This is a genomic window from Pseudomonas lutea (genome assembly GCF_000759445.1).
GTDB classification, from domain to species: Bacteria; Pseudomonadota; Gammaproteobacteria; order Pseudomonadales; family Pseudomonadaceae; genus Aquipseudomonas; species Aquipseudomonas lutea.
Genome location: NZ_JRMB01000001.1, coordinates 286,017 through 401,359, shown reverse-complemented (window position 1 = coordinate 401,359; position 115,343 = coordinate 286,017). Strand labels below are relative to the sequence as shown.

72 protein-coding genes, 4 tRNA genes and 4 pseudogenes (2 of these 80 cut by a window edge) are annotated in these 115,343 nt (G+C 61.9%); 37 read left to right on the top strand and 43 right to left on the bottom strand.

The genetic code is table 11. The features are described 5' to 3' along the window. A protein-coding gene (locus LT42_RS01635) for a 2-dehydro-3-deoxy-6-phosphogalactonate aldolase (RefSeq protein WP_037009355.1) crosses the window boundary here: on the bottom strand, window positions 1-224 show its 5' portion. Its footprint begins 412 nt before the window's first position; only the first 224 of its 636 coding nucleotides appear in the window; its start codon is at window positions 222-224; its stop codon lies beyond the left edge, outside the window. A gap of 1 nt (window position 225) precedes the next feature. Continuing rightward, the gene (locus LT42_RS01630; protein WP_037009353.1) at window positions 226-1,242 is read right to left on the bottom strand and encodes a 2-dehydro-3-deoxygalactonokinase; all 1,017 of its coding nucleotides are present in this window, start codon (window positions 1,240-1,242) and stop codon (window positions 226-228) included. 381 nt (window positions 1,243-1,623) lie between these two features. Between LT42_RS01630 and LT42_RS01625 the strand changes: the two genes are divergently transcribed. Next, a complete protein-coding gene (locus LT42_RS01625) occupies window positions 1,624-2,769 on the top strand; it encodes an acyltransferase family protein (RefSeq protein WP_037009351.1) in 1,146 nt (381 codons plus the stop codon). An 892-nt stretch (window positions 2,770-3,661) separates the two neighbouring features. Here the strand turns inward: LT42_RS01625 and asd are convergent. From asd to leuC, 4 genes are all read right to left on the bottom strand, one after another. Beyond that, entirely contained in the window at window positions 3,662-4,774 is a 1,113-nt protein-coding gene (asd, locus tag LT42_RS01620) for an aspartate-semialdehyde dehydrogenase (protein WP_037009349.1), read from the bottom strand. An 82-nt stretch (window positions 4,775-4,856) separates the two neighbouring features. Further along, complete coding sequence (gene leuB, locus LT42_RS01615; RefSeq protein ID WP_037009346.1) at window positions 4,857-5,939, bottom strand: 3-isopropylmalate dehydrogenase; 1,083 nt, start codon at window positions 5,937-5,939, stop codon at window positions 4,857-4,859. 172 nt (window positions 5,940-6,111) lie between these two features. Beyond that, complete coding sequence (gene leuD / locus LT42_RS01610; RefSeq protein ID WP_037009344.1) at window positions 6,112-6,756, bottom strand: 3-isopropylmalate dehydratase small subunit; 645 nt, start codon at window positions 6,754-6,756, stop codon at window positions 6,112-6,114. A 10-nt stretch (window positions 6,757-6,766) separates the two neighbouring features. Next, a complete protein-coding gene (leuC, locus tag LT42_RS01605) occupies window positions 6,767-8,191 on the bottom strand; it encodes a 3-isopropylmalate dehydratase large subunit (RefSeq protein ID WP_037009341.1) in 1,425 nt (474 codons plus the stop codon). A gap of 156 nt (window positions 8,192-8,347) precedes the next feature. Between leuC and LT42_RS01600 the strand changes: the two genes are divergently transcribed. Next, a complete protein-coding gene (locus tag LT42_RS01600) occupies window positions 8,348-9,235 on the top strand; it encodes a LysR family transcriptional regulator (RefSeq protein ID WP_037009338.1) in 888 nt (295 codons plus the stop codon). Between the two features lie 871 nt (window positions 9,236-10,106). Here LT42_RS01600 and LT42_RS01595 read toward each other — a convergent pair. The 9 genes from LT42_RS01595 to gltX all read right to left on the bottom strand — a co-directional run bounded on the left by LT42_RS01595 (window position 10,107) and on the right by gltX (window position 15,367). Continuing rightward, complete coding sequence (locus LT42_RS01595) at window positions 10,107-10,550, bottom strand: Hsp20 family protein (protein ID WP_037009337.1); 444 nt, start codon at window positions 10,548-10,550, stop codon at window positions 10,107-10,109. Window positions 10,551-10,665: 115 nt separating this feature from the next. After that, window positions 10,666-11,625 (bottom strand): tRNA dihydrouridine synthase, encoded by a 960-nt coding sequence (locus tag LT42_RS01590; RefSeq protein WP_037009335.1) that lies wholly within the window; start codon window positions 11,623-11,625, stop codon window positions 10,666-10,668. A gap of 75 nt (window positions 11,626-11,700) precedes the next feature. Continuing rightward, window positions 11,701-12,141 carry an acyl-CoA thioesterase gene (locus LT42_RS01585; RefSeq protein WP_037009333.1) on the bottom strand — a complete coding sequence of 147 codons (441 nt, stop codon included), beginning with the start codon at window positions 12,139-12,141 and terminating at the stop codon, window positions 11,701-11,703. A gap of 290 nt (window positions 12,142-12,431) precedes the next feature. After that, entirely contained in the window at window positions 12,432-12,971 is a 540-nt protein-coding gene (locus LT42_RS01580) for a TetR/AcrR family transcriptional regulator (RefSeq protein WP_037009331.1), read from the bottom strand. A gap of 215 nt (window positions 12,972-13,186) precedes the next feature. Further along, window positions 13,187-13,262: transfer RNA gene (locus tag LT42_RS01575), tRNA-Glu, on the bottom strand. Window positions 13,263-13,314: 52 nt separating this feature from the next. Then, window positions 13,315-13,390 (bottom strand) — tRNA-Ala (locus LT42_RS01570). 54 nt (window positions 13,391-13,444) lie between these two features. Continuing rightward, a tRNA-Glu gene (locus LT42_RS01565) sits at window positions 13,445-13,520 on the bottom strand. A gap of 83 nt (window positions 13,521-13,603) precedes the next feature. Further along, window positions 13,604-13,679: transfer RNA gene (locus LT42_RS01560), tRNA-Ala, on the bottom strand. Window positions 13,680-13,885: 206 nt separating this feature from the next. After that, window positions 13,886-15,367, bottom strand: a complete 1,482-nt coding sequence (gltX, locus tag LT42_RS01555; RefSeq protein WP_037009330.1) for a glutamate--tRNA ligase — start codon at window positions 15,365-15,367, stop codon at window positions 13,886-13,888. A 143-nt stretch (window positions 15,368-15,510) separates the two neighbouring features. Between gltX and LT42_RS25570 the strand changes: the two genes are divergently transcribed. The 8 genes and pseudogenes from LT42_RS25570 to LT42_RS25070 all read left to right on the top strand — a co-directional run. Further along, window positions 15,511-15,756 (top strand): hypothetical protein, encoded by a 246-nt coding sequence (locus LT42_RS25570; protein WP_152597570.1) that lies wholly within the window; start codon window positions 15,511-15,513, stop codon window positions 15,754-15,756. A gap of 32 nt (window positions 15,757-15,788) precedes the next feature. Then, window positions 15,789-20,153, top strand: coding sequence for an RHS repeat-associated core domain-containing protein (locus tag LT42_RS01550; protein ID WP_081955276.1), 4,365 nt, complete (start codon window positions 15,789-15,791; stop codon window positions 20,151-20,153). A gap of 9 nt (window positions 20,154-20,162) precedes the next feature. After that, window positions 20,163-20,546 carry a hypothetical protein gene (locus LT42_RS01545; protein ID WP_052074955.1) on the top strand — a complete coding sequence of 128 codons (384 nt, stop codon included), beginning with the start codon at window positions 20,163-20,165 and terminating at the stop codon, window positions 20,544-20,546. 43 nt (window positions 20,547-20,589) lie between these two features. Then, a pseudogene (locus LT42_RS01540) lies at window positions 20,590-21,480 on the top strand (RHS repeat domain-containing protein); the annotation flags it as partial. 9 nt (window positions 21,481-21,489) lie between these two features. Further along, window positions 21,490-21,777, top strand: a complete 288-nt coding sequence (locus tag LT42_RS01535; RefSeq protein ID WP_037009328.1) for a hypothetical protein — start codon at window positions 21,490-21,492, stop codon at window positions 21,775-21,777. Window positions 21,778-21,820: 43 nt separating this feature from the next. Beyond that, window positions 21,821-22,100, top strand: a pseudogene (locus LT42_RS26120) (hypothetical protein); the annotation flags it as partial. Between the two features lie 66 nt (window positions 22,101-22,166). Next, window positions 22,167-22,556, top strand: a complete 390-nt coding sequence (locus tag LT42_RS01530; RefSeq protein WP_037009327.1) for a hypothetical protein — start codon at window positions 22,167-22,169, stop codon at window positions 22,554-22,556. A 206-nt stretch (window positions 22,557-22,762) separates the two neighbouring features. Further along, window positions 22,763-23,057: pseudogene (locus LT42_RS25070) on the top strand (RHS repeat domain-containing protein); the annotation flags it as partial. A 59-nt stretch (window positions 23,058-23,116) separates the two neighbouring features. Here LT42_RS25070 and uvrB read toward each other — a convergent pair. After that, the gene (gene uvrB, locus LT42_RS01525) at window positions 23,117-25,132 is read right to left on the bottom strand and encodes an excinuclease ABC subunit UvrB (protein WP_037009325.1); all 2,016 of its coding nucleotides are present in this window, start codon (window positions 25,130-25,132) and stop codon (window positions 23,117-23,119) included. Between the two features lie 347 nt (window positions 25,133-25,479). Here uvrB and LT42_RS01520 point away from each other — a divergent pair, with 347 nt between their 5' ends. The 4 genes from LT42_RS01520 (at window position 25,480) to LT42_RS01505 (ending at window position 30,301) form a co-directional block, all read left to right on the top strand. Beyond that, window positions 25,480-26,676, top strand: a complete 1,197-nt coding sequence (locus LT42_RS01520) for an amino acid aminotransferase (RefSeq protein ID WP_037009324.1) — start codon at window positions 25,480-25,482, stop codon at window positions 26,674-26,676. 531 nt (window positions 26,677-27,207) lie between these two features. Further along, window positions 27,208-27,627 (top strand): hypothetical protein, encoded by a 420-nt coding sequence (locus LT42_RS01515; RefSeq protein WP_152597569.1) that lies wholly within the window; start codon window positions 27,208-27,210, stop codon window positions 27,625-27,627. A 376-nt stretch (window positions 27,628-28,003) separates the two neighbouring features. Continuing rightward, complete coding sequence (locus LT42_RS01510) at window positions 28,004-29,329, top strand: MFS transporter (protein WP_037012750.1); 1,326 nt, start codon at window positions 28,004-28,006, stop codon at window positions 29,327-29,329. A 138-nt stretch (window positions 29,330-29,467) separates the two neighbouring features. Then, on the top strand, window positions 29,468-30,301 hold the full coding sequence (locus tag LT42_RS01505) for an oxidoreductase (RefSeq protein ID WP_037009319.1): 834 nt from the start codon (window positions 29,468-29,470) through the stop codon (window positions 30,299-30,301). 153 nt (window positions 30,302-30,454) lie between these two features. Here the strand turns inward: LT42_RS01505 and LT42_RS01500 are convergent, their stop codons facing one another. Then, window positions 30,455-31,216 (bottom strand): FadR/GntR family transcriptional regulator, encoded by a 762-nt coding sequence (locus tag LT42_RS01500; RefSeq protein ID WP_037009318.1) that lies wholly within the window; start codon window positions 31,214-31,216, stop codon window positions 30,455-30,457. Window positions 31,217-31,462: 246 nt separating this feature from the next. Here LT42_RS01500 and LT42_RS01495 point away from each other — a divergent pair, with 246 nt between their 5' ends. The 7 genes from LT42_RS01495 to LT42_RS01465 all read left to right on the top strand — a co-directional run bounded on the left by LT42_RS01495 (window position 31,463) and on the right by LT42_RS01465 (window position 38,239). Then, window positions 31,463-32,203: an SDR family oxidoreductase gene (locus tag LT42_RS01495; protein WP_037009315.1), complete on the top strand. Its 741-nt coding sequence runs from the start codon at window positions 31,463-31,465 to the stop codon at window positions 32,201-32,203. Between the two features lie 60 nt (window positions 32,204-32,263). Then, complete coding sequence (locus LT42_RS01490; protein ID WP_037009313.1) at window positions 32,264-33,109, top strand: ureidoglycolate lyase; 846 nt, start codon at window positions 32,264-32,266, stop codon at window positions 33,107-33,109. 230 nt (window positions 33,110-33,339) lie between these two features. Next, window positions 33,340-34,617: an L-fuconate dehydratase gene (locus LT42_RS01485; protein WP_037009310.1), complete on the top strand. Its 1,278-nt coding sequence runs from the start codon at window positions 33,340-33,342 to the stop codon at window positions 34,615-34,617. Window positions 34,618-34,779: 162 nt separating this feature from the next. After that, window positions 34,780-35,661 carry an amidohydrolase family protein gene (locus LT42_RS01480; protein WP_037009309.1) on the top strand — a complete coding sequence of 294 codons (882 nt, stop codon included), beginning with the start codon at window positions 34,780-34,782 and terminating at the stop codon, window positions 35,659-35,661. Beyond that, window positions 35,658-36,434, top strand: coding sequence for an L-fucose dehydrogenase (locus tag LT42_RS01475; protein WP_037009308.1), 777 nt, complete (start codon window positions 35,658-35,660; stop codon window positions 36,432-36,434). The genes LT42_RS01480 and LT42_RS01475 overlap by 4 nt, the downstream gene beginning before the upstream one ends. Further along, entirely contained in the window at window positions 36,431-36,817 is a 387-nt protein-coding gene (locus tag LT42_RS01470; RefSeq protein WP_052074953.1) for an L-rhamnose mutarotase, read from the top strand. The genes LT42_RS01475 and LT42_RS01470 overlap by 4 nt, the downstream gene beginning before the upstream one ends. Window positions 36,818-37,006: 189 nt before the next feature. Next, a complete protein-coding gene (locus tag LT42_RS01465; protein ID WP_052074952.1) occupies window positions 37,007-38,239 on the top strand; it encodes a sugar MFS transporter in 1,233 nt (410 codons plus the stop codon). Between the two features lie 939 nt (window positions 38,240-39,178). Here the strand turns inward: LT42_RS01465 and fhuF are convergent. The 14 genes from fhuF to LT42_RS01390 all read right to left on the bottom strand — a co-directional run bounded on the left by fhuF (window position 39,179) and on the right by LT42_RS01390 (window position 81,148). After that, on the bottom strand, window positions 39,179-39,892 hold the full coding sequence (gene fhuF, locus LT42_RS01460; protein WP_037009306.1) for a siderophore-iron reductase FhuF: 714 nt from the start codon (window positions 39,890-39,892) through the stop codon (window positions 39,179-39,181). A gap of 39 nt (window positions 39,893-39,931) precedes the next feature. Continuing rightward, window positions 39,932-40,765, bottom strand: a complete 834-nt coding sequence (locus LT42_RS01455; RefSeq protein ID WP_037009304.1) for a formyltransferase family protein — start codon at window positions 40,763-40,765, stop codon at window positions 39,932-39,934. Window positions 40,766-40,776: 11 nt separating this feature from the next. Further along, window positions 40,777-41,769, bottom strand: coding sequence for a TauD/TfdA family dioxygenase (locus tag LT42_RS01450; protein WP_037009301.1), 993 nt, complete (start codon window positions 41,767-41,769; stop codon window positions 40,777-40,779). 32 nt (window positions 41,770-41,801) lie between these two features. Then, entirely contained in the window at window positions 41,802-42,002 is a 201-nt protein-coding gene (locus LT42_RS01445) for an MbtH family protein (RefSeq protein ID WP_037009299.1), read from the bottom strand. Window positions 42,003-43,225: 1,223 nt separating this feature from the next. After that, window positions 43,226-45,439, bottom strand: coding sequence for a TonB-dependent siderophore receptor (locus LT42_RS01440; RefSeq protein WP_081955275.1), 2,214 nt, complete (start codon window positions 45,437-45,439; stop codon window positions 43,226-43,228). Between the two features lie 163 nt (window positions 45,440-45,602). After that, window positions 45,603-47,045 carry an aspartate aminotransferase family protein gene (locus LT42_RS01435; protein WP_052074951.1) on the bottom strand — a complete coding sequence of 481 codons (1,443 nt, stop codon included), beginning with the start codon at window positions 47,043-47,045 and terminating at the stop codon, window positions 45,603-45,605. After that, complete coding sequence (locus LT42_RS01430) at window positions 47,038-63,315, bottom strand: non-ribosomal peptide synthase/polyketide synthase (RefSeq protein ID WP_276209479.1); 16,278 nt, start codon at window positions 63,313-63,315, stop codon at window positions 47,038-47,040. Before LT42_RS01430 ends, LT42_RS01435 begins: the two co-directional genes overlap by 8 nt. After that, window positions 63,315-73,085: a non-ribosomal peptide synthetase gene (locus LT42_RS01425; protein WP_276209478.1), complete on the bottom strand. Its 9,771-nt coding sequence runs from the start codon at window positions 73,083-73,085 to the stop codon at window positions 63,315-63,317. Before LT42_RS01425 ends, LT42_RS01430 begins: the two co-directional genes overlap by 1 nt. A gap of 170 nt (window positions 73,086-73,255) precedes the next feature. After that, entirely contained in the window at window positions 73,256-74,590 is a 1,335-nt protein-coding gene (locus tag LT42_RS01420; RefSeq protein WP_037012736.1) for a lysine N(6)-hydroxylase/L-ornithine N(5)-oxygenase family protein, read from the bottom strand. Between the two features lie 162 nt (window positions 74,591-74,752). After that, the gene (locus LT42_RS01415; RefSeq protein ID WP_037009298.1) at window positions 74,753-76,447 is read right to left on the bottom strand and encodes a multidrug ABC transporter permease/ATP-binding protein; all 1,695 of its coding nucleotides are present in this window, start codon (window positions 76,445-76,447) and stop codon (window positions 74,753-74,755) included. 45 nt (window positions 76,448-76,492) lie between these two features. Next, window positions 76,493-77,062 (bottom strand): sigma-70 family RNA polymerase sigma factor, encoded by a 570-nt coding sequence (locus tag LT42_RS01410; RefSeq protein WP_160176704.1) that lies wholly within the window; start codon window positions 77,060-77,062, stop codon window positions 76,493-76,495. Between the two features lie 129 nt (window positions 77,063-77,191). Then, complete coding sequence (locus tag LT42_RS01405) at window positions 77,192-77,770, bottom strand: NUDIX hydrolase (protein WP_037009296.1); 579 nt, start codon at window positions 77,768-77,770, stop codon at window positions 77,192-77,194. Window positions 77,771-78,967: 1,197 nt separating this feature from the next. Further along, window positions 78,968-79,894: a Gfo/Idh/MocA family protein gene (locus LT42_RS01395; RefSeq protein WP_037009291.1), complete on the bottom strand. Its 927-nt coding sequence runs from the start codon at window positions 79,892-79,894 to the stop codon at window positions 78,968-78,970. A gap of 66 nt (window positions 79,895-79,960) precedes the next feature. Continuing rightward, the gene (locus tag LT42_RS01390; RefSeq protein ID WP_037009288.1) at window positions 79,961-81,148 is read right to left on the bottom strand and encodes a XylR family transcriptional regulator; all 1,188 of its coding nucleotides are present in this window, start codon (window positions 81,146-81,148) and stop codon (window positions 79,961-79,963) included. A gap of 173 nt (window positions 81,149-81,321) precedes the next feature. On the opposite strand from LT42_RS01390, the gene xylA reads away from it, so the two are divergent. The 5 genes and pseudogenes from xylA to LT42_RS25555 form a co-directional block, all read left to right on the top strand. Then, window positions 81,322-82,638 carry a xylose isomerase gene (xylA, locus tag LT42_RS01385; protein ID WP_037009286.1) on the top strand — a complete coding sequence of 439 codons (1,317 nt, stop codon included), beginning with the start codon at window positions 81,322-81,324 and terminating at the stop codon, window positions 82,636-82,638. Between the two features lie 315 nt (window positions 82,639-82,953). Beyond that, window positions 82,954-83,955: a D-xylose ABC transporter substrate-binding protein gene (xylF, locus tag LT42_RS01380; RefSeq protein ID WP_037009284.1), complete on the top strand. Its 1,002-nt coding sequence runs from the start codon at window positions 82,954-82,956 to the stop codon at window positions 83,953-83,955. A gap of 91 nt (window positions 83,956-84,046) precedes the next feature. After that, the gene (gene xylG / locus LT42_RS01375; RefSeq protein WP_037009283.1) at window positions 84,047-85,639 is read left to right on the top strand and encodes a D-xylose ABC transporter ATP-binding protein; all 1,593 of its coding nucleotides are present in this window, start codon (window positions 84,047-84,049) and stop codon (window positions 85,637-85,639) included. Next, window positions 85,636-86,772, top strand: a complete 1,137-nt coding sequence (locus tag LT42_RS01370) for a sugar ABC transporter permease (protein WP_037009280.1) — start codon at window positions 85,636-85,638, stop codon at window positions 86,770-86,772. The genes xylG and LT42_RS01370 overlap by 4 nt, the downstream gene beginning before the upstream one ends. 196 nt (window positions 86,773-86,968) lie before the next feature. Then, window positions 86,969-87,088, top strand: a pseudogene (locus tag LT42_RS25555) (sugar ABC transporter permease); the annotation flags it as partial. Between the two features lie 330 nt (window positions 87,089-87,418). Here the strand turns inward: LT42_RS25555 and dusA are convergent. Then, on the bottom strand, window positions 87,419-88,429 hold the full coding sequence (gene dusA, locus LT42_RS01365) for a tRNA dihydrouridine(20/20a) synthase DusA (RefSeq protein WP_037009279.1): 1,011 nt from the start codon (window positions 88,427-88,429) through the stop codon (window positions 87,419-87,421). 154 nt (window positions 88,430-88,583) lie between these two features. On the opposite strand from dusA, the gene LT42_RS01360 reads away from it, so the two are divergent. After that, the gene (locus tag LT42_RS01360; RefSeq protein ID WP_152597566.1) at window positions 88,584-88,781 is read left to right on the top strand and encodes a hypothetical protein; all 198 of its coding nucleotides are present in this window, start codon (window positions 88,584-88,586) and stop codon (window positions 88,779-88,781) included. 334 nt (window positions 88,782-89,115) lie between these two features. Beyond that, on the top strand, window positions 89,116-90,042 hold the full coding sequence (tal, locus tag LT42_RS01355) for a transaldolase (RefSeq protein WP_037009277.1): 927 nt from the start codon (window positions 89,116-89,118) through the stop codon (window positions 90,040-90,042). A gap of 77 nt (window positions 90,043-90,119) precedes the next feature. Here tal and rssC read toward each other — a convergent pair whose 3' ends face one another. Both rssC and rssB read right to left on the bottom strand, forming a co-directional pair. Continuing rightward, entirely contained in the window at window positions 90,120-90,602 is a 483-nt protein-coding gene (gene rssC, locus LT42_RS01350; RefSeq protein WP_037009276.1) for an anti-sigma factor antagonist RssC, read from the bottom strand. Further along, window positions 90,602-91,783, bottom strand: coding sequence for a two-component system response regulator RssB (rssB, locus tag LT42_RS01345; protein WP_037009274.1), 1,182 nt, complete (start codon window positions 91,781-91,783; stop codon window positions 90,602-90,604). Before rssB ends, rssC begins: the two co-directional genes overlap by 1 nt. Before the next feature lie 265 nt (window positions 91,784-92,048). Between rssB and LT42_RS01340 the strand changes: the two genes are divergently transcribed. Continuing rightward, complete coding sequence (locus tag LT42_RS01340; RefSeq protein ID WP_037009272.1) at window positions 92,049-92,348, top strand: PilZ domain-containing protein; 300 nt, start codon at window positions 92,049-92,051, stop codon at window positions 92,346-92,348. A 97-nt stretch (window positions 92,349-92,445) separates the two neighbouring features. On the opposite strand, the gene LT42_RS01335 is transcribed toward LT42_RS01340, so the two are convergent. Further along, window positions 92,446-93,147 (bottom strand): MlaA family lipoprotein, encoded by a 702-nt coding sequence (locus LT42_RS01335; protein WP_037009271.1) that lies wholly within the window; start codon window positions 93,145-93,147, stop codon window positions 92,446-92,448. A gap of 201 nt (window positions 93,148-93,348) precedes the next feature. Here LT42_RS01335 and LT42_RS01330 point away from each other — a divergent pair, with 201 nt between their 5' ends. Beyond that, window positions 93,349-93,984, top strand: a complete 636-nt coding sequence (locus LT42_RS01330; protein ID WP_037009269.1) for an HAD superfamily inactivated hydrolase PcrP — start codon at window positions 93,349-93,351, stop codon at window positions 93,982-93,984. 111 nt (window positions 93,985-94,095) lie between these two features. After that, window positions 94,096-94,359 (top strand): DUF4404 family protein, encoded by a 264-nt coding sequence (locus LT42_RS01325; protein WP_037009267.1) that lies wholly within the window; start codon window positions 94,096-94,098, stop codon window positions 94,357-94,359. A gap of 454 nt (window positions 94,360-94,813) precedes the next feature. On the opposite strand, the gene queF is transcribed toward LT42_RS01325, so the two are convergent. From queF to LT42_RS01300, 5 genes are all read right to left on the bottom strand, one after another. Continuing rightward, window positions 94,814-95,644 carry an NADPH-dependent 7-cyano-7-deazaguanine reductase QueF gene (gene queF / locus LT42_RS01320; RefSeq protein ID WP_037009266.1) on the bottom strand — a complete coding sequence of 277 codons (831 nt, stop codon included), beginning with the start codon at window positions 95,642-95,644 and terminating at the stop codon, window positions 94,814-94,816. Window positions 95,645-95,761: 117 nt separating this feature from the next. Further along, window positions 95,762-96,292 carry a copper-resistant cuproprotein CopI gene (copI, locus tag LT42_RS01315; protein ID WP_420806872.1) on the bottom strand — a complete coding sequence of 177 codons (531 nt, stop codon included), beginning with the start codon at window positions 96,290-96,292 and terminating at the stop codon, window positions 95,762-95,764. 3 nt (window positions 96,293-96,295) lie between these two features. Continuing rightward, complete coding sequence (locus LT42_RS01310; RefSeq protein WP_037009262.1) at window positions 96,296-97,540, bottom strand: lipoprotein-releasing ABC transporter permease subunit; 1,245 nt, start codon at window positions 97,538-97,540, stop codon at window positions 96,296-96,298. A gap of 90 nt (window positions 97,541-97,630) precedes the next feature. Beyond that, window positions 97,631-98,314, bottom strand: coding sequence for a lipoprotein-releasing ABC transporter ATP-binding protein LolD (gene lolD / locus LT42_RS01305; protein ID WP_162835386.1), 684 nt, complete (start codon window positions 98,312-98,314; stop codon window positions 97,631-97,633). A 7-nt stretch (window positions 98,315-98,321) separates the two neighbouring features. Then, window positions 98,322-99,572, bottom strand: coding sequence for a lipoprotein-releasing ABC transporter permease subunit (locus LT42_RS01300; RefSeq protein ID WP_037009259.1), 1,251 nt, complete (start codon window positions 99,570-99,572; stop codon window positions 98,322-98,324). A 148-nt stretch (window positions 99,573-99,720) separates the two neighbouring features. Between LT42_RS01300 and LT42_RS01295 the strand changes: the two genes are divergently transcribed. Both LT42_RS01295 and LT42_RS01290 read left to right on the top strand, forming a co-directional pair. Beyond that, window positions 99,721-100,314, top strand: coding sequence for a PilZ domain-containing protein (locus LT42_RS01295; protein WP_037009257.1), 594 nt, complete (start codon window positions 99,721-99,723; stop codon window positions 100,312-100,314). A 30-nt stretch (window positions 100,315-100,344) separates the two neighbouring features. Further along, window positions 100,345-101,067, top strand: coding sequence for a glycerophosphodiester phosphodiesterase (locus LT42_RS01290; RefSeq protein ID WP_037009255.1), 723 nt, complete (start codon window positions 100,345-100,347; stop codon window positions 101,065-101,067). A gap of 42 nt (window positions 101,068-101,109) precedes the next feature. On the opposite strand, the gene sthA is transcribed toward LT42_RS01290, so the two are convergent. Together sthA and LT42_RS01280 are read right to left on the bottom strand one after the other, a co-directional pair. Then, window positions 101,110-102,504, bottom strand: a complete 1,395-nt coding sequence (sthA, locus tag LT42_RS01285; protein WP_037009253.1) for a Si-specific NAD(P)(+) transhydrogenase — start codon at window positions 102,502-102,504, stop codon at window positions 101,110-101,112. A 240-nt stretch (window positions 102,505-102,744) separates the two neighbouring features. Beyond that, window positions 102,745-107,319, bottom strand: coding sequence for a dermonecrotic toxin domain-containing protein (locus tag LT42_RS01280; RefSeq protein WP_037009251.1), 4,575 nt, complete (start codon window positions 107,317-107,319; stop codon window positions 102,745-102,747). A gap of 291 nt (window positions 107,320-107,610) precedes the next feature. Between LT42_RS01280 and tcuC the strand changes: the two genes are divergently transcribed. Continuing rightward, window positions 107,611-108,903, top strand: a complete 1,293-nt coding sequence (tcuC, locus tag LT42_RS01275) for an MFS transporter (protein WP_037009249.1) — start codon at window positions 107,611-107,613, stop codon at window positions 108,901-108,903. Window positions 108,904-109,045: 142 nt separating this feature from the next. Here tcuC and LT42_RS01270 read toward each other — a convergent pair whose 3' ends face one another. Then, complete coding sequence (locus tag LT42_RS01270; RefSeq protein ID WP_037009247.1) at window positions 109,046-110,509, bottom strand: glyceraldehyde-3-phosphate dehydrogenase; 1,464 nt, start codon at window positions 110,507-110,509, stop codon at window positions 109,046-109,048. A gap of 169 nt (window positions 110,510-110,678) precedes the next feature. On the opposite strand from LT42_RS01270, the gene mfd reads away from it, so the two are divergent. The 3 genes in view from mfd to LT42_RS01255 are tightly spaced (at most 13 nt apart) and all read left to right on the top strand, a layout consistent with a single transcriptional unit that may run on beyond the window. Beyond that, complete coding sequence (gene mfd, locus LT42_RS01265; RefSeq protein ID WP_037009244.1) at window positions 110,679-114,143, top strand: transcription-repair coupling factor; 3,465 nt, start codon at window positions 110,679-110,681, stop codon at window positions 114,141-114,143. A gap of 9 nt (window positions 114,144-114,152) precedes the next feature. Then, a complete protein-coding gene (locus tag LT42_RS01260; RefSeq protein ID WP_037009242.1) occupies window positions 114,153-114,689 on the top strand; it encodes a CsiV family protein in 537 nt (178 codons plus the stop codon). Window positions 114,690-114,702: 13 nt separating this feature from the next. Further along, window positions 114,703-115,343, top strand: the 5' portion of a protein-coding gene (locus LT42_RS01255) for a DEAD/DEAH box helicase (protein WP_037009240.1). 2,065 nt of this gene lie beyond the right edge of the window; 641 of the gene's 2,706 nt are visible here — the first part of the coding sequence; its start codon is at window positions 114,703-114,705; its stop codon lies off the right edge, out of view.

Sequence of the window (115,343 nt, the reverse complement as noted above, 5' to 3'; positions counted from 1 at the left end):
ACTTGCTCGGGCGTCAGCACCGTGCCTGCACCGATCAGGCAATCGGCGGGCAGGCTTTGACGCAGCAGGCGGATGCTGTCGTACGGCTGGGGCGAGTTGAGCGGGACTTCGATCACGCGGAAACCAGCGGTGTACAGGACGTCGCCAATCGCCGGCGCTTCTTCGGGGCGCAGGCCGCGCAGGATCGCGACCAGACCGTTTTGCACGAGGGCTTGCTTGAGCATGTCAGTTCTCTGGGTGAAGGGGCCGGCCAGCGGCCGAAGAGGAGGATGAGATGAGTCCGGCCTGAACGGCCACTTGCCAGAGACCGCGCTCGGTGGCCTGCTCCGCCAGGGTTACCTGGGGGAAGCCGTTGGCGTCGAGGGCTCGCTGGTAACGCGCAATCAGCGCATCGCTGCCGATCAGAATCACCGCAGGCAGCGGCGCCTGCGTCTGACCGAGCAATTGCGTCAGCGCAAAAATTTCGTGACCGATCAGAAGACCCGACAGGTAATCGGACTGGGCGGCGCCGGACAACACGCCGGTCAGGCCGAGAGTCCGGCAACTGAAAATGGTCGACAGCGGGCCTGCCGCACCGCTGGCCGAACGGGAAACCGCCACGCCACGGTCAAAGGCCTCGGCATCGAAGGCGTCGCTGCGCTGCATAGTGCGGCCCAGGATCGTGTGGCTGGACAGCGCGGCGAAGACCTCGCCGGTCATAAACGTGTCGAAGTGCTCGATGCGGCCGGCCACCGCCCTCACCCATTTCGAGTGACTACCGGGCAGGCCTATCAAAAACGGCTTGGTGGCCTCACTGGCGGGCAGCGAGTCGAGAATGCCGAGGACCTGGGTTTCTTCGCCGCGCATCACGTTGGGCAGCTCGGAGCGCTGCAACACGCCGGGGATGATGTGCACGTCAACGCCGCGCACGCTGCGCACCGTGACCAATGCAGAGCTGAGCGCCGCGACGCTGGCTGGCGTCTGCTGATAGGTCGCTTCACGCCAGCCTTGAGCGCTGCCAACCATGCCACAGGCGATCACCGGCAATGTCGGTTCGGCATCCAGCCAGTCGCCGCACGCCTCATCGAAAGCCAGTTCGAACCCGTCGGTGATCGGCTGACCGAGGATGGTGCGGGGGGTCGTTGGCAGTTGCATGATGCCCGCGCCAAGCGAACGTTGTTCCAGAACCCGGCCGTGTTCGCCGAGTCGGTACGCGCGAAGGGACGTCGTGCCCCAGTCGAGCGCGATCAATTGCGCCTGCATGGCTTCACCTGATTGTTATTAATGAGTGAATGCGGAGCCGACTATAAACCGGATGTGCCGGATATCTCAATATATAACTTAGCGTCCCATATATCGGGAATTGATGTTTTTTATCTGGGGGTGCCCGCCAAACGCCTGTACCTACTCGATACGCGGCTGAGGCATACTGCAGCGCGCGGCCGGCAGCATGTTTTTGGCGATGCCCAAGTGATGTTTTTGAGCGTCTCGCTTCAGCCTCCCAGTCGGCTCCACCTGCTCATCAGCCCCCGTGCTGAAGGTGGTAACTTTCCTCGGCGCCCTGCCCTGTTACTCCCTGCCCTGCTCTTGCCGGTCCCGCCCGCGTGCCCGCACGCTTATCTCGTCTGTTGAAGGATCCGTAGGATGAAACGATTCCCTGTGCTCGACAGCCTGCGCGGACTCTGCGCACTGACGCTGATCGTTCACCATTCGCACATCGAGCGAAGCATTACCGAGCTGTCCTTTTTCCGTAACGCCAGCCAGTTCGCCGGTTTCTTTTTTGCACTGAGCGGTTTTCTGATTTACCGGCGCTACGTCGGCACGCTGAGTACACCGCGTCAACTTGGCGACTTCATGCTCGGCCGGATGTATCGCGTCATGCCCTTGCACCTGGCTGTGCTGCTGTTTTTCATCGCGTTCGAAGGGCTGAAACTGGTGATGGAACGCTACGGCCTGCTGTTGAATTTCCCGGCGTTCAGCGGTGATCGGGCGCCCGGTGAAATCCTGCCCAACGTGCTGTTGATCCAGGCGTGGTGGCCGGGGTTCAACGCGCTGTCGTTCAACTATCCGTCGTGGTGGGTCAGTGTGGTGTTTTACCTGTGGCTAGTTTTCGGCGTGGTTTGCTATGCCGTGCCGCGCATGGCGCGACTGATCTTCACGGCGCTGGGTGCGCTGGCGTTTATCGGCTTGTTTGCGGATTCCGATCTGCTCACCCGCTACGTGCTGTGGGGCGCGGCCTGTTTTTTTGCGGGCACGGTGACGTATCGGTTGTACGCGCGGCTGCGGGACGTCGCACCGGGCCGGGTGTTGGCCAGCGTGCTTGAACTGGGTGTGCTGGTGGCGATCATCTGGGTGATGGTGGAAGGCGAAGCACCGTTGACGATTGAGCTCGCGGTGCTGTTTTGCCTGGCGATTCTGGTTTTCGCCTGGGAAGCGGGGATCGTGTCGCGGCTGTTGCAGGTGCGGGTATTTCCGGCACTGGGCAGGCTGTGGCTGTCGATTTATCTGACCCACGCGGCGGTGATTTTCGTGATCGCGACCGGGCTGACGGTGGCGGCGAAGTTCGGCGGGTATCCATTGCTGGTGGACCGGCCGGGCGAGACACCGGGGTCGTTGGTGCGGTATCTGAGTACGGGCAGTGCGTTGAATGACAACTTGTTGATGCTGTTGGTGGTGGTCGCGGTTGTGGTGGTTTCGATGTTGGCTCACCGGTTTATTGAGGTGCCGGGAATGCGGTTTGGAGTTGGGTTTAGATCGAGATCAAGATCAAGATCAGGTGCATCTGCCTAGGGGCAGATTGTTTCGCCTTCGGCGAGTTACTTTTAAAAAGCCGGGAGCCGGACCAACTAAAAGTAACCAAAAGTGCCTGCTCCTAGTGTGGCGGTGTCTGGAATTTTGCGCAGGAAGATCAAAAGCAGGGCAAATGCGGGTTGCCCCAAGTCGGACCGGCTTTAGCCGGGAAAGGGTCGGTGCGCACGCCGCAAGATTGATGGCGCCTGGGTTGGCCTCTTCCCGGCTAAAGCCAGTCCCACTAACAGCAGCGCTGTGCATACATTGTTGATCGTTCCCACGCTCCGCGTCGGATAGGTGGCCCGAAGCACATCTTGTGCAGGACGCAGAGCGTCCGAGGCGGCATTACCACGCGGAGCGTGGGAACGATCGGTAGGGGTCATGGGACACACCGCAGAATTGTCGATCGGTAAACGCCGCGAAATTGATGGCGAATGAACCGGCCCCTTCCCGGCTAAAGCCAGTCCCACTAACAGACCGCGCGCATCTGTAGGACCGGCTTCAGCCGGGAAGCCGTCGCTCTTGCTATTGCCGTTGCTATTGCCGTTGCCGTTGCCGTTGCCGTTGCCGTTGCTTTTGATCTTCAAACACATAAAGCACAGACGCCGCCAAACGCGACTTGGGTGCAGGCTGAATGGAGGTCTCGCGCAGTGGGTCGAGCCGCAGGGATGCGGCGAGAGCGCCGTCAGGGCATGGATGCCCGTTCGGCGCGGGCCCACGGAGCGGGACCGGAGTGAAGGAACCCGACGGAGTCGGGCCAAACCGAGAGCACAAGCCCTTGGTTACTTGGGGCTTTATCAAGTAACTCGCCGAAGGCGAAACGTCTGCCCTTAGGCAGACGCTCTTGATCCTGGCGTACTAACCACGCCGCAGGTCTAGCGCGAACGCAGGATCACCGCTCCAGAAGAATCCGAAGCATCCGCCGCAATGGCTCAGCCGCGCCCCACAGCAACTGGTCACCCACCGTAAACGCCCCCAGATACTGCGAACCCATGTTGAGCTTGCGAAGACGTCCTACCGGAATATTCAACGTGCCGGTCACCGACGTCGGGCTCAACTCCTGAATGCTCGCCTCCCGATTGTTCGGCACCAACTTCACCCATGGATTGTGCTGGCTGATCAGGCCCTCGATGTCAGCGATGGGCACATCTTTGTTCAGCTTGATGGTCAACGCCTGACTGTGGCAGCGCATGGCGCCAATGCGCACACAGATGCCGTCGACAGGGATCGGGCTCTTGAAGCGGCCGAGGATCTTGTTTGTCTCGGCCTGGCCTTTCCACTCTTCCCGGCTCTGACCGTTCGGCAGCTCTTTGTCGATCCACGGAATCAGGCTGCCGGCCAGCGGCACACCGAAGTTCTCGGTCGGGAAACCCTCACCGCGCATGGCGTCAGCCACCTTGCGGTCGATGTCCAGAATCGCGCTGGCAGGGTTGGCCAGTTCATCCGCCACCGACGCATTGATCGCACCCATTTGCTTGATCAGCTCGCGCATGTTCTGCGCGCCTGCACCGGATGCCGCCTGATAGGTCATCACGTTCATCCACTCCACCAGACCGGCCTCGAACAGCCCGCCCAGGCCCATCAGCATCAGGCTAACGGTGCAGTTGCCGCCGATGTAGTTGCGAGTGCCCGCGTCCAGCTGTTGGTCGATGACCTTGCGGTTGACCGGATCAAGGATGATCACCGCATCGTCCTGCATGCGCAGGGAAGAGGCAGCGTCGATCCAGTAGCCCTGCCAGCCGGCTTCACGCAGCTTGGGAAACACTTCGTTGGTGTAGTCGCCGCCCTGGCAGGTCAGCACCACGTCGAGGGTCTTCAACTCGTCGATGCTATAGGCATCCTTGAGCGGCGCCACGTCCTTGCCCACCGACGGGCCTTGGCCACCGACGTTGGAGGTGGTGAAAAAAACCGGCTCAATGAGATCGAAATCCTGCTCTTCCAGCATGCGCTGCATGAGCACGGAACCGACCATACCGCGCCAACCGACCAGACCTACACGTTTCATCGCAACTACACCTTAATTAAAAGTGGGGCCTCGGCTGCCGAGAACCAACAGGGCTCAACCGGACAGCCGTGGGCCCGAGATATTACAGATTGCGCAGCGCGGCGACTACGGCGTCGCCCATTTCCTGCGTCCCGACCCGGGCATTGCCTTCGGACCAGATGTCACCGGTGCGCAAGCCTTGATCGAGAACCAGGCTCACGGCTTTTTCGATGGCCTCGGCGGCGGTGTGTTCGTTGAAGCTGTAACGCAGCATCATCGACACCGACAGGATAGTCGCCAGCGGGTTGGCCACGCCCTTGCCGGCGATGTCCGGCGCCGAACCGTGGCAAGGCTCGTACATGCCCTTGTTGTTCGAATCCAGCGACGCCGAAGGGAGCATGCCTATGGAGCCCGTGAGCATCGACGCTTCGTCGGAGAGAATGTCGCCGAACATGTTGTCGGTGACGATGACGTCGAACTGCTTTGGCGCGCGGACCAGTTGCATGGCGGCGTTGTCGACATACATGTGGCTCAGTTCCACGTCCGGGTAGTCCTTGGCGACCTGTTCCACGATTTCACGCCAGAGTTGACTGGACGCCAGCACGTTGGCCTTGTCCACCGAGCAGAGCTTTTTGCCACGCAGGCGGGCCATGTCAAAGCCGACACGGGCGATGCGACGAATCTCGCCCTCGCTGTACGGCAATGTGTCGTAGGACTGACGCTCGCCGTTTTCCAGTTCGCGGGTGCCGCGTGGGGCGCCGAAGTAGATGCCGCCGGTCAGCTCGCGAACGATCAGGATGTCCAGGCCGGCAACGATCTCGGGTTTCAGGCTTGAGGCATCAGCCAGCTGAGGATAGAGAATGGCCGGACGCAGGTTCGCAAACAGGCCCAGTTGCGAGCGGATCTTCAGCAGACCGCGCTCGGGGCGGATGTCACGGTCGATGGCGTCCCACTTCGGACCGCCCACCGCGCCCAGCAACACCGCGTCAACGGCACGGGCCCGCGCCAGGGTCTCATCTGCCAGCGGCACGCCGTGCTTGTCGATGGCTGCGCCGCCGATAACGTCGTGGCTCAGTTCGAAACCCAGCTGGTACTTCTCGCTGGCCAGTTCCAGCACCTTGACCGCCTCGGCCATGATTTCCGGACCGATGCCATCGCCTGGGAGAATCAGAATCTGCTTGCTCATAACGTCCTCGTTTCAATAAGTGCATCGGCGCTCGATGAGCGCCGATTGTGTAAGCAGGTGCCATGCCGTCTGTAGGAGCCGGCTTGCTGGCGAATGTGGCTTTTCAGTTACCACCGCGTCGCCTGACACCGCGAGTTCGCCAGCAAGCCGGCTCCTACAGAGCGCCCATCAATCACGCATCCCTGAACAGCCAAGGCTGCGAAGCGCGATGTTTGCTTTCAAACGCCGCGATCGCCTCGCCGTCCACCAGCGTCAGCCCAATATCGTCCAGGCCGTTGAGCAGGCAGTGCTTGCGGAAGGCATCGATCTCGAAGTGATAGACCTTGCCGTCTTCACGGGTCACGGTCTGCGCCGCCAGGTCCACGTTCAGCTGATAACCCGGTGTGGCCTCAACCACCTTGAACAGCTCATCGACTTCGCTTTCGCTCAGGATGATCGGCAGCAAGCCGTTCTTGAAGCTGTTGTTGAAAAAGATGTCGGCATAGCTTGGCGCGATGATGCTGCGAAAGCCGTACTCTTCCAGTGCCCACGGCGCGTGCTCGCGACTGGAGCCGCAACCGAAGTTTTCGCGGGCCAGCAACACGCTGGCGCCCTGGTAACGCTCGGCGTTGAGCACGAAGTCCGGGTTGAGCGGGCGTTTGGAGTTGTCCTGATAGGGCTGGCCCACATCCAGGTAACGCCACTCATCAAACAGGTTGGGACCGAAACCGGTGCGGCGGATCGACTTCAAGAACTGCTTGGGGATGATCTGATCGGTGTCAACGTTGGCGCGGTCCAGCGGAGCGACAAGGCCGGTGTGTTGAGTAAAAGGCTTCATGCTGGGCTCCTTATGCCTGGCTCATGGTGCGAACGTCGACGAAATGGCCGTTGACCGCTGCTGCAGCCGCCATCGCCGGGCTCACCAGGTGCGTGCGGCCGCCGGCGCCCTGACGGCCTTCGAAGTTACGGTTGGAGGTCGACGCGCAATGCTCGCCGCTTTCCAGGCGATCCGGGTTCATCGCCAGGCACATCGAACACCCGGGTTCGCGCCACTCGAAACCGGCTTCGATGAAGACCTTGTCCAGCCCCTCGCGCTCGGCTTGTTCCTTCACCAGTCCTGAACCGGGTACCACGATCGCCTGCTTGATGGTCGAGGCCACCTTGCGGCCTTTGGCGATGTCTGCTGCGGCGCGCAGGTCTTCGATCCGCGAGTTGGTGCAGGAGCCGATGAATACGCGGTCGAGCTGAATATCGGTAATCGCCTGATTGGCTTTCAGGCCCATGTATTTCAGCGCGCGTTCAATGGATCCGCGCTTGACCAGGTCGGGTTCCTGCGCCGGGTCCGGCACATGCTGGTCGACAGCGATGACCATTTCAGGCGAAGTGCCCCAGCTGACTTGCGGTTTGATCTGGGTAGCGTCCAGTTCGACCACCGTGTCGAATACCGCGTCTTCGTCGGATACCAGGTCCTTCCAGGCTTCCACGGCGGCGTCCCATTGATCGGCAGTCGGCGCGAAAGGACGACCTTTGACGTAGGCAATGGTCTTCTCATCCGTTGCTACCAGCCCGACGCGGGCGCCGGCTTCGATGGACATGTTGCAGATGGTCATGCGGCCTTCGACGGACAGGTCGCGGATGGCGCTGCCGGCGAATTCGATGGCATGGCCATTACCGCCGGCGGTGCCGATTTTGCCGATAATCGCCAGCACGATGTCCTTGGCCGTCACGCCGAACGGCAACTTGCCTTCGACCTTGACCTGCATATTCTTCATCTTCTTGGCAACCAGGCACTGGGTTGCGAGGACGTGTTCGACTTCCGAAGTGCCGATGCCGTGCGCCAGCGCGCCGAATGCGCCATGGGTCGAGGTGTGGGAGTCGCCACACACCACGGTCATGCCCGGCAAGGTCGCGCCCTGCTCCGGGCCAATGACGTGAACAATGCCCTGACGCACGTCATTCATTTTGAATTCGGTGATGCCGTACTCATCGCAGTTGTCGTCGAGGGTCTTGACCTGCAGACGCGACACCTGATCGACGATGGCATCGACGCCGTCCTTGCGGTCGGGCGTGGTCGGCACGTTGTGGTCAACGGTGGCAACGTTGGCGTCGATGCGCCAGGGTTTGCGGCCGGCCAGACGCAAGCCTTCGAACGCCTGGGGCGAGGTCACTTCGTGAATGATGTGACGGTCGATGTAGAGCAGCGCCGACCCATCGTCGCGCTGCTTGACCAAATGCGAATCCCAGAGCTTGTCGTAGAGCGTTTTGCCGGCCATCAGACGGTTCCTCATCAGCGTATTTCTATGCCCCGGCCAGCGATGTCACGATGACACCGTAAAGACCCTTGGCTTGTGGGGGGCAATGCTATGGAATATGGTTAAATAACTCAAATTCATATTTTTCATGCTTTGCATAACCAACAGGAATCCGAGATGGATCTGGCAAACCTCAATGCTTTTATCGCCATTGCCGAGATGGGCAGCTTCTCTGCGGCGGGTGAGCGCCTGCACTTGACTCAGCCTGCGGTCAGCAAGCGCATTGCCGGATTGGAGCAGCAGCTGGACGTGCGCCTGTTTGACCGGCTGGGCCGCGAAGTCAGCCTGACGGAGGCGGGCCGTGCCCTGCTTCCGCGTGCCTATCAGATTCTCAACGTGCTCGATGACACGCGGCGGGCGCTGACCAACCTCACCGGCGAGGTCACAGGGCGCTTGACCCTGGCGACCAGTCACCATATCGGCTTGCACCGGCTTCCGTCATTACTGAGGGCTTTTACCAAGGCCTATCCGGAGGTCGCTCTGGACATTCAGTTTCTCGATTCGGAAGTGGCCTACGAAGAGATTCTGCACGGTCGGGCAGAGCTGGCAGTGATCACCCTCGCGCCCGAGCCGCACGCGCTCGTCAAAGCAGTGGAGGTCTGGGACGACCCGCTGGACTTCGTTGCAGCGCCAGAGCACCCGCTGGCCACTCAGGCCAATGTCAGCCTGGCGGACATCGCCCGCTACCCTGCGGTATTTCCCGGCGAAAATACCTTCACGCATCACATCGTCAGTAAATTGTGTGAAGCGCAGGGCCTGAAACCAAATATCGCCATGAGCACCAATTACATGGAGACGATCAAAATGATGGTGTCCATCGGCCTGGCCTGGAGCGTACTGCCCCGCACCATGCTGGACGAACAGGTCACGCCGATCCCGCTGCCGGGCATCCAGCTGCGCAGGCAGTTGGGCTATATCGTCCACACCGAGCGCACGTTGTCCAACGCAGCGCGTGCGTTCATGGCATTGCTTGATGCGCAGATGGCACAGCCGGAACAACCGTAAACGCCTTAAGCACGCCGAAAGTTGTGTGCCTTGTACAGGCCCATGGCAGGAGCGCGCTTGCCCGCGAAGGCATTTTGCCTGTGAGGAATTAGTCGCCTGACCTGATGCGTTCGCCAGCAAGCCGGCTCCTACGGACCTCATCCGGGCCCTAATTCGTAGGCGATACGCAGATCCGTTGTAGGAGCGCGCTTGCCCGCGAAAGCATTTTGCCTGTGAGGAATTAGCCGCCTGACCTGATGCGTTCGCCAGCAAGCCGGCTCCTACGGACCTTATCCGCGCCTAGAATCATGGCCATTGCACAGACCCACTGTAGGAGCGCGCTTGCCCGCGAAGGCATTTTGCCTGTGAGGAATTAGTCGCCTGACCTGATGCGTTCGCCAGCAGCCGGCTCCTACGGACCTTATCCGGGCCCTAATCCGTAGGCGTTACGCAGATCCGTTGTAGGAGCGCGCTTGCCCGCGAAGGCATTTTGCCTGTGACGAATTAACCGCCTGACCTGATGGGTTCGCCAGCAAGCCGGCTCCTACGGACCTTATCCGTGCCAAAAATCATAGGCGATACGCAGATCCGTTGTAGGAGCGCGCTTGCCCGCGAAGGCATTTTGCCTGTGACGAATTGGCCGCCTGACCTGATGCGTTCGCCAGCAAGCCGGCTCCTACGGACCTCATCCGGGCCCTAATCCGTAGGCGTTAAGCAGATCCGTTGTAGGAGCGCGCTTGCCTGCGAAGGCGTTCTGGCTGTGACGAATCAATCGCCTGACGCCCTGCATACGCGGGCAAGCGCGCCACGACATTGGTTGCGTGCATGGTGATTCGTGGCTGAACGCGCAAAAAAAGGCGCCCCGCAGGGCGCCTTCTTGTCTGACTCGGTATCAGTGAGCCAGCGCTTTCTGGGCATTGATTTCGATGCGTTTTGGCTTGGCTTCTTCAGGCACCAGACGCAGCAGGTCAATGTTCAGCAGGCCGTTGGCCAAAGCAGCATTTTTGACCTCGATGTGGTCAGCCAGGCGGAACGACAGCTTGAAGGCACGCTGGGCGATGCCCTGATGCAGGAAGGTCACGCCTTCTGCCGTGTTCTCGCGCTTGCTGCCAGTGACGGTCAGCACGCCCTTCTCGACTTGCAGCTCCAGATCTTCCTCCTGGAAACCCGCCGCCGCGATGACAATGCGGTATTGGTCGTCAGCGTGTTTCTCGACGTTGTAGGGAGGATAGCTGCTGGCCGACTCGTTGCGGGCCGCCGATTCGAACAGATCGTTGAAGCGGTCAAAGCCAACCGAGTGACGGAACAGTGGAGCCAGGGAAAATGCAGTAGTCATTTGAAAATCTCCTGATAAATCAGCAAGTGGTTATCTCCGCGACCCGACTTCGGCATCGCGTAATCCCAAAATAGGGACGGCCATTTACGTTTCAAGAGTCCTTCAAAAAAAATTTTCAGGCAGCTTCCGACACCTTCACACCCAGCATCAGGCTGATCCGCTCGCAGTCGGTTTCACGGCGTAACGCGTCAAAAAGCACGGTGGCTTCCGGGTAGCTCTTGGTCAGCAACACCACCCACTGCTTGAGCCGGCCCGGTGCCTGAACGCGGGTCATCTTGGCCATCGCCTGCAGCCAGAAATCACGCAAGAGCGGCTGCAATTCAGCCCACGTCATGGCCACCACCTCGCGTCCGGCTTGCGCGGCAGCAATCTGTCGGCCCAGATCAGGGCGCGCCACCAGACCGCGACCGATCATGATGTCGCGGGCTCCGCAGATCTCGCGGCAGCGTCGCCAGTCCTCAACGGTCCAGATTTCGCCATTGGCGATGATCGGGATTCTAACCACGTCCTGAATCTTGCCGATCCACTCCCAGTGCGCAGGCGGTTTGTAGCCGTCAACCTTGGTGCGAGCGTGAACCACAATGTGCTCGGCGCCGCCGGCTTCCAGCGCACGCGCGCAGTCCAGCGCCGGTTCGGTGCTGTCGTAGCCCAGGCGCATCTTGGCGGTGACCGGAATGTGCGCGGGCACGGCACGGCGGACATGGCTGAGGATGTCGTGCAGCAGCTCCGGTTCCTTGAGCAACACCGCGCCGCCCCGGGACTTGTTGACGGTCTTGGCGGGGCAACCGAAGTTTAGATCAATGACCGGCGCGCCCAGCTCGGCCGCAAACGCTGCGTTCTCGGCCAGGCACACCGGATCCGAACCCAGCAGTTGCACGCGAAGCGGTACGCCGGCGCGGGTTTTCGAGCCCTGCAGCAGTTCAGAGGCGAGTTTGTGGAAGTAATGCTCCGGCAGCAGGCGTTCAGTCACCCGAATGAATTCGGTGACGCACCAGTCGATACCGCCGACCTGAGTCAGCACGTCGCGCAGGATGTCGTCGACCAGACCTTCCATGGGCGCCAGAGCAATTTGCATGGGTCACACTCGAAAAAAAGTCCGGCAGTTTACGCAGAGGCCGGCGGATTGGATACGGTTTACGCGCGCCGGACGTCAGGTGACTGCGCCGTGTAGCCCGCGAGCGTATCCGTCGATGAACTCGACAGGCATGCGCTTTGGCTTGCCCGACGACAGTTCAATACAGACAAAAGTGGTTTGTGCGCGCAGCAGCGTGACGCCATCACTGGGCCGTTTGAGCTGAAAGCGCCGGGTCATCTTCAAGCGCTGATCCCAGTCCACGATCCAGGTGGCCAGTTGCAATTCATCGTCCTGATAGGCGCTGGCCAGGTAGTCGATCTCATGCCGCACCACGGCCATCGCCCGGTCGAGCCGCCGGTACTCGCTCAGGTCCAGACCCAACTGCTGAGAATGCCGCCATGCACAGCGTTCCAGCCAGGTGACGTAGACGGCATTATTGGCGTGGCCCAGTCCGTCGATGTCCTCTTCGCCGACCTGCAGGTCAATCACAAACGGCGTTGCCAGATCCCAGACCATCTATTCCCTGCCCTTTTCACTTGATCGTGCGGGCAGTGTAATCAAAAGCAGCGGACAAACCGATGACGGTCTTGCTTCGCCGGACTCACGGGGTGTTCACACGGGCCTCTTCCCGGCTGAAGCCGGTCCCACTAACGCACCGCGCGCATTCGGTGGGACCGGCTTTAGCCGGGAAGGCATCGGATGTCACGCAGCCAGATCGAGGGTGCCTGCCGTCACACCGCCAAATTGAGGGTGAATGCGCTGGCCACTTCCCGGCTGAAGCCGGTCCCACAGTGGCGCTGTGCGCCTCAGAGCACCGCTGATTTGGCCGCCCTGAGCACTCGATCCGACAGTTCGCTGGGCCCCAGGGCTCTGGCGAGCGCCAGACCACCGACCATCAAGGCGATATCGGCCAGGGTCTTGTCGGCCTCTTCAGGGCTGGCAGCGAGCTGCGCCACCATTAGCTCGACATGCTCCGACAAAGCGTCGCGAAAATCTTCGGATAACCGCGTCATCTCCCCTATCGCCGTCGGCAGCGGGCACGCGTGCTCCTGAGCGTCACGGTGCCTGCGCGACAGGTAAAACGCCGCCAACAGCGCGCGCCGCTCCTCGCCCGGCAGTCGATCGTCGATGCTTGCGACCATCTCGCGGCGCTCAGCCAGCAACTGGCTAAACGCTTCAAGCATCAATGCCTCCTTGCTGTCGAAATGGGCGTAGAAACCGCCCACGGTCAGCCCGGCAGCGCCCATGATCTCGCTCACGCTGGGTTCGACCGGCCCACGGGCGATGAGCGCAGTGCTGGCAGCAGTGAGAATACGTTCTCGGGTGAGTGCTTTTTTATCGTTCATGTCCGCCTCCCGGATGATGACGATAATATTATCTTCATCATCTGCATTGGCAAGGACGATTCCAGCTTTTGAGATGGACGACAGGTGGGGTGCGCACGCAGCGGGGCAGTACAAAGAGGGACAACAAGCTGGACGCACGCAGAACGGCAGGTCCGAAAAAACAAAAGGGCCATTCAATAATCGAATGACCCTTGGTCTCGCAGAGCGAGAAATCGTGGCGTCCCCTAGGGGACTCGAACCCCTGTTACCGCCGTGAAAGGGCGGTGTCCTAGGCCACTAGACGAAGGGGACGCAAAACCTTCAGTCAGGTTTGTCGCGAAACAATGACAAACCCTGGCGAAATTGGTGGAGCTAAGCGGGATCGAACCGCTGACCTCCTGCATGCCATGCAGGCGCTCTCCCAGCTGAGCTATAGCCCCGGATTTACGCCTCTCGGCGGAGATCAGCCTAAACAGCGCATCACTCGGTAAAACTGGCGTCCCCTAGGGGACTCGAACCCCTGTTACCGCCGTGAAAGGGCGGTGTCCTAGGCCACTAGACGAAGGGGACGTAACCCTTGCGTACTGAATCGGTGCTGGTTCCGAAGCAGTACAAGCTTCGAGGCGGTGACGCATACCTTGAAGCTTCTAATTTGGTGGAGCTAAGCGGGATCGAACCGCTGACCTCCTGCATGCCATGCAGGCGCTCTCCCAGCTGAGCTATAGCCCCACAATACACTTGCAGATGACGCCGCGTTACCGCGTGTTTCTGCGTTGCCGTGTGGACGGGGCGCATATTAAGTGCGACCCGGAAAGCTGTCAAACTCTTTTTAAAACAATTCCAAAAGAATTTTCCGGGATAACAATCACTTACCGCCACCCGGAAAATGCCCCCGAAGATCGGCCACTGCAACTTGCGCAGCGGCCACGGCTCGGTCAGCCAATGGCGCCGAGCACTTTCTCCCACTCTTTGTTCTCTTTTTTCGACACGCCGCCGAGCATGTCCAGCGCCTGGCGCAGACGGAAGCGGGTCAGGTCCGGGCCCAGAATCTCCATCGCGTCAGTGACCGATACCGAGTTCGCCTGACCAGTGATGGCCGCGAACATCAATGGCATGGCGTCGCGCAGCTTGAGCTCCAGGTGCTCGACCACCGCCTGAATGCAACCTGTGATCCTGTCCTTTTCCCACTGACGCAGCGATTCGAGCTTCCACAGGATCAGCTGAATGACCTGACGCACCTGCTCTGGCGAAAGCTTCTTGTGCTCGAACAACTTGGCGTCCGGGGTCACAGCGCCAGCAAAGAAGAAGCCGCCCAGCGGCGCGATCTGGCTGAAGGTTTCGACGCGGCCCTGCACATGGGGCGCGATCTTCATCATGTAGTCACTGTTGAACGCCCAGGTCTGCACGCGGCTGGCGAACTCCTCCACCGGCAGCTCACGCAGCCATTGGCCGTTGAGCCACGACAGCTTCTCGATGTCGAAAATCGGCCCGCCCAGCGACACACGGCTCAGGTCGAAGTGCTCGACCATTTCGTCCAGCGAGAACTTCTCGCGCTCGTCAGGCATCGACCAGCCCATGCGGCCAAGGTAGTTGAGCATGGCCTCGGGCATGAAGCCCATGCGCTCGTAGAACGTCACCGAAGTCGGATTCTTGCGCTTGGAGAGCTTGCTCTTGTCGGGATTGCGCAGCAGCGGCATGTAGCACAGCGCCGGCTTTTCCCAGCCGAAGTATTCATACAGGAGAATCAACTTGGGCGCCGACGGCAGCCACTCTTCGCCGCGCAGGACGTGGGTGATGCCCATCAGATGGTCGTCGACGACGTTGGCCAGGAAGTAGGTCGGCAGTCCGTCGGTTTTCATCAGGACCTGCATGTCCATGCGGTCCCACGGGATTTCGACGTCGCCGCGCAGCATGTCCGGCACCACGCACACGCCTTCACTCGGCACCTTCATGCGGATCACATGGGGCTCGCCTGCAGCCAGGCGACGCTCGACTTCTTCTTTGGGAAGCAGCAGCGCGCGGCCGTCATAACGCGGGGTTTCACCACGGGCCATCTGCTCGGCGCGCATCTGGTCAAGCTCTTCGGCGGTGCAGAAGCACGGGAAGGCATGGCCGGCATCAACCAGTTGCTGCACGTATTGTTTGTAGATATCGCCGCGTTCGCTCTGGCGATACGGGCCGTGGGGGCCGCCGACGTCAGGCCCCTCGCTCCACTCGATGCCGAGCCAGCGCAAGGCGTCGAAAATCTGTTGTTCCGACTCGCGGGTCGAGCGCAGTTGATCGGTGTCTTCGATGCGCAGGATGAATTCGCCGCCGTGCTGTTTGGCGAAGCAATAATTGAACAGCGCGATGTAGGCCGTGCCAACGTGAGGGTCGCCGGTGGGCGATGGCGCGATGCGGGTGCGGACGGTGGTCATGGAAAATCCCGGATAGGTCGAACAAGCCGCGAATCTTAACAGGCGCGGCCTGCGCGGCTCCAGCGTCGGTGCTTGACGGGCCGCACAATCGTGGCAATGCAAGGACTGGCGGCCCCGCCCTCCCCGCCGGGAACGAACTAACCGTGTCTTCCAGCGAATGCTGCGCGATCATGGCCGGCCATGATCGCGACGATGTGGTCGTGCTGATCGCCCTGGCCGTTTTTGCCCAGTGGACCGGCTGGCCAGCGAACCGGAAGATGCCGAGTTCATCAAGCATCTTTTTCCAATCCGTAGAAATGAAGGCACAGTGTTGTAGTCCACTTCTGAAAAGCGCCGACCCTGCTCCTTTTTTGTTTCTGAGTTCAGACAACGCAGCTCAAAGCGTTTAGATTACGCCGTTTCTCAAATAGCAGGACAAGGAATGTCTGACGCACTCTGGGCCGCTCGGGTGGGCGATGCGTTGTCGCACACCTCAATGATGGCCGACATTCTCGGGGGCGTGCTGGAGGTGGCTGCCAACGTTGCCATCGGCGCACTGGCTACCGCTGCGGTGGTCGCGGCGACAGGAATTACGGTGGCCACCGGCGGCATCGGCGCCTGCGTGCTGGGCGCGGTGGTCGGACTGGTTGTCGGTGTGGTGATGAGCAAGACCGGGGCCGACAAGGGCCTCGGTTCGTTGTGCGAGGACATCGCCAACGGCTTGTTCCCGCCCACGCCTCAGGCGAATATTTCGACGGGCTCCACCGACACGTTCATCAACGGCATTCCCGCCGCGCGCGCGGCAGGGAGCGTGCCCTCGAAGCAGATGCCAGCGGGCTCACCTGACATTGCAGAAGCCGAGGGACACGAATCCCGGGAGGAACCGGGCTTTCTCGATATGGCCAAGGGGTTCTTCGCACAGATGTGGCGCCCCACCGTCGCGACGCCGGGCCCGGGCGTCGTGCCCAAGCCGCTGGACCTGGTGCTCTGCACGCGGCACCCGCCGATGCCACCCCAGATGCTTGCCGAAGGTTCGGACAAGGTCACCATCAATGGCCAGCCCGCCGTGCGCAGCGGCGACCGCAGTACGTGCGACGCGACAGTCGTGTCCTCGGGGCTGATATCGCCCAACGTGCGCATCGGCGGCGGCAAGGTGGTGGTGCGGGAAATCCGCAGCGGCAAGACGCCCGGGGTTGGCCTGGCGATCACCGCGCTGATGATGCTCAAGGGCAGCAAGGGCAAGTTCCTCAGCAACCTGCCGTGCATGCTGCTCAGCGGCGTGAATGCTTTTGTCGTCAGTTCGGCCATGGGTGCGCTGACCAACGCCATCGCCGGTTCACCAAATCCGGTCCACGCCGCGACCGGCGCCAAGGTTCTGGGCGGCGTTGAAGAGCTGGACTTCGTGCTGCCGGGCATCCTGCCCATTGAGTGGCAGCGCTTTTACAGCAGCCGTGATGAGCGCAGCGATGGTCTGTTCGGCGCGGGCTGGAGCGTGGCATTCGAGGTCAGTGTGCACATCAAAGCCCATCCGCAGGGCGGCGAACGGCTGATCTACATCGATGAGCAGGCGCGCAGCATCGACATGGGGGCGATCCCGCTTGGCGGCGCGGTATTCAGCGCAGGCGAAGGGCTGGCCGTGAAACGGCATGGCAATGGTCAGTTGCTGATCGAGAGCGAGGACGGGATCTATCGGCTGTTCGAGCCGACGCCAGGGGTTTCTTCGTTGCTGCGCCTGACTCAGTTGGGTGACCGCAACGACAACCGCATTTATCTGGATTACGACGCGCAAGGTCGGCTGGCTCAACTGCGCGATACGTTTGATGCGTTATGCGTATCGCTGGCGTATTCGGCGCAATGGCCAGGACGAGTTGAACGTGTCTACCGCGTGTTCAGCGATCAGACCCGGGAAACTCTGGCGAGCTATGCCTACGACGCTGTAGGCGACCTGGCCGAGGTTCGCGATATCTCTGGCACGGTACAGCGTCGTTTTGCCTACGACAGCAGGCGGCGCATGGTCGAGCATCAACTGCCGACCGGCTTGCGCTGTTTTTATCAATGGATGCTGATTGATGGGCTCGAATGGCGCGTGGTTCGTCACTGGACTGACGAAGGCGATGAGTACCGCTTCGACTACCACCTGGACGCTGGCAGCACGCAGATCACCGACAGCCTGAACCGGCGCAGCACGCGGCTGTGGAACAGTCAGCATCAGATCATTGGGTACACCGACAATCTTGGCCAGACCTGGGAGTTTACCTGGAACGACGAGCGTCAGTTGCTCTCTGCTGTCGATCCACAAGGCGGCAAGTGGTCGTACAGTTACGACGACGCTGGCAATCTCAGTGCCACCGAGGACCCGCTTGGACGCAGTGATTCCACGGTCTGGCTGGAGCACTGGTCGTTGCCCCTGGTTGAAACCGACGCCGCCGGCAACAGTTGGCAATACCGCTACGACCCGCGTGGCAATTGCACTCAGGAGACCAACCCGCTGGGGCATGTCACGCGCTATGGCTACGACGCACGTGGCCAGATGACCGAAATCATCGACGCCATCGGCAAGCGCAAACAGCTGCGCTGGAATGAATTCGGCCAGTTGATTCGGCACGTGGATTGCTCGGGTTATCCGACGGCCTTCAGCTATGACCAACGCGGTTATCTGCAAGGCATCACCGACGCGCTGGGCGAGCGCACGCTTTATCAGCACAACGCCCAAGGGTGGCTGCTGCGCAGTCAGCTGGCGGATGGTCGGGCCGAACATTACTCGCGTGATGCCAGCGGATTGCTCACCGGTTATACCGACCCGTCCGGCGATACCACAAGCTATGAGTACGACCGCCGGGGTCAGGTACGGCGACGCCTCGACGCGCACAAGCGCCAAGTGCAGTTCAGCTACGACGCCTTCGGCCGGTTGCAGGCGCTGACCAACGAGAATGGCGAGAGTTATCGCTTTGTCTGGGATGCCGCTGATCGGCTGATAACGCAGCAAGATCTGGATGGCAGCCAGCGGCGTTATGGCTACGACGCGCTGAGTCACCCGGTTCGCATGGAACAGCTGCCTGCGCCCGATGAAAACCAGCGCGTTGCGGCTTCGAGTGTTCATTTACTGGAACGCGACGGAGTGGGCCGCCTGATCGCAAAAGTCACTGCCGACGGGCGCACTGAGTACCGTTACGACCCGCTGGATCAACTGATTGAGGTCGCGTTTACCGATGAATTGGGCCACCCACAAAAGCTGGGATTTGCCTACGACCCGATGGGCCAGTTGGTCAGCGAGCACTCGGCGGCTGGTGCGTTGCAGCATCACTACGACGAACTGGGCAACCTGACTCAAACGCTACTGCCTGATGGCCGGTGGCTCAATCGCCTGCATTACGGCAGCGGCCATCTGCACCAGATCAATCTCGACGGGCAGATCATCAGCGACTTCAAACGTGATCGTCTGCATCGCGAAGTGCTGCGCAGCCAGGGACAGATCAGCACGCGCAGTCAGTACGACCGCACCGGGCGTCTGCGTTCCCGGTTGCGTCGGGCTACTCATCAACCGCCGCAACTGCCTGCCGAATCGAGCAAGGAATTTGAATACGACCCCGCCGACAACCTGATCGGACGACTGCATCGCAACCGCCAGCGTGACCAGCGAACGCTGCTGCACTACGACGCGACGGCGCGGATCATGGTCAGTCAGGACAGCCCTCAGGGCCACAGCGAAACCTTCGCCTACGACGCCGCCGCCAACCTGCTCGACGGCCCGCAATCCCGCGCCGGGCGGGTCGTGCACAACCGACTGCTGACGTATCAGGACAAGCGTTATCGCTACGACGGCTTCGGGCGGATGATCGAAAAGCGCAGTGCCCGGCACGGTACCCAACGGTTTGCCTACGACGCCGACAGCCGCCTGATCGAAGTGCGCAACCCGAACGGCCACGTTGTGCGCATGACTTACGACCCGTTGGGCCGACGCATCGGCAAACGCGAACACGATCAACACGGCCAATTGCTCGGCGAAACGGTCTTTACCTGGGACGGCCTGCGCCTGCTGCACGAGCAGCGCAACAGCTTGGCCAGCCTGTATGTGTACGCCGACGGCAGCCACGAGCCCCTCGCCCGCATCGACGGAAGCGGCGCCCTGCAAAAAATTCGTTACTACCACAACGACCTTAACGGCCTGCCCGAACAACTGACCGAATCTGACGGCCATGTCGTGTGGCACGCGCGTTATCGGGTCTGGGGCAACACCGCCGAAGAGGTCCGCGAGCCGTACTTCATCGAGGAACAGAATCTCAGATTTCAAGGCCAATACCTTGATCGCGAGACCGGACTGCACTACAACACCTTCCGGTTTTACGACCCGGATGTGGGACGGTTCACGACGCCGGACCCGATTGGGTTGCTGGGTGGGATAAATCTCTATCAGTACGCGCCGAATCCGGTTGGGTGGGTGGATGCCCTCGGTTTAAGCTGTACGCCCAACAAAAAAACCTCTTATCAAGCGAAGAGCCGGCGAGATGCGTTCAGGCAGGCTAAGCGGGATGCTGGGATTCCAGTGAACCAGAAACCATCTAACTTAACGCGACCTGAGCTAATGGATGGAGATAAAAATGTGATTATTCAAAATGGAGTGCCATTAAAAACTAGGCAGTACTATTATTTAAACAATCGCGGAGAGACCATTGTTATCCAGGAACACAGCCTAGGTCATGCAAAAGCGACACCGGGACATGGCGGAGAACCCCACTTCAACGTAAGGCCAATAGAGAACGTAGGGACAGGTTATGTTCCTGGAACTCACGGGAATTATAATTTTTAGGAGTTGGGAATGAATATTCTAGACCACATAAATAATAACTTGTTTTTAAAAAAAATATTTTCTGATGGACTCAAAGAGAAGATCCTGATCGGCCAACTAGGGCTTGATGTCGAAGGTAGGTTTAGCATTAACCTGCACACTATGCAGAAGCCTTCAATCGAAATACCCAAATGGGGAGCTCACGGACATAATTATGATGTAATCGTGATCAAACTCCTCGGCAGCAATGCAACTGACCTATCTATAAAAAACTGGCGTAATATTTCTTACTCCCATTTTTTCGTAACCCAAGAGGATGGCAGATTACATTTGAGAGCAGGCGAAGGAAACTGGCATTTTAGCGCCTTGGTTGAAACTCTCGGATTTCAAGAGTGCAGCACTTATTTGTCATAGCCTTTAGAAAATTGGAGCGTGGGGCAAGGCAATTACGCTGAGCAATGGCCACGTCGTGCGCATGACTTACGACCCACTGGGCCGACGCATCGGCAAACGCCAACACGATCAACACGGCCAATCGCTCGGCGAAACGGTCTTCACCTGGGACGGCCTGCGCCTGCTGCACGAACAGCGCAACAGCCTGACCAGCCTGTATGTGTACGCCGACGGCAGCCACGAGCCCCTCGCTCGCATCGACGGAAGCGGCGCCCTGCAAAAAATTCGTTACTACCACAACGACCTTAACGGCCTGCCCGAACAACTGACCGAATCTGACGGCCATGTCGTATGGCACGCCCGTTACCAGGTCTGGGGAAACAACGCCGAAGAGGTCCGCGAGCCGTACTTCATCGAGGAACAGAATCTCAGATTTCAGGGCCAATACCTTGATCGCGAGACCGGACTGCACTACAACACCTTCAGGTTTTATGACCCGGATGTGGAAAGGTTTACGACGCCGGACCCGATTGGGCTGGCGGGTGGGATTAATCTCTATCAGTACGCGCCGAATCCTATTGAATGGATCGATCCGCTGGGCTTGGCGGCTTGCGACAAGAATGTAAACGCTCTACGTAATGGTCCCCAGAAAACAACAGTCAGCGTGAAATCCAAGGCCGAAGCCCACGAGTTGGTGACGGAAGCATTCCCAGGCGCCCAGAAGGTACGGGGTATTGGGCCACAGGATGCAACGGAAATCAGGAAAAAATACAAGATGGAGCAGTTCAAGAAGAAAGACGGCAAAGTCCGCTATAGAAAGGATTATCCAATAGACAAAGCTACCGGTCGTGTTTTCGGACATGACGATCCTAAAGGAACAGGACACGGCGAGTTCCCTCACATCAACATCAAGCGCGCAGATGGAACGATGGTTCGCATCGACATTACCGGCTGAGGACACCCCATGGAGCACTTGGTAAAAGCTCTAGAAGCAGGCAAACGGAGAGGGTATGACGAGGTCCGCCTGATCAACTCAATCAAGTATCTATTCCAATACGCAATAAAAAAAGAGAAGGGGGTCTACTCAACTTACTTTTTGATGATCGATGAATCTAAGTTCGATGTATTTGAGGACTACGCGGAAGAAGAGGTACTGACATTCCCGAAATTAGAAGACGCACTGCAATACTTGAACAAACAAGGCGCAGATATTCAAAAAATGAGAGCTATTAGAGGAGGTTTGCCCTTCTGACGTTGGTTCAGACATATGAAAACTACCAATTTAATGCTTTTATATGTCCAACTTCGTCTACCCGGACCTCCTGAGCGACGCTCTTTCCCACACGTCGATGATAGCTGACATCCTCGGCGGTGTACTTGAGGTTGCGGCTAACGTGACAATCACTGCCCTGGCGACGGCTGCCGTGGTGGCGGGAAGGCATTACGAAGGCGACCGGCACCGTCGGGGTATGTGTGTCAGGCGCGGTAGTGGGAGTGATAGTCGGCGTTGCGATGATCAAAACGGGCGCCGACAACGGGCTAAGTTCGTTGTGCGAGGACATTGGCAACAGCCTGTCTACTCGACTTAAGTAGTACAACAACGGAGCGGACGGTCATATTTTCTATGACATACCGAATTGAATGAAGAATAAATACCTTTTCAAAGGTTTGAACGAAAAAGAGCTTCCGGAAAACGCAGACGAAGCCGCCGTTTTTTTTGAAATGCGTAAGCTGAGCACTGAAGCAATACATGTAAAAACACTCGACAGCATTAAGGATGTCGAACATTGGCTCTCGGCTGAGTGGTACTACGTTGCCAATAACCTAGTCGCGCACAAAGGCAAAACGCTGATTTTCAAGGGCAGGGTTGTGCTTGCCGAACGATCAAACTTGGTGGTTTTTTTACACACTGCGATTGCCGATGAAGACCTGCGACCTCTCCTCATCTCTCCCTGCTTCAAAAAAGACGTCCGACAGGTGATATTCATCTCAGAGGATGAATGTCACCTGTATCTCGCTGATGCACTCTAGATTTTCGCATGTCAGCCTCTCAACGCAGCCCGCCTTGGAGACGCCCTGTCTCACACTTCGATGATGGCCGACATCCTCGGAGGTGTGCTTGAGGTTGCGGCTAAAGGGGCCATTACTGCGGTGGCGGTGGCGGTGGCGAGGATTGCTGTTGCGATCGGCGGGATCGGTGGGTGTATGCCGGGGGCGGTTGGTGGGGCTAATACGGCTTCGGGCGGATGATCGAAAAACGCAGTGCCCGGCACGGCACCCAACGGTTTGCCGACGACGCCGACAGCCGCCTCATCGAAGTGCGCAACCCGAACGGCCACGTCGTGCGCATGAACTACGACCCACTGGGCCGACGCATCGGCAAAACGCGAACACGACCAACAAGGCCAATTGCTTGGCCAAACGGTTTTAACATGGGACGGCCTGCGCCTGCTGCAACAACAGCGCAACACTCTGAGCAGCCTGTACGTCGACACGAACGGCACCCACGAACCCCCATCCCGCATTGACGGCAGCCGCACCCTTCCCCACACGCTAATGCGGGCAAGGGGCAACTATCTTCACCACTGCTGTTAAACCGCCAGCAACCGCTCCCGCAGCTTGCCAATTTCGTCGCGCATCTGCGCCGCGGCTTCGAACTCCAGGTCGCGCGCCAACTGGTACATCTTTTCCTCCAGTTGACGGATGCGCTTGGTGATCTCGCTCGGCGAGCGCAGTTCGGCTTCGTACTTGGCGTTCTCCTCGGCGGCCTTGGCCATGCCCTTGCGCTTCTTGCTGCGCGAGCCAGGGACGGTCGCGCCTTCCATGATGTCGGCAACGTCCTTGATCACGCTTTTCGGCGTGATGCCATTGGCCAGGTTGAACGCGATCTGTTTCTCGCGGCGACGATCGGTCTCTTCAATCGCACGTTCCATGGAGCCGGTGATACGGTCGGCGTAGAGGATCGCGCGGCCGTTGAGGTTTCGCGCAGCACGGCCGATGGTCTGGATCAGCGAGCGCTCGGAGCGCAGAAAGCCCTCCTTGTCGGCATCAAGGATCGCCACCAGCGAGACTTCCGGCATGTCCAGGCCTTCGCGCAGCAGGTTGATCCCCACCAGCACATCAAAGGTGCCCAGGCGCAGGTCGCGGATGATCTCGACGCGTTCGACGGTGTCGATGTCCGAGTGCAGGTAACGCACACGGACGCCGTGGTCGGCCAGGTAATCGGTCAAATCTTCGGACATGCGCTTGGTCAGCGTAGTCACCAGCACCCGCTCCTCGATCGCCACGCGCTTGTGGATTTCGGAAAGCAGGTCGTCCACCTGAGTCAACGCCGGGCGGATCTCGATCTGCGGATCGACCAGCCCGGTCGGACGCACGACCTGCTCGACCACACGTCCAGCGTGCTCGGCCTCATAGGGGCCCGGCGTCGCCGATACGAAGATGGTCTGCGGGCTGACGTTTTCCCACTCGTCGAAGCGCATCGGCCGGTTGTCCAGCGCCGACGGCAGGCGGAAGCCATACTCCACCAGCGTTTCCTTGCGAGAGCGGTCGCCCTTATACATAGCGCCGACCTGCGGCACGCTGACGTGGGACTCGTCGATGACCAACAGCGCGTCGGCGGGCAGGTAGTCGTACAGCGTCGGCGGCGGCGCCCCGGAAGGACGGCCCGACAGGTAGCGCGAGTAGTTTTCGATGCCGTTGCAGTAACCCAGCTCCAGGATCATCTCCAGATCGAAGCGAGTGCGTTGCTCCAGGCGTTGCGCTTCCACCAGCTTGTTGGCGCCGCGCAGGTATTCGAGGCGCTCGTTGAGCTCGGCCTTGATGCCTTCCATCGCGTCGAGCAGGGTTTCGCGCGGCGTTACATAGTGGCTTTTCGGGTAGAACGTGAAGCGCGGAAGCTTGCGGATGACTTCACCGGTCAGCGGATCGAACGCCGAGAGGCTTTCCACTTCGTCGTCGAACAGCTCGATGCGGATGGCTTCGAGGTCCGATTCTGCCGGGAAGATATCGATCACGTCGCCGCGCACCCGGAAGGTTGCCCGAGCGAAATCCATGTCGTTACGGGTGTATTGCAGATCGGCCAGGCGACGCAGCAGCGCGCGCTGGTCGAGTTTGTCGCCGCGATCGACGTGCAGCACCATGCGCAGATAGGTTTCCGGGCTGCCCAGGCCGTAAATGCACGACACCGTGGTGACGATGATCGAGTCCTTGCGCTCCAGCAGCGCTTTGGTCGCCGACAGGCGCATCTGCTCGATGTGGTCGTTGATCGACGCATCCTTCTCGATGAAGGTGTCGGACGACGGCACGTAGGCTTCCGGCTGGTAGTAGTCGTAGTAGGAAACGAAGTACTCGACGGAGTTGTTGGGGAAGAAGGCCTTGAACTCGCCATACAGCTGGGCGGCCAGGGTCTTGTTCGGCGCCAGCACGAGGGTCGGGCGCTGCACTTGCTGGATCACGTTGGCGATGCTGAAGGTTTTGCCCGACCCGGTCACACCCAGCAGCGTCTGGTGCGACAGCCCTGCGTCGATGCCTTCGACCAACTGACGAATCGCCTCCGGTTGATCACCGGCCGGCTCAAAACGGGTAACGAGTTGAAACTCGGACATAACGTACCTCTGGACAGGCTGCTGTCGGACCAGACACGCGGGACAAGTCCTGCAGCAACGCAATTGAGCACGGACGACTGATCCCGTCACGGAAAAGACGTACATAAGAGAAAGTGATGGGACTACAAATGGAGTCGACCTCCCCGCCTTTCAAGCCGCCATGGCAGATTAGTCCGCGGCACTGGACTAACGGTCGAAAATTTTTCCCGAAAACCCTGAAAAACCGCCCCCGGCCTGTCGCCCGCACCGGCGTGGGTCTCTATACTAGCTCCCCGTTTGTGCACCGCTCTAGTGCAATCGGCTGGAGCGACGCGACCCATTCACTCCTCACTCAGAGCCCCCGCACAATGAGCCTGTTCTCCGCTGTCGAAATGGCACCACGCGATCCTATCCTGGGCCTCAACGAAGCATTCAACGCCGATACCCGCACGACCAAGGTCAACCTGGGTGTGGGCGTTTACAGCAACGAAGAAGGGAAAATTCCGCTGCTGCGCGCCGTTGTCGAAGCGGAAGAGAATCGTGTTGCTCAACACGTGCCACGCGGTTACCTCCCGATCGACGGCATCGCCGCCTATGACAAGGCTGTGCAGACGCTGCTTTTCGGTGCCGAATCGCCGCTGCTGGCCTCGGGCCGGGTGATGACGGTGCAAGCGGTCGGCGGCACGGGTGCTCTGAAAATCGGCGCTGACTTCCTCAAGCAATTGTCCCCCGACGCCGTGGTGGCGATCAGCGACCCGAGCTGGGAAAACCACCGGGCGCTGTTCGAGACCGCTGGCTTCCCGGTGCAGAACTATCGCTACTACGACGCCGCCACCCATGACGTGAACCGCGCCGGCATGCTCGAAGACCTGCAGAACCTGCCGTCGGGCTCGATCGTCGTGCTGCACGCCTGCTGCCATAACCCGACCGGTGTCGACCTGACACTGGAAGACTGGAAAAAGGTGCTTGAGGTGCTCAAGGCCAAGGGGCATGTGCCGTTTTTGGACATGGCCTATCAGGGCTTCGGTGATGGCATCGAGGAAGACGCGGCGGCGGTTCGGTTATTTGCCGACAGCGGCCTGACTTTCTTCGCCTCGAGCTCATTTTCGAAGTCTTTTTCGCTGTACGGCGAGCGGGTCGGCGCGTTGTCGATCGTGACCGATTCGAAAGAGGAAACGGCTCGCGTTTTGTCTCAGGTCAAGCGTGTGATCCGCACGAACTATTCCAACCCGCCGACCCATGGGGCGACTATCGTTGCGACGGTGTTGAACAGCCCTGAGTTGCGTAGCAAGTGGGAGGAGGAGTTGGGCGAGATGCGTCAGCGGATTCGTGCGATGCGTGAGGAGATGACGCAGCGTCTGGCGAATAACGCGGCGGGGCAGGATTTCAGTTTTGTGGCGCGCCAGCGGGGGATGTTTTCGTATTCGGGTCTGACGACGCCGCAGGTTCATCGCTTGCGCAATGAGTTCGGGATTTATGCGTTGGATACGGGGCGGATTTGTGTGGCGGCGTTGAACAAGGGGAATATCGAGGCTGTTACTGCAGCGATTCTCGCCGTTATCTGACAGCAGCGCTGGGGCTTGGAGATCAAGATCAAGAGCGTCTGCCTGGGGGCAGACTGTTTCGCCTTCGGCGAGTTACTTGGAAAACGCACCCCAAGTAACCAAGGGTGCCTGCTCTCGGTTGGGCCCGACTTCGTCGGGTTCCCTCACTCCGACGACACTCCGTGGGCCCGCGCCGAACGGACATCCATGTCCTGACGGCGCTCTCGCCGCATCCATGCGGCTCGACCCACTCCGCGTCGTCTGCGTTCGGCCTGCACCAAAGTCGCGATGGGTGTCGGCTGAACTTCCTGCGTACGAAGATCAAAAGCGGATCACGAGCGGATCAAAAGCTTCCCGGCTAAAGCCGGTCCCACTAGGAAACCGCGCACGCCTGTGCGACTGGCTTTCCCGGCTGAAGCCGGTCCCACTCACAAACCGCGGGCACCGGTGGGACCGGCTTCAGCCGGGAAGCGTTTGATTTTTGTGATCGTTCCCACGCTCTGCGTGGCAATGCAGTGCCAGACGCTTCGCGTCACCCGCTTGGGCAACCTGATGACGCTGACCGGCGCTGACAATAACAGTCTGTCAGACGATGCCAATCAGCACTTTGATCGAACCCTTGCCCGCCGTTGCCCTCGAATCGTTAAGTCCCCAGAACGGGATATGACAGAAGAGGTGCATATGGTTACCCAGAACAATGATCCATCCCTCAATCGCAATGACCCGGCGATCAATCCCGAGACTCCGGACAGCAGCCTGGCGCAGAACGATGCGTTGAAACAGCAGCAAAGCGGGTCGCAGGGCCAGGCGCCTGATGCAACGCAGACGCAGGAAAACAACGGTGCTGCGGAGGGTGAGAAGAACAGCTTTACTCCTGATTTCGAGCCCCATGAGCATGAGTCACCGGACACGACCAAAGCGGCGCGACAAACCGGTGAGGTCGATAAGGACATTGATACGGCTGACAGTTAAGGCTTGCTACTGAGTTCCGGTTACGGATTTATTGTCTAGCGCCGTCCGTAGGAGCCGGCTTGGCGGCGAACGTGTCGAGTCAGTCGGGAAAAAGGCGACCGACACATGGCATTCGCCAGCAAGCCGGCTCCTAAAGTGGTATGCGGGCCTTGTTATTCCTGCAGCACTCCTGCCGTGTGCCGGCGCAATATGCTTTGCGCTCACCTCGCGTATCTTTGATTGCGTAGCTTGCTAACAACACGGCACCATCGCGCCTCTGCCTGCGCCCGCAGGTCTGCCTGAATTTCATTTCGGAGCGTTGTCGATAATGGTCCAGCCCGTCATTGAGGATTCTCCCCGCGTCGGTAACAAACTGACGCCCCGTGAATTTCGCGGCATGGCCGCAATTTTGATCTCCATTGCCCTGGCGACTCTCGACACGGCCATCGCCAATACCGCCCTCCCCGCCATTGCCGCCGATTTACACGCGTCACCCGCAGCCTCGGTTTGGATCATCAATGCCTACCAGCTTGCAGCGGTGGCGACCCTATTGCCGTTTGCCGCGCTGGGCGGTGTGCTCGGCCATCGCCGGGTGTACCTGGGCGGGTTGATTCTGTTCGTGGTGTCCTCGGCGCTGTGCGCGCTTGCCTGGTCGTTGCCCTCGCTGATCATCGCCCGCGTGCTGCAAGGCGTCGGCGCGAGCGCGATCATGAGCGTCAACGCGGCGCTGATCGGCTCGATCTTTCCCCATGAGCGGCTTGGCCGAGGGTTGGGCATGAATGCGCTGGTGGTCGGTAGGTCGTTTTCCATCGGCCCAACCGTTGCCTCGCTGGTGCTGTCAGTGGCGAGCTGGCCATGGCTGTTCGCGATCAACCTGCCCATCGGCCTGTTCGCGCTAGTGTTTGCCTGGAACTCCCTGCCTGTCACCCGGCTTGGCTCCCTGCCCTTCGACCGCCTGACGGCGATGCTCAACGTGATCACTTTCGGCGCGCTGATTTTCGCCTTGAGTCAGGCGGCTCAGCTGGGTTCGATGAGCAGTGTGATGATCGCGCTGGCGATCTTTCTCGTGGGCGGCGCGCTGATGCTCAAGCGTGAAGCCGGGCACCCCGCGCCGATGTTTCCGCTGGACCTGCTCAAGCGTCCGATGTTCGCGCTGTCGGCCCTGACCGCTTTCTGCTCCTTCGCCACACAAGGGTTGGCCTTTGTCTCGCTGCCGTTCTTCTTCGAGACCACGCTGGGTCGCGACCCGGTGCAGACCGGGTTTTTGATGACGCCCTGGTCGGTGGTGGTGGCGATGATCGCGCCGGTCGCCGGGCGGATGTCCGACCGGTATCCGCCAGGGTTGCTGGGCGGTATCGGGCTGGCCATGTTGTGCCTGGGCATGCTGTCGCTGGCGAGCATGCCGGCCGACGCCAGCGTGGTCTCGATCACCGCGCGAATGGTGCTGTGCGGCATCGGCTTTGGCTTCTTTCAGGCGCCGAACCAGAAAGCGCTGATGACCAGCGCCCCCAAGGAGCGCTCCAGCGGGGCCAGCGGCACGATTGCCACGGCACGCTTGATCGGTCAGGCGACTGGCGCCGCTCTGGTGGCGCTGAGCTTCGGCATTTCCAGCAGCCACGGGCCGGTGCTGGCGTTAAGCATCGGTGCGGGCTTTGCGGCCGTGGGCAGTGTAGCGAGTGGATTGCGACTGGTGACCAAAAACACGGCCAATCCCAAGCCATAGGGCAAGCCATGCTGTTGTGCATGCTACCGGGGCAGGATCAGGCAAGCATCACGTAGGACTGGGCCATCGCATTGCCGCGCAAGGTTTCTAACATGGAGATCTTCTACCAACGGCTTCGCCCTCGTGAGGATATGCGCAATGAGCAAAACCAAAACTCTTTTCATCACCGGTGTCAGCAGCGGCTTCGGCCAGGCGCTGTCGCAGCAGGCGTTGGCAGCGGGTCATGTGGTGATCGGAACCCTGCGTAACTCCCAGGCTGTGCAGGCATTCGAGGCGCAGGCACCGGGCCGCGCCCACGGCGTGCTGCTGGATGTCACCGATTTCGACGCCATTGACCGGGTTGTGGCCGACACTGATAAAGCGTTTGGGCCCATCGACGTGCTGGTCAACAACGCTGGCTACGGCCATGAAGGCATTCTTGAAGAGTCACCGCTGGAAGAGTTGCGCCGCCAGTTCGACGTCAACGTGTTTGGCGCAGTGGCGATCATGAAAGCCTTCGTGCCGTTGTTTCGCGAGCGCCGGAGCGGTCACATTCTCAACGTCACGTCGATGGGCGGGTTCATGACGCTGCCGGGGATTTCCTACTACCACGGCAGCAAGTTCGCACTGGAGGGCATCTCCGAGTCGCTGGGCAAGGAGCTCAAACCGTTCAACGTGTTCGTCACTGCGGTGGCGCCGGGGTCGTTCCGCACCGACTGGGCCGGGCGCTCGATGCAGCGCTCGCCACGGCAGATCGCCGATTACGACGCCAGCTTCGACCCGGTGCGCCAGGCGCGTGCTGAACGCAGCGGTAAGCAGCCCGGCGATCCGGTCAAGGCGGCAGAAGCCATGCTCAAGCTGATCGACAGCAAAAACCCGCCCGCGCATTTGTTGCTGGGCAGTGATGCGCTGAAGATGGTTCGGGAGAAGCTGGCACAACTCGAAGCCGAGTTTGCGGAATGGGAAGAGGTGTCGCGGTCGACGGATGGATAAAGTCCGCGGCCGCGCACAACTGTAGGAGCGCGCTTGCCCGCGAATGCAATCTGCCTGTGACCTTTGCATCGTTTGATACACCGCCTTCGCGGGCAAGCGCGCTCCTACAGGTAATGCGTTAACGGGAACATCCGCGCAGGCCGTCTTGCAACGCTACACCCCACCCCGACTGAATATGCGGATGACTTCGTCCAGGTGCGCGGCCATCGCATTGCGGGCAGCTTCAGCGTCGCGGTTTTGCAGGGCGTCGAGGATCAGGCGGTGTTCGTGCTCCGAACGGAATGGCATGTCGTCAGAGGTGTAGTGGGCCTGCAACCGCTGGAACATGCTGCCGTACTGGTGACCGAGCAGGTGCTTGATCATCAGTGCGTAGGCCGGATTGCCCGAGGCCTGGGCGATGCGGATATGGAACAGCCGGTCGCCGGGATGCGTATGCGAATGCGCGCGGTTGTCACGGGTATTGCGCTCGAAGGCCTCGCGGATCGCGTCGAGGTCCTCGTCACTGGCGTTCTGCGCCGCCAGCGCGGCAGCTTCCGGCTCGATCAGACGGCGCGCCTGAAGTAACGCGAAGGGCGGAATTTCCGCGCTGAAATCCACCTCGATGCCCAACTCCGGATCGACTTCCTTCCACTGATCCCGGGTGACCTGCGTCATCACCGGCTCATCGGTCAGCGCCCTCCCCGGCGGCTCGCACACCAGCACGCCATTGCCCACCCGGACATCCACCAGCCCGATCACTTCCAGGGCAATCATCGCTTCGCGCACCGACGCCCGGCTCACGCCCAACATTTTGGCCAGCTCACGTTCGGCCGGCAGGCGGCTGCCCGGAGGAAATTCACGGCTGTCGATCAGCGCCCGAAGCTGGTCGGCGATCTGGCGATAAAGTCGCTGGTTATCAATTACTTGGATTGGCATCGGCGGTCGGCTCGGCGTTTTTCAACGCAGTGGAACAGGCAGAACATCAAAAATTGACCTTGTTGCGGTCCGCATCTGGTGCTAAAAACAGGACCAATGGCCTGACCATTGGAGCGCTGCACCGAGCGGAGCATAGCAAACCCGAAAGGGCTGCGTGCAGTCCGTATCGGCGGACGAAGCGACGCGATGGCCGGCCGGCAGACCCCACAAGACGGGTCGTCTCAACAATAACAACAAGGGATCACCATGGACCTCACCGGTAAGCGAGTGCTCATCACTGCCGCCGCCCAGGGCATCGGTCAAGCCAGCGTCGAGGCATTTCTGAATGCTGGCGCGGAGGTCTTCGCCGTCGACATTAACGGCGCGGCACTGGACCACCTGCAAAGCGTGCACAAACGTGTGCTGGACGTCACCGACCACGCCGCCATCGAGCGTCTGGCCGCCGAAGTGGGCGCGCTAGACGTGCTGTTCAACTGCGCGGGCGTGGTGCACAGCGGCAATATCCTCGAATGTTCCGAAGACGACTGGCGCTTCGCCTTCGACCTCAACGTCACCGCCATGTACAAAATGATCCGCGCCTTCCTGCCGGCGATGCTGGCGAACGGCGGCGGTTCGATCATCAACATGTCGTCGGTCGCCTCGGCCATCAAGGGCGTGCCCAATCGCTTCGCCTATTGCGCGAGCAAGGCCGCAGTCATCGGGATTACCCGCTCGGTGGCCGCCGATTTCGTCGGGCAGAACATCCGTTGCAACTGCATCTGCCCCGGCACCGTGGAATCGCCGTCTTTACGCCAGCGTGTCGCCGATCAGGCCGCCCGCGAGGGGCGTGACGAAGCCGAGGTGTACGCGGCGTTCGAAGCCCGCCAGCCCATCGGCCGCCTGGGCACGCCTCAGGAAATTGCTCAACTGGCGCTGTACCTTGGCTCGCCAGCCAGCAGCTTTACCACCGGCACGGCGCAAATCATCGACGGCGGCTGGAGCAACTGAGCTTGCCCGCCCATCCCTTTCGTACCCACTCACACCGACTTCACGTCTAGAGGACACCCCATGAAACTGTTGCGTTACGGCGAACCCGGTCAAGAACGTCCTGCCCTGCTGGACAGCAACGGCGGCATTCGCGACCTGTCCGACCTGATCGGCGATTTGTCCGGCACAGCCCTGAGCCCGGAGAGCATCGCCCATTTGCAGTCGCTGGACCCAAATACCTTGCCGCTGGTGGAGGGCACACCGCGCATCGGCCCGTGTGTGGGCAAGATCGGCAAGTTCATCTGCATCGGCTTGAACTACGCCGACCACGCGGCGGAAACCGGCGCCGACATTCCCAAAGAGCCCATCATTTTCAACAAGTGGACCAGCGCGATTGTCGGGCCGAACGACAACGTGGAGATCCCGCGCAATTCGAAGAAGACCGACTGGGAAGTCGAGCTGGGTGTGGTCATCGGCAAGGGTGGACGCTACATCGACGAAGCCGACGCCCTGGAGCACGTAGCCGGCTACTGCGTGATCAACGATGTGTCGGAGCGTGAGTTTCAGATCGAGCGCGGCGGCACCTGGGACAAGGGCAAAGGCTGTGACACCTTCGGCCCGATCGGCCCCTGGCTGGTGACCCGCGACGAAATCGCCGACCCGCACCAGCTCAACCTGTGGCTGGAAGTGGATGGCAAGCGTTACCAGAACGGCAACACGCGCACCATGATTTTCCAGATCCCGAAACTGGTCAGCTACTTGAGCCAGTTCATGAGCCTGCAACCGGGCGACGTGATTTCCACTGGCACACCGCCGGGCGTGGGCCTGGGTATCAAGCCGGAACCGGTATTCCTGCGGGCCGGACAGCGCATGCGGCTGGGCATAGAAGGGCTGGGTGAGCAGGAGCAGTTGACGGTCGACGCCTGAGGCAGCTGGCGTAACCGGACAGCTGTCGACGCATTACCTGTGGGAGTGAGCTTGCTCGCGAAAAGGCCGGTAAATCCGCTGAATCTCTGCGGACAGGAATACCGCCTTCGCGAGCAAGCTCACTCCCACAGGATCTCCACCGACCCAAGATCATGCGGTGCGAAGAAGACAGGTTTTTCACTAATTCCAGGTAAGCCGCGCTGCCAATAACAACGCCAAAGGGACTCGCCATGACCACCATTACCGCTGTACGCGTCGAAGACATTCGTTTCCCCACCTCGCAATTGCTCGACGGTTCGGACGCCATGAACCCGGACCCTGATTATTCAGCGGCTTACGTCATTCTCGAAACCGATCACCCTACCCTTCAGGGCCACGGCCTGACGTTCACCATCGGCCGCGGCAACGAGATCTGCTGCGCGGCCATCAACGCGTTGGCCGGGATCATGGTCGGTCTGAAGCTGGAGTGGATCGCCGAAGACATGGGGCGCTTCTGGCGCCACGTCACCAGCGACAGCCAGCTGCGCTGGATCGGCCCGGACAAGGGGGCCATTCACCTGGCCACCGGTGCAGTGGTCAATGCCGCGTGGGACCTTTGGGCCAAGTCAGAGGGTAAACCGGTGTGGCAACTGGTGGCCGAGATGACCCCGGAGCAGCTGGTGCGCTGCATCGATTTTCGCTACATCACCGATTGCATCACGCCGGACGAGGCCCTGACGCTGCTGACCGAACGTGCCGAGGGCAAGGCGCAACGTATGCAGGCGCTGATGGCGGACGGTTACCCCTGCTACACCACGTCGGCCGGATGGCTGGGTTACCCGGACGACAAACTGCGGCGCCTGTGTCAGGAGGCGGTGGACGGTGGTTTTTCCCATATCAAACTGAAGGTCGGCCGCGACTTGCAGGACGACATCCGCCGCGTGCGCATCGCCCGCGAAGTGTTGGGGCCGGAGCGGCATCTGATGATCGATGCCAATCAGGTCTGGGAGGTCAACGAGGCCATTGACTGGGTCCGCGAACTGGCCTTCGCCGCGCCGTGGTTCATCGAAGAACCGACCAGCCCGGACGACGTCGAGGGCCACCGCGCCATTCGTTTCGGGGTCCAGCCGGTGAAGGTCGCCACGGGCGAAATGTGCCAGAACCGCATCGTCTTCAAGCAGCTGATCATGCGTGAGGCGATTGACGTGGTGCAGATCGATGCCTGCCGTCTGGGCGGGGTCAACGAGGTGCTGGCAGTGATGCTCATGGCCGCCAAATATCATCTCCCGGTGTGCCCCCACGCCGGCGGCGTCGGGCTGTGCGAGTACGTACAGCACCTGTCGATGATCGATTTTCTGTGCATTGCCGGCACCCATGAGGGCCGCGTGGTCGAGTTCGTCGATCACCTGCACGAGCACTTCGTCGACCCGTGCGTGATCCGCGACGCGGCGTACATGCCGCCCACCGCGCCGGGTTTTTCGATCGAGATGAAGGCCGCTTCGCGGGCGCGGTATGCATACAAAGGCTGAGCACATCGCCGGACCCTTGTAGGAGCGCGCTTGCCCGCGAATGCGTCCGACCAGACGCTGCTGAGTCGCCTGGCACATCGGGTTCGCCAGCAAGCCGGCTCCTACAAATTCGCGCCTCTGCGGAACTTGCGTCAGGCATGAAACGGACGGAGTACAACAACAATGTCGTCCCGACACTCAAGCGTTCCGGCATCCCCCTTGCGGGTGGATGCTCACCAGCATTTCTGGACCTACACGCCACAGGACTACCCGTGGATTGACGAGCGCCATGCGCCGTTGCAACGGGATTTCCTGCCGGATGATTTGAAGCCATTGCTGGACCAGCACGGCGTCGACGGCTGCATTGCCGTGCAGGCGCGGCAGAGCCTTGACGAGACGGGCGCACTGCTCGCCCATGCCACCACCCACCCGTGGATTCTCGGCGTGGTGGGCTGGGTCGATTTGCGCGCGGATGATCTGGACACGCAGCTGGCGCGCTGGGCAAACGCGCCGAAACTGGTGGGGTTTCGCCATCTTGTTCAGGACGAGCCCGCGCCCTCTCTGTTCCTTAAGGACCCGGCGTTCGCCCGTGGCATGCACCACCTGCAACGCCACGGCCTGGCGTACGACGTACTGATTAAAGACAAAGACCTGCACGCCGCTGCTGACTTCTGCCGACGTCACGATCAGCATCACCTGATCCTCGATCACCTCGGCAAGCCCGACCTGTCCCTGGAAGACCCCATCGCCTGGGCTGACCGTCTCGCCCCGCTGGCCGCCCTGCCCCATGTTGCCTGCAAGCTGAGCGGCCTGATCACCGAAGCAGACTGGCAACACTGGCGGGCGGTGGAACTGCTGCCCTATTTCTACCTGGCCCTCGAGCTGTTCGGTCCGGACCGGCTGATGTTCGGCTCCGACTGGCCGGTTTGCCAACTGGCCGGCAGTTACGGCCAGGTCCACCACCTCTTCGACACCGCCATCAGCAGCCTCTCCACCGCTGAGCAAGACGCGCTGCGCGGCGGCACCGCCCTTCGCCTTTACGGCCTTCAAGGAAACTGCCCATGAATCTGCATCTGCAAGACAAAGTGTTCATCGTCACCGGCGGCGGCTCGGGGATCGGCGCGGCCATCTCGCTGGGGCTGGCGGAGGAAGGCGCGATCCCGGTGATCTTCGCCAACCAGCCGCTGCCCGCCGAGCTGGCCGCTGAACTGGACCGACGCCAGCCGCAGACGCTGTTCGTGCAGGTCGAGCTGCGCGACGAGGCAGGCTGTGCAGCGGCAGTGAGCCAGGTGCTCGAACGGTTCGGGCGCCTCGACGGGCTGGTCAACAACGCCGGGGTCAATGACAACGTCGGACTGGACGCCGGCCGCAGCGCGTTTGTCGAGTCGCTGGAAAAAAACCTCATTCATTACTACGTCATGGCCCATCTGTGCGTCGATGCGCTGAAGGCCAGCAAAGGCGCCATCGTCAACATCGGCTCGAAAACCGCCCTCACCGGCCAGGGCGGCACCAGCGGCTACACCGCATCCAAAGGGGGGCAACTGTCGCTGACCCGGGAGTGGGCCGCGTCGCTGCTGGCCGACGGTGTGCGGGTCAACGCGGTAATCCCGGCCGAGGTCATGACGCCGCTGTACGAACGCTGGATTTCCAGCTTCGAGGACCCACAGGCCAAGCTGGCAAAGATTGTCGAGAAGATCCCGCTCGGCCAGCGCATGACCACGCCGACGGAAATCGCCGACAGCGTGCTGTTCCTGCTCTCCTCGCGCGCTTCACACACCACCGGGCAATGGTTGGTGGTGGACGGCGGCTATACGCATCTCGACCGGGCACTGACATGAGCAGCGATACGCGCAGTGACCTGGCCAATGACAGCAACGGACAACGCCTGTGCATGGCCCTGGACCTGGCCGATGACCCGGCGCTGATCGCCGAATACGAGCGGGTGCACCGGCGCATCTGGCCGGAAATCGCCGAGCACTTGCGCCGTCAGGGCGTGCTCGACATGCAGATCTGGCGACTGGGCACGCGGCTGTTCATGGTCATGGACACCACCGCGGCGTTCAGCGCTGAAGGAATGGATCAGGCATCGGCGGCCCACCCCAAGGTGCAGGAATGGGAGGCGTTGATGTGGCGGTTTCAGAAGCCGACGCCGTGGACCGAGCCCGGGAATAAATGGCAGCCCATGGCGCAGATTTTCAGCCTGGCAGATCAGCCGCCTTGAAGCGCTTCAATGTCAGGAGTGGGATTGCCCGCGATGGGGCCGGCACATTCAACCTCACTGGCGGCTGACATACCGCAATCGCGGGCAAGCGCGCTCCTGCAAGTCCTTGGAGTGATGCGACCCCCGGCGTTAACCGAACATCCGCTTCATCACGCTGCACGCTTTAACAACAACAATAAGGAGAGCGTTATGTTGACCAAAGACACCAAGATCCACACCCCGGTCTATCGCCACGCCGCGCCGTCGGTACGGGTGGCGTTGATGCTGGTGACCAGTCTGTTCTTTCTGTGGGGCCTGTCATATGGCCTGCTCGACGTGTTGAACAAGCATTTTCAGGAAACCCTGCACGTCAGCAAGGCCCAGTCCGGGCTGCTGCAGGCCGCCTACTTCGGCGCGTATTTCATCATCGCCTTGCCCGCTGGCCTGCTGATGGATCGCTTCGGCTATAAGGCCGGGATCCTGCTGGGGCTGTGCCTGTATGCCGCCGGCGCGTTGCTGTTCATGCCTGCCGCCAACGCGGCGAGCTTCCCGTTTTTTCTGTTTGCGCTGTTCGTGATTGCGCTGGGGCTGGGCTGTCTCGAGACCGCCGCCAACCCTTACGCCACCGTGCTGGGTGACCCAAAGGGCGCGGAGCGACGGCTGAACCTGGCGCAATCGTTCAACGGCCTGGGGCAGTTCGTCGGGCCACTGCTCGGCGGCGCGTTGTTCTTCGGCGGCAGCAATGCCGGCAGCGACAACAGTTCGCTGCAGACCACCTACGTGGTCATCGCCGTGATTGTGCTGCTGGTCGCCGCGCTGTTTGCCCGCACGCCGATGCCCGACCTGCGCGAGCAGGAGTCGAGCCTCCAGCGCGGTGACAGCAAGACGCTCTGGCAGCACCGCGAGTTTGTCGGCGGCGTGGTCACACAGTTTTTCTACGTCGCGGCGCAGGTGGGCGTGGGCGCGTTCTTTATCAACTACGTCACCGAACACTGGGCCAGCATGACCAGCCAGACCGCCGCTTACCTATTGTCGGTGGCGATGATTTGCTTCATGTGTGGACGGTTTTTCAGCACTTGGTTGATGGGCCGCATCCCGGCGCAGCGGCTGCTGATGGTCTATGCGTGGATCAACGTTGCGCTGTGTGCAGTGGTGGTCAGCGGCGTGGAAAGCGTGTCGGTGGTGGCGCTGGTGGCGGTGTTCTTCTTCATGTCGATCATGTTCCCGACGATCTTCGCCATGGGCGTGAAAAACCTCGGCCCGCACACCAAGCGCGGCAGCTCGTTTCTGATCATGGCCATCGTGGGCGGCGCGCTGATGCCGTATTTCATGGGACTGGTGGCGGATCACTTCTCCACAGCGCTGGCGTACCTGCTGCCGCTGGGGTGTTTTGTGGTGGTGGCGTTTTATGGACGCAGCGGTTTGACCGGGCGTGAGGCGTGATTGTGGGACCGGCTTTAGCCGGGAAGAGGCCAGTGACATCACCCTCACTTTTGCGACGTGACGACTGGCGCTTTCCCGGCTGAAGCCGGTCCCACAAATCGGGTTTTAGGCAGTGCCAGTCGGTGTGCGCGATGCCCCTGTGGGACTGGCTTTAGCCGGGAAGAGGCCGGTGGCATCAGCCTCAGTCTTGCAGCCTGACGACTGGCGCTTTCCCGGCTGAAGCCGGTCCCACAAATCGGGGTTTTAGCCAGTGCCAATCGGTGTGCGCGATGCCCCTGTGGGACCGGCTTTAGCCGGGAAGAGGCCAGTGGCATCACCCTCACTTTTGCGGCGTGACGACTGGCGCTTTCCCGGCTGAAGCCGGTCCCACAAATCGGGGTTTTAGCCAGTGCCAATCGGTGTGCGCGATGCCTTTGTGGGACCGGCTTTAGCCGGGAAGATGCCAGTGACATCACCCTCACTTTTGCGACGTGACGACTGGCGCTTTCCCGGCTGAAGCCGGTCGCACAAATCGGGTTTTAGGCAGTGCCAGTCGGTGTGCGCGATGCCCCTGTGGGACTGGCTTTAGCCGGGAAGAGGCCGGTGGCATCAGCCTCAGTCTTGCAGCCTGACGACTGGCGCTTTCCCGGCTGAAGCCGGTCCCACAAATCGGGGTTTTAGGCAGTGCCAGTCGGTGTGCGCGATGCCCCTGTGGGACTGGCTTTAGCCGGGAAGAGGCCGGTGGCATCAGCCTCAGTCTTGCAGCCTGACGACTGGCGCTTTCCCGGCTGAAGCCGGTCCCCACAAATCGGGGTTTCAGCCAGTGCCAATCGGTGTGCGCGATGCCTTTGTGGGACCGGCTTAAGCCGGGAAGAGGCCGGTGGCATCAGCCTCAGTCTTGCAGCCTGACGACTGGCGCTTTCCCGGCTGAAGCCGGTCCCACAATGTGTGCGCGGTCAGTCAGGACAGCGGGCAGTTGCTGCAGTAGTCAAGGCTGTCGACACGGTAGCGGATGCAGCATACTCGGCGTTGGCGCTTCAGTTCGCTTTGCCCGTGTACCTTCATATAGCACACGGGTTGGTAAAGCGGATTGCGGCGGCCGTCCGGCAAATGTCGGGCGTTGAGTAACTGGCGGCCGTGACTAAGATCGGCATGGGGCATCGCGTTTGCCAACACCCCCAACAGCCATTCGAAGTAGTTGCCGGCGTTGCTCCACAGCACTTTCGGCGACAGGCGCACGTGGCGGGCCAATGCTTCGATGAACGGCCTGAGGTGATGATTGAGCAGCCCGTCGAAGCGCTCGAAAGAGTTCACCGGAGCTGGCGCCCAGCGCTGCCCCGAATGAGGTAATTTGAAGGCGGCAGGCAGACCGCTTTCGTCAAGGATCAGTTGCAGGCGATCGAGTTGCAGCGGCAGACGATGGTCGAGGATCAATGACGCAGCCACCACCGGCGGGATCAGTTGGATGAAGTAGTACTTGCTCCAGATCGACGCCAGCCCGCGCGGGTCGCTGTCGGGGTAGGCAGCGCCGAACCCCGTCAGGACATCGTTCAGGTAATGGCCGGTGAGGAACGTGAGAATAGGCACGCCCTCACGGGGATCGTCGGGCAGCACCAGAACATCGCGGTAGTGCTCGAAGTCACCGATGAACAGCGGCGCCAGCGCAGGTATCACGCCGAGACTCGCTGTGCTGGTGCGATCAGCCGCATGGCGTCAATGAGACTGCTGCCGTGCCAGTACCCACAACCCCTGCTCCAGCGCCGGAAACAGGCTGTTGTTGAAGTTGTTCCAGCGCAACTCAAGGATGGTGTCGTCCGGCGCGATGGGGGTGTCGAGCACGTCAAACACCACCTCCCCCGAATCGATCCCGTTGTCGACGTAATGGAACGACGCACCGGTCATGTCCACCACCGGGATGTCGATCATCTCCCGCGTCGACCAGTTGACCACTTTCTTGCCGCGAGCCCCGTACAGCGCGTCCAGGGTGGCGTAGGCGCCGCGCCGTTCGTATGGCGATTCCAGCCGTGTGATGCCTGGGTGCACGTTGAAAATCCGTCGATGGAAATCAGCGCCTTCGCGCACCAGTTCGTCGAGGATCACCAGCAGTCCGTCCAGCACCACCACATCGGCTTTCAAAGCGTGGAGCCTCTCCCCCAGCCGGCGCTCAAAATCGGCTTTGCCCGCCAGCCGCGCGCTGTCGCCCAAAGGCAGGGCGCGATAGCTCGACGGCACATTTTCCAGCAAATCGTCCACCTTGCGTCCCTGCACTGTCAGGCCCGGCGGATAGAACCAGTGCGCGCCCTGCCCCGGCGCAAAACCGTAGTCCTTGATGCTCTCCCGGTCGCGGGCGGACTCGGGGTTTTCGTCGTAGATGATTGCTTCCAGCGAGTAGTGGTCGCCCAGCGCCGTGGTGTTGAGCGCGTTGACCAGATACTCCAGCGGCGAAGTCATGTAGCGCTGCTCGCCGTGGTAATCGACGTATTGACCGGCCTTGTCGGCGGCTGCGTTACGCAACGACCAGATGTAAACAAGCTTGGTTTTGGGCATGGATGTCGGACTCAAGTGAGCGTGTGCAAGGTGTGGCCGCTGACGCCTTCGGCCATCGCGACCACCACTTTGCGTTCGCCGGTGAAGGGCTTGCGCGAGTGCGCGGTGAGCATGTTGTCGAGCATCAGCACGTCCCCGGTCTGCCAGGGAAAGACCACTTCGCACTCAGCGAGCACGCCGCGAATTTCCGCCAGCGCATCGGCTTCCAGCGGGCTGCCGTCGCCGTAATAGACGTTACGTGGCAAGCCTTCTTCGCCGACGGTGTCGAGGAGGATTTCCTGCATTTCCTCGTCCAGATTCGATAGGTGAAACAGGTGCGCCTGGTTGAACCAGACCCAGTCTTTGCTGCGTGGGTGTTGCGCCACGCCCTGCACCAACTGACGGGTGCGCAGGTCGCCTTCTTCGTTCCAGTCGCACTGAATGCCACGGGTGCGGCAGTACGCTTCGACGTCGCTGTGACGGTCGGTGTTGAACACCTGTTGCCAGGTCAGGTCGAGGCCGTTGCCGTAGTTGCGCACGTACATCAGGCGCTTTTCTTCGAAGCGTTTGCGCAGCGCCGGACTGATGCGCTGGTACACGCGACGGCTGTCGGCAATCGGCGTCTCGCCTCCGCTGACAGCGGCTTTGGCGCAGTAGAAGAAGATGCGCATGGGCCATTCGGTGGTGTAGGCCTGTTCGTTGTGCAGCGGGATCGAGCGGTGCGCCGGGTATTCGGTGGAGGTGTAGACGCCTTTGCCGTCAACCTGCGTGCGCGGCGTGGAGCCGAATTCATAGTTGAGCAGCGGATGGCCAAAAGAAGCGGCAAAGCGCTGGAAGCCTTCAACGCCTTCGCTGCTGAACCCGCTGAAGAGGATGGCGCCGTCGCGCTCCAGCGACTGGTCGACGATGTTGCGCAGGGCGTCGAATTCGGCGGCCAGGCTGACCCCGGGCTGGGCGGGCTGGATGCGCAGGGGGAAGCCGGCTTCAAGGCGCAGGCGGTCGGGCGCAAGCATGCGCATGTTCATGGGTTGTACGCTCCCTGGGGATGGTGGAGGGTTCAGGCCATGGCCTTGCGCAGGCTGAGGGGGCGCATGTCGGTCCAGACGGTTTCGATGTGGTTGAGGCAGGTTTGTTTGTCGCCTTCGACGCCGGTGCTTTTCCAGCCTTCAGGGATGGCTTTGTAGTCGGGCCAGATGGAGTACTGTTCTTCGTGGTTGATGACGACCAGGAAGCGTGTGTTTTCGCTGTCGAAGCTCATGGTTAAACCCTCGTGGTGTGGATGGGCGCAGGTGAGCGCGCCCTTACCTGAAAGACGAATGAGGGCACCAAGTGGTTAGTTTTTTTTGTGAAAACATTTTGAAGATCAAGATCAAGGGCGTCTGCTTGGGGGCAGACTGTTTCGCCTTCGGCGAGTTACTTTTAAAAAGCACTAAAAGTAACCAAAAGTGCCTGCCTGGTTAGGTCCCTCCTTCGTCGGGATACCCTCACTCCGGTCTTGCTCCGTGGGCCCGCGCCGAACGGGCATCCTTGCCCTGACGGCGCTCTCGCCGCATCCATGCGGCTCGGCCCACTGCGCAAGACCTGCGTTCAGCCTGCACCCAAGTCGCGATTGGGGTGACTGGACTGGCTGTGTACGAAGATCAAGAGCAGATCCAGAGCAAATCAAGAGCAAATCAAGGGCAGATTGATGATTGTTCCCATGCTCCGCGTGGGCATGCCGCTCTGGACGCTCCGCGTCCGGCCTGGTGACGTGACGCGGAGCGTCGGGGGATGCATGCTAACGCGGAGCGTGGGCACGATCGGAATGGTGTCGGAGGATGAATGCAACTCGACTGTAGGAGCCGGCTTGCTGGCGAAAGCATTTGTTCAGCCAACATCTTCATACCTGCCCCGCCGCGTTCGCCAGCAAGCCGGCTCCTACAGAAACCGCGTTCAGGCAGCCGCATCTGAAAAGCGTGGGGGGAACGATCAACAGCAACAGCATTCGCGAGCAAGCTCGCTCCCACAGAGAGGGGGTGTGGGCAGCAGAATGTGGGCGACTGGGCTGGCCTCTTCCCGGCTGAAGCCGGTCCTACAAAAGCATCGCAGGCGTCCAGTGGGATTGGCGGTGACCTCGACCGTAGGACCGGCTTCAGCCGGGAAGCTTTTGATCTGCGCAGCGCTTTTGATCTTCATACGCAAAAGGCTCAAACACCACACATCGCGACTTGGGTGCAGGCTGAACGGAGGTTTCGCGGAGTGGGCCGAGCGGCGCGGCATGGATGCCGCGAGAGCCGCCCCCCGCCATGGATGGCGGATGGCGGCGGGCCCACGGAGCGAGACCGGAGTGAAGGAACCCCGACGAAGGAGGGGCCTAACCGAGAGCAGGCACTTTTGGTTACTTTTGGTTACTTTTGGTTGGTCCGGCTCCCGGTTTTTTAAAAGTAACTCGCCGAAGGCGAAATGCTCTGCCGTTAGGCAGAGCCGCTCTTGATCTTCGGATTACCAGCGAAACGCAACCGTACCCATCACCGTCCGCTCTTCACCCCAATAACACCGACCCGCGTTATTGCAGCCGCTCACAAACTCCTTGTCGAACAGATTCTTGGCGTTCACATCCACCGACCAATGCTTGTCGATGTCATACCCCACCAACGCATCCACCAGCGTCACATCGCCCGTCTTCAACTTCCCGTACAGACTCGGCGCCGTATACGCGAACGTGTTGTCGAAATAACGCACCCCGCCGCCTACGTGGAAACCGCTCAACGGACCGTCGAGGAAGCGATACGTCGCCCACGTGCTCGCCTGATTACGCGGCACGCCCGTCAACTGATGATCCTTGAACAACGACCCCGCCGTGTCCTTGGTCACGCGCGCATCGGTGTACGTATAAGAAGCCGTCCAACTGAGGTTCTTCGTCACATCACTGTTCACCTCAAGCTCAACGCCCTTCGACTCGGTCTTGCCGACCTGGCGGCTGAAACCGGTGCTGTCCGGCACCACATCGTCGGTTTTGGTGAGATTGAACACCGCCGCGCTGAAGGTCGTGTTCCAGCCCTTGGGCTCATACTTCAGGCCCATCTCGTACTGCTCGCTCTTGATCGGATCGAACAGCCCCCCGGTCGGGGTCGACGATTGCTGCGCCGGGGTAAACGCCGTGGAATAACTGACGTATGGCGACAAGCCGTTGTCGAACTGATACATCAGCCCGGTTTGCCAGCTGAACTCGTTGTCCCACCCGTCCAGGTCGGTACCGGCTACGGCGGCGCTGCCTGCGCGCCGAGCGCTGGCGCGGTTACGGTATTCACTGTGAACCCAGTCCTGACGCCCGCCGGCCAGGAAAATCCAGTTGTCGTACTTGCTTTGCAGTTGCGCGTAGGTGCCGTACATGTGCTGATCGAGTTGCGAGTTCTGCACGTACTGCGTGGTGTTCGGCGTCACCGGCGAAAATACCGGATTGAAGACGTTGTAGGTCCCGCCTAGCCCGGCATCCCAGTCCTGATTGAACGAGGTGCGATCGTAGCTCGCGCCCAGCAGTACGGTGTTTTCCAGCGCACCTGAGGTGAAGTTGCCTTCGAACTGGTTGTCCACCGAATAGGTGATCGACTTGTTGTCGCGGTCGTAGGCCGTGCTGCTCAGCGTGGTGCCGAAACCGCGGTTGTTCAGGTTGTTTGGCCAGGTCTCGTGACGGTCCAGACGCGACTGCATGTAGCGCGAGTTCTGGCGGAACTGCCAGGTGTCGTTGAGCTGATGCTTGAACTCATACCCCAGGGTCCAGGTTTCGCGCTCGAAGTCATCCCAGTTCGGGTTGCCGTTGAACTGATCCTTGCCGATCTTGCCGTTGGGGTTGTTCAGCAGCGTGCCCGCCGCCGGGTAGCCCAGCAGCAGTTTGGTGCGGTCGCGCTGGTAAGACGACAGCAGCGTCAGCGCGGTGTCTTCGTCGAAGTTGAAAGTCATCGACGGCGCGATGTAGATACGGTCGTCCGGCACCGAGTCGACCTGGGTGTCGGCGTTGCGACCGAGCATGACGACGCGGCCCAGAATACGGTTGTCGTCGGTCAGCGGGCCGGACACGTCGAGGGACAGCTGTCGGCGGTTGTTGCTGCCGTAACTGAATTTCGCTTCGCCCTGCGCAGTTTCGGTAGGCCGTTTGCTGACCAGATTGACCAGCCCGCCTGGCGCGTTTTCGCCGTACAGGATCGAGCTCGGCCCGCGGAACACTTCGGTGCGCTCCAGGCCATAGGGTTCGGTGGTGGTGTCGTAACGATTGCCCTGCAGACGCAAGCCGTCCTTGAGCAGGCCATAACCGTAATCGGTGGCGTTGTAGCCGCGAATGAAGAACAGGTCACCGGCCAGGGCGTCGCCGACTGCAAACGGCGGTGCGAAGATGCCGGGGACGTAACCGAGGATGTCGGTCAGGGTTTGCGAGCCTTGATCCTGGATGCGCTGGCGAGTCACCACCGACACCGAGCGTGGGGTTTCCGACAGTGGCGTGCTGGTCTTGGTGCCAGCGGTGCTGTTTTTCACCTGATAGCCCACGGTTTCCTGCCCTTCGGGCGCTTCACCGGTGACCATCGAATTCTGCAGTTCGATGGTGGCGCCCTGTGCGTTGACCGGCGCTTCTGCGGCCCAGGCCGAGCCGTGGCAGGCGACTGTTGCGACCAGCGCTGCCAAGGCGTTCACCTTGAAAAGACCCTTATTGTTGCTCGCCATCCGAACTCCCCCTCCCTTGAAATTACACGGGGCCACGCCCCAAAGTTTTGCCTGCATGTGTCAAAAAAGCGTGAAAATGTAACAAAGAACGTTTCTCATTACCATTATTATTCTTGGCTTTTGGCGAATGGCCATCCCTGGCCTCGCTGTTGTTTCGCGGGCGTTACAGGTCGATCAGGGGGTGCTGCAAAGCAGCGTGAACGGCGGCGGCGAAGATGTCGGCGATCTGGTCGATCTGCGCAGCCGTGACAATCAAGGGCGGCAGGAAGCGGATGACCGAGGAGTGACGCCCGCCCACTTCGATGATCAACCCGCGCTGCAGGCATTCGCGCTGCACCTTCGACGCCAGCGCGCCGTTATGGGGGAAGTGGCCCAGTGCGTCGGGACGGCCATCGAGGTCGACCATTTCCACCCCCAGCATCAGGCCCATGCCGCGCACATCGCCCATCTGCGGGCAGTCTCTCTGCAGCGACCGCAGGTGGCCGATCAGGCGCTCGCCCATGGCAGCAGCGTGCAGGTCCAGCTGCTGTTCGCGGACGATGCGCAACGTGGTGGAGCCGGCGACCATGGCTAACTGATTGCCGCGGAAGGTGCCGGCGTGGGAGCCCGGTTTCCACACGTCCAGCGACTGGTTGTAGACCACCACCGCCATCGGCTGACTGCCACCGATGGCCTTGGACAGCACCAGCACATCCGGCACGATGCCCGCGTGTTCAAAGGCAAACGGTTTGCCAGTGCGACCCACGCCGCACTGGATTTCGTCGAGAATCAGTGGCACGCCGGCGTCACGGGTGATGCGTCGGATTTCGCGCAGCCAGTGGGCTGACGTGGGCACGACACCGCCCTCCCCCTGCAGGGTTTCCAGAATCATCCCCGCTGGCGGAAGCACACCGCTTTCCGGGTCGGTGAGCTGGTTCTCGATGTAGTGCAGACCGATGCGTTCGCCTGCGTCACCACCGACCCCGAACGGGCAGCGGTAGTCGTAGGGAAACGGCAAAAACTGCGCGCCACCGCCCATGCCGTCCAGATAGGTCTTCGGTCCCAGGTTGCCCATCAGCGCCAGCGCGCCCTGGGTCATGCCGTGGTACGCGCCGTGGTACGCCATCAGGTTGCTGCGGCCGGTGGCGGTGCGGACCAGTTTCAGCGCCGCTTCGACGGCATCGGTCCCGGCCGGGCCACAGAACTGAATGCGCGCGTCTTTGGCAAATTCAGCCGGCAACAGCGCGAACAGTTCGTTGATGAAATCGTCTTTGGCTTCGGTCATCAGGTCCAGCGTATGCAGCGGGCGCTGGCCGTCGAGGGTGTCGCGCATCGCCTGGATCACCTCCGGGTGGTTATGCCCAAGGGCCAGCGTACCGGCCCCCGCCAGACAGTCGATGAACCAGCGCCCTTCGCTGTCCTGCACGTGAATGCCTTGAGCGCGCTTGAGTTCCAGGGGGATGCGCCGCGGATAGCTGCGTGCGTTGGATTCCACGGCCGCCTGGCGTTCCAGCCGCGCGGTCGGGGCGAACCGGTAATCGGCGTTGGCCAGCGCATGCTCAGGGCTGTTCGACAGTGACTCGCTGGCGCGCGCGGCGATCGGTGTCACGTTGTATTGGCTATGCATGTTCGTGCTCCTGGAAATCGTGTGAATGTGGGCGTTCGCTGACCTGCACGAGGGCCTCGGCAAGCTGCGTGATGAACTGCTGATCACGGACGATCGAAAGGTGGTCGGCGTCGATCCAGGCCGAAACCTGCAAGCGAACGCCCATGCCCTGCTCCAGAAGAGCCGGTGCGTTATCGTTATTTTCCGGCGAGCGCTCGGCCCACCAGGCGTACACCGGCACGCTGAGGGCGTGGATCTTGTGGCACTGATTGGCCAGTTGGCGCATGTGCCGTTCGACGCCGAGCAACTGTTGCCAGTGGGCGTCGGCTTCCAGGCCCCCGTCATCAGCGTCGAGCGCCGAGGTTTCAGGAGCGAGGCTTTCCGGCATCGCAGGACGCGGCTGACCGGCGCCCGGCACGTAGCCGTCGATCAGGCCGACGAACTCCACGCGCTTACCAAGGCGAGTCAGCAGTCGGGCCATTTCCAGCACCAGGGTTCCGCCCATCGACCAACCGATCAGTCGGTACGTGCCGGACGGCTGCTGTTCGAGCAGGGCCTTGACGTAGTCGCGGGCCATTTGTTCGATGGAGGAGTCACGCCACTCGCCGTCCAGTACCTGTCGGTTTTGCACGCCCCAAACGTCCCACTGCGCAGACAAACGGCGCGCCAGTGCGTAGTAACCGACCAGCGTGCCGCTGACCGGGTGGACGCAGAACACCGCCGGTTTATCGCTGGCGCCGCTGCTCAGGCGAAGCAACGGGTTCGGTGCGCCTTCGTGGCGGATGCCTTGGCGACGGCTGCCCGCGTTGCCGACGCCCTCGCCACTGGCAGCATGGCTTTGCGTCGTAGCCGGTTGTGCAGCAGGCAGGCTGTCCAGCAGCGCGATCAAGACCTGGTGATACGCTGCTTGCAGCCGCTCGATGGTCTGGCGCTGGTAACGCTGACCGCTGAAGCGGAACGTCAGCCCCAGCTGCCCGGCGAAGACCTGGCCGTTTATTTCCAGCTCGCGGTTGAGCGGCGTCGCAGGGTCTACCAGCGTGCCGGCCGAGACCTTCGAAGGGGTAAAGCGTCCATCGCCCAGGTCCTGATCGAACTGCCCCAGGTAGTTGAAGACCACCTTGGGCTCGGGCAGCGCGGCCAGGGCCTGGCGTGCCGAGTCGCTGCCCAGATAGCGCAACAGACCGAAGCCGACGCCCTTGTCCGGCAAGCCACGCAGGCTGTCACGCACGCCGACGAGGGTCTGGCGGATGTCGTTTGCAGCACGCACCCGCAACGGGAACAGGCTGGTGAACCAGCCCACGGTGCGGCCGACGTCCAGACCATCAGCCAGGGCTTCGCGGCCGTGACCTTCCAGCGCGATGAGGTTGTCATTCTGGCCAGTCCAGCCCTTCAGGGCGTCGGCCAGCACCGCCAGCAGGATTTCATCGGTACGCGCCCCCAGTGCCGCCGGGGCCTCACGCAACAGCCGACGGGTCAGCCCCGTGTCCAGCAGCAGTTCACACTGCGCAAGGTCCTGTTGCGTGGCGCGCCCTTCGGGGTGGTCGACAGGCCAGACCGACGCGACCGTACCGACCTGATCCAGCCAAAGCCCGACTTGCGCCTGCCGCTCGGCGCCCTGCGCAGCGTCGACCAGATGCCTTGCCCAGCGTTGGTAGCTGCTGGACTTCGGCCCGAGATCCACCGCGTTGCCAGCCGCCAATTGCGTGTAAGCCCGGGCAAGGTCCTCCAGCAACACGCGCCACGACACGCCATCGACGACGAGGTGATGGGCAACCAGCAACAGCTTTTGCCCCTGCGCCGTCTGCGCCAGCACCACGCGCAACAGCGGACCGTCATGCAGATCAAGGCTGCGCTGGGCCTGTTCGCAGAGCGCGGTCATGGCGCGGTCGTCGGCCACGTCCCGCAGCCAGAGGCCGTCAGCGGCAGGTGTCTGGCGGTGCGTCTGCTGCCAGCGCCCGTCCTGGGCGTGGAAGCTCAAGTTCAGCGCGTCGTGGTGAGTCAGCAGCGCCTGCACGGCCTGGCGCATCAGTTCGCCTTCCAGCGGCCGCCGCACATCCAGCAGCAACGCCTGATTGAAGTGCGCGCGGTTGGCCATCGGCTGTTCAAAGAAGTGCGCCTGAATCGGCGTCAACGGCACGGGTCCGCTGGGCGTTTCCTCGGTCAACGGGATGGCGCTGGCGTCGATGGCGGTGAGGCGCAGGGCCAGGTCCATGAGCCGTGGATGACTGAACACGTCTTTGGGCAGCAGCTTGAGCCCGACCTGGCGCAGACGGGTGATCACGGCCAGTGACTGAATGGAGTCGCCGCCGAGCTCAAAGAAGCTGTCGCGTCGACCGGGTTGCTCCACCCCAAGCAATTGCTGCCAGACCTTCGCCAGCTGCACTTCGCGCTCGCCCTGGGGCGCTTCAAACGCCTGCGTGCTCAGTTGCGGATCGGGCAGCGCGTTGCGATCGAGCTTGCCGTTGGGCAACTGCGGCAAGCGTTCCATGACGATGATATGCGCGGGCACCATGTATTCCGGCAGCGTGGTTTTCAGCTGTTGCTTGAGGCTGTCTTCGGCCAGGCCGTTGCCGTTGCCCCCGACATAACCCAGCAAGATCTTGCCGTTTACGCCATCGCGCACGATGACCAGTGCCTCGCGCACGCCGTCGCAGCCTTTCAACGCCGCTTCGATTTCGCCGGCTTCGATGCGGAAACCTCGAATCTTGATCTGGTGATCGATGCGTCCCAAATATTCCAGCAGCCCTTCGCTGTTCAGTCGTACCCGGTCGCCACTGCGGTAAATGCGCTCGCCGGCGCGGAACGGGTGCGGCAGGAAGCGCTCGGCAGTGGCGCCCGGACGGTCCAGATAACCCCTTGCGACGGCGCCGCCCAGATACAGCTCACCGGCGATGCCTTGAGGCAACGGGTTCAAATCCGCGTCCATCACGTAGCCCTGACGATCACCGACCAGATCACCAATCGGCGCATAGGCGGTGGTGAAGTCGGCAGTTTCGGCGGAGGCCAGCCACAAGGTCGGCGTGACCACCGTTTCGGTCGGGCCGTAGCCGTTGATGATCCACAGCGGCTGCAGGTTGCGGATCACGTCATGCAGCATCTCGCGGCTGAAGGCTTCGCCGGCGAAGCAATAGGTCTTTACCCCTGGCCCTTTGCCCCGCACACCGGCCCAGTCGGACAACTGACGCAGGTAGCTCGGCGGGAACGACGCCACGGTGATGCCTTCGCGAATCAGCGTGTCGTAGGTCTGTTCAACGCTCCACAACTCCTGATCGCGCAGCACCACGCGGGCGCCGTAACACAGCGGCATCATCCAGCCTTCGTGGGCGCCGTCGAAGCTGATCGACAGGAAATGAAACTTGCGGTCTTCGGGTGTGAAGCGGTAACGCTCGCCGATGGTCTGGATGTGCATCGAGATGTCGGCGTGGGCGATGGCCGCGCCCTTGGGCTTGCCGGTCGAGCCCGAGGTGTAAATCAAGTAGGCCAACTGCTGGGGGTGAATCACCACGTCGGGCGCCGTGACCGGTTCAGATGAACAATCCAGCGTGTCCAGATTGAGCAACGGCACGTCGCCCACCGGCACACGGTTTAACGCCGCATCGTGACTGATCAAAAGCTTCACGCCACCGTCTTCGAGCATGTAGCGCAGGCGCTCGGTCGGGTAGTCCGGGTCCAGCGGGATGTAGGCCCCGCCCGATTTCAGCACGGCGAAGAATGCCACCCACAGATCAACCCCCCGCTCCATGGCAATCGCCACGCGCACTTCGGTGCCGATGCCTCGCCCACGCAGGGCATGGGCCAGTTGGTTGGCGCGACGGTCGAACTCGGCGAAGGTCAGGCGTTGCTCGCCATGGACCAGCGCGATGGCTTGGGGACGAATGCGCGCGTGCTCGGCAATCAGCTCGTGAATCGGGCGGTTCACGTACGGCGAGAACGGCGGCGTGTTCCATTGATCCAGAGCCGCCAGATCGCTTTCGCCGAGCAACGGCAGATCGCCGATGGCCGTCTGCGGGCGGGCGCAAATCCCTCGCAGCAGCGTGACCCATTGCTCATGCAGCCTCGCCACGGTAGCCGCGTCGAACAAGTCAGTCGCGTAGTCGAGGTAGCCGCTGATACGGCCGTCGCCGTGTTCGAAGGTCCCCAGGACCAGGTCGAATTGCGTGCCCTTGATGTCCCACTGACGAGCCTCGCAGCGCAAGCCGTCGAACTGCAACAACGACATGTCCGGCTGCTGCTGGTGGTTGTAGCTGACCTGGAACAGCGGGTTGACGCTCAGGCTGCGCGCCGGTTGTAACGCTTCCACCAGTTGTTCGAACGGCAGGTCCTGATGGGCATGCGCACCGAGCAGGTTGTCTTTGACCTGGGCCAGCAAACCGGTAAACGGCTGCTCCCCGCTGACCTGCGCACGCAACACCAGGGTATTGACGAAGAAGCCGATCAGGCGCTGCGTCTGCACCTCGGCACGCCCGGCCACCGGCACACCAATGCGCAGATCGCGCTGGCCGCTGAGGCGATAGAGCAGCGTATCGAATGAGGCCAGAAACACCATGAACAGCGTGGCGTCGTGAGTCCGCGCCGTCTCTCGCACCGCCTCTGCCAAATCCTGAGGAAGGACGAACGCATGGCGCCCGCCTTTGCCGTCGCGTTCAGCGGGACGCGAACGGTCCGCCGGCAATTCCAGCACTGGCTGCTCATCACCCAGCGCCTCGCGCCACCAGTTCAACTGGCGCTCACGCTCGGCGCCGCTCAAGTGCTCGCGCTGCCAGGCGGCGTAGTCGGCGTACTGCACACTTATCTTCGCAAGCTGCAGCTGCGCAGGTTGCACGTCGCTGCCTTGGGCGAACCCGCGATACAGCGCGGCGAAGTCTTCGAGCATGACCTGCACCGACCAGCCGTCGGAGATGATGTGGTGCATGCACAGCAGCAGGCGCCACTCCTCTTCGTCGAGCCGCACCACGGCCACACGCCACGGCGCGCGCTCGGCGTCCAGATCGAACGGCTGATTCATGAAGCCCTGCGCCAGCGCCTCGAACGCCTGCTGCGGATCAGCCTCGTTGCGCAAATCATGGCGCACGACAGGCACATGGCTGACCGGCAAAATCCGTTGCTGCGGCAGCGCATCCCCGCGCTGCGTCGACGCCGGGCGGAAGCAGGTGCGCAGGCTCTCATGACGGGCGGCCAGTGCATCGAAGGTCTGCTGCAGGGCATCGAGTTTCAGTGCGCCGCGCAGCTCAAGCACGCACGGCAGGTTGTACGCGACGCTGTCCGGTTCCAGTTGCGCGAGGAACCACAGGCGCTGCTGGGCGAACGATTGCGGCGCGAATTCCCGGTCGATACGCGGACGCAGCGCCGGCATCGACGTGGCGACGGCCCGGGTGCTCAGGTACCGCGCCAGATCCGCCAGCCGTGGCGCATCGAACAGCGCACGCAGCGGCATCTCCAGTTGCAGGTCACGGCGAACCTGCGCCACCAGTTGAATGCCCAGCAACGAATGGCCGCCGAGGGCAAAGAAATTGTCCTGACGGCCGACCTGGGGAACGCCGAGCAGGTCTTGCCAGAGCAACGCCAGTTGCGCTTCGACTCCAGGCAGCGGGGCTTCAAAAGCCCGCTGCTGAATGTGTGGGTCTGGCAAGGCCTTGCGGTCGAGCTTGCCGTTGGCCGACAGCGGCAGGCTGTCCAGGGTCACGAAATGCGCCGGCACCATGTAGTCCGGCAGGCGCTTTTTCAGCTGCTCGCGCAGGTGTTCTTCGTCGAGTTCATCAGCGACGAGGTAGCCGACCAGCTGCATGCCGGTGGCCAGCTCGCGAGCGATCACCACGGCTTCACGGACGGCCGGGTGATCGAGCAGCGCTGATTCGATTTCGCCGATTTCAACGCGCAGCCCGCGCAACTTGATCTGGTGATCGAGACGGCCGAGGTATTCCACCACGCCGTCGGCACGCCAACGCGCCAGGTCGCCGGTGCGGTACAGGCGCTCGCCGCTGCCAAAGGGGCTGGCGACGAAACGCTCGGCAGTGAGACCGGGACGCAGGTGGTAGCCGCGCGCGAGGCCCGCGCCGCCGATGTACAGCTCGCCCGGTACGCCGATGGGTTGCGGGTTCAAGCGACTGTCGAGGATGTGAATCTGCAAATTGCTGACTGGCGCGCCAATGGGTACCGACGCGCCCGGCTCGTCAACGCAGGTCCAATGGGTGACGTCGATGGCCGCTTCGGTTGGGCCGTACAGATTAAACAGCCCGGCGTTAGGCAAGCGCCGCAGGGTGTCGCGCGCCAGATCGGCGGGCAAGGCTTCGCCACTGCAGACGATGCGCTTGAGCGAGGCGCAGCCGCTGAGATCGTCCTGCGCCATGAAGGCAGCAAGCATCGACGGCACGAAATGCAGCGTGGTGATCTGTTGCTGTTCGATCAGGGCTTTCAAAACCCGCGGATCGCGATGATCCCCCGGCTGAGCAACCACCAGACGTGCGCCCACCATCAGCGGCCAGAAGAATTCCCAGACCGAGACGTCGAAACTGAACGGCGTTTTTTGCAGCACCGCGTCGGATTGATCGAGCCTGTAAGCGGCCTGCATCCACGCCAACCGGTTGAACAGCGCCGCGTGGGTGTTGCCGGCGCCTTTCGGTTTACCGGTCGAACCCGAGGTGTAAATCATGTAGGCCAGTTGCTCGGGGTGCAGCTCGACCTTCGGCGCGCTGAGCGGATAATCCGTCAGCGCCAGATGATCGAGATTGAGCACGCGCAAGCCTTCAACAGCCGGTAGACCGTCGATCACAGCATCGTGGCTCAGCAACAAGCCAATGCCGGCGTCTTCGAGCATGTAGCGCAGGCGATCCGCCGGATACTCAGGGTCCAGCGGCACATACGCGGCACCGGCTTTGAGCACGCCATACAGCGCTACCACCATCTCCACCGAGCGCAACGCCGCAACGCCGACCAGCGATTCCCGGCCCACGCCCTGCTCTCGCAGGCGGTGGGCCAGTTGATTGGCCCGCTGGTCCAGCTCCCGATAACTCAGGACCTCATCGCCAAAGCGCAAAGCCTCCCGCTCGGGATGAAGCTGTGCCAGGCGCTCGAAATGACGGTGGACGAACGGCTCCGACTCAGCCCAGTTCCGCGCTGAGTCATTGACCGCTGCCAACTGCGCGCGGTCTTCAGTGTCCAGTAGCTCGACGTCGCCAATCGCAACGTCCGGCGCTGACAGCAATTGGGCCAGCAGCTGCTTAAAGCGCGCATGCAGGCGCTCGATGCTGGCGTGGTCGAACAGATCCGTGGCGTAAGTCCACGACCCGCCCAGCGTGCCGTCGGCGTCTTCATGGGTGTTAAGCGCCAGGTCAAACTGGCTGCTGCCGTCGTCCAGCGGCAGCACCTCGGCGTGCAGCCCGGGCAAACCGCTAAGCACGTCGAAGTCGCGCTGCTGGTGGTCGTATGCCACCTGGAACAATGGGTTATGACTCAGGCTGCGCTCGGGTTGCAGCGCCTCGACCAATTGCTCGAATGGCAGGTCCTGATGGGCCTGGGCATCCAGCGAGCAGGCCGTGGTCTGCTCCAGCACCTGACGGTAGCTGAGGCCGGGCGACACGTTGGCGAGCAGCACTTGGGTGCTGACGAAGAAACCGATCAGCCCCTCGACTTCGAGCCGGGAGCGGCCGGCAATCGGCACGCCAACCCGCACATCGTTCTGCCCGCTCAGGCGGTGCAGCAACACCTGATACGCCGACAGCATCACCATGAAAGGCGTGACGCCCTGCTCCCTCGCAAAGCCACGTAGACGCTGGTTCAACGCGGCGTTGAAGGTGAACAACAGGCGGTCGCCGCGATAGCTTTGCTGCGCTGGCCGTGGGCGGTCAGTCGGCAGCTCCAGCACCGGGTGTTGGTCGCCCAGTTGCTCGCGCCAGTAGGCCAATTGCCGCTCACCCTCACCTGCCGCCAGCCAGTCACGCTGCCACACGGCAAAGTCTGTGTACTGCACCGGTAATGGCGCGAGCTGCGGCGCGCGGTTTTCTGCGGCTGCGCGATACAGCTCGCTGAATTCCTGCAGCAGCACGCGCACCGACCAACCGTCAGAAATCATGTGGTGCAGGCACAGCAGCAGGCGCTGTTCATCAGGCGCGGTCCGCACCAACGCCAGTCGCCAGACCGGGCTGCACGACAGATCGAAGGGCCGCCGAACGAAGACCTGAGCCAACGTATTGAACGCCGCATCGCTGTCCGCCTCATGTCGAATGTCCAACCGCTCGATGGCGACCCTTGCAGCCGGTTCGACCTGCTGCATCGGCACGCCTTCGATCGCCAGGAAGCGCGTGCGCAGCACATGATGCCGCCCAGCCAGCCCGTCGAAAGCCGCTTGCAGGGCTGCCTCGTTCAGCTCGCCCCGCAAGCGCACCGCGCCGGGCAGGTTGTAGGTGTGGCCGCCGGGTTGCAGTTGATCGAGGAACCACAGACGCTGCTGGGAGAAGGACTGCACGGCGCGGTCCTGGTGCCGTGCGACAAGTTCAAGCTGGGCGGCGGGTTGCTCGGCCGGCGTCAGCTGCGCGATGCGCCGGGCGAAATCGCTGAGGCGCGGCGCATCGAACAGCGCGCGCAAGGGCACGCTCAGTTGATGCTCGTGACGCAGCCGGGAAATCAACTGCATGGCCAGCAACGAATGACCGCCGAGTTCGAAGAAGTGATCGTTGCGGCCGACGGCGTCGAGGCCCAGCAGCGGTTGCCACAGCGCCGCGAGTAGCTGCTCAAGCCCGTTTTGCGGCGCTTGGTAATCGCCGGACATTACCTTCGGATCCGGCAGCGCGTTGCGATCGAGCTTGCCGTTGGGCAACTGCGGCAAGCGTTCCATGACCACGATGTGCGCCGGGACCATGTATTCCGGCAAGGTGTTTTTCAGCTGTTGCTTGAGGCTGTCCTCCGCCAGACCGTTGCCGCCTACGTATCCCAGCAAGACCTTGCCGTTCACGCCGTCACGCACGATGACCAGCGCCTCGCGCACGCCGTCGCAGCCTTTCAACGCCGCTTCGATTTCACCGGCTTCGATGCGGAAACCGCGAATCTTGATCTGGTGATCGATGCGTCCCAAATATTCCAGCAGCCCTTCGCTGTTCAAGCGCACGCGGTCGCCGCTGCGGTAGATGCGTTCGCCCGCCCTGAAGGGATGCGGCAGGAAACGCTCGGCAGTGGCGCCCGGACGGTCCAGATAACCCCGCGCCACTGCGCCACCCAGGTACAACTCACCCGCGATGCCTTGCGGCAGCGGGTTCAAATCCGCGTCCATCACATAGCCTTGGCGATCCCCAACCAGATCCCCAATCGGCGCGTAGGCAGTAGTGAAGTCGGCGGTTCCGGCGGAGGCCAGCCACAGCGTCGGCGTGACCACGGTTTCGGTCGGGCCATAGCCGTTGATGATCCACAGCGGCTGCAAATTGCGGATCACGTCATGCAGCATCTCGCGGCTGAAGGCTTCGCCGGCGAAGCAGTAGGTTTTCACCCCTGGCCCCTTGCCCTGCACACCGGCCCAGTCCGACAGCTGGCGCAGGTAGCTCGGCGGGAACGAGGCCACGGTGATGCCTTCACGGATCAGCGTGTCGTAGGTCTGCTCGACGCTCCACAGTTCCTGGTCGCGCAGCACCACGCGGGCGCCGCAGCACAGCGGCATCATCCAGCCTTCATGGGCACCGTCGAAGCTGATCGACAGGAAATGGAATTTGCGGTCCTCGGGCGTGAAGCGGTAACGCTCGCCGATGGTCTGGATGTGCATCGAGATGTCGGCGTGGGCGATGGCCGCGCCCTTGGGCTTGCCGGTCGAGCCCGAGGTGTAAATCAAGTAGGCCAACTGCTGGGGGTGAATCACCACGTCGGGCGCCGTGACCGGTTCAGATGAACAATCCAGCGTGTCCAGATTGAGCAGCGGCAGGTCACCCACCGGCACGCGATCCTGTGCCGCGTCGTGACTGATCAGCAGTTTCACGCCACCGTCTTCGAGCATGTAGCGCAGGCGCTCGGTCGGGTAGTCCGGGTCGAGCGGAATGTAGGCGCCGCCGGATTTAAGCACGGCGAAGAATGCCACCCACAGATCAATCCCCCGCTCCATGGCAATCGCCACGCGCACTTCGGTGCCGATCCCGTGGGTGCGCAAGGCGTGGGCCAGCTGATTGGCGCGGCGGTCAAACTCGGCGAAGCTCAGGCGCTGTTTGCCATGGACCAGCGCAATGGCATCAGGACGAATGCGCGCATGCTCGGCAATCAGCTCGTGAATCGGGCGGTTCACGTACGGCGAGAACGGCCGTGTGTTCCAGGCGTGCATTTGTTGCAGGTCGCCGTCTGTGAGCATCGACAACTCGCCGATGCGCGCTTCCGGGAAACGGCAGATGCCGTCGAGCAGCGTCTGGAAATGCCCGCACAGGCGCTCGATCTGTTCGGCGCTGAACACGTTGCTGTGGTAATTGACGTGAACATGGGCACGCTCGCCCGCCACCACTGCCAGGCTCAGCGGGTAGTGGGTCTTGTCGCTCAGCTCGACCGAACCGAGGTTGACGCCATTGGCCTGTTTGTCGCGCAGCACCGAGTCCACGGGGTAGTTTTCGAACACCAGAAGGCTGTCAAACAGGTCGCGCCCGGCATGGCCAGCGTAGCGCTGGGCCTCGAACAACGGCGTGTGCTCGTGTTCGCGCAGTTCCAGGTTGTGCGCTTGCAGGTCATTCAGCCAGTCGCCGACCTTCTGTTGCGCCTGGGGCGCCTGCACCAGCGGCAGCGTGTTGATGAACAGCCCAAGCATGCGCTCGATGCCCGGCACCTGTGCGGAACGACCGGACACCGTAGCGCCGAATGCTACCCGCTGTTGACCGGTGTAGCGCTGCAACAGCAGCACCCAGACAGCCTGAATCAGCGTGTTGACGGTCACGCGTTGACGACGCGCTGTGCTGTTCAGCAGCGCGCTGTCGAGGTCCATGGAGGTGACGCGCACCTGTGCGGGAAGCGGCGCGCCGTTGTCCGACACCGGAGCGGTCAGCGCGGCGGCCATCATCGTCGGCTGTTCGAAACCGGCCAGATGCGTTCGCCAGAACGCAGCACTGTGCTCGGCGTCACGGCTCTGCAGCCAACTGACGTAGTCGGCGTAATGGCCGGCGGGCTGCGGCGAGGCATCGGACAGCGCCGCTTCAATCACCTCGCCCAGCAGCGCCGCGCTGCTCCAGCCGTCCAGCAGAATGTGGTGGAAGGTCCAGATCAGTTTCCACAGGGTCTCGCTCTGGCGCACCAGCAGCACGCGCATCAGCGGCGCGTTGTGCAGGTCGAACGGGGTTTCGCGCTCGGCCGCCAAAACGTCGGCCATCGCCTGATCGCCATGGCGCAGGTCCAGCTCTTTCACTGCCAGCACCGCGTCGCGGCGAATCACTTGCAGCGGCTGCTCGCTGCCGGGAACGCGTAAAAAGGCAGCGCGCAGGATCGGATGACGCTGCACCGCGGCCGCCCACGCCGTTGTAAAACGCGCCACCGGCAGGTGCTCGATGTCCAGCGCCACCTGGTTGATGTACAAGTCCCGGGCGCTGTCCGGGTCCGCAACTTCGCTGCCGCTCAGTTCGCTGTGAAACAGCAAACCCTGTTGCATCGGCGTCAGTGGGTAGAGCTGTTCAATGTCGCGCGGCGCCACCGGCAAGGCGTCCAGTTGTGCCTGGGTCAGCCCCAGCGTCGGGAAGTCGGACGGGGTGACCGCCGAGTGGCGACGGCAGTGTTCGCTGACCTCGTCCAGCGCCTCGGCATAGGCGTCGAGCAAGCGCTGAACCGATGCCGCCTCATGGCGCTCGGCGCTGTAGCTGCAGGTCAGGCTGAACCGGCCGTCACGGACCTGTGCGTCCAGCGACAGCTCGCCATTGAGCGGCGCATCGGCGGCGCGCTGGGCGCCGCTGCCCTCCTCGGCGAGCCGGAAAATTCCGCTGCTGTCTTGCAGCCGGCCCATGTAGTTGAACAACACGCAGCCGTCCAGCGCCGGCAACGCTTCGCCGCGCAAATGGCGCAGAAGGCCGTAACCCAAGCCGCCGTTGGGCACGGCGCGCAGGGTTTCCTTGGTGTGCTTGAGCGCTGCGTCGAGGTCATCATGGGCCTGCAAGCTGACCGGATAGAGGCTGGTAAACCAGCCCACGGTGCGGGCCGGGTCGACGCCATCGAACAGGTCTTCACGACCATGGCCTTCAAGGGCGATCAGCGCTTGCGCCTCGCCGCTCCAACGTTTCATCGCCCGGGCCAGCGCAGTCAGAAGCAGGTCGTTGATGTGCGTGCGATACGCGGGCGGTGCTTCGTTGATCAGCCGTTCAGTGCGTCCGGCGTCCAGTGACAGGTGCAGCTGACGCACGTTGGCTTGCCGTGCTTCGCCCAAAGGGTTGGCGCATGGCAAGGCCGGCGCCGAAGGCAGTCCATACCAATAAGGCGCTTCGGCCAGCACGGCGTCGCTGTAGGCGTAATCGAGCAGACGATTGGACCAGCGCTGGAATGACAGCGGTTTCCCACCGAGGTCGATGGTCAGGCCCGCCCGGGCCTGGGCGTAGGCGTTTTGCAGGTCTTCCAGCAGCACGCGCCACGACACGCCGTCCACCACCAGGTGATGAATCACCAGCAGCAGCCGCTCCCCGCCTTCGGCCAGGGTGAAATGCACGGCGCGCAGCAGTGGGCCGTCTCTCAGATCGAGGCTGGCCTGGGCTTCGTCGCAAGCAGCCGTCAGCTCGTTCAAGCCGGAGTTACGCAGCCAGATCAGGCCGTCGCGGGCCTGCTCGCCAGAGGAATGCCCTTCAGCACAAAAGCAGGCGCGATAGCGTTGCTGCCACTGGCCGTCGTCCTGCTGCACGAAGCGCATGCGCAAGGCATCGTGATGGTTGAGTAACGCATGAAGGGCGTGGTTCAGCGCCGGCAGCTCCAGCGCCTCACTCGGTTTCAACAGCAGCGACTGGTTCCAGTGACTGCGGTTTTTCATCGGTTGCTGGAAGAACCAGTGCTGGATGGGCGTCAGAGGGATGTCGCGGTTCAGCTCGATGCGCTCGACCGCAGCCGCGTCCTGACTGACCACCTGCGCGACCTGCGCCAGCTCGGCGATGGTCTGGCGCTCGAACATCTGCCGGGGCGACAGCACGATGCCGAGCTTGCGCGCGCGGGAGATGATTTGCAGGCTGAGGATCGAGTCGCCGCCGAGGGCAAAAAAGTTGTCCTGACGACCGATCTGCAAGACGCCGAGCAGGTCTTGCCAGAGCAACGCCAGTTGCGCTTCGACTCCAGGCAGCGGGGCTTCAAAAGCCCGCTGCTGGATGTGTGGGTCGGGCAACGCCTTGCGGTCGAGCTTGCCGTTGGCCGACAGCGGCAGGCTGTTCAGGGTTACGAAATGCGCCGGCACCATGTAGTCCGGCAGGCGCTTTTTCAGCTGTTCGCGCAGGTGTTCTTCGTCGAATTCATCAGCGACGAGATAGCCGACTAATTGCATGCCGGTGGCGAGCTCGCGAGCGACAACCACCGCTTCACGGACGGCCGGATGATCGAGCAGCGCTGATTCAATCTCACCGATTTCAACGCGCAGGCCGCGCAGTTTGATCTGATGATCGAGACGGCCGAGGTATTCCACCACGCCGTCGGCACGCCAGCGGGCAAGGTCACCGGTGCGATACAGCCGCTCGCCGCCGCCAAAGGGGCTGGCAACGAAACGCTCGGCGGTCAGGCTGGGACGCAGGTGATAGCCGCGCGCGAGGCCAGCGCCGCCGATGTACAGCTCGCCCGGCACTCCGATGGGTTGCGGGTTCAGGCGAGTGTCGAGGATGTGGATCTGCAGATTGGCGATGGGGGCGCCGATGGGCACCGAAGCGCCCGGCTCGTTGCGGCAGGTCCAGTGGGTGACGTCGATGGCCGCTTCGGTTGGGCCGTACAGGTTGTACAGCCCGGCATTCGGCAGGCGCTGCAGGGTGTCGCGCGCCAGATCGGCGGGCAAGGCTTCGCCACTGCAGACGATCCGTCTCAGGGACGCGCAGCCGCCGAGATCGTCCTGCGCCATGAAGGCGGCGAGCATCGACGGGACGAAATGCAGCGTGGTGATCTGTTGCTGCTCAATCAGAGATTTCAGCAGCAGCGGGTCGCGATGATCCCCCGGCTGGGCGACGACCAAACGTGCGCCCGCCATCAGCGGCCAGAAGAATTCCCAGACCGACACGTCGAAACTGAACGGCGTTTTTTGCAGCACCGCGTCCGATTGATCGAGCCCGTAAGCGCCCTGCATCCAGGCCAACCGGTTGAACAGCGCGGCGTGGGTGTTGCCCGCGCCTTTGGGTTTGCCGGTCGAGCCCGAGGTGTAAATCATGTAAGCCAGTTGCTCGGGGTGCAGCTCAACCGCCGGTGCGGTGACGGGATAACCCGCTAGCGCCAGATTCTCCAGATTCAGCACACGCAGGCCTTCCACAACGGGCAGATCACCGATCACCGGGTCGTGGCTGAGCAACAAACCGATCCCGGCGTCTTCCAGCATGTAACGCAAGCGATCCGCCGGATACTCGGGATCGAGCGGCACATACGCGGCGCCGGCTTTTAGCACTGCGTAAAGCGCAACGACCATTTCCACCGAGCGCAACGCCGCAACGCCGACCAGCGATTCCTGGCCGACGCCCTGCTCCCGCAGGTGATGGGCAAGCTGATTGGCCCGCTGATCCAGCGACCGATAACTCAGGACCTCATCGCCAAAGCGCAAAGCTTCCCGCTCGGGATGAAGCTGTGCCAGGCGCTCGAAATGCCGGTGTACGAACGGCTCTGACTCCGCCCAGTACTGTGCTGTGTCATTGGCCGCGGTCAACTGTGCGCGGTCTTCAGCGTCCAGCAGCTCGAAGTCGCCTATTGCCGCGTCCGGGCGTTCCAGCAGGTCGGCGCACAGCTGCTCAAAACGCCCGTGCAGGCGTTCGATGCTGGCGTGATTGAACAGATCGGTCGCGTAGTTCCAGTTACCGGCCAGCTCGCCGGCCGCGTTTTCCCACGTGTGCAGGGCCAGGTCGAATTGCGCGCTGCCATTGTCGAGCGGCATCAGCGTGGCGCTCAAACCGGGCATCAGCTGCAGGGCTTGGTCCTGGCGTTGCTGGTGGTTGTACAGCACCTGAAACAACGGGTTGTGGCTCAGACTGCGTTCGGGTGCGAGGGCGTCGACCAATTGCTCGAAGGGCAGGTCCTGATGGGCCTGTGCGCTCTGGGATGCCTGACGCACGCCGTCGATGACCTGGTTGAACCCGGCGTCGGGCTGTACATCACCGCGCAGGATCTGGGTGTTGACGAAGAAGCCGATCAGCCCTTCCGTCTCCGCGCGCTGACGCCCGGCAATGGGCACGCCGATGCGCAAATCGGATTGCCCGCTCATGCGCTGCAGCAGCACCTGGTAGGCGGCGAGGATGACGGTAAACAGCGTCACCCCGCGCTGCCGGGCCAGCTCGCGCATTCGTGCGGACAGCGCGGCAGGAAACCTGAACGGCAGGCGCGCGCCGCGAAAGCTTTGGCGTGCCGGGCGCGGACGGTCCGCCGGCAGTTCGAGCACCGGTGGTTCATCACCCAACTGTTGCCGCCAGTATTCCAGTTGCCGATCGCCTTCGCCGGCGTCCAGACAGGCACGTTGCCAAAGCGCAGCGTCCGCGTAGGTCAATGGCAGCGGCGCCAGATCGGCATGTTGATGATCAGGACCTTCAACCGCAGCGCGGTAGGCCTCGACGAAGTCCAGCAACAGCACCTGAATCGACCAGCCGTCGGCGATGATGTGGTGCAGGCACACCAGCAACAGGTGATCGTCTGTGGCGCGCTCGACCAGCGCTATCCGCCACAACGGACCTTGGGCCAAGTCGAAGGGGCGTCGGGCGAAGTCATCGGCCAGCGTCTGCGCGCCAGCTTCGTCGTCCGCCTGTAAAACCTCGAACGGCAGCGGCTGAATGGCCTGAATGACCTGCTCCGGCGTGCCGTCTTCTGAAGTGGCAAACACCGTGCGCAGGCTGGCATGACGCTCGGCCACGCGGGCAAACGCCGATTGCGCAGCAGTGACGTCCAGCTGGCCGTTCAGACGCAAGGCACCCGGCAGGTGGTAGGTGGCGTTACCCGGCTCCAGCTGCTCCAGAAACCACAAGCGTTGCTGGGCGAATGATGCTGCACTGCGTTCGCCGGCGACCCCCGCAGGGATGGGCAGCGACGACGCATCCAGGCCCTGCTCGCGCAGCTTGCTCAGAAACACCCGACGCTGGGCACTGCTCAGGCTGAGGAAGCGTGTGGCCAGTGCCAGCAGCTTGCTGTGTGAAGCCATGCTCGGTTGCGACATCAGTTGCTTTCCTCCAGCTCATTCATTAACTCGTCCAGGGCATCGAGCCGGTCGAGTGTCAGGGTCTGCCCCTGCAAGGTGTCGATCAGCGCCGCCTGGGCGGCGACGGTGGTGGCCTCAAACGCCTGGGCCAACGGGATGCTCACGCCCAACCGCTCGCGGATGCGCGACAGCAGCCGCGTCGCCAGCAATGAATGGCCACCCAGTTCAAAGAAGTTGTCGTGACGACCCACCGACGTGACCTTGAGCAGGTCTTGCCAGAGCTCGGCTAGGACGGATTCGCGTTCGCCCTGTGGCGCTTCGAAGGTGCGCGCTTCCAGGCTCGGCGCCGGCAACGCCTTGCGATCCAGCTTGCCGTTGGCGTTGCGCGGCATCTGTGCCAGCACGACGATGTGAGCCGGGACCATGAACGCCGGCAGGGTTTGCGCCAGCGCGGTCTTCAGCACGTCGCTGGACAGCGCCTGCCCCGCCGTGGCCACGACGTAGGCCACCAGTTGCGGGCCGTGCGGCGTCGGCTGTGCGCTGACAACGGCGTCGTGTACCGAGGCGTGGGCGAGCAGCAGGTTTTCAATTTCTCCCAGCTCGATACGCTGGCCGCGAATCTTCACCTGGAAGTCCGCACGGCCGACGTATTCCAGCGCGCCATCGGCGTTCCAGCGCGCCAGGTCGCCGCTGCGATACAGCCGCGCACCGGTCTCACCGAACGGATCGGGCAGGAAGCGCTCGGCGGTCAAGCCAGGCCGCGCGGCATAGCCACGGCCCACACCCACGCCGCCGATGTACAACTCGCCGACCACGCCGGGTGCAGCCAGTTGCAGGCTTGAATCCAGCACGTACAGGGCGTTGTTGTCGGTGGGCCGGCCGATAGGCATGTTGGCGTTGAGCGCCGGCGCTGCGGTCAGGGTGTGCAGCGCAACGTCGTCGGCGCACTCGGCGGGCCCGTAGGCATTCACCAGCGGGATGTCGGGGTAGCGGGCAAACCAGCGCGCGGCCAGACCCGCGGTCAGCGCTTCACCGGTCGGCAGCAGCCAGCGCAGGGCACCGAGGCGTTGTGGCGCGACCGCAAGCATGGCGTCGATCACCGCCGGCACGCACTCCAGCACGCTGACCTGATTGGCCGCGACTGCCTCCAGCAGGCGCTGCGGGTCCTGTACCACGGCGTCAGACAAGATTTCCACACGCCCGCCGAACAACGGCGCCGTGAGGAATTGCCAGACCGAAATATCGAAGCCGGTGGCGGCGGTCTGGGCGATCACATCGCCCTCGCCCAAACGCAGGTACGGCAGCTTGGACATCTGGTTATTGAGCATGCCGCGCTGGTTGACCATCACGCCTTTAGGCTCGCCTGTGGAGCCGGAGGTGTAGATGACGTAGGCCAGTTGCTCGGCCGACGCGTAGCGACCGGGGTTACGATCGGCCAATTGATCGCCAGCCGACAGCACATCCTCGAACACCAGCAACCGAGGTTTGTCCTCGGCCAGCGCAACCATCGCTTCGGCCTGGGGCAGACACTCCCGTGGCGTCAGCAACACCGGCGCGGCGCTGCTGACCAGCATGCGTGCGCTGCGTCCGGCCGGATGACGGTCGTCCAGCGCCAGGTAGGCAGCGCCGGCCTTGAACGCGCCGAGGATCATACTCAACAGCGCCAGCCCGCGCGGTGCAAACAGCGCCACCACGTCATCCTCCTGTACGCCCGCCTCAATCAGGCCGTGGCCGATGCGGTTGGCCTGCCGATTGAGTCCGCCGTAGCTCAGGCTCTGGCCCTCACAGCGCGCCACCTCCTGCAGCGGATGGGCCAATACCCTGGCCTCGAAGCGCTCCAGGTAGCTGATGTCGTACCAGTGCTTCTGCACCGGGCCAAGCCCTTGGGCCAGCAACTGCTCGCGATCCGTCTGCTCAAGCATCTGCAACTGACTCAGCGCCTGTTGCGGGTTGTCGATCAACTGTGTGAGCAGGCGACGGAAGTGGCTGACCAGCGCGTTCATGTCGGCGTCGTTGAAGTGCCGCGTGTCGTAGGTCAGCTGCAACTGCAGGGACTCACCCGGCAGCAGCACCACCGTCAGCGGGTAGTTGGTGTGGGTGCGGTTGGCCAGCGGCGTGATGCGGTAGTCGTTCACGGCCTGCTGCACCTCGGCGCCCAACGGAACGTTTTCAAAGACAAACAGGCTGTCGAACAGCGGCTGGCCACGCGGGGTGTCGGCCAGCAGCTGAATGTCGGCCAGCGAGAGGTGCTCGTGCTGGCGCATGTCGGCGTTCTGTCCCTGCAAGGCATTGAGCAGCTCCAGCGCCGACGCGCCCATGTCCGGACGACGGATGCGCAGCGGCAAGGTGTTGATGAACAGCCCCAGCGCGCCTTCGATACCCTCAAGTTCCGTCGGGCGACCGGCAACCGTGACGCCGAACAGCACTTCGTCGCGGTCGGCATGACGCATCAGCAACAACGCCCACGCTGCCTGCACAAAGGTGTTGGCGGTCAGGCGATAGTGCCGCGCCTGTTCGGCGAGTTTCGCGGTCTTCGCGGCACCCAGCGCCAGCGTGACGTCGCGCATCTGCGCGTCACCCTGCGGGCTGTGGCGGTACGGCAGTGGCGTGACGTCGGTGAAGCCCGCCAGCGCGTTGCGCCAGTAGTCGCGACTGAGCCCTTCATCCTGCGCGGCCAGCCAGGCGAGGAAATCACGATAGGCTCGCGCGGGCGGCAGGCTGACCTGACGGCCTTCCAGGAACGCGCGGTAATGGGCGAAAAACTCGGTGAGCATCAGGCCCCGGCACCAGGCGTCGATCAACGCGTGGTGGTGGCTCTGGACGATACGGAAATCCGCGTCGCCGAACTTGATCAGGCGCAGGCGCAGCAACGGCGCACGAGCGAAATCGAAGCCCTGTTCGCGCTCGCTTTTGAGCAACGCATCAAGCTCGGCTTCGGCAGCGTCCCGGGACAGATGGCTGAGGTCGATCAGCTGCACCGGCGATGGCACGCGACGCATCACAACCTGACGCTGCACGCCGCTTTCCAGGCCGTGGAACGCTGTGCGCAACGCCGGGTGGCGCTGCACGACTTGCTGCCAGGCGAACTTGAACGCGTCGAAATCCACGTGGCTGCCCACGTCGTACTGGTCCTGCATCAAGTAGATGCCGTGGCCCTGCTCCAGCAGGCTGTGCAGCAAAATCCCTTGCTGCATCGGCGCCAGCGGCAGGATGTCTTCGATCTCCCGCGCAGGGATACCCAGCGCATCGAGTTGCGTTTGATTCAACGCCGCCAGCGGGAAGTCCGAAGGCGTCAGGCCGGCGTGGGATTCGTCGCTGCAATGGGCGATCAACTGCAGCAACTGCGCTTCATACAGCCCGACCAGTTGCTGAATGCTCTCGCGGCTGAAGCGTTTGCGGCTGAAGGTCCACTCAAGCTGCAACCGGCCGTCGCGCACCTGACCGTCCACCGCCAGGGCATTGGCCAGCGGACCCTGGGGATCGCGCAGATTGCCGGGCGTGCGACTCGACAGGGAGAACAGCGCGCCTTCGTTATCGTCGAAACGACCGAGGTAGTTGAAGGTCACGCCCTGCCCGGTCAACTCCGGCAAATCTGCGTCAGCCAAGTACTTCAGTACCCCGTAACCCAGGCCCTTGTCCGGTACGCCGCGCACCGTCTCCTTGACCATCTTGAGGGTCGCGACCGGGTCATCCGCGGCGTCCAGCGCCAGCGGGTACAGGCTGGTGAACCAGCCCACGCTGCGGCTCAGGTCGAGGGCACCCGTGGCGTCCTCACGACCGTGACCTTCCAGGCTGATCACGTGGCGCCGACGACCGCTCCACTGCCACAACGACTGGGCCAGCGCCGCGAGCAACAGCTCGTCGATGCGCGTGCGGTAAGCGGCCGGGGCTTCGCTGAGCAGGCGCCGGGTGTCATTCGCGGCGAACGTCAATTGCACGGTTTCGCTGTCGCCGACCCGGCTCTGCACCGAAACATCCCCAGGCAACGTGGCATCGGCGGCGTCCAACGCTTGCCAATACGGCAGCTGCGTAGCCAATTCAGCGCTCTGCGCCAAGGTGCTCAACGACTGCGACCAGGCCTGGAAGCTGGCGGTTTTATCCGCCAGCGTCACATTCTGCCCCGGGGTCAGTTGGCGGTAGGCGAGTTGCAAGTCTTCCAGCAACACCCGCCACGAGACGCCGTCGACGGCCAAGTGGTGGATCGCCAGCAACAGGCGCGCTTCGCCGGACCGCAGGCGCGCATGCACCACACGCAGCAGCGGGCCGGTGTCGATGTTCAGGCTGCGCTGGGCTTCGTCGTTCAGCGAATCGAGGTCTTCTTCGCGGGTTAACTCGCAGGTCCACAACACGCGCTCGGCGCTTTCACTGTCGCGGTAACGCTGCTGCCACTGGCCTTCGTCGTTCTGATGGAAGCTCAGGCGCAGGCTGTCGTGGTGAGCCAGCACAGCCGCGAGGGCCTGCTGCAGGTGCGCGACGTCCAGCGCTTGCGGCACGTCGAGCAGCAGCGACTGGTTCCAGTGCTGACGCTGGGCGACCGGCAGGCTGAAAAACCGCGCCTGAATGGGCGTCAGGGCAAATTCGCGCGGTGCGACGGGCGCCAGTGCAGGTGCGGGGACGGGTTTGACCTCGGCTAGCGTGGCGACTTGCGCCAGCTCGGCGATGGTCTGTTTTTCAAACAGCTGCTTGGGCGTCAGACGGATGCCCTGGCGGCGAGCCCGGGCAATGATCTGCAGGCTCAGGATCGAGTCGCCACCGAGGGTGAAGAAGTTGTCGTGGCGACCCACCGCGTCGACCTTCAAGGCCGCCTGCCAGAGCGCAGCCAATGCAGCTTCGACGCCTTCATGGGGCGCTTCGAAGGCGTCGGATTTCACACTCGGCGTGGGCAGCGCGGCAACGTCAAGCTTGCCGTTGGCCGTGAGCGGGAAGGCCTCAAGGGTCAGCACGTGGCCGGGCACCATGTAGTCAGGCAGGCTCTGCGCCAGTTGCTCGCGCAGGGTCTCGCCGGCCACCGATGCGCCGTTGGCCAGCAGGCCGTAAGCAATCAACTGACCGCGCTCATCCAGACGAACGTGGGCATCGCGAATCCCGTCCAGCTGGCGCAGCCGTTGGGCGATTTCGCCGAGCGCCACGCGATGCCCGCGTACTTTGACCTGATCGTCGGCGCGGCCGAGGAATTGAATTTGCCCGTCAGCCATCAATCGGGCGCGGTCGCCGCTGCGGTAAAGCCGCCCGCCATTGCCGCTGGGGTCCGGGACGAATGCCGCAGCGGCCATCGCCGGACGTCCGTGATAACCCCGTGCCAGTCCCGGCCCGCCGATGTACAGCTCACCGACATCGCCTTGCACCACCGGCTGCAGATGGTCATTGAGGATCAGCGCTGTCACGTTCGGCAGCGGACTGCCGACGGGCACGCTTTCCCCCATCAGCGCACGGTCGGCAGGCTCGGGCAGCAACAGCTCGTGGCTCAGCACGCCCACCGTGGTTTCGGTGGGGCCGTAGTGGTTGATGACCCGACAGCCGGGTTTCAGACGATTGATCTGCGCCGCCAGCGCCCACGGCAGCGCATCGCCGCCCAGGATCAGCGCATGCTCGGGCAGCACATCGGCGGCGTTCGCGGCCTGCAACAGACCGTTCAAGTGGGTCGGGACGATTTTCAGCACGCCCACCTTGTGCTCGGCCATGTACGCGGCAAAGCGGTCGGCGTCGTTGGTGCGGTCGGGGCTGATCAGGTGAAGGGTGCGCGCCGAGCACAGCGCGCCAAACAGCACGGTATGGCCCAGATCAGCGCCCACTGTGGAGACCATGGCCATGCTTGCCCCGGGTGCGAGGTCCAGCCGCAGCAACAGGCCTTGCACGTAATCGGCAAGCGCGCCATGGCTGATAACCACGCCTTTCGGTGTCCCGCTGGTGCCGGAGGTGTAGATCAGATAGGCGGCCTGATCGGCATGAATACGCTGCTCGAGACCGTCGCAGGGTTGGGCTCGCCATTGGGCCTCATCATCGACGCCGATCACCTCGCCTTTGAAGTCACCCGGTGCGCCCTGATCGGTAATGAGCCAGCCCGCGCCGCTGTCAGCCAGCACAAAAGCCTGACGCGCGGCGGGCCATTTCGGGTCCAGCGGCACGTAAGCGGCGCCGCTCTTGAGCACGCCCAACAGGCTGACGACGAACGCCAGGGAGCGCTCCAGCAGAATGCCCACGCGGCTTTCCACACCCACACCGACCTGGCGCAGATGCCGCGCCAGTTGATTGGCCTGGGCTTCGACCTCGGCAAACCGCGCGCTGCGCTGCTCGCATTGCAGCGCAATATGCTGCGGCTGGGCCTCAACGCTGGCCTGCCACAGGCTCAACACGTCGCTGGCCGGGAACGCTGTCTGCTGCGCCGCGACACACGACACCACGGCGTTGGTTTGTACATCCAGCAAACGCACTTCAGGCTGTGCCACGACTTGCGCGCAGATGCGCTGCAGGTCAGCGGCCAGCGCAGCCATTCGCGGCTCATCGAACAGGTCGCAGGCGTAGGTGAACACCGCCTGAATGCCGTCAGCGTGGTCGGTGATGTCCAGGCCCAGATCGAAATGCGCCGAGTAGTCATCCAGCTGGGTCACGTCCATGCGCACGCCGGCCATTTCAACGTCGTGCGGCAGCGGGAACTGCTGGGTGAATTTCACCTGGCACAACGGGTTGTGGCTGAGGTTGCGTGCCACGCCCAAGGCTTCGACCAGTTGCTCGAACGGCAGGTCCTGATGGTGCTGGGCCCCCAGCGCGGTTTGACGTACGGCGTCGATCAGGCTGGCGAAGGATTGCTGTGGCGAGACCTCGCTGCGCAGCACCAGCGTGTTGACGAACAGGCCGATCAGCCCTTCCGATTCGGTGCAGGTACGCCCGGCGACCGGCACGCCGACGCGCAGGTCGGTCTGACTGCTGTAGCGCAGCAACAACGTTTTGTAAGCGGCCAGCATGACCATGAACAAGGTCGCACTGTGAGTACCCGCAAGCTCGCGCAAGCCCTGGCTCAACGTGGCGTCCAGAGCAAAACCATAGCGCGCGCCGCGATGACTTTGCTGCGCCGGGCGCGGACGGTCGGCGGGCAGGTTCAACACGGTCTGGGCATCACCCAATTGCTCTCGCCAGTACGCCAGTTGGCGTTGCCCTTCCCCACCGGCCAACCGCGCCCGTTGCCAGGCGGCAAAGTCGGCGTATTGGATCGGCAGCGGCGCCAGTACCGGCGCCTGGCTTTGGGCGTGGGCGTGGGCGCGGTAAAGCGCGGCGAATTCCTTGAGCATCACCTGCACCGACCAGCCGTCGGCAATGATGTGATGCAACACCAGCAGCAGTTGATGGTGGTTCGGCGCCAGGCGCACGTTGATCACCCGCCACAGCGGGCCTTGCTGCAAATCCATCGGCTGCTCGACGACGGCTTTGGCCAACTCGCTCAGCGCCTGCTGCGGATCGGTGTCCTCACTCAGGTAGTGGCGTTCAATGAGCACAGGACCCGGCGCGTGAATGCGCTGCACCAGTTGCTCGTTGGCGTCGATGGCGAAGGTGGTGCGCAGGCTTTCATGGCGGGCGGCCAGATCGTCCAGACTGCGTTGCAGGGCGACGCTATCCAGCGCGCCGTTGAGGCTCAGCTGGCCGCACAGGTGATAGGCGCTGCTGTCCGGCGCCAGTTGTGCGAGGAACCACAGGCGCTGCTGGGCGAAAGACTGCTCGGGATCGTTGTCGCGGGAAATGCGAGCCACACCTGCCGGCCGGTCGGTACCGCGGCCATGGGCGCGGACGTGCGCAGCGACGTGGGCGTTGAAGGCGCCAAGGGTCGGGTGCTCGAACAGGTGGGCGGGCTCCAGCTTCAGGCCCAGTTCGCTGTTCAACCTGGAGAGCACTTGCACCACGCCGACCGAATCGCCGCCGCAGGCGAAAAAGTGATCCGCAGCGCTCAGGTCTTGCCTGCCCAAGACTTCGCGCCAGGCCGCGACCACCTCAGGCAGCAGCGTTTGAGCGTCAGTCGAAGGCGTTGCGGCCACGTCCGTGGAGTCGGCGTCCAGCAAGCGTCCATCCTGCCAAAGCGCAAAGCTGTCCAGGCTGCGGTTCTGCCAGCCGCTGCGACACGCGGCGCGTTGCAGCTTGCCACTGGTGGTACGCGGCAGCGCGCCTGGCTCCAGCAGCACAATCACTTTTGGCGCCACCAGAAACAGCTCGGCCAGCGCATCGCGCACTGCTTCGCAAATCATCTGCGGTTTCATCAGGCGGCGCACGTTGCGGCTGATTTCCAGCGCCAGGCCCACGCCTTCGACGCCCTGCTCATCGCTCACGGGGAACGCTGCAATACGCCCGCGTCGCAGCAGCTCGACGCTTTTCTCCAGCGCCTGTTCTATGTCCTGGGGGTACAGGTTCTGGCCGTTGAGGATGATCAGATCCTTCAGGCGCCCGGTGATGAACAGCTCGTTGTCCCTGGCGATGCCCAGGTCGCCGCTGCGCAGCCAGCGCTTGCCGTCTTCGATGACGAACGTCTGCGCGGTAGCGTCGGCGTTTTGCCAATAACCCTGGGCAACACTCGGCCCCGCAATCCACACCTCACCTACCTGTCCCGACGTCAGCGCCTGGCCTGTGGCCGGATCGACGATGCGCAGATCGTGATCAGGCTGGCACCAGCCACACCCCGGCAGACGGCTGACAGCCTGGTTGTCGGCAAACAGCGCTTGCGTGGCGTCCCCGGCAGCGAGTTGGTTGCCGTCGAAACGCTTGATGCCGAATGGCTTTTCGCGCTCGGCAGCGCTGACGTAAAGCGTCGCCTCGGCCAGGCCGTAGCTGGGCGTCAGGGCACGGCGGTTGAAGCCGGCTGCCGCGAAATGCTCGCTGAAGGCATCCAGCGTGGCGATGCGAATCGGCTCGGAGCCGGAAAACGCCAGGCTCCAGTTGTCCAGCGCAAGGCCCTTCACGGCGCTGGGCTTGATCCGCTCGACGCACAGGCGGTAGGCGAAATCCGGGCCGCCGGAAAACGTCCCGCCGTACTCGCTCATAGCTTCAAGCCAGCGCGCAGGCCGGCCCAGGAAATAGTTGGGCGACATCAGCGTCAGCGTACCGCCGTAGTACAGCGGCAACAGCAGGCCGCACATCAAACCCATGTCGTGGTAAAGCGGCAGCCAACTGACCCAGCTTTCCGAGGCGGGATCGGAGACGAAGTGCCGCGCCATGGCGATTTCGTTGGCCATCAGGTTTTCGTGGGAGACCATCACGCCTTTCGGGGCGCTGGTCGAACCGGAGGTGTATTGCAGGAACGCCAGTGCACCGGTGTCGATCGTCGACGGCTGGAAACCGCCCTGCCGTTCGGCGATTTCCTCCACCGCGGCGAAGCGACCGCCGGCCGGCATGAACGGCTGCAGCAAGTGCTGAAACTTATCCAGGTCTTCGCGCCGGCCCAGCACCATCTGCGGCGCGGCGTCGTGGAGGATGCCGGTCAGGCGGTCGAGGTGCGTCTGGCGGTTGTACTCCGGGGCGAAGGCCGGCACTGCAATGACCCGGGCGTACAAACAGCCGAGAAACGCCGCGGCGTAGTCGGCGCCGGTGGGCAGCATCAGCACGCAGCGCTCGCCGCCCTCGACGCCAACGTGCTGCTGCAGGTGGGCGGCAATCGAGCGCGCCCGCGCATCGAGCTGCGCGTAGCTGGTCAGCAGCGGCGGCTGGTCCTCGTGGACGATGTGTCGAAGGGCAATCCGGTCCGGCTGGCGCTGCGCATACAAGCCCACCAGTTCGGGAAAATGCGCGGCCTGATCTCGTATGGATTTCATTCATTCACCTGTTTGTATCGGCAAGGCTCAACCCGCAGGTGGCCCGAAGGCCGTCCGCAACGTTGTGGAAAAAGAGTGGGCAACCCTCAAGGATCACCGCTATGACGACCCTCGCGCCGCCAGCCCGGCTTTAGCCGAAGGGCTTCACGCGAAGGGCTTTCGGACCCTGCTCAGCGGGCCAGTTTCAGCGCCACACGCGGCTGCGTTGAAGCCTGGGCCGTGCGCGCCGAACACGGCTGTTGCTGGTCGCCGAAGATCGATTCGACAACCTCCTGGGAACGGATCGCCAGCACCGACAACAGGGTGTCGCTCAAGCCGTGGCTGTCTTCGCAGCAACCTTGCAGAAACACCCCCGCCTCACTGCCGGCGGTCAGGGGCAAGCGATAGTGACGGTCGACGCTGGCGCCCTGAATGCAGTCCTGAATGCCGGTCAGCAGTTCCAGGTGGTAGTCGCGACGGTATCCAGTGGCGAGCACCACCACGTCGAAAGTTTCGCTGTGCATCTGGTCATGGGGTGCATCGCGCAGGAACAGCTCAATGCCATCGCTGGCGACTTCGGCGTGTGCCACCTCGCGATTGGTGAGCATGCGATGGCGCTCTTCGCCGCGCACTTTCTGCTGGTACATGCGCTGGAAGATGGTCTCGATCAGGTCGGTGTCGACCACCGAATAGTTGGTGTTGCGGAACTCGTCGAACAGCGCGACGCGACGCTCCTGGCTGTGGTTGAAAATGGTGTCGGTGAACGACGGGTTGAAGATCTGATTGACGAACGGGCTGTCATCGGACGGCTTCAGCGCGCTGCCGCGGATCACCAGCGTGGCCTCGACGTTGTCGAAGCGCGAGGCCAGGTCTTCAAAGATTTCCGCCGCGCTCTGCCCGCCACCGACCACTGCCACACGCAGCGGCCCGGGCCGATTGGCGACGAGCTTTTCGATGCCGCCGCGATAGCCGGCCGAGTGCAGCACACGAGCATCCTCCAGCCCGTCGAACGCCGCCGGCGCCTGGGGAATACCGCCGATACCGAACACCAGGTTGCGCGCGCGACGGCGGCAGACCTCACCGTTTTTGTCACGCGACAGCACATCCATCGCGACGAAGCGGCCTTCTTCAAAGTACGGCTCGACCGACATCACTTCGGCGCCGTACTGGACCTGTTCGTTGAAATGCGACGCGGCCCAGCTCAGGTAATCGGTGTATTCCTCGCGGGTCGGGAAAAAGGTCTTGAGGTTGATGAAGTCCTGCAGACGGCCGCGCTCGTTCAGGTAATTGACGAAGGTAAAACGACTGGCCGGATTGCGCAGCGTGACCAGGTCCTTGAGGAAGGAAATCTGCATGGTGGAGCCGTCAATCAGCATGCCTTCGTGCCAGTTGAACGCCGGCTTTTTTTCTAGGAAACACACGTGGGGCGCCAGACCACTGCGCTGGGCATGCTCCTGGGTGGCGATGGCCAAAGCCAGGTTCGACGGGCCGAAACCGATGCCGATGAAGTCGTAGACGAGTTCCATGCTTCCCTCTCGTAAGGCGCGATGCGCGATCGACTCCGGCAGGCCTGGCGGCAAGGTCGCCGGCGCCGGATGGCAGTTCACACGCATCAAAATGGTTAAGACTGATTCTCATTAACATGACGACTGAGGCTGACGGCTGTTTAGTCCTCGTCGTCGAAAAACTTACAAAGCCTTTACCGTTTTCATCTGATACGCCGCGCCGATCTCCTCCACCGCATCGCGACTGGCGTTCTCGCGGCGATCGCCCTGCAGCTCGCTGAGCTGCCCGGACTCCATCTTCACCAGCCGGTCGGCGAGGTCGAAATACTGATCGTCATGGCTGATGGCAAACACCGTGATGCCGGCCTTTTTAAACATCGGCAGCAGCTCGCGGTAGAAAAAGCGGCGGAACAGCGGGTCTTGATCGGCGGCCCATTCGTCCAGCAAGAGAATGTCGCGCTTCTCCAGCAGCGCCAGCATCAGCGCAAGACGCTTGCGCTGGCCCTGGGAGAACCGCGTGTCGAGCAAGTGACCGTCGCCGAGCTGCACCTTGTGCTTCATGTGCAGCTGTTCGAGCCATTGGTCAATGTCGGTCCTGTCGGCGTTTCGCCCGTCTGCGCCGAGCAGTTGGGCGAACAGATGGAAATCGGTGAAGACGCTGGCGAAGAGCTGACGGTAAGCCATCCAGTCTTCTGAGCCGATCACTTGCCCATCAACCAGAATTGCGCCCGCCGAAGGTCGATATAGCCCGCTGAGCAGTCGCGCCAGGCTGGATTTACCGCTGCCGTTGCCGCCCATGAGAAACACGGTTTCGCCACGGCGCAGCGTCAGGTTCACGGGGCCGACATCAAAGCCGGGTTCGTCGCCCTGCGCGGGGTAGTGGTATTCGACATCGCGCAGTTCCAGCGTCTGCCACTGGCCAGCGATGTGCGTGGGGGCGACGTCAAAGCTTTCGTGGTGCTCGGCCAGGGCCAGCGACTCGACCTTGTCCAGCGCCACGCGCCCGGAGATCTGCGCCGGGATCGCCGCCACCGCCAAGACCAACGGCGTGCGCATGAACAGCACGGTCAGCGCGTAAGTGGCCGCGACTTCGGTGGGCGCCCAGCCCAGCCCGTTGGCCAGATAAAACGCCAGGCCGATGGTGCCCAGCACCATGATGTTGGCCCAATTGCTGGCCAGGCCGTGGTAACGGTCAGCCAGGGTGAAATGCTCGCGATAACGCTGGGCGGCGACGTCGAAGGTCTCTTCGTACAGCCGGCGAGCGCGATCACGATTCAGAGTCAACTCCTTGCGCCCGTCAATCACGCCCTGATAGCTCTGGTAAAGCTTGTCTTCCGACTCGCGCAGGGCGCGGATATGCGCGTTGAGCTTGCCCACCAGCAACCAGCCGACACCCAGCGTGAACGCCATCCAGCAGAGGGTGGTGATGAAAAGCGAGGGCGAAAGCCAGGCGAGATAACTGAATGACGCGACGCTGAGCACCGAGCCGTAGATCAGGTCCGGCAACTGCACGAAGGCCATGGTCACCGCGCGAATGTCGCTGGACAGGCTGGCGAAAATCTTCGCACCGCCGATGGATTCGATGCGCTCGATATTGGTGTCCAGCAGGCGTTTGACCATCACCCGGCGCAGGCCATAGACAAAGCGATGGCCCAGCGCGGTCAGCGACAAAGACGCCCCGGATGCAAGCGCCAGCAGCACGGCGAGCATGAGGCCGAACTGCCACAGCGCAGTGCCAAGGCCGTCGTGGCTGCTGATCATTCGCTGATTGACGAAGGCAATCACGCCAACGCTCAACAGCCCGCTGCTGACGCTCAGCAGCAGCACCCAGGCAAGCGGCCAGCGGTATTGCTGGAAGACCAGACGAATTAATTTCATGGATGACTCCGGGCAGTAGAAGCGGGGGACATGACGCGGCCGTGGCTAGATATCGCCAAGCCGGGCCCGACAATGGGAAAGGGTGTCGCGCAGAAGGAAGTTGACCATCGTCGGCGAGGTGCCGATGACCTTGGCCACGTCGCGCTGGGTGTAGCCCTGGATCTGGCTAAGGTCAAAGACAATGCGCATGCGCTTGGGCAGCTCGTTGAGCGCGCCGACCAGCTGATCGAGCGATTCGCGACCCGCCAGCACCCGCTCGGGGGACACCTCGAAACGTATCTGCTCTTCCTGCTCGGCCTCGACGCCGTGGTTGCGTTCGAGACGCTGGCGGCGAAGGCGGTCGATGGACAGGTTGCGTACGACGCGAAACATGTATCGCGCAGGTTCGTTCGATGCCAGGTCGCTTTCGAGCATCTTCACGAAAGCGTCCTGCACCACGTCTTCTGCCCGGGCGCGGCAGCCAAGGAATTTTGCTGCCAGGCGCAACAGCGCCTCGCGGTGGGTGTTATAGGCGCCCATCAGTGCGTCGAGACGCGCATCTCGCGCGGCATGGATGGCGCCTAAAGCCGATGAGCCGAGCCGGCGCGGCTGGCTGATTGCAGGGCGAAAATCCATCTTGTTCGACATCCCTGGTTACAAAAGGAATGCGAAGGATAACGCAAACGATTCTCATTGCAACGTAAGAAAGTTTACCGATTGGTGAAACTTTTACGCGCTGTCGGCGGTCGTCTCAGACCATCTGCATCACCGCATCAAGCGCAGCTCCAGGTATTGCAGGAGCATGATGGTTTTGCCGTCGGCAATCTCGCCGCTGGCGACCATGGCAATGGCGCGATCGAAATCCAGCTCCAGCACTTCGATGTCTTCGCCCTCCTCTTCGAGCCCGCCGCCTTCGCTGACCCGGTCGTCCGGCTGGTATTCGCCGATGAAAAAGTGAATGCGCTCGGTGACCGAACCGGGGCTCATGAATGCGTCGAAAATCTTCTTCACCGAGCGTACGACGTAGCCGGTTTCTTCCTCGGCTTCCAGGCGAATGCGCTCTTCGGGGCTGGCGTTGTCGAGCAAGCCGGCTGCGGCTTCGATCAGGTAGCCATTGTGGTCGTTGACGAACGCCGGCATGCGGAACTGGCGGGTCAGCACCACCGTGCGCTGCTCAAGGTTGTACAACAGAATGGTCGCGCCATTGCCTCGGTCATAGACCTCACGGGTCTGCTGTTGCCAGGTGCCGTCGCGGCGTTGCAGTTCGAAGCTGTATTTTTTGAGCACGTACCAATTGTCTGAGAGCAGTTGTTCGTCGGTGATGCGAATGAAATGGGATGGCATGACAGTCCTTGAGAAATGCGTTTTTTTGATCTCGATTCAAACGGTGATCGCGCCGATTTAACCCGATCACCGTGCAGGCGCCGGCTTGCTGGCTATTCATTGTGTCAGGCACAACTGGGGGGCGTGGCCCACCGCGTTCGCCAGCAAGCCGGCTCCTACAGGTTTTGCGTCCGGCGCGGGTCTTCAGTCGTGCGGGCATTGGTTGTAGGAGCGCGCTTGCCCGCGAAGGCATTGTGTCAGCCACCGCAGGGGTGAGTGGCCCACCCCGTTCGCCAGCAAGCCGGCTCCTACAGGTTTTGCGTCTGGCGCGGGTCTTCAGTCGTGCAGATATTCCTTCGGTGGTGCAGATATCCCCTCGGTCGTGCGGATATTCCTTCGGTCGTACGGGCATTCGTTGTAGGAGCGCGCTTGCCCGCGAAGGCGTTGTGTCAGCCACCGCAGGGGTGAGTGGCCCACCGCGTTCGCCAGCAAGCCGGCTCCTACAGGTTTTGCGCCTGGCGCGGGTCTTCAGTGGTGCAGATATTCCTTCGGTGGCGCGGGCATTCGTTGTAGGAGCGCGCTTGCCCGCGAAGGCGTTGTGTCAGGCACCGCTGGGGTGAGTCGCCCACCGCGTTCGCCAGCAAGCCGGCTCCTACAGGTTTTGCGTCTGGCGCCGATTCAGTCGTGCGGAGATTCCTTCGGTCGTGCAGATATTCCTTCGGTCGTGCGGGCATTGGTTGTAGGAGCGCGCTTGCCCGCGAAGGCATTGTGTCAGCCACCGCAGGGGTGAGTGGCCCACCGCGTTCGCCAGCAAGCCGGCTCCTACAGGTTTGGCGTCTGACGCAGGCGTCCGGTCGTACCGCTACAGCTGCTTTGCTCGCAAAAACCCCGAACTATTGTTTCCATCGATTGCCAACATACGTACGAACGCCGTTCAGTTTGCCCTCGCAAATCCGGATGATGGCTTCATCGATTTCCCAGACAAGGATTTGCCCGCAATGTCCATCAACATGACCATCCTGTTGACACTCATCGTTTCGTTCTCCATCGCCCTGGCCGGGGTCGTGCACATCTGACCGACCGCCGTACTGCGCTCGCCGCAAAAGCCACCGCATTGCGTCCGCCGCATCAAGGGCAACGCGGTCCGAGTGCGGGATTCACGCGATCCGCCGCCGATCCGCCGCCGAGGGTTCGGCGGGCGGATCGGGTGAACGGCGTTTACTCGTGAAAATCAGCAACAGTTGTTTTGCTGCCCACGAAAAAGCTGTCGGCGACGATGCGCAGCGGTTGCAGGTCGAGGTCGCTTTTGCCGGCTTGGATCAACCGCGCGAAATGCGCGTACATCACAGGGTACTCACCCTCCTCCGACACTTCCTGTGAAACGCCGTCGAGGGTGACCTGCGCACCGCCCGCGTCCAGGCGCATCACGCCCTCTTCACACTCCAGTTCGATGCTCCACTGCTCATTGACGCTGTGATCGAAATCCAGCTCAGCCAACACTCGCACCTGCTCACCCGAACGCATCTGCAGAAACGCCGCAATCGGCGACTGGCAGTTGCCGGGCACGTTCAGATGGGCGGATTCGACGAAAAGCGCGCGCGGCAGCAGCTCAGTGATGATCGACAACGCGTTGATTCCCGGATCGAACACGCCCAGCCCGCCTGCCTGCCAGATCCACGCCTGCCCCGGGTGCCACTTGCGCACCTGCTCTTTCCAGTCGATGCGCACCTGCTTGAGGGTTTTCCCTTCAAGCCACTGCTTTGCGTTAAGAACCCCGGGCGCGAACCGCGAGTGCCAGGCGAACAGGCCGCTGACGCCAGCCGCGTTGACCTCATCGATCAGCGCGAGCGCTTCGCCCAGGGTCGAGCACGGCGGCTTCTCCACCAGCACGTGTTTGCCTGCCCTCAGCGCCTGTTCGACCAGCGCAAAACGGCCTTGAGGCGGCGTGCAGAACGCGATGGCATCGACCTGCGGCCCCTGCTCCAGCAGCTCGGCCAGCGAACTGAAATTGGGCACGTCCGGGCAGTGCTGACCCAGCGTCGCGACGGCGACCAGTTCGAAACGGTCGCTGCCGCGAATGGCCGGCACGTGCTGGTCCTGGGCGATCTTGCCGTAACCCACCAGCCCTAAACGAATCGGATGCATCGATGACTCCTGTGATGTTGTCGTTGTTTTGTGGGGTGCCCACTGAAAGGCCACCCTTGAAGCGAATCAATGAATCGGTGCCGCGTCGCTCTGCTGGTACTCCCGAGGGGTGCAGCCGAATTCCCGGCGAAACACCGTGTGCAGGTACTGCGCCGATTTGAAGCCACAATTCTGGGCGATGTCGGCAATGGCCGAGTCGCTGTGCTTGAGGCCCGAGGCCGCGGCGCTCAGTTTGAAACTCAAAATCTCGTCATGCACGCTGCAACCGCGCTCCTTGCGAAAGTGCGATTCCAGCGAGGAGCGTGACACGCCGACGTAGGCGGCCACTTGAGCGGTCTTTATTCCCTGGCACGCGTACTGACGAATGAAGTGCAGCGCCTGCATGACATAAGGGTTGCCCAGCGGCTGATGCAGGCTGGAGGCTTGAACGTTGATGGCCTCCGGCGGCACCAGAATCTGGCTGGTGGTCGACGGCACACCGTGGAGCATCTGATGCAGCAGGCGCGCCGCCGTGCGGCCCATGCTCTGCGTGCCCTGGATCACGGAGCTCAACGGCACGCGGGTCAGGGTGCGGGTCAGCGGGTCATTGTCGATGCCAATCAGCGCCACTTGCTCGGGCACCGCGATGCCCGCCGTCAGACACGCCTGCAGCAACTGCCGGGCGCGGGCGTCGCTCACGGCGATAATGCCGATGGGCTTGGGCAGGCTCTGCAGCCAGGTGATCTGCTGTTGCACGGCGCTGTCCCACAGTGGCGCGCTGGTGCTGAGACCGCGATAGACTTCGCCGCGCAAGCCGTCGCGCTGCAACAGTCGGCGAAAGGCCTTTTCGCGCTCCTGGGCCCAGCGATTGCTCTGGGCTTCAGGCAGGCTGAAACAGGCAAACCGCGTCAGGCCGGCTTCGATCAAGTGCTCGTAGGCCAGCTTGATCAGCGCGAAATTGTCGGTGGCCACATAAGGGATGTTTTTTGGGTAAGAGCGCTCGTCTTCGTAAGAGCCGCCGACGGCGACCACCGGCAAACGGCTTCCGGCCAGCGCTTCGCCGATCAGCGGGTCGTCAAAGTCAGCAATGATGCCGTCGCCCTGCCAGCGCTCGATGCCCTTGAGCCGGCACAGAAAGTCCTCTTCCAGAAACAGATCCCACGACGCGCGCGTGCTGCTCAGGTAGTTGCCGATGCCAGTGATGATGCCGCGGTCGTAGATCTTGCCGCCGTTGAACAACAGCGCAATACGGTGAGCGGGCGGGACGGTTTTCATTATTGTTCCCCGGGCCTGTCAAGCGAGTCGGCACAGCCTAGGCCTGCGCCGGAGGAATCTCAATACTCAAAATCGAACAGCCTGTTGGTGATTTTCGCAATCGGCGGGCGCAGGGCCGTTGCTAGTATCGGGGACAGCCGGTTTCCCTCCCCCAGAACAATAAGGAATTCCCGATGCCCTGCTTTCCCGATGTCGACAAGATCCGCTATGAAGGCCCTGGCAGCGACTCGCCCCTCGCCTTTCGCCACTACGACGCCGACAAGATCATCCTCGGTAAACCGATGCGCGAACACCTGCGCATGGCCGCGTGTTACTGGCACACCTTTGTCTGGCCAGGCGCTGACATGTTCGGCGTCGGCACGTTCAAGCGTCCCTGGAACAAACCGGGGGATGCCCTGGAACTGGCGCGCTTCAAGGCCGAGGCAGCCTTTGAGTTCTTCTCCAAACTGGGCATCGACTATTACAGCTTCCACGACACCGACGTTGCACCGGAAGGCGCCAGCCTGAAGGAATACAGCCACAACTTCGCGCAGATGGTCGATGAGCTGGAACGCCACCAGGAGCAAAGCGGCATCCAGCTGTTATGGGGCACCGCCAACTGCTTCAGCAACCCACGTTTCGCCGCCGGTGCCGCCAGTAACCCGGACCCGGAAGTGTTCGCCTTTGCCGCCGCTCAGGTGTGCAGCGCGATGAACGCGACCAAGCGTCTGAACGGCGCCAACTACGTGCTGTGGGGCGGCCGCGAAGGCTACGAGACGCTGCTCAACACCGACCTCAAGCGCGAGCGTGAGCAACTGGGTCGCTTCATGCGCATGGTGGTGGAGCACAAGCACAAGATCGGTTTCACCGGTGACCTGCTGATCGAGCCCAAACCGCAGGAGCCGACCAAGCACCAGTACGACTACGACAGCGCCACGGTCTTCGGCTTTTTGCAGCAGTTCGGCCTGGAGAAGGAGATCAAGGTCAACATCGAGGCCAACCACGCCACCCTCGCCGGTCACAGCTTCCACCATGAAATCGCCACGGCAGCGTCGCTGGGTATTTTCGGCAGCATCGATGCCAACCGGGGCGATCCACAAAATGGCTGGGACACTGATCAGTTTCCCAACAGCGTTGAAGAGCTGACCCTGGCGACGTACGAGATCCTCAAAGTCGGCGGCTTCAAAAACGGCGGTTACAACTTCGACTCGAAAGTCCGTCGCCAGAGCCTCGATGAAATCGATCTGTTCTATGGCCACGTGGCCGCCATGGACGTCCTGGCCCTGTCGCTGGAACGCGCCGCCGCGATGATCGAGGACGACCGGCTGCAAGCGTTCAAGGACCAGCGCTACGCCGGTTGGGACCAACCCTTTGGCCGTGCGGTGCTCTCGGGTGAGTTCAGCCTGGATGCCCTGGCGCAACATGCCGTGGACAACGAATTGAACCCGCAGGCAGTGAGCGGTCGGCAGGAGATGCTTGAAGGCGTCGTCAACCGGTTCATCTATCCCTGACAGGTGATGATCGCGATCCCCACGCAGGACCGGCGAGGTCATCTCCAATCCGCTGGATGGACGCGATGCTTTTCGTAGGACCGGCTTCAGCCGGGAAGAGGCCAGTGTGTGCAGCATCAATCTTGCGGTATGACGCCAGCAGCTTCCCGGCTAAAGCCGGTCCTACTAACTTCAGCAGGTCCTATTACGCAAAGCGGCTGGTTACATTCTCGCGACAATTCCCTGCTCGCGGCGCGTGGCCAGTATCTACAGTTCACCGGCAACCCGAACATGCTGCAACAGTGTCTCTAAACAAAAATAACAGGACGCAACCCCATGAAGAACTTGAAAACCACCCTCCTCGCCAGCGCTCTGGCTTTGCTCAGCCTGCCGGTCATGGCCGATTCGGCGCACCCGAAAATCGGCTTCTCCATTGATGACCTGCGTCTGGAGCGCTGGTCTCGCGACCGTGACTACTTCGTCGCAGCAGCAGAGAAAATGGACGCCAAGGTCTTTGTCCAGTCCGCCGATGCCAACGAGCAAAAGCAGATCTCGCAGATTGAAAACCTGATTTCGCGCGGCGTCGATGTCATCGTCATCGTGCCGTTCAACGCCACCGTGCTGACCAACGCCGTCGCCGAGGCCAAGAAAGCCGGCATCAAAGTCGTGTCCTACGACCGCCTGATTCTCAACGCCGACATTGATGCCTACATCTCGTTCGACAACGAGAAAGTCGGTGAAATGCAGGCGGCCGGCGTGCTCAAGGCCGCGCCGAAGGGAAACTATTTCCTGCTCGGCGGCGCCCCCACCGACAACAACGCCAAGGTCCTGCGCGAAGGCCAGATGAAAGTGCTGCAGCCGGCCATCGACAAGGGCGACATCAAAATCGTCGGCCAGCAATGGGTCAAGGAATGGAACCCGACCGAAGCGCTGAGCATCGTCGAGAACGCCCTGACCAAAAACAGCAACAAAATCGACGGCATTGTCGCCTCCAACGACGCCACCGCCGGCGGCGCGATTCAGGCCCTGGCGGCGCAAAAACTGGCCGGTAAAGTGCCGATTTCGGGCCAGGACGCCGACTTGGCAGCGGTCAAGCGCGTGATCGACGGCACGCAGACCATGACCGTGTACAAGCCACTGAAACTGATCGCTTCCGAGGCTGCAAAACTGTCGGTGCAACTGGCGCGCAACGAGAAGCCGCAGTACAGCTCGCAATACGACAATGGCACCAAAAAAGTCGACACCATCCTGCTGACGCCCACGCCGCTGACCAAGGACAACATCGATCTGCTGGAGAAGGACGGGTTCTACACCAAGGACCAGATCGCGGGTAAGTAACAGACCCTTTTCTGATCGCCTTCTCAGCCAGTCGGGGCCGGCACGAATAGCGCCGGCCCCCGATTGGCTAGCTTCTGCGTGAGATCCTGCAATGTCCGAATACCTGCTGCAAATGAACGGCATCGTCAAATCGTTCGGCGGTGTCAAAGCGTTGAACGGCATCGACATCAAGGTGCGCGCCGGCGAATGCGTCGGGCTGTGCGGCGAGAACGGTGCTGGCAAATCGACCCTGATGAAAGTCTTGTCAGCGGTCTACCCCTACGGCACCTGGGAGGGGGAAATCCTCTGGGACGGCCAGCCGCTGCGGGCGCAGTCGATCAGTGAGACCGAGGCCGCCGGTATCGTCATCATCCATCAGGAACTGACTCTGGTCCCCGACCTCTCGGTGGCGGAGAACATCTTCATGGGTCACGAGCTGACCCTGCCAGGCGGGCGGATGAATTACCCGGCCATGATCCACCGCGCCGAAGCCTTGATGCGCGAGCTGAAAGTGCCGGACATGAACGTCTCGTTGCCGGTCTCCCAATACGGCGGCGGCTATCAGCAGCTGGTGGAAATCGCCAAGGCGCTGAACAAGCAGGCGCGGCTGCTGATTCTCGACGAACCTTCCTCAGCGCTGACCCGATCGGAAATCGACGTGCTGCTCGACATCATTCGGGACCTGAAGGCAAAAGGCGTGGCCTGCGTCTACATCTCCCACAAACTCGATGAAGTCGCCGCCGTCTGCGACACCATTTCGGTGATCCGCGATGGCAAACACATTGCGACAACCGCCATGGCTGACATGGACATCCCGAAAATCATCACGCAGATGGTTGGTCGCGAGATGAGCAACCTCTATCCCACCGAACCCCATGCCGTGGGCGAAGTGATCTTCGAGGCGCGCAACGTCACCTGTTACGACGTTGACAACCCCAAGCGCAAACGTGTGGACGACATTTCGTTCGTGCTCAAGCGCGGGGAAATCCTGGGCATCGCCGGGCTGGTCGGCGCCGGGCGCACCGAGCTGGTGTCGGCGCTGTTCGGCGCTTACCCCGGACGTTACACCGGCGAAGTGTGGCTGGACGGCAAACCGATCGACACCCGTACCCCGCTCAAGTCCATTCGCGCCGGGCTGTGCATGGTGCCCGAGGACCGCAAGCGTCAGGGCATCATTCCCGACCTCGGCGTCGGGCAGAACATCACCCTGGCCGTGCTCGACAGCTTCGCGCACCTGACCCGCATCGACGCTGAAGCCGAACTGGGCAGCATCGACAAGGAGATCTCGCGCATGCATCTGAAGACAGCCAGCCCGTTTCTGCCGATCACCAGCCTGTCCGGGGGCAATCAGCAAAAAGCCGTGCTGGCAAAGATGCTCCTGACCCAGCCGCGGGTACTGATTCTCGACGAGCCCACGCGCGGCGTGGACGTCGGCGCCAAATACGAGATTTACAAGCTGATGGGTGCACTGGCTGCCACGGGCGTGTCGATCATCATGGTGTCGTCGGAGCTGGCCGAAGTGCTCGGCGTCTCCGACCGCGTGCTGGTGATTGGTGAAGGTCAACTGCGCGGGGACTTCATCAACGAAGGGCTGACCCAGGAACAGGTACTCGCGGCGGCGCTCAGCCAGTCAGGCGACTACCTTGCGGCGCACCACAAAAACGACAACGACCGGCCAGGTGCTGTGGGAGAAGCGCGTCAATGAATCAGCTCAAGCAACTGTTTACCCGCTACAAAATGCTCGCGCTGGTGATCGCCATTGCCTTCATCTGGTTGTTCTTCAGTTGGCAAACCGAAGGCGGCTTCCTGACCCCGCGCAACCTGTCCAACCTGCTGCGGCAGATGTCGATCACCGGCATCCTCGCCTGCGGCATGGTCCTGGTGATCATCAGCGGCGAGATCGACCTGTCGGTGGGCTCGCTGCTCGGCCTGCTCGGCGGCGTGGCGGCGATTCTCGACGTGGTGTATCACGTCCCGCTGCCACTGAACCTGTGCATCGTCGCGGGCTGCGGCCTGCTGATCGGCCTCGCCAACGGCTGCATGACGGCGTACCTGCGCATTCCTTCCTTCATCGTTGGCCTGGGCGGCATGCTGGCGTTTCGCGGCATTTTGCTGGGGATCACCGGTGGCACCACCATCGCCCCGGTCTCGCCGGAGCTGGTGTACGTGGGCCAGGGATATTTGCCGCCGCTGGTGGGTGTTGTCCTGGGTGTGTTGCTGTTCGCGCTGACGCTGTTCCTGACCTGGCGTCAGCGTCGCAACCGCGCCCTGCATGGCCTGGCGGCGCACGCGATCGTGAGGGACGTCGTGCGCGTGGTGGCCATCGGCGCTGTGTTGGCCGGCTTCGTCTACACCCTCAACAGCTACGACGGCATTCCGGTGCCGGTGCTGTTGCTGCTGGTGCTGCTCGGCGTCTTCAGCTACATCACCAGCCAGACCGTGTTCGGCCGGCGTATCTACTCGGTGGGCAGCAACATGGAGGCGACACGTCTGTCCGGCATCAACGTGCAGGCGGTCAAGCTGTGGATCTTCGGCATCATGGGTGTCATGTGCGCCCTCGCCGGCCTGGTCAATACTGCGCGCCTGGCCGCAGGCTCACCCTCGGCGGGCAACATGGGCGAACTCGACGCCATCGCCGCGTGCTTCATCGGCGGTACGTCCATGCGCGGCGGCTCGGGAACGGTCTACGGCGCCCTGCTCGGTGCGCTGGTCATCACCAGCCTGGACAACGGCATGTCCATGCTCGACGTCGACAGCTACTGGCAGATGATCGTCAAGGGCAGCATCCTGGTACTGGCGGTGTGGGTGGATGTGAGTACGCGGAGTGGACGGCGGTAAGCGCGTGAGGCTTCAGCAGGCAACACCACGGCTAAATGACTCCCACGCCCGGTAGGAGCCGGCTTGCTGGCGAAGCTGTCAGGTCGGTGAACGTGTTCATTTCTGATCCACCGCCTTCGCCAGCAAGCCGGCTCCTACGGGACGGGGTGTCAGGCGAACCACTTGGTGTTCGCCGCAAACCTCGCAGGAGCGCGCCAGCTTGGGCAACGGCATGTCCATGCTCGACGTCGACAGCTACTGGCAGATGATCGTCAAGGGCAGCATCCTGGTGCTGGCGGTGTGGGTGGATGTGAGTACGCGGGCTGGGCGGCGGTGAGCGCGTGAGGCTTCAGCGGGCAACACCACGGCTAAATGACACCCTCGCCCGGTAGGAGCCGGCTTGCTGGCGAAGCTGTCAGGTCGGTTAACTTGTTCATTTCTGATCCACCGCCTTCGCCAGCAAGCCGGCTCCTACGGGACGGGGTGTCAGCCGAGTCATTCGTGGCAGCCGAACCACTGGTGTCCGCTGCAACCCTCGTATGAGCGCGCTTGCCCACGAACGCGTCGGATCAGCGAACTGGATCACGCAGCTCCACTGTCATTCTTGGGCCCGCGCGCTACTGCATCAAACTCAATCCAACTTACGTTATGAGAAGATGCGATCCACTTACCGCCCCTCCAGCAACTCCCCCGCCCGATCCAGCAACCCCAGCGGATCGTCCGTCTTGTGTATGTCCACCGAGAGCATCTGCCGAAACTTGCGTGCGCCCGGAAAGCCGGTGCCAAGGCCGAGCACGTGGCGGGTGATGTGGTGCATCGATCCGCCTTCATTCAAGTGCGCTTCAATGTAGGGCCGCATAAGCGCCAGCGCTCCGGCACGGGTGATCTGCGGCGCGGTGTCGCCAAACAGCTCGCGATCAACATCAGCCAGCAAATAAGGGTTGTGATACGCCTCGCGGCCGAGCATCACGCCGTCAAAGGTGTTCAGGTGTTCCTTGCACTGCTCCAGCGTCTTGATGCCGCCGTTGAGAATGATCTCCAGCCCGGGAAAGTCCTGCTTGAGCTCCGCGGCGATGTCATAGCGCAGCGGCGGGATGTCACGGTTTTCCTTGGGCGACAAACCCTCAAGGATGGCGATGCGGGCGTGCACGGTGAAGCTGGTGCAACCGGCATCGCGGACGGTGCCGACGAACTCGCACAGCTGCTCGTAACTGTCGCGTCCATTGATGCCGATGCGGTGCTTCACCGTCACCGGAATCGACACCGCGTCGCGCATGGCCTTGACGCAGTCGGCGACCAGTTGCGGATGCCCCATCAACACAGCGCCGATCATGTTGTTCTGCACCCGATCGCTGGGGCAGCCGACGTTGAGGTTCACCTCGTCGTAGCCCGCCGCTTGCGCCAGGCGTGCGCTGGCAGCCAGGTCAGCCGGGTTGCTGCCGCCCAGTTGCAGCGCCAGCGGATGCTCCGTCTCGTCGTGGCGCAGGAACCGCTCGGTGTCACCGTGCAGCAACGCGCCGGTGGTGACCATCTCGGTATAGAGCAGCGCGTTCTTTGACAGCAGGCGCAGAAAGAAACGGCAGTGGCGATCCGTCCAATCCATCATCGGGGCCACGGAAAAACGCCGTGATGGATCAGACGACAGGCGGTGGGCAGGGAGTTCGGTCGTAGGCAGCATGGGGCAAGTTAAACAGATCGGACGAAAAGGACGCGCAGTCTAACAGCTCGCACGTCCGGCTGAAGCCGAGCCTGACCAAAGCGCGTGCCTTGTGCAGGAACGGCCTGATACGGGAAGTCATCAAGCCCCGGCTGCGCTCACCCTGCAGTACCGCATGACCGTCCGGCAAAGCAGTGCGCAAGGTACTTCAGCCATCAATCAGCAGGGCGATTTGCAGAGCGGAGTACTGGCGAACAGCGTGAGCCTGACGCTTGCAGCTGACGCGACGTGTCGGGTTCACCTGGAGGTCTTTGATCAGACCACGTTGCTGAAGGCCGTCGACAGTGACTGCGGTGTGATGTCCGCGCGTTGATTGGCCTGCAGTCGGTGCAATTGCGCCCAGTTCGGCACCGCTCCGATTGCTGGCAACGACCCTTCGCTGGATTAGATTGCTCACTGCGGGAACATCCCGCTCGGTCAGGGCTCCAACCTGTCTGAATCGAGTATCCGCCCGCCTCGGGAACCGCCCGCCTTTGATCCCGCGCTGTCTTTTAACAGCGCCCAGCGCCTCGGATCATGGCTGACACACAGGTACGCTGTTTGCGCAAATGCAGGCGTCCAAACCCGTGTGTCTGTTGCGGTTTACGCCCTTGAGTGGTCGGCGGCGCTCGGGTAATGTCAGCAAACCCACAGGACAGAGCACGCTCATGACTTCCAAGCTGGAACAACTCAAGCAATTCACCACCGTTGTTGCCGACACCGGCGATTTCGCCGCGATCGAAAAGCTCAAGCCCGTCGACGCCACCACTAACCCTTCCCTCTTGCTCAAAGCCGCTTCCAGCGACAGCAACAGTGATCGTTTGAAAGAAGCGTTTGCCGGCAGCAACAACGACATTAACGTTGCCAGCGACCGCTTCGCTGTCGCCATCGGCCGTGAAATCCTCAAAGTGGTTCCGGGCCGGGTATCGACCGAAGTCGACGCGCGTCTGTCGTTCGACACGCAGGCCTGTATCGACCGCGCTGACCGCATCGTTGGCCTGTATGAAGACTTCGGCATCGGCCGCGATCGCATCCTGATCAAGCTGGCCTCCACCTGGGAAGGCATCAAGGCAGCCGAGGTGCTGGAAAAGAAAGGCATCCAGTGCAACCTGACGTTGCTGTTCTCCTTCGCTCAGGCACAGGCCTGCGCTGACGCCGGCGTGTTTCTGATCTCGCCATTCGTAGGCCGCATCTACGACTGGTACAAGAAAGCCGAAGGCAAGGAGTATGTCGGTGCAGAGGACCCGGGCGTGCAGTCCGTGACCCGCATTTATAACTACTACAAAGCCAACGACTACAAGACCGTGGTCATGGGCGCCAGCTTCCGTAACCTCAGCCAGATCGAAGAACTGGCCGGCTGCGACCGTCTGACCATCAGCCCTGACCTGCTGCACAAACTCTCGGAAGACAACGGCACGCTGGTGCAGAAACTCAAGCCGGGCAATGGCGGCGAAGCGCGCGTGACCCTGAACGAGAGCCAGTTCCGCTGGGCCTCCAATGAAGACGCCATGGCCACTGAAAAGCTGGCTGAAGGCATTCGTCAGTTCGCCCGCGACCAGGTAGCGCTTGAGAAGATGCTGTCGAACAAAGCGTAAGGTTCGCGAGATATAAAAAGGGCGGCACCCTCACAGGTGCCGCCCTTTTTTCATGCCCGAATCAGGGGCTGAAGGTATTACTGGTGTTCGAGCGCATTGACCAGATCGCGGAACGCCTCTCGGTTGGAGTCGTTCAAGCCCATCAGAATCTTGTGGGCCTCCAGCACCTTGGCCTTGACCACGTCTTCGCACTGGTCCTGCGATGGCAGGTCGCTAAGCGCTTCAGGACGGGGAATCGGCCGACCCACGATATTGAACACCTGATCAAAGCCCATCGACTGCAGCAGACGGGTGATGTCTTCGTGAGTAGTCACCACCGTTGGCAACAGCCCGGCCTTCTGCCGCGACAGGATCGACAGCTTGGCGAGCAGCCCAAGCGTAGTGCTGTCGATGCTGCGGGTTTCGGTGAGGTCGATGACCACCGTCGAGAAATTCATCGAGGTGAAGATACGCTCAATTGTCGCATCCAACGCAGAGCACAGCGTCAGACGCACTTCGCCCACAAACTTGAGGACAAATGTGCCGTCTTGCTCGGCGAACTGGATTCTACCGGTACTCATTAAAGGTTCCTGCTCAACACTAACAAGGCGATATCATCCGGCATCTCCCCTAGCGTGGCCAATCCAAACGTTTGGCGCAGACCGTCCAGGCTGCCCCCCGCCGCCTTGACCAGTTTGGGCAAGTTGGCTTCTTTCTCTTTGAGTGTATCACCTGGCAGAAGGTCCAGAATGCCGTCGGACAGCAGGGTGAGACTAAAGGACGCAGGCAGATCGATAACGTGATCGGTATAGGTCGCTTCGTTGAACAGCCCCACTGGCAGGCCACGGCCTTCGAGATAGCGCGTTTCTTCCGGTGTGTAAAGCACCGGCAGCGGCAGATGGCCACCGACGCTGTAAGTCAACTGCCCGGTCTCTTCGTCAATCACGCCGCCCACCATGGTGACGTGCTTGCCCAGCTTGCAGCTGATCAAACCGCGGTTGATATGGCCCAGGACGTCCGATGGTTTGAATTTCGGCAGCATCCCGCCGCGCTTGGATTCAAACAGCAGCCGCGTGGTCATGAATTTCAACAGCACGGTGATGAACGCCGAAGACGCACCGTGTCCGGAAACGTCCGCCAGGTAGAAGGCTACACGGCGCTCGTCGACTCGAAAATAATCCACGAAGTCGCCGGACAGATACAGCGAAGGGATGATCTCGTGTTCAAATTCGAACGCATCGATGGCCCACGGGCTCGTCGGCAACATGTTCATCTGGACCTGGCGGCCCGCGTCCTGGTCTTCCTGCAACAGGTGCAGACTGGCCTCAAGCTCGCGGTTGGCGGTCTCCAGCTTCTGCCGGTATTCCCTGTTCTCCAGCAACAGGCGCGAGCGGTCCAGCGCGCGCTTGACCGAATGTTCCAGCACCGCGAGGTCTTCCAGCGGCTTGATCAGGTAATCGGCTGCGCCGAGTCGCAGAGCCTCGACGGCGTCACTCATGACCCCTGCCCCGGACACCACAATGACCGGCGTTTCCGGCGCGAGGCTGGTCACCTGACGAATAAGCTCGAGGCCGCCCACCTGCGGCATGCGCAGATCGCAGATCAGCAGATCGGGCTTTTCCTGCTCGAAGGTCTGTAGACCCTGCACGCCGTTACCGGCTTGCAGAACGCTGAACCCACTGTCTTCCAAGTAGGCCGCGAGACTCGCGCGCACGACTTCGTCGTCATCGATGATAAGCAGCGTGGCACTGGTTTTTTGCATGTGGGCAAACGGCGCCAGATTAGGTTGGCGTAGGCGGCTGGTTAGGGTCAGGCCGCGTACTGGATTCGCTTCTAGCCTCTCTGGCCCAGGTAGCGGACTTTTGGTCAAACGCTTCGCGTGTCAGAGCTGCCCTTCAAGGCGCAGACGGTACTCCCATCCGCCTGGCGTTTCAAGCATGCTCCCGCCGGGGCAAGGCGTCTTTACATCGCAAATCGCGCGGAGTTATAAGAACCTCTGAATCAGCAATCAAAACAAAGGATGCGTCATGGGCCAGCTGGATCGCGATTACGAAGAAAAACGGGATTACATTCGCATGCGAGTGGATGCGGACATCAACCTTATCTACGCCGGTCAGATCATCCCCGCCGTATGCGTGGACTTATCCGGCTCAGGCATGCAGGTACAGGCGCCGCGCTCGTTTCAGGTCGGCGACAAACTCAGCGTGCGCATCGACTCCGAGCATGCCGCGCTCAAGGGACTTGAAGCCGATACGGAGGTCGTGTGGATCGCCGACATCGAAGGCGGCGAACAGAAACTGGGGCTGACCATTCTGGCGATGAAGTAAACCGCAGGCGGAACTCCGTCACAGTTTCGAAAAAAACCGAAAATAAAAAGGCGACCCTCAGGTCGCCTTTTTAGTGTCGTTTTACGGTACGGCGGGATCAGAAGTCGTCGACGACCTTGCCGTCCTTCACCTTGAACTCGCGGTTTTGCAGATAAGCATTGCGGATGAAGATGTACTTGTCTCCGTTGATCAGCTTTTCTGCGGACAGAAGGCTGGCGCGGGTATCGACAATGCTCACACCCAGCGCCGTGTTGCGGGTTGGCACATGGTCAATGTAACGCCAAGGCTGGGTGTAGGTGTCGGGGTACTTGGCGAAGGCATCGCGCACGGTGCTTGGGCCCAACAGGGGCAGCATCACGAACGGACCGCTGTTCACGCCCCAGTGGCCGAGAGTCTGACCGAAGTCTTCGTCGTTGCGCTGCAAGCCCATCTTGGTGCCGACGTCAAAAAAGCCCAGCAGGCCGAACGTGGTGTTGAAGATCAGGCGAGCGGTGTCGACGCCAGCGGCTTCAGGCTTGGCTTGAAGCACATCGTTGGCAAAGTTGGTCACTTCGCCGACGTTTTTAAACATGTTGTGGATACCGTCTTCCAGAAACTGCGGCGTGATGAACTCATAGCCTTGGGCAATGGGCTTCAGCGCGTAGGTATCGACGGTATCGTTGAAACGGAAAATGGCACGGTTGACGCCTTCCCATGGATCTTCGTCTGCAGCATTTGCAGCCATAGGCGCCACGGCCAGACTGGCCCACACGCACGTTCGAACCAGACGATTGATAAAGCCAGCACCGTTCTCGGGCATAGCTGAGACTCCCAGTCAAAGTAATGAAGCGGGCGCTACGCCCCAAACCAAAGGCGGGAGTATAAAGACTTCTGTGACGATTTACGTCGTTGAAATGCCCCAAGTTCTGTAGGCCGGTAAACATCCGGAAACACTGTCATCTTCCGGTCATCGATTTGTCATGGCAATCCCTTAGCGTCAACGGCTTTGAGAGGGAATGCCATGCTTGCCCCGGTCGCCGTCGCTGCTCCGTCCTTCACCGCTGTGCTCTTCGGACTGAGCGGTTGCCTCGTCGATTTCGGCGCCCAGGCACGGACTCTGCTTGCCAGCGATGGCAGGTCATTGGATGGCCACGATGCACAACCCTTTGCCACGCCCGCCCCCGGCGCAATCAACGCGCTGAGGTACCTCAAGCAACACAGCATCCCCTGCGCCTGGATCGACGAATATCCTGCAACGATCACCGATCAACTCGCTGCGCCGCTCGGCGCGATGATTCATTCCACGCCGCTGCCCGGCAATCGCTGGCCAGCGCCCGATGCCTGCTGGCAGGCATTGATGACGCTGGGTGTGAAGCAACTGGACGGCTGCGTGCTGGTTAGCGGTGATCCGCGCCTGCTCATGGCGGGCATCAACGCTGGCCTGTGGACGGTGGGCCTGGCGTCGTGCGGGCCGTTGTGTGGCGTGCCGCCAGCGCAGTGGGACGCCATGAGCGATTTGGATCGCGAACGTCGCCGAGGCCGCGCCACGCTCGAGCTTTACGCCGCCGGTGCGCACTCGGTCATCGATCACCTGGGAGAACTGGAGTCGTGCCTGGCCGACATCACGCTGCGCCGGCAGAAGGCCGAGAAGCCCTGAGGTGATCGGCATCATGCAAAGCCGTCTGGAGTGGATTAGTCTTACAGCGTAAAGGACCTTTGCCGGAGCATTGCGGTCCATCGTGGGACTAATCAGAGTAAGGAACACCTCATGTCCGTCAGTGACTTGCAACTACAACTCGACACCCTGCGCGAGCAGTTTGAGCAGAACCCGCAACTCACTGTGGAGGAGCGCGCGAACCTCACCGACGTCATGGAGCAAATCCAGGCGCAGATCGAGCTTGAAACCGTCAGCCAGGATCCGAGCATATCCGATGGCGTGAACCTGGCGGTTGAGCGCTTCGAGGTCGACCACCCGACCATCGCTGGTACATTGCGCAATGTTCTGGTGACGCTGGGCAGCATGGGGATCTGAGAGGAATCCGCCGGTGGGCGCGCCTGGCGCTGAATGACACGTTTTTGCAGGAGTCGGCTTGCTGGCGAACGCCACACACCTTAAGGAGCCGGCTTGCTGGCGAATGCGGTGGATCAGTCCCCGCCCAGCGCCTTGACGATTGGGTTCGCCAGCAAGCCGGCTCCTACAAATTATTCATTCGCTCATTATCAGCGGTCTCTTCTCCAGATTTTAAACTACTGGCTCGGGCACTTTCGCGCCGGTCTGTCTGCTGGCGGACGCCACATCTCTGCAGGAGCCGGCTTGCTGGCGGACGCCACACACCTGTAGGAGCCGGCTTGCTGGCGAACGCGTTCTGGCTGTCGAGGACGATGTTGAATGTGCCGGCCTCTTCGCGGGCAAGCGCGCTCCTACAGGTGATTCGACATCCCGTATCACCTGCGGCGAACACGGCTTCGGCAGATGATTCGTCGGGTCACTGCCGTGCGAGACGTCCATTCTCCAGGGTCAACCCTTCGGTGCTGCGGTAGGGGTTGATGTCCAGCCCGCCCCGGCGCACGTAGCGCGCGTAAACCGTCAACTTTTCCGGCTTCAGCAGGCGTTGCAGGTCCATGAAAATGCGTTCGACGCACTGTTCGTGAAAATCCGAATGCTGGCGGAAGCTTACGATGTAGGCCAGAAAGCTTGCGTGATCCAGTGCCGCGCCCCGGTATTCCACGGCTACGCTGCCCCAGTCTGGCTGGCTCGTTACCGGGCAGTTGGACTTCAGCAGGTGGCTGTGCAGGGCGTCGTCCACTACGCGTGATTCATCGCAATGCAGCAGCTCGGGCTGCGGGCGGTCATAGCTGGTGATCTTCACATCGAGATCATCAATACACACGCCCGGTACCGCAACGATCCCCTCGGCTTCAATGTCATTGAGGCTGCGGATACGCACGCCCACTGGCTTGCCAGCGGCGGCCGACAGGTCTCTCTCCAGCGTGACGACGAGCTCGTCCCGGGAGGCGAACGCGGTCTGATTGAGCGAATTGAGGTACAGCTTGAAAGACTTGGATTCGATGATGTTGGGCGAATCGGCAGGAATGCTGAACTCCCCGATGGCGACCACCGGCTTGCCGGACGGGAGCAACCAGGACAGCTCATAGCAATTCCAGAAATCGACGCCCTGGTAAGGCAGCGTTTCTGCAGTCAACCCCAGCTCTGCCCACTTGGCGGCGCGGGGTATCGGGAACAGCAAAGACGGCGTGTATGTCGCAATGTATTCGCTGGACTTGCCCAGCGGCGAGTGTTCGGCTGCGGGATGCATGGCGGGACCTGAACCTGAAAAACGGCGATAAATACCAAGGTCGCGCAGTTTATCGGGTTCGGCCCCTGTTTTCAGCGATTACTGAGACTTTCAGCGTTAAGTCAGACCATTCAGTGGTTACTGGCTGATCGCGACCTTGCCAACCATGCCCGCCTGATAATGGCCGGGGATGTTGCAGGCGAACTCCAACCCGGTGGCGTCGGCAAACGTCCATGTCAGCTCGGCAGTCTTGCCGGGCTCAACCAGCATGCTATTGGGATCGTCGTGCTTCATGGCGCCGTCACCGTGCGCCATTCCATGGTCCATGCCGGCCATGTCGTGCTTCATGCCCGTGGGCGTCAGCATCCCACTGGCTGCCATTTTCAGCATTTCCTGCTGGTGCGCCGCATGCATCGCGGCATCGCCGAGATTGAACTCGTGAAGCAACTGGCCCTTGTTGACCAGCACGAAACGCACGGTCTCGCCTTTTTTGACAGACAGCGACTTGGGCTCGAAATACATATCGCCCAGCGTCACCTCGACAGTGCGTGTCGCTTTCGCGGCGTCGCCAGGATGGCCGAACGCAAAATGCTCCGCCGTGGACGCCTGCGACGCCACGCTCACACTTAACAGCACAGCCGCTGCACAAAGACGAATCAACATGGGCATCTCCTACTCGTAGCGCAACGCATGAGCCGGCTGGATCTGGGCGGCGCGATAGGCCGGATAGATCGTTGCCAGAAAGCTGAGGATGAACCCCGCACTGCAAATCAGCACCACGTCGCTGCCTTCAAGCTGCGACGGCAAGTTGCTGATGAAATACACGTCCGAGGTGAAAATGTGCTGCCCGGTCACGCGTTCGACCCAGCCGACGATCTGGCTGACGTTGATCGCCGCGATCACGCCCAGCACGCCGCCTATGACCGTACCGACAATGCCGATCACGGTGCCCTGCACCATGAAGATGGTCATGATCTGTCGAGGTGTCGCGCCGAGGGTGCGCAGGATAGCGATGTCGGCGCCCTTGTCGTTCACCACCATGATCAGCGTGGCGATGATGTTGAAGGCGGCCACGGCGACGATCATCAGCAACAGCAGACCGATCATGGTCTTTTCCATTTTCATGGCGCTGAACAGACTGCCCTGGGTGTGGGTCCAGTCATCTGCCTTATAGTCCGCACCGAGCCCGGCGACAATGGCGCTGGATACCTGCGGCGCTGCGTACAGATCGGTCAGCGCAAGGCGCACGCCTTGCACCTGGTTGGGTTGCCAGCGCTGAATAACGGCAGCATCGGCGACGTTGACCAGCGCCATCGAACCGTCCAGCTCGGCACCGACCTTGAACACCCCCACCACGGTCAAACGTTGCAAACGCGGCGTAATGCCACCGGGTGCGCTGCTGATCTCCGGAACGATCAGCGTCAGCTTGTCACCGACGTTCAGGCGAAAGCGCCGGGCCGTGATTTCGCCGATCACCACACCGAACTCGCCGGGTTTGAGGTCCTGCAACCGCCCCTGCACGATGTGCTGGGTCACGATCGACACCTTCGATTCCAGCGCCGGGTCGACGCCGTTGATCTGAGTCGGCTGCATCGAGCCTTTGTACGAGAGCATGCCGTCCATTTCAGTGAACGGCACGGCCGCGATCACTTGCGGGTCCTTGAGCGAAGCCGTGGCGGCTGGCTGCCAGTCGTCCAGCGGTTTGACACCCGAGATCACGGCGTGGGGAACCATGCCGAGGATGCGCGAACTCATTTCCTTCTGGAAACCGTTCATCACCGACAGCACCACGATCATCGCCAGCACGCCCAGCGCCAGCCCGATCATCGAGGTCATGGAGATGAACGAGATGAAGTGGTTGCGACGCTTGGCCCGGGTGTAGCGTGTCCCGATAAAGATGGATAACGGTCTGAACATTCGTGGAGCACCGTAACTGAAACGACTAAAAGTAGAAAACGCCGACGCGCGGGTTATCGTCGACAACCTGCGTGCATCGGGATGCGCGGCTCAAGCCTGGACCAGACGGCCCTCTTCGAGACGCCATACGCGGTCCATCTGGCGGGCCAGCGTCATGTCGTGAGTCACCACCAGAAACGCGGTGCGCGACGACGTGCTGAGTTCCAGCATCAGGTCCTGAATGCCCTGGGCAGTATGAGAGTCGAGGTTGCCGGTGGGCTCGTCGAGCATGACCAGACCCGGCTGATTGACCAGCGCCCGCGCGATGGCCACCCGCTGACGCTCACCGCCGGACAACTCCGAAGGCTTGTGCGCCAGACGGTGCTTGAGCCCTACTCGCTCAAGCAATGCGGTTGCGCGCTGGCGCGCTTCCGGAATCGGCGTCTTGCCGATAAGTAGTGGCATGCAGACGTTTTCCAGCGCGGTGAATTCGGGCAGCAGATGGTGGAACTGGTAGACGAAGCCCAATGCGCGGTTGCGCAACAGGCCCCGGGCCTTTTCGTTCAGCGCCGACAGCTCTTCTCCCGCCAGCCAGACACTGCCTTCGGTGGGCGTGTCCAGACCACCGAGCAGGTTGAGCAAGGTACTTTTGCCGGAGCCCGAACTGCCGACGATTGCCACGCGCTCACCCGGGTGCAATTCCAGTTGAAGGCCTGACAGGACCACGACGGATTCCGGACCTTCCTCGTAGGATTTGCCCAGGTTGCGGCAGCTCAGTACAGCTTTATCACTCATGCCCGACTCACTCATAACGTAGCGCCTCCGCCGGCTGGGTGCGCGCCGCACGCCAGGCTGGATACAGGGTGGCGAGGAAACTCAGAACCAGCGCCGCGCCGCATACCAGCAGCACGTCCTGGGTCATCAATTGCGATGGCAGATAGTCGATGAAATAGACATCCGCATTCAGAAACTTGTGGCCAATAAGGCCTTCCAGCGCCGAAATCGCCGAACTGACGTTCAAGGCCGCCAGGATGCCGACGCCGGCGCCGATCAGTGTACCGACGACACCAATGACGGTGCCCTGGACCATGAAAATCGCCATGATCTGGCCCGGAGTGGCCCCCAGGGTTCGCAGGATGGCAATGTCACCGCGCTTGTCGTTGACGACCATGACCAGCGTGGAAATGATGTTGAACGCCGCGACGGCAACGATCAGCAGCAGGAGCAGGCCAATGATGGATTTCTCCATGCCGATGGCCTGATACAGATTGCCGTGGGTGCGGGTCCAGTCACGCGAATAATACTGGTGCTCGCCGAGGTTCTGCGCGATGTCATACGCCGTACGCGGCGCCTTGAACAGATCGGTGAACTTCAGACGCAAGCCCTGCACCTGGTCTGGCTTCCAGCGGTGCAGCCGCGCCAGATCCTGCAGGTTGGTCACACCCAGATAACCGTCCAGCTCGCCGGCGCCGACATGGAAGATGCCCACCACCGTGAAGCGCTTCATGCGCGGGAACATGCCGGCCGGAGTCACAGTGACTTCAGGTGAAACAAAGGTCACCTTGTCGCCCATGCCGACCCCCAGCTTGGTCGCGGCCTTGTCGCCGATCACCACGCCGAAGCCGCCCGCGACCAGGTCATCGAGACTGCCCTGCTTCATGAAGCCGTCGATGATCGACACCTTGCGCTCCTGCACAGGGTCGATGGCGTTCAATAGGATCTTTTGCACGTTGCCATTGTTGGTCAGCAGCCCTTGCATCTGGATGAACGGCGCAACCGCTTCCACCTGTTTGTTCTGTTTGACGCGGGCCGCGAGGGCCTGCCAGTCGTTGATCGGTTCGCCGGACTCGATGGTGGCGTGGGGCACCATGCCCAACACGCGCGTGCGCATCTCATGATCGAAGCCGTTCATGACCGACAGCACGACGATCATCACGACCACGCCTAGGGCGAGGCCGATCATCGACGTCAGGGAAATGAAGGAGACAAAGTGGTTACGGCGCTTCGCACGGGTGTAGCGCGTGCCGATGAATACAAAAAGAGGTCTGAACATTTAGGCGCTTGTTCGGAGGAATGGGAACGTCCTTGTGGCGGGCCTGGGCAAGCGGCTTTACACTCGAATCAGCGCTGAATCACACTCGTATCAATGAGCTGTGATTTTAAGCAATCACTCTGACAACCGCCGCTACCATGGGTTAGCCATGCCGACACTAGATGAAGAAGAACGCCGCGAATACTACCGTATCGAGGACAGCGTCGCACTGGAAATTAACCGCATCGGCGGTCCCGACACGGGCGACGCCCCCGGCTTGCACGACACGTCCACGCTCTTCGATCTGCTAAGCGAATTGCATGTCGCCGAGTTCGAGTCGCAGCATCTGCTGCGTCAACTGGACGATCGCGACCGCACCACCAACAGCTTTCTTCGCGCCATGAGCAAGCGCATCGACCTGCTTGGGCAAGTGGTTGCGCACACCGCGCTGGGCAAGCTGGGCGCCCCGCAGCGCGTGATCATGTCCGAAGGCGGTCTGCAATTCGAGACCGCCCAGCCCTTTCCGCCCGGCACGTTGTTGTCGGTGAAAATGGTGCTGATGCCCCAGGCATCAGGGATGCTGTTGCGCGCCCGCGTGACTCAGTGCCACGCGTTGAATGTCGGCGATTTTGATGTCGGCATGGAGTGGATCGACCTCACGGACGCCCAACGCCAACTGCTGGCCCGACACATCCTGCAACGACAAGCCGCGCAACGACGACTCGCGCGCGAGCAGAACGACCCTGACATGAAGCCAGACTGATCCAGCCCCTACGCCTACCAAGGAGTGATTGTGACCATTATTTACGGCCACCGCGGCGCCAAGGGCGAAGCACCGGAAAACACCCTGACCAGTTTCCAGGAGTGCCTCAAGCACGGCGTCAAGCGTTGCGAACTGGATTTGCACTTGTCCCGCGATGGCGAACTGATGGTCATCCATGACCCGACCCTCAAGCGCACCACAGACCGGCGCGGCAAAGTGGTTGAGCACGATGCCGCCGACCTTGTGACCTACGACGCGCGCAAGGGCGGGCCGGGCTGGGTACAACCCTGCCCTATTCCTCGTCTGGAAGAGTTGTTCGAGAAGTGCCCGTTCGACCACTGGCAGCTGGAAGTCAAAAGCGCATCGCGTACCCGGGCTGCGACGACGGTGCTGGCCATCCGCGAAATGGCCCAGCGCCACGGTTTGCTGGACAAGGTGACGATTACCTCCAGCTCCAGAGAAGTGCTGCGCGCAGCACTTGAGCTGACTCCGGACATTTCACGCGGGCTGGTCGCCGAATACGCCTGGCTCGACCCGCTGAAGGTTGCCCAGGGTTATGGCTGCGAATTTCTAGCGCTGAACTGGACGCTGTGCACACCCGAGCGCTTGAAGAAAGCTCAGAATCAGGGGCTGCATGTGTCGGTCTGGACAGTCAACGAGCCCGCACTGATGCGCAGGCTCGCTGACTTTGGCGTTGACAGCCTGATTACAGACTTTCCCGGTTTGGCCAGCGCCACCCTTGGGAAATACTGAAATCGGTCTCCCCGACCGGCTCAGGCCACCGGCCGGAGCCGGTCAAAAAAGCCGGTTAAGGCCGTCGTAGGCCGCGACCCGATAGGCCTCGGCCATGGTCGGGTAGTTGAAGGTGGTGTTGACGAAGTACTTGATGCTGTTCGCCTCACCCGGCTGGTTCATGATGGCCTGGCCGATGTGCACGATTTCCGATGCCTGGTCGCCGAAGCAATGCACACCGAGAATCTGCAGGGTCTCCCGGTGGAACAGGATTTTCAGCATGCCGACCGGCTCGTTGGAGATTTGCGCCCGGGCCATGCTTTTGAAAAACGCCTTGCCCACTTCGTACGGCACCTTGGCCACGGTCAGATCATGCTCGTTCTGACCGATGGAGCTGATCTCGGGGATGGTGTAGATGCCGGTCGGCACATCATTGACGAAGCGCCATGCGCCGTTGTCGACAGCGCTGCCAGAAGCCGAACGCCCCTGGTCATAGGCCGCACTGGCCAGACTCGGCCAGCCAATCACGTCGCCGGCGCCATAGATGTTGGGCTGGCTGGTGCGGTAGGCCTCATCGACGTCAATCTGGCCACGGCCGTTGGCTTTGATGCCGACGTTCTCCAGACCCAGCTTGTCGGTGTTGCCGGTGCGACCGTTGCACCACAGCAGGGCATCGGCCTTGATCTTTTTACCGGACTTGAGGTGCAGGATCACGCCGTTGTCGAGCCCTTCAACGCGCTCGTATTCCTCGTTGTGACGCACCATCACATTGTTGTTGCTGAAGTGATAGCTCAAGCCCTGAGAGATTTCCGAATCGAGGAAGCTCAGCAGCTGGTCGCGGTTATCGATTAGCTCGATCTCTACTCCCAGGCCGCTGAAGATCGACGCGTATTCGCAGCCGATCACTCCGGCGCCATAGATGATCAGCTTGCGCGGGGTGTGACCCAGGCTGAGGATGGTGTCGCTGTCGTAGATGCGTTTATGGGAGAAGTCGATATCGGCAGGACGATACGGCCGCGAACCGGTCGCGATGATGATCTGATTGGCGACCAGTTTTTCAACGACGCCCGATGTACACACGACATCGACGCTGCGCTCGTCGGCGAAGCTGCCGGTGCCGAAAAACACGTCGACACGGTTGCGCGCGTAATAACCGGTGCGCGATGCCACTTGCTTGTTGATGACCTTCTCGGCGTTTTTCAGAACGTCAGGGAAGGAGAACCAGCGTGGCTCACCAATGGCCCGAAACATCGGGTTGGTGTTGAACTGAATGATTTGCTTGACGGAGTGACGCAGCGCCTTCGACGGGATCGTGCCCAGGTGGGTGCAGTTGCCGCCGACCTGCCGACGGCTGTCGACCATGGCCACTTTACGCCCGGCCTTGGCGGCGTTCATCGCCGCGCCTTCTCCCGCCGGGCCTGAACCCAGCACCACCACGTCGTAGTTGTAGACAGCCATGCGTACTCCTCAGAACTGGCCGAGACACCACTCTGGTGGCTCTGGCTGAATCATGCCGCAGCGGGCGGCATGCAGGATCGAAACTCGCGGCGCAGTCTAATCCCGTCGAACGAAAACGACCATTAACCCTTGGTCGCGTCCGCCCGCCCGAGCGATCTGTGCCGCCGCCAGCCGGGCCACTGACAGGACGCTGTCGGCGGATGGCTGGGGGGAAGCCTTTTCCGGCGTTATTCTGGTGGATCAGTCGGCCAGATGCAAAAACAACCGCTGAGCCGGTTCCCTGCCGATGGCGCTGCGGTAAATGCTGACCACCTCCTTGTTATCCCTGGCGGCCTTGAGCAGCGCCCTGTAGCCCATGAGGCGCTGTTCCGGCAGTTTAAGATGCGCAGCCGTAAAAGCGTCCGCCGATGCATGCTCTGTGGCGTAATGAAAATGTGCCCACCACAGCACATTGCCGTCCCTGTCACGAATTACGTATTCCTGCACGAAATCGTTCCGCCGCGCACCCGACATATTCTTGAGCCCGTCAATCCTGGCGATGTCCACTTCGCGCTGCCGGTGCAGATAACTGATCCGGCTGGCCGTGGGTGGCTGGCGCTTGATCATTTCGATACGCAAGGCCCGGCCTTGCTCACGCAGCCGCGCTTCAGCCGCACGAAGATCGGCCAACAGCACTGGCAGACGCTGAACGTCCATTTCCTCCGGTCCGGGTTGTTCGGCACTGGCCTGAAGTTTCGCTGCCAGCTCGCCTATCTTGTCAGCCTTGAAACAAAGGATGTCTTCCATGTCCTCAGGCTCACTGGCGCGACGCGATTGTCGAACGGCGTTGGCAATGTCGGGTTCGACCCGTTCAAGCAATGCACGGCCGCGACGCATGAGGTCTGACAACGGCACGATGCTTTCACGGGTGCGCAGCCCGGGACGTTGATCCTCCAGCTCTACCCACTCCCCTTCAGCGTGCTGGTGATAGGAACCGATGACCCGGTCACCGCTGGCCGCCTTGACCTCGACGACCTCGCCCAGCAAAGGCTCGTGACCTTCGCGCACCCGGCCAATCAGCGTGCGCTGCCCTCGGGTCTTGATCACCCGCTTGCGCGTCTGGGTCAGTCTGGGCACGTATTCGGCCGGCGTGTCGGCCGGTTCCTCACTCTCGCGAATGAGGTCCGAAAGGCGGTGCTCGGCACGGTCAGAAATGGCCGACAGATCATCGATGAAGCGCTGGAAATGCGCCATGTCGACCGTTTCCGGCTCGCTGTCGAACGCCGCCAGCGCGACCATCGAGGCACGGTCATATTCGCGAAGCGAGCTTTCCAGCACGCTGATCTGTTCGAGGTGGGTGTAATCGTTGGGCTTTTCCAGTTCCGCCTGAGACGTCAGCGCCGCGTGCAGAGGGCCGTCGTTGAGCAGACGCTTGAGGGAGACCGCTGCACTGCCATCGAGAATAACCTCGACACTGAAACAGAGCTCCAGGGACGACCACATCCGCGCTGCACGCCATTCCACGTGCGCGAACATCCGGCTGTTATAAAGCTCCAACGCTTCCTTGCGCCAAAATTCGTCGCCCACTTTGGGGACGTTGCGCATTCTCTGCCACAAGGCCTCCCTGACGGACGACCAGTGAACCCCCGTGTTCTGCAACAACAGCGTCTTTTCAAAAAGCGCCCGGTATACCTCGACGTTGCTGGCGGTGACGGTGGTGGACAAGGCGTGCATTCTGGCCAGGTCCTCTTTGGCCAATACCAGCATATCGCTCAGCAGCACGCCCTCCAGCAGGCAGATCCGGCGGACCACACCCTGCAAATCCTTGGCGTAGGACTTGTCACTCGAGCGGTCGGCGGCGCGCAATTGCTGATCGAGTTCATTTTTGCGATCAACGATCTCGACGACCGCCCGAATGTCAGCCTCCATTTCGGCAATCACCGCCGGATGCTCTTCGATCGGCACGCCATCAAGACGGTCATCGTTAGCTACAATCCTGCTGTACAGCGCGGTCTGACGGTCGAGCAGTTCGATTTTTTCAGTGGTCACCTGCTTCAGCCGCGCGGCATTTTCCGCGGCCAACTGGCGGGCGCTGCGCTTGGGTCCACCGCCGCGAAGGCGCAGCCTCAGGTCCAGGCACCAGCGCTGGCCCTGCCTGACCAGTCGCGGTCCTACGTTCTCGGGATTATTTGGATCGACGACCAACACCTCCTGGTCGTCGAGCAAAACCTGAAACACGGCGTCGTCGACACGCGCATACCAATCGCTGTTGTGTTCATACAGACCTTCGGTGATGCCTGTAACTGAAGGCTCTGCCAGCGCCGGCTCCGGGGCGATCCTGAAAAGGGCAAGCGAGGCCTTCTGGGCATCGCTCAGGGTTTGATCGAGTCGTGACCATCTGAAGTCCAGCAACGCTTTGGGTCGGTCAGGCACCGGTGGAGCCTGTGGCTCTGACTTTGAGTCGGTCGGGGAAAGCAGCGGCGCAAGCTTTGGCCGGGCCGGGGTGGCGGTTCGTCCGCGCTTGAATGGTCCGCCGTCATTGCGCGCGGAGGCCAGGGCGTCGCCGAGCCCCACGTGCAACAGCATCATGGCCGCCGTCAGGAGTATGTTTGGGAGCGACTCCCCCATCTCGCTGCCCTCACCCCCGCTGCCCGCACTCAGTGCGCCTTGCGCCTGGGTCAGTAATTGCACCAGCCACACCGCGTTGCCCAACGGCCCCGAGATAAACGGCATGACCGAGTCCAGCGTGAGCCAGCCAGCGCGTTTGAGCAGCGCCCAGCGACTCTCGGCGTTGGAGGTGGAGTTGCGGTCTGCCAGCTCGACCAGCGCCGCCGCGTCAGCGATGAACAGCGCGATGAGCGGATCCCCCATCACTTCATCGAACGCCCATTGCGCAGGCGACGGATTTTCGAGCGGTGCGAACTCCGAACCCTGGCCGAAGCGCACGATATGAGGCTGATTGAAACCGCCGTTGGCGTATCTCAGTCGGGCATGGTCGCTCATCCAGGTCAGCACCTCGTCCTGCAGCTCCCCTGGCTGGACAATGGCCGTGCGCAACGCCTCCCATGAGTTGAACGCCGTCAGTGTGTGCAAAGAAAGAGGTCGATACAGCACCACGGGACCTTTTGCGGTGTCGCGGTCGGCGATCACGAACATATTCGCGGCTTTGTCCGCCGCAGCGCCGACGGTGGCTCGAAAAGCCAGTGGACGAAGCGTTGTGTCGCGCAACCCGGGGGAGCGTTGCGCCGGGTCCTGCATGAGCGCGTCGACCAGCGCATAGGCGCTCGCGCCGAACTGCCTCCCGGTGCGGATCTTCAGCTCAAGCGCCCGAAGCGGCAACTGGGCGCGCAGTTGGTCGATATAGAGCACCTGGCGCCGATTGGCCTCCAGCGGATCTGTCACCAGATAGCGTGACACCAGCGCCGGGTAGGTGCGCCCGATGTCGACCTGACAAATCAGCAATCTGAGATAGTCCGCGCTGAACCACCCGGGTGTCGGGCTGCCGCTCCGCTGCACGACCCCCAACGCGCCGGCTGGCTGGCCCGACAGATTTGCCAGGGCGAACGCGGCGACGCTCATGCGCACCGGTTCGACCGCTCCCGCTGCCACCACCTGGCCGCCACTGGGTACTGCGACGGCGACCACATGTTTAATCAGCACGTCCAGATCGGCGATCTGCACGTGCGTGTCCTGCGGGTGGTCGGCCAGCAGCGCGCGCTGCAATTGCTGCTCGGCAAAGGCCAGCAGCGACGGCAGGTCATCGTTGAAGCGCCTGCCCCCTGCTCTGGCCTGTGCGTTGGCCAGAGTAATCAATCGACGGCTGAAATCCTGACGGTCCGTCGTGCTGGCCGTCCGCAACCAGTCGGGCAGCGGGTCCGGGCGCTCTGGCTGGACAACGAGCGGCAGCAGATACGGCGAGATGTCCGTGGCTGCAGCCAGGCGGTGATCGAGGTCGGCAAAATCAATCGCAACTTCACTGGCGCGTTTAACAGCGTGCAGCTGTCGTTCGAGGATTACCTGCGCCAATGCATCGAACAAAGGCCCTTCAGGCTCACGCAGCTCCAGCCTGGCGTCGCTCGGGACAGGCTGTGCGGCCATCAAACCGGACGTCAGTGCAACCAACGAAGAATAATCGCTGACGCGCCCGGCAGGCTCCCAGGCAAAAAACTGCTCTTTGCCACGCCAGAAACCAGTGGCCGTCAGTATTGGCAGCGCTACGTCGTCGCAATGTTCGCCTGCTGCCACACACGGAATGCTTGCCTGGATGACCGCGTCTGCGCCTTCCTCAGTGATGCGCAGCATGAAGTCGCGCTGGGTTTTGTCGGGGAACTCAGCCACCGCCCGCAAAAATGCCCGGCTGTCTTCACTTATCTCCGGTGCGTCGACTGCAGCACTCGAGAGATTGCAAGCAAGCGCGGCCGATACGCACGCCCAGGGGCTAAGCCCATCGGCATTCGCCGTGCCCCAGAATTCGACGAGGGCCCGCTGAAAGTGGTCGCCGAGCTCCAGTGCAACAGCATCCAGCAATGCGTTGAGCTGATCGAAATCAATCGGGGTCGGCACGCCTCCTTCTGCAGCGGGGTTCAGCAGCAGCGTGTTGGCTTCGTTGCGCAGACGTGGCGTTTTACCGCTGCTAATAGCCTGCTGAAGATTACGCAGCAGAGATTCGGCACGCCGCTCGCCTTCGGGCGTCGTGCGGGTGATGACACAGATCTCGGGGTCGATTTGAAGATCGGGGAATTGTGCTTGCAGCGCTTTGCGCAACTGCTTGACCGCTGATTCACGCAGCGTTGGACGCTGGGTGAAGCGGTCAATGACATCAAGATTGGAGCTCATGTGGAGGTTAACTCGTCCGTGATACGAAAAACTCGGTGTCCTTGGAGACATTGAGTAAAAGTGCGGCGAGTTAACGTGGTTACGGTCTCTGCCCTGGCATAGATAAATATTTTTTTGCGGGCGTCATGGCGGCATTGGCGTTTCGCGCATGGGGCATTCTCATTGCCATCCGCGGTCTTTACACATATCGTTACAAATCTGCAGCGCGCGAGACCAGGCTCGGGCGCTGCGGCAGAGGACGCATAAATACAACGGATCCCCCAGCTAGACAGCTTAAGTGAGTAATTCCAGATGGCCTCAACCACGGGCAAAGGCAAAGCGATCTTTCGCGTTGTCAGCGGCAACTTCCTTGAAATGTTTGACTTCATGGTCTACGGCTTCTATGCCACGGCCATCGCCAAGACCTTCTTCCCCGCCGACAGCGAATTCGCCTCATTGATGCTGTCGCTGGCGACCTTCGGCGCCGGCTTCCTCATGCGCCCTCTGGGTGCCATTTTTCTCGGCGCGTACATCGACCATCACGGCCGCAAGAAAGGCCTGGTTATCACTCTGGCAATGATGGCCATGGGTACGGTGCTGATTGCCTGCGTGCCGGGCTACGCGACCCTGGGCGTTGCCGCACCGATCCTGGTGCTGGTGGGCCGGCTGCTGCAAGGCTTCTCGGCCGGGGTCGAACTGGGTGGCGTTTCGGTGTACCTGGCAGAGATCTCCACGCCGGGTCGCAAGGGCTTTTTCGTGAGCTGGCAGTCGGCAAGCCAACAGGCAGCGGTGGTGTTCGCCGGCCTGCTTGGCGTCGCCCTGAACCACTGGCTGAGCCCGGAAGACATGGGCCAATGGGGCTGGCGCGTGCCGTTCCTGATTGGCTGCCTGATCGTGCCGGCGATTTTCGTGATCCGTCGCTCGCTGGAAGAAACCCCCGAGTTCGAAGCCCGCGCCCAGCATCACCGCCCAAGCCTGGGCGAGGTGGTCAAGTCGATCGGGCAGAACTTCGGCCTGGTGGTTGCTGGCATGGCGCTGGTGGTCATGACCACTGTGTCGTTTTACCTGATCACGGCTTACACCCCGACCTTCGGCAAGAATGAGCTGCACTTGTCTGATCTCGACAGCTTGCTGGTGACGGTCTGCGTCGGCATTTCGAACTTCATCTGGCTGCCCGTGATGGGCGCGCTGTCGGACCGGATCGGGCGCAAGCCGCTGCTGCTGGCAGCGACCATCCTGGCGATTATCACGGCATACCCTGCCCTGTCCTGGCTGACCGCCAACCCAAGCTTTGCCAATCTGTTGATGGTCGAGCTGTGGTTGTCTTTCCTGTATGGCTCCTACAACGGCGCCATGGTGGTTTCGCTGACCGAAATCATGCCGGTTGAAGTGCGCACAACTGGCTTCTCCCTGGCCTACAGCCTGGCGACGGCGACGTTCGGTGGCTTCACCCCGGCAGCCTGTACCTATCTCATTCACGTGCTGGACAACAAAGCGGCTCCAGGCATCTGGCTGAGCGGCGCCGCTGTACTGGGTCTGGTTGCCACATTGGTGCTGTTCCGCAAGGGCCAGACGCGGATTCAGGGTGTGACGGCAGTCGGCTGATCGCCGAGAGCTTTAAGCTCTAAGCTCTAAGCGGCAAGCTGCAAGCTGCAAGTAAAACAAAAACGCCCCGAACTTGTCGGGGCGTTTTTATTTGTTGCTTGCAGCTTGCGGCTGACCGCTTGCAGCTTGCAGCTGCTTCAACCTACTTCGGGAAGGCTGGCGGGTTGACGCCGGTCATTTCTTCCATGACGCGGACCACCTGGCAGCTGTAGCCGAATTCGTTGTCGTACCACACGTACAGCACAACGCGGTTGTCCATTGCGATGGTTGCTTCCGCATCCACCACGCCGGCGTAGCGCGAGCCGACGAAGTCGGTGGAAACCACTTCCAGCGAATTGACGAAGTCGATCTGCTTGTGCAGATCCGAATACAGCGCGGTGTGGCGCAGGTATTCGTTCATCTCTTCACGGGTGGTGGCCGTTCCCAGGTTCAGGTTCAGGATAGCCATCGACACGTTGGGCGTCGGCACACGGATCGCGTTGCCGGTCAGTTTGCCAGCCAGCTCAGGCAATGCCTTGGCCGCTGCCGTTGCCGCGCCGGTTTCGGTGATGACCATGTTCAGCGCAGCGCTGCGGCCACGGCGATCGCCCTTGTGGAAGTTGTCGATCAGGTTCTGGTCGTTGGTGTACGAGTGAACCGTTTCGACGTGCCCGTTGACGATGCCAAACTTGTCGTTGACCGCCTTGAGCACGGGCACGATGGCGTTGGTGGTGCACGACGCCGCAGAGATGATCTTGTCGTCAGCAGTGATCTGCTGATGGTTGATGCCATGAACGATGTTCTTCAGCTTGCCCTTGCCCGGCGCGGTCAGGACCACGCGGTCGATGCCCGGGCACTGCAGATGCTGGCCCAGGCCGTCGGCATCACGCCACACACCGGTGTTGTCGACCAGAAGCGCGTCCTTGATGCCGTACTGGGTGTAATCCACCTCGGCCGGGTTCTTGGCGTAGATCACCTGAATCAGGTTGCCGTTGGCGCAAATGGTGTTGTTGGCTTCATCGATGGTGATGGTGCCGTCGAAAGGCCCGTGTACCGAATCGCGACGCAGCAGGCTGGCGCGCTTGACCAGATCGTTCTCTGCCCCTTTGCGGACCACGATGGCACGCAGACGCAGGCCATCGCCGCCACCGGTTTTCTCGATCAGGATGCGCGCCAGCAGACGGCCGATGCGACCGAAGCCGTACAGCACGACGTCGGTGCCCTTGCGTTCGCCGGAGTGCTGCTGACCGACGATGTCGGCCATTTCTTCGCGGACGAACTGCTCGGCGGAGCGGCCATTGCCCTCGGCCTTGAATTTGACGGCCAGCTTGCCCAGGTCCACCGAGGCGGCGCCCAGTTTGAGCTCGCTCATGGCTTTGACGAGGGGGAACGTCTCGTGGACGGACAACTCGGTAGCGTCAGCCTGACGGTGACGGGCAAAGCGGTGGGCTTTGAGAATCGCGATGACGGAACGGTTAATCAGGCTGCGGCCATAGATCGAACTCACCACATTATTGTTGCGGTAGAGCTGACCGATAAGCGGGATCATCGCCTCGGCAAGGGCTTCACGATCAATCCATTCACCAAGACACTGGTCGGGCTTCTGAGTCACGGGAACCTTCCACATGTAGGGGCTGAAAAAAGGGACTACATTATGCACAGGCCTTTGTTTATGAGCAATCCAGAGTTTTCCGACTGTGGAGCACTACATAATTGCGAGCGCACAAAACTGACAGCGTCTCTGCGGATTAGTTACACTCCCCGGCTTTGCCGCAACGCCTGGAGCTTTAACTTCCGTGCCCGTTCTGCGCCTCCCGAATCTGCCTGCCGCTGCAGGCAAACAACACTGGGGTAATCTGCCCGGTGCCGCCCTCAGTCTCGCCATCGCCGAGGCTGCCAGCGCCGCGAAACGCTTCACCCTGTTGCTCACCGCAGACAGCCAGAGCGCCGAGCGACTGGAGCAGGAGCTGAAGTTCTTTGCGCCCGATCTACCGGTCCTGCACTTCCCCGATTGGGAAACCCTGCCTTACGACCTGTTCTCGCCGCATCAGGACATCATCTCCCAGCGCATCGCCAGCCTTTACCGGCTACCGGAGCTGGTGCACGGCGTGCTGGTGGTGCCAATCACCACCGCACTGCACCGGCTGGCACCCACGAGCTTCCTGCTGGGCAGCAGCCTGGTTTTGGACGTGGGCCAGAAGCTCGACGTCGAAGCCATGCGCACCCGCCTTGAAGCCAGCGGCTATCGCTATGTCGACACGGTGTACGAGCACGGCGAATTCACCGTTCGTGGCGCGCTGATCGATCTGTTTCCGATGGGCAGCAAACTGCCTTACCGCATCGACTTGTTCGATGACGAAATCGAGACCCTGCGCACCTTCGAGCCTGAGACCCAGCGTTCCATCGACAAGGTGGATTCGGTGCGCCTGCTGCCGGCGAAAGAATTCCCCCTGCAGAAGGAGGCCGTCACCCGCTTCAAGGCGCGATTCCGCGAGCGCTTCGACGTTGATTTCCGCCGCAGCCCGATCTTTCGGGACTTGAACAGCGGTATCACGCCGGCTGGCATCGAGTACTACATCCCGTTGTTCTTCGAAGAAACCTCCACCCTGTTCGACTACCTGCCGCAGGACACCCAGGTGTTTTCCCTGCCGGGCATTGAAGCTGCGGCTGAAACGTTCTGGAAGGATGTGCGCAACCGTTACGAAGAACGCCGCGTCGATCCCGAACGCCCGTTGCTGCCACCGGCCGAGCTGTTCCTGCCGGTCGATGACTGTTTCGCGCGGCTGAAGAGCTGGCCGCGCGTGGTGGTCAGTCAGGACGACGTCGACAGCGGCGTCGGCCGCGAACGTTTCCAGGCGCAGCCGCTGCCTGACCTGGCCATCGAAGCCAAGGCCAGTCAGCCGCTGGCCGCGTTATCGGGCTTCCTCAGCGAGTTTCCCGGCCGGGTGCTGTTCACCGCCGAATCCGCCGGGCGCCGGGAAGTGCTGCTGGAATTGCTCGAACGCCTGAAGCTGCGCCCGAAAACCCTGGACAGCTGGCAGGAGTTCGTCGACAGCAAGGAGCGTCTGGCGATCACCATCGCACCGCTGGATGAAGGTCTGGTGCTGGACGAGCCCGCTCTGGCGCTGGTTGCCGAGAGCCCGCTGTTCGGTCAGCGGGTCATGCAGCGTCGCCGCCGTGACAAGCGCGCCGACAGCCATGCCAGCGACGCGGTCATCAAGAACCTGGCCGAGCTGCGCGAAGGCGCGCCGGTGGTGCACATTGACCACGGGGTCGGCCGTTATCTCGGGCTGGCCACGCTTGAAGTCGAAAACCAGGTCGCCGAGTTCCTCATGCTGGCCTACGCCGAGGACGCCAAGCTCTATGTGCCGGTAACCAACCTGCACCTGATCGCCCGCTACACCGGCAGCGATGACGAGCTGGCTCCCTTGCATCGCCTGGGTTCCGAGGCCTGGCAGAAAGCCAAGCGCAAGGCCGCCGAACAGGTGCGCGACGTTGCCGCCGAGCTGCTCGACATCTACGCCCGCCGCGCCGCCCGCGAAGGCTACGCGTTCGCCGATCCGAAGCTGGATTATGAAACCTTCAGCGCCGGCTTCCCTTTTGAAGAAACCCCCGATCAACAGACCACCATTGAGGCCGTGCGCGCCGACATGCTTGCGCCCAAGCCCATGGACCGCCTGGTCTGCGGCGATGTCGGCTTTGGCAAGACCGAAGTGGCCATGCGCGCGGCATTCATTGCGGTACACGGTGGCCGGCAAGTGGCAATTCTTGTACCGACCACCCTCCTCGCCCAGCAGCACTACAACAGTTTCCGCGACCGCTTCGCCGACTGGCCGGTCACCGTCGAGGTGATGAGCCGCTTCAAATCCGCGAAGGAAATCAACGCCGCCGTGGCTGATCTGGCCGAGGGTAAAATCGACATCGTCATCGGTACGCACAAGCTGCTGCAAGACGACGTCAAGATCAAAAACCTGGGGCTGGTGATCATCGACGAAGAGCACCGCTTCGGGGTGCGGCAGAAGGAGCAGCTCAAGGCCCTGCGCAGCGAGGTCGACATCCTGACCCTGACCGCCACGCCGATCCCGCGCACCCTGAACATGGCCGTGGCAGGTATGCGCGACTTGTCGATCATCGCCACGCCGCCCGCGCGTCGTCTGTCCGTGCGCACCTTCGTCATGGAGCAGAACAAGCCGACGGTCAAAGAGGCGTTGCTGCGTGAGCTGCTGCGCGGCGGTCAGGTCTACTACCTGCACAATGATGTGAAGACCATCGAGAAATGCGCGGCCGACTTGGCCGAACTGGTGCCCGAAGCGCGCATTGGCATTGGCCACGGGCAGATGCATGAACGTGACCTCGAACAGGTCATGAGCGACTTCTACCACAAGCGCTTCAACGTGCTGATTGCCTCCACCATCATCGAAACCGGCATCGACGTGCCAAGCGCCAACACCATCATCATCGAGCGCGCCGACAAATTCGGTCTGGCCCAGCTGCACCAGTTGCGCGGTCGGGTCGGACGCAGTCACCACCAGGCCTACGCCTACCTGCTGACGCCGCCGCGCAAACAGATCACCCCGGATGCCGAGAAGCGCCTGGAGGCGATTGCCAACACTCAAGACCTGGGCGCCGGCTTTGTGCTTGCCACCAACGACCTGGAAATCCGTGGCGCCGGCGAGCTGTTGGGCGAAGGCCAGAGCGGGCAGATTCAGGCGGTGGGTTTCACGCTGTACATGGAAATGCTCGAGCGTGCGGTCAAGTCGATCCGCAAGGGTGAGCAGCCGAACCTCGACCAGCCCCTGGGCGGCGGCCCCGAGGTGAATCTGCGCGTACCGGGGCTGATCCCGGAAGACTATCTGCCCGATGTGCATGCGCGGCTGATCCTGTACAAGCGCATCGCCAACGCCGCTGACGAAGACGGCCTCAAGGACCTTCAGGTGGAAATGATCGACCGTTTCGGCCTGTTGCCGGAACCGACCAAGAACCTGGTGCGCCTGACGTCCCTCAAGCTGAAAGCCGAGCAGCTAGGCATCAAGAAAGTCGACGCTGGTCCTCAAGGGGGGCGTATCGAGTTTGCAGCCGATACACCCGTGGACCCGTTAACGCTGATCAAACTGATCCAGGGCCAGCCCAAGCGTTACAAGTTCGAGGGCGCCACGCTGTTCAAATTCATGGTGCCGATGGAGCGTCCCGAGGAACGCTTCACGACGCTGGAGGCGTTGTTCGAACGCCTGACCCCGCAGTCTTCCAAAAAACCGGTTTAAGGATTCACCATGCGTCTGTTCCGCTCGCTCGCCCTGTTGCTGGTGCTGTTTGCCCCGTTGGCCTTCGCCGATGGCGCCTATCAGGTGGAGTTGATCCTGTTCCGCCAGAATGGCGAGCCGGCGGCTACCAATCAGCCCGCACCCGAAGACTGGGCAGCCGGGGCGCAACGGTTGGGTGCGGACAACCAGACGCCCACGGCGCTGGACAGTCTGGTGACCAAGCTGGGGGCCAGCGACGGTTATACGGTCCTTCTGCACAAGGCATGGCAGCAAGACCTCAGCGCGACGCCGAGCAAAGTGGCGATCAGTGACGGTCAGGAGCAATTTGGCCACTTTCCCATCGAAGGCACGGTCAGCCTGGGCCTGGCGCGCTTTACCGACATCGACGCCAACTTCTGGGTCAACCAGCTGGACAGCCACGGGGTACTGGTGACCAGCGAGCGCATGCGCCAGGCCACTCGTGTCAGAAACGGAGAACTGACCTACATGGACAACGGAAGCCTGGCCATGCTGATCAAGGTTTCTCCCGTTCAGCCTCCTCGTTGACGCGGGGCTAGACGTGGCATCTCTTCTCGAAAAAGCCCTGGCCTTGCCATGGGAACCGCTGTTCAAGGCGCAGAGCGTCGAGCGCGGCCTCGAATACACGCGGCAGAAGCGCGTCATGCTCGAACACCTGAGCGGCGACGTCGTGCGTACGGTGTGCCGGGGGTCGAATCTGGAAATCTACACCCAGACGCTGCTGTTCAAAGACCCCGAGCGCACGCGTAACTTTATCGTCGGCAAATGCACCTGCCCGGTGAGGAACAACTGCAAGCATTGTGCGGCCGCGCTGTTTTTCCTGCAGGACCCGGAGAACAACGCCGGGATTCTTTCGGCCGTTGACAATCAGTCGGCGGCGCGCAGACCCACGGTCGAGGCAAAACCCAAACTGCCCGAGCGCCTGGAGAAGAACATCAAGCCCGAGCCGCGGCTGATCCTCGCCAGCTTCGAGTACAGCGCCTACGAGCCGCGCAACGGCAAGATGCAGCGGCACATTCAACACCGCGCTGCCTTGGCATTCCGCTATCGCGAATCCTACGTCAGCGGCGTGCCGGCACCGGGCCGTGGCGGGGACATTCTCTGGCACCTGCCGGACGAAACGCTGCGCATGCGTCGCCATCCGGAGCGCGAGGGCGAGTATCGCAAGCAGCTTCAGGAGCT

Excerpts from the sequence above, each read along its gene's own strand:
- LT42_RS01630 (WP_037009353.1), bottom strand. The coding sequence starts at position 1,242 with ATGCAGGCGCAATTGATCGCGCTCGACTGGGGCACGACGTCCCTTCGC.
- LT42_RS01625 (WP_037009351.1), top strand. The coding sequence starts at position 1,624 with ATGAAACGATTCCCTGTGCTCGACAGCCTGCGCGGACTCTGCGCACTG.
- asd (WP_037009349.1), bottom strand. The coding sequence starts at position 4,774 with ATGAAACGTGTAGGTCTGGTCGGTTGGCGCGGTATGGTCGGTTCCGTG.
- leuB (WP_037009346.1), bottom strand. The coding sequence starts at position 5,939 with ATGAGCAAGCAGATTCTGATTCTCCCAGGCGATGGCATCGGTCCGGAA.
- leuD (WP_037009344.1), bottom strand. The coding sequence starts at position 6,756 with ATGAAGCCTTTTACTCAACACACCGGCCTTGTCGCTCCGCTGGACCGC.
- leuC (WP_037009341.1), bottom strand. The coding sequence starts at position 8,191 with ATGGCCGGCAAAACGCTCTACGACAAGCTCTGGGATTCGCATTTGGTC.
- LT42_RS01600 (WP_037009338.1), top strand. The coding sequence starts at position 8,348 with ATGGATCTGGCAAACCTCAATGCTTTTATCGCCATTGCCGAGATGGGC.
- LT42_RS01595 (WP_037009337.1), bottom strand. The coding sequence starts at position 10,550 with ATGACTACTGCATTTTCCCTGGCTCCACTGTTCCGTCACTCGGTTGGC.
- LT42_RS01590 (WP_037009335.1), bottom strand. The coding sequence starts at position 11,625 with ATGCAAATTGCTCTGGCGCCCATGGAAGGTCTGGTCGACGACATCCTG.
- LT42_RS01585 (WP_037009333.1), bottom strand. The coding sequence starts at position 12,141 with ATGGTCTGGGATCTGGCAACGCCGTTTGTGATTGACCTGCAGGTCGGC.
- LT42_RS01580 (WP_037009331.1), bottom strand. The coding sequence starts at position 12,971 with ATGAACGATAAAAAAGCACTCACCCGAGAACGTATTCTCACTGCTGCC.
- gltX (WP_037009330.1), bottom strand. The coding sequence starts at position 15,367 with ATGACCACCGTCCGCACCCGCATCGCGCCATCGCCCACCGGCGACCCT.
- LT42_RS01550 (WP_081955276.1), top strand. The coding sequence starts at position 15,789 with ATGTCTGACGCACTCTGGGCCGCTCGGGTGGGCGATGCGTTGTCGCAC.
- LT42_RS01545 (WP_052074955.1), top strand. The coding sequence starts at position 20,163 with ATGAATATTCTAGACCACATAAATAATAACTTGTTTTTAAAAAAAATA.
- LT42_RS01535 (WP_037009328.1), top strand. The coding sequence starts at position 21,490 with ATGGAGCACTTGGTAAAAGCTCTAGAAGCAGGCAAACGGAGAGGGTAT.
- LT42_RS01530 (WP_037009327.1), top strand. The coding sequence starts at position 22,167 with ATGAAGAATAAATACCTTTTCAAAGGTTTGAACGAAAAAGAGCTTCCG.
- uvrB (WP_037009325.1), bottom strand. The coding sequence starts at position 25,132 with ATGTCCGAGTTTCAACTCGTTACCCGTTTTGAGCCGGCCGGTGATCAA.
- LT42_RS01520 (WP_037009324.1), top strand. The coding sequence starts at position 25,480 with ATGAGCCTGTTCTCCGCTGTCGAAATGGCACCACGCGATCCTATCCTG.
- LT42_RS01515 (WP_152597569.1), top strand. The coding sequence starts at position 27,208 with ATGACGCTGACCGGCGCTGACAATAACAGTCTGTCAGACGATGCCAAT.
- LT42_RS01510 (WP_037012750.1), top strand. The coding sequence starts at position 28,004 with ATGGCCGCAATTTTGATCTCCATTGCCCTGGCGACTCTCGACACGGCC.
- LT42_RS01505 (WP_037009319.1), top strand. The coding sequence starts at position 29,468 with ATGAGCAAAACCAAAACTCTTTTCATCACCGGTGTCAGCAGCGGCTTC.
- LT42_RS01500 (WP_037009318.1), bottom strand. The coding sequence starts at position 31,216 with ATGCCAATCCAAGTAATTGATAACCAGCGACTTTATCGCCAGATCGCC.
- LT42_RS01495 (WP_037009315.1), top strand. The coding sequence starts at position 31,463 with ATGGACCTCACCGGTAAGCGAGTGCTCATCACTGCCGCCGCCCAGGGC.
- LT42_RS01490 (WP_037009313.1), top strand. The coding sequence starts at position 32,264 with ATGAAACTGTTGCGTTACGGCGAACCCGGTCAAGAACGTCCTGCCCTG.
- LT42_RS01485 (WP_037009310.1), top strand. The coding sequence starts at position 33,340 with ATGACCACCATTACCGCTGTACGCGTCGAAGACATTCGTTTCCCCACC.
- LT42_RS01480 (WP_037009309.1), top strand. The coding sequence starts at position 34,780 with ATGTCGTCCCGACACTCAAGCGTTCCGGCATCCCCCTTGCGGGTGGAT.
- LT42_RS01475 (WP_037009308.1), top strand. The coding sequence starts at position 35,658 with ATGAATCTGCATCTGCAAGACAAAGTGTTCATCGTCACCGGCGGCGGC.
- LT42_RS01470 (WP_052074953.1), top strand. The coding sequence starts at position 36,431 with ATGAGCAGCGATACGCGCAGTGACCTGGCCAATGACAGCAACGGACAA.
- LT42_RS01465 (WP_052074952.1), top strand. The coding sequence starts at position 37,007 with ATGTTGACCAAAGACACCAAGATCCACACCCCGGTCTATCGCCACGCC.
- LT42_RS01455 (WP_037009304.1), bottom strand. The coding sequence starts at position 40,765 with ATGCCCAAAACCAAGCTTGTTTACATCTGGTCGTTGCGTAACGCAGCC.
- LT42_RS01450 (WP_037009301.1), bottom strand. The coding sequence starts at position 41,769 with ATGAACATGCGCATGCTTGCGCCCGACCGCCTGCGCCTTGAAGCCGGC.
- LT42_RS01445 (WP_037009299.1), bottom strand. The coding sequence starts at position 42,002 with ATGAGCTTCGACAGCGAAAACACACGCTTCCTGGTCGTCATCAACCAC.
- LT42_RS01440 (WP_081955275.1), bottom strand. The coding sequence starts at position 45,439 with ATGGCGAGCAACAATAAGGGTCTTTTCAAGGTGAACGCCTTGGCAGCG.
- LT42_RS01435 (WP_052074951.1), bottom strand. The coding sequence starts at position 47,045 with ATGCATAGCCAATACAACGTGACACCGATCGCCGCGCGCGCCAGCGAG.
- LT42_RS01430 (WP_276209479.1), bottom strand. The coding sequence starts at position 63,315 with ATGTCGCAACCGAGCATGGCTTCACACAGCAAGCTGCTGGCACTGGCC.
- LT42_RS01425 (WP_276209478.1), bottom strand. The coding sequence starts at position 73,085 with ATGAAATCCATACGAGATCAGGCCGCGCATTTTCCCGAACTGGTGGGC.
- LT42_RS01420 (WP_037012736.1), bottom strand. The coding sequence starts at position 74,590 with ATGGAACTCGTCTACGACTTCATCGGCATCGGTTTCGGCCCGTCGAAC.
- LT42_RS01415 (WP_037009298.1), bottom strand. The coding sequence starts at position 76,447 with ATGAAATTAATTCGTCTGGTCTTCCAGCAATACCGCTGGCCGCTTGCC.
- LT42_RS01410 (WP_160176704.1), bottom strand. The coding sequence starts at position 77,062 with ATGGATTTTCGCCCTGCAATCAGCCAGCCGCGCCGGCTCGGCTCATCG.
- LT42_RS01405 (WP_037009296.1), bottom strand. The coding sequence starts at position 77,770 with ATGCCATCCCATTTCATTCGCATCACCGACGAACAACTGCTCTCAGAC.
- LT42_RS01395 (WP_037009291.1), bottom strand. The coding sequence starts at position 79,894 with ATGCATCCGATTCGTTTAGGGCTGGTGGGTTACGGCAAGATCGCCCAG.
- LT42_RS01390 (WP_037009288.1), bottom strand. The coding sequence starts at position 81,148 with ATGAAAACCGTCCCGCCCGCTCACCGTATTGCGCTGTTGTTCAACGGC.
- xylA (WP_037009286.1), top strand. The coding sequence starts at position 81,322 with ATGCCCTGCTTTCCCGATGTCGACAAGATCCGCTATGAAGGCCCTGGC.
- xylF (WP_037009284.1), top strand. The coding sequence starts at position 82,954 with ATGAAGAACTTGAAAACCACCCTCCTCGCCAGCGCTCTGGCTTTGCTC.
- xylG (WP_037009283.1), top strand. The coding sequence starts at position 84,047 with ATGTCCGAATACCTGCTGCAAATGAACGGCATCGTCAAATCGTTCGGC.
- LT42_RS01370 (WP_037009280.1), top strand. The coding sequence starts at position 85,636 with ATGAATCAGCTCAAGCAACTGTTTACCCGCTACAAAATGCTCGCGCTG.
- dusA (WP_037009279.1), bottom strand. The coding sequence starts at position 88,429 with ATGCTGCCTACGACCGAACTCCCTGCCCACCGCCTGTCGTCTGATCCA.
- LT42_RS01360 (WP_152597566.1), top strand. The coding sequence starts at position 88,584 with ATGACCGTCCGGCAAAGCAGTGCGCAAGGTACTTCAGCCATCAATCAG.
- tal (WP_037009277.1), top strand. The coding sequence starts at position 89,116 with ATGACTTCCAAGCTGGAACAACTCAAGCAATTCACCACCGTTGTTGCC.
- rssC (WP_037009276.1), bottom strand. The coding sequence starts at position 90,602 with ATGAGTACCGGTAGAATCCAGTTCGCCGAGCAAGACGGCACATTTGTC.
- rssB (WP_037009274.1), bottom strand. The coding sequence starts at position 91,783 with ATGCAAAAAACCAGTGCCACGCTGCTTATCATCGATGACGACGAAGTC.
- LT42_RS01340 (WP_037009272.1), top strand. The coding sequence starts at position 92,049 with ATGGGCCAGCTGGATCGCGATTACGAAGAAAAACGGGATTACATTCGC.
- LT42_RS01335 (WP_037009271.1), bottom strand. The coding sequence starts at position 93,147 with ATGCCCGAGAACGGTGCTGGCTTTATCAATCGTCTGGTTCGAACGTGC.
- LT42_RS01330 (WP_037009269.1), top strand. The coding sequence starts at position 93,349 with ATGCTTGCCCCGGTCGCCGTCGCTGCTCCGTCCTTCACCGCTGTGCTC.
- LT42_RS01325 (WP_037009267.1), top strand. The coding sequence starts at position 94,096 with ATGTCCGTCAGTGACTTGCAACTACAACTCGACACCCTGCGCGAGCAG.
- queF (WP_037009266.1), bottom strand. The coding sequence starts at position 95,644 with ATGCATCCCGCAGCCGAACACTCGCCGCTGGGCAAGTCCAGCGAATAC.
- copI (WP_420806872.1), bottom strand. The coding sequence starts at position 96,292 with ATGCCCATGTTGATTCGTCTTTGTGCAGCGGCTGTGCTGTTAAGTGTG.
- LT42_RS01310 (WP_037009262.1), bottom strand. The coding sequence starts at position 97,540 with ATGTTCAGACCGTTATCCATCTTTATCGGGACACGCTACACCCGGGCC.
- lolD (WP_162835386.1), bottom strand. The coding sequence starts at position 98,314 with ATGAGTGATAAAGCTGTACTGAGCTGCCGCAACCTGGGCAAATCCTAC.
- LT42_RS01300 (WP_037009259.1), bottom strand. The coding sequence starts at position 99,572 with ATGTTCAGACCTCTTTTTGTATTCATCGGCACGCGCTACACCCGTGCG.
- LT42_RS01295 (WP_037009257.1), top strand. The coding sequence starts at position 99,721 with ATGCCGACACTAGATGAAGAAGAACGCCGCGAATACTACCGTATCGAG.
- sthA (WP_037009253.1), bottom strand. The coding sequence starts at position 102,504 with ATGGCTGTCTACAACTACGACGTGGTGGTGCTGGGTTCAGGCCCGGCG.
- LT42_RS01280 (WP_037009251.1), bottom strand. The coding sequence starts at position 107,319 with ATGAGCTCCAATCTTGATGTCATTGACCGCTTCACCCAGCGTCCAACG.
- tcuC (WP_037009249.1), top strand. The coding sequence starts at position 107,611 with ATGGCCTCAACCACGGGCAAAGGCAAAGCGATCTTTCGCGTTGTCAGC.
- LT42_RS01270 (WP_037009247.1), bottom strand. The coding sequence starts at position 110,509 with ATGTGGAAGGTTCCCGTGACTCAGAAGCCCGACCAGTGTCTTGGTGAA.
- LT42_RS01260 (WP_037009242.1), top strand. The coding sequence starts at position 114,153 with ATGCGTCTGTTCCGCTCGCTCGCCCTGTTGCTGGTGCTGTTTGCCCCG.